Annotated in this window: 94 protein-coding genes and 1 riboswitch (2 of these 95 running past the window's edge); of the genes, 38 read left to right on the forward strand and 56 right to left on the reverse strand. The window is 58.5% G+C overall.

Annotated features, from left to right (window positions below):
* Positions 1–479, reverse strand: partial view of a pyrroline-5-carboxylate reductase gene (proC, locus tag HCU74_RS13745; RefSeq protein WP_168451010.1) — the 5' portion only. The gene continues 349 nt to the left of window position 1, outside the view; 479 of the gene's 828 nt are visible here — the first part of the coding sequence; it begins with the start codon at positions 477–479; its stop codon lies off the left edge, out of view.
* A gap of 95 nt (positions 480–574) precedes the next feature.
* On the reverse strand, positions 575–1,288 hold the full coding sequence (locus HCU74_RS13750) for a YggS family pyridoxal phosphate-dependent enzyme (RefSeq protein WP_168451011.1): 714 nt from the start codon (positions 1,286–1,288) through the stop codon (positions 575–577).
* 182 nt (positions 1,289–1,470) lie between these two features.
* Here HCU74_RS13750 and HCU74_RS13755 point away from each other — a divergent pair, with 182 nt between their 5' ends.
* The gene (locus tag HCU74_RS13755) at positions 1,471–2,505 is read left to right on the forward strand and encodes a type IV pilus twitching motility protein PilT (RefSeq protein ID WP_168451012.1); all 1,035 of its coding nucleotides are present in this window, start codon (positions 1,471–1,473) and stop codon (positions 2,503–2,505) included.
* A gap of 37 nt (positions 2,506–2,542) precedes the next feature.
* Positions 2,543–3,700, forward strand: a complete 1,158-nt coding sequence (locus tag HCU74_RS13760) for a PilT/PilU family type 4a pilus ATPase (RefSeq protein WP_168451013.1) — start codon at positions 2,543–2,545, stop codon at positions 3,698–3,700.
* Positions 3,701–3,708: 8 nt separating this feature from the next.
* Here the strand turns inward: HCU74_RS13760 and ruvX are convergent, their stop codons facing one another.
* The 4 genes from ruvX to gshB all read right to left on the reverse strand — a co-directional run bounded on the left by ruvX (position 3,709) and on the right by gshB (position 6,739).
* A complete protein-coding gene (gene ruvX / locus HCU74_RS13765; protein ID WP_168451014.1) occupies positions 3,709–4,128 on the reverse strand; it encodes a Holliday junction resolvase RuvX in 420 nt (139 codons plus the stop codon).
* Between the two features lie 53 nt (positions 4,129–4,181).
* Complete coding sequence (locus HCU74_RS13770; RefSeq protein WP_168451015.1) at positions 4,182–4,751, reverse strand: YqgE/AlgH family protein; 570 nt, start codon at positions 4,749–4,751, stop codon at positions 4,182–4,184.
* A 105-nt stretch (positions 4,752–4,856) separates the two neighbouring features.
* Positions 4,857–5,780: an energy transducer TonB gene (locus HCU74_RS13775; protein ID WP_168451016.1), complete on the reverse strand. Its 924-nt coding sequence runs from the start codon at positions 5,778–5,780 to the stop codon at positions 4,857–4,859.
* Positions 5,777–6,739 (reverse strand): glutathione synthase, encoded by a 963-nt coding sequence (gshB, locus tag HCU74_RS13780; RefSeq protein ID WP_168451017.1) that lies wholly within the window; start codon positions 6,737–6,739, stop codon positions 5,777–5,779. Before gshB ends, HCU74_RS13775 begins: the two co-directional genes overlap by 4 nt.
* 373 nt (positions 6,740–7,112) lie before the next feature.
* On the opposite strand from gshB, the gene pilG reads away from it, so the two are divergent.
* From pilG to HCU74_RS13810, 6 genes are all read left to right on the forward strand, one after another.
* The gene (pilG, locus tag HCU74_RS13785) at positions 7,113–7,508 is read left to right on the forward strand and encodes a twitching motility response regulator PilG (RefSeq protein ID WP_168451018.1); all 396 of its coding nucleotides are present in this window, start codon (positions 7,113–7,115) and stop codon (positions 7,506–7,508) included.
* 75 nt (positions 7,509–7,583) lie between these two features.
* Complete coding sequence (locus HCU74_RS13790) at positions 7,584–7,946, forward strand: response regulator (protein ID WP_168451019.1); 363 nt, start codon at positions 7,584–7,586, stop codon at positions 7,944–7,946.
* A 14-nt stretch (positions 7,947–7,960) separates the two neighbouring features.
* A complete protein-coding gene (locus tag HCU74_RS13795; protein WP_168451020.1) occupies positions 7,961–8,503 on the forward strand; it encodes a chemotaxis protein CheW in 543 nt (180 codons plus the stop codon).
* A gap of 125 nt (positions 8,504–8,628) precedes the next feature.
* Complete coding sequence (locus HCU74_RS13800) at positions 8,629–10,662, forward strand: methyl-accepting chemotaxis protein (protein ID WP_168451021.1); 2,034 nt, start codon at positions 8,629–8,631, stop codon at positions 10,660–10,662.
* Between the two features lie 37 nt (positions 10,663–10,699).
* Positions 10,700–16,165: a hybrid sensor histidine kinase/response regulator gene (locus tag HCU74_RS13805; RefSeq protein ID WP_168451022.1), complete on the forward strand. Its 5,466-nt coding sequence runs from the start codon at positions 10,700–10,702 to the stop codon at positions 16,163–16,165.
* Positions 16,162–16,689, forward strand: a complete 528-nt coding sequence (locus HCU74_RS13810; protein ID WP_168451023.1) for a hypothetical protein — start codon at positions 16,162–16,164, stop codon at positions 16,687–16,689. Before HCU74_RS13805 ends, HCU74_RS13810 begins: the two co-directional genes overlap by 4 nt.
* Positions 16,690–16,699: 10 nt before the next feature.
* Here HCU74_RS13810 and HCU74_RS13815 read toward each other — a convergent pair whose 3' ends face one another.
* Both HCU74_RS13815 and argA read right to left on the reverse strand, forming a co-directional pair.
* Positions 16,700–17,431, reverse strand: coding sequence for a 16S rRNA (uracil(1498)-N(3))-methyltransferase (locus HCU74_RS13815; RefSeq protein WP_168451024.1), 732 nt, complete (start codon positions 17,429–17,431; stop codon positions 16,700–16,702).
* 7 nt (positions 17,432–17,438) lie between these two features.
* Complete coding sequence (gene argA / locus HCU74_RS13820) at positions 17,439–18,746, reverse strand: amino-acid N-acetyltransferase (RefSeq protein ID WP_168451025.1); 1,308 nt, start codon at positions 18,744–18,746, stop codon at positions 17,439–17,441.
* 97 nt (positions 18,747–18,843) lie between these two features.
* Here argA and HCU74_RS13825 point away from each other — a divergent pair, with 97 nt between their 5' ends.
* Together HCU74_RS13825 and HCU74_RS13830 are read left to right on the forward strand one after the other, a co-directional pair.
* On the forward strand, positions 18,844–19,707 hold the full coding sequence (locus tag HCU74_RS13825) for a hypothetical protein (protein WP_168451026.1): 864 nt from the start codon (positions 18,844–18,846) through the stop codon (positions 19,705–19,707).
* Positions 19,708–19,722: 15 nt separating this feature from the next.
* A complete protein-coding gene (locus tag HCU74_RS13830; RefSeq protein ID WP_168451027.1) occupies positions 19,723–20,385 on the forward strand; it encodes a 2OG-Fe(II) oxygenase in 663 nt (220 codons plus the stop codon).
* A 6-nt stretch (positions 20,386–20,391) separates the two neighbouring features.
* Here the strand turns inward: HCU74_RS13830 and HCU74_RS13835 are convergent, their stop codons facing one another.
* Complete coding sequence (locus tag HCU74_RS13835) at positions 20,392–21,009, reverse strand: class I SAM-dependent methyltransferase (RefSeq protein ID WP_168451028.1); 618 nt, start codon at positions 21,007–21,009, stop codon at positions 20,392–20,394.
* A gap of 90 nt (positions 21,010–21,099) precedes the next feature.
* Positions 21,100–22,989, reverse strand: a complete 1,890-nt coding sequence (locus tag HCU74_RS13840) for an ATP-binding cassette domain-containing protein (RefSeq protein ID WP_168451029.1) — start codon at positions 22,987–22,989, stop codon at positions 21,100–21,102.
* Between the two features lie 47 nt (positions 22,990–23,036).
* Between HCU74_RS13840 and HCU74_RS13845 the strand changes: the two genes are divergently transcribed.
* Complete coding sequence (locus tag HCU74_RS13845) at positions 23,037–23,528, forward strand: TIGR02444 family protein (protein ID WP_168451030.1); 492 nt, start codon at positions 23,037–23,039, stop codon at positions 23,526–23,528.
* Positions 23,529–23,536: 8 nt separating this feature from the next.
* On the opposite strand, the gene HCU74_RS13850 is transcribed toward HCU74_RS13845, so the two are convergent.
* On the reverse strand, positions 23,537–24,214 hold the full coding sequence (locus tag HCU74_RS13850) for a hypothetical protein (protein WP_168451031.1): 678 nt from the start codon (positions 24,212–24,214) through the stop codon (positions 23,537–23,539).
* A 195-nt stretch (positions 24,215–24,409) separates the two neighbouring features.
* Between HCU74_RS13850 and bamJ the strand changes: the two genes are divergently transcribed.
* Positions 24,410–25,105: a BamJ family beta-barrel-assembly machinery protein gene (gene bamJ / locus HCU74_RS13855; RefSeq protein ID WP_168451032.1), complete on the forward strand. Its 696-nt coding sequence runs from the start codon at positions 24,410–24,412 to the stop codon at positions 25,103–25,105.
* A 369-nt stretch (positions 25,106–25,474) separates the two neighbouring features.
* Here the strand turns inward: bamJ and HCU74_RS13860 are convergent, their stop codons facing one another.
* Positions 25,475–25,708, reverse strand: coding sequence for a hypothetical protein (locus HCU74_RS13860; protein ID WP_168451033.1), 234 nt, complete (start codon positions 25,706–25,708; stop codon positions 25,475–25,477).
* Positions 25,709–26,204: 496 nt separating this feature from the next.
* Here HCU74_RS13860 and HCU74_RS13865 point away from each other — a divergent pair, with 496 nt between their 5' ends.
* Positions 26,205–29,552 (forward strand): transglutaminase family protein, encoded by a 3,348-nt coding sequence (locus tag HCU74_RS13865; RefSeq protein WP_168451034.1) that lies wholly within the window; start codon positions 26,205–26,207, stop codon positions 29,550–29,552.
* A gap of 114 nt (positions 29,553–29,666) precedes the next feature.
* Complete coding sequence (locus HCU74_RS13870) at positions 29,667–30,146, forward strand: hypothetical protein (RefSeq protein WP_168451035.1); 480 nt, start codon at positions 29,667–29,669, stop codon at positions 30,144–30,146.
* Here the strand turns inward: HCU74_RS13870 and HCU74_RS13875 are convergent.
* Together HCU74_RS13875 and HCU74_RS13880 are read right to left on the reverse strand one after the other, a co-directional pair.
* Complete coding sequence (locus HCU74_RS13875) at positions 30,119–31,375, reverse strand: methyltransferase (protein ID WP_168451036.1); 1,257 nt, start codon at positions 31,373–31,375, stop codon at positions 30,119–30,121. The genes HCU74_RS13870 and HCU74_RS13875 overlap by 28 nt on opposite strands.
* A 43-nt stretch (positions 31,376–31,418) precedes the next feature.
* Positions 31,419–35,132 (reverse strand): response regulator, encoded by a 3,714-nt coding sequence (locus HCU74_RS13880; protein WP_168451037.1) that lies wholly within the window; start codon positions 35,130–35,132, stop codon positions 31,419–31,421.
* Positions 35,133–35,306: 174 nt separating this feature from the next.
* Here HCU74_RS13880 and HCU74_RS13885 point away from each other — a divergent pair, with 174 nt between their 5' ends.
* The 5 genes from HCU74_RS13885 to ylqF all read left to right on the forward strand — a co-directional run bounded on the left by HCU74_RS13885 (position 35,307) and on the right by ylqF (position 42,324).
* Positions 35,307–35,756 carry a YaiI/YqxD family protein gene (locus HCU74_RS13885; RefSeq protein ID WP_168451038.1) on the forward strand — a complete coding sequence of 150 codons (450 nt, stop codon included), beginning with the start codon at positions 35,307–35,309 and terminating at the stop codon, positions 35,754–35,756.
* 35 nt (positions 35,757–35,791) lie between these two features.
* Positions 35,792–36,048, forward strand: a riboswitch (cobalamin riboswitch).
* 93 nt (positions 36,049–36,141) lie between these two features.
* Positions 36,142–40,503 carry a cobaltochelatase subunit CobN gene (locus tag HCU74_RS13890; RefSeq protein ID WP_168451039.1) on the forward strand — a complete coding sequence of 1,454 codons (4,362 nt, stop codon included), beginning with the start codon at positions 36,142–36,144 and terminating at the stop codon, positions 40,501–40,503.
* A 1-nt stretch (position 40,504) separates the two neighbouring features.
* Positions 40,505–40,948, forward strand: a complete 444-nt coding sequence (locus HCU74_RS13895; protein ID WP_168451040.1) for a MotA/TolQ/ExbB proton channel family protein — start codon at positions 40,505–40,507, stop codon at positions 40,946–40,948.
* Complete coding sequence (locus HCU74_RS13900) at positions 40,941–41,246, forward strand: DUF2149 domain-containing protein (protein ID WP_168451041.1); 306 nt, start codon at positions 40,941–40,943, stop codon at positions 41,244–41,246. The genes HCU74_RS13895 and HCU74_RS13900 overlap by 8 nt, the downstream gene beginning before the upstream one ends.
* 67 nt (positions 41,247–41,313) lie before the next feature.
* Positions 41,314–42,324 carry a ribosome biogenesis GTPase YlqF gene (ylqF, locus tag HCU74_RS13905; protein ID WP_168451042.1) on the forward strand — a complete coding sequence of 337 codons (1,011 nt, stop codon included), beginning with the start codon at positions 41,314–41,316 and terminating at the stop codon, positions 42,322–42,324.
* Between the two features lie 10 nt (positions 42,325–42,334).
* Here the strand turns inward: ylqF and HCU74_RS13910 are convergent, their stop codons facing one another.
* Positions 42,335–44,248 carry an alpha/beta hydrolase gene (locus HCU74_RS13910; RefSeq protein ID WP_168451043.1) on the reverse strand — a complete coding sequence of 638 codons (1,914 nt, stop codon included), beginning with the start codon at positions 44,246–44,248 and terminating at the stop codon, positions 42,335–42,337.
* Positions 44,249–44,972: 724 nt separating this feature from the next.
* Here HCU74_RS13910 and HCU74_RS13915 point away from each other — a divergent pair.
* The 3 genes from HCU74_RS13915 to HCU74_RS13925 all read left to right on the forward strand — a co-directional run bounded on the left by HCU74_RS13915 (position 44,973) and on the right by HCU74_RS13925 (position 47,645).
* The gene (locus HCU74_RS13915) at positions 44,973–45,704 is read left to right on the forward strand and encodes a hypothetical protein (RefSeq protein ID WP_168451044.1); all 732 of its coding nucleotides are present in this window, start codon (positions 44,973–44,975) and stop codon (positions 45,702–45,704) included.
* 119 nt (positions 45,705–45,823) lie between these two features.
* Positions 45,824–46,657: a DUF3800 domain-containing protein gene (locus HCU74_RS13920; protein WP_168451045.1), complete on the forward strand. Its 834-nt coding sequence runs from the start codon at positions 45,824–45,826 to the stop codon at positions 46,655–46,657.
* Between the two features lie 517 nt (positions 46,658–47,174).
* The gene (locus tag HCU74_RS13925; protein ID WP_168451046.1) at positions 47,175–47,645 is read left to right on the forward strand and encodes a pyrimidine dimer DNA glycosylase/endonuclease V; all 471 of its coding nucleotides are present in this window, start codon (positions 47,175–47,177) and stop codon (positions 47,643–47,645) included.
* 79 nt (positions 47,646–47,724) lie between these two features.
* Here HCU74_RS13925 and minE read toward each other — a convergent pair whose 3' ends face one another.
* The 12 genes from minE to HCU74_RS13985 form a co-directional block, all read right to left on the reverse strand.
* A complete protein-coding gene (gene minE, locus HCU74_RS13930) occupies positions 47,725–47,976 on the reverse strand; it encodes a cell division topological specificity factor MinE (protein ID WP_168451047.1) in 252 nt (83 codons plus the stop codon).
* Positions 47,973–48,788, reverse strand: coding sequence for a septum site-determining protein MinD (gene minD, locus HCU74_RS13935; protein WP_168451048.1), 816 nt, complete (start codon positions 48,786–48,788; stop codon positions 47,973–47,975). Before minD ends, minE begins: the two co-directional genes overlap by 4 nt.
* A 60-nt stretch (positions 48,789–48,848) precedes the next feature.
* Positions 48,849–49,619 (reverse strand): septum site-determining protein MinC, encoded by a 771-nt coding sequence (gene minC, locus HCU74_RS13940; RefSeq protein ID WP_168451049.1) that lies wholly within the window; start codon positions 49,617–49,619, stop codon positions 48,849–48,851.
* Between the two features lie 109 nt (positions 49,620–49,728).
* A complete protein-coding gene (locus tag HCU74_RS13945; RefSeq protein WP_168451050.1) occupies positions 49,729–50,166 on the reverse strand; it encodes an acyl-CoA thioesterase in 438 nt (145 codons plus the stop codon).
* A gap of 20 nt (positions 50,167–50,186) precedes the next feature.
* Positions 50,187–51,338 carry an iron-containing alcohol dehydrogenase gene (locus HCU74_RS13950; RefSeq protein ID WP_168451051.1) on the reverse strand — a complete coding sequence of 384 codons (1,152 nt, stop codon included), beginning with the start codon at positions 51,336–51,338 and terminating at the stop codon, positions 50,187–50,189.
* Positions 51,339–51,460: 122 nt separating this feature from the next.
* Positions 51,461–52,141, reverse strand: a complete 681-nt coding sequence (locus HCU74_RS13955; RefSeq protein ID WP_168451052.1) for a Fe2+-dependent dioxygenase — start codon at positions 52,139–52,141, stop codon at positions 51,461–51,463.
* Positions 52,125–53,324: an alpha-hydroxy acid oxidase gene (locus HCU74_RS13960; RefSeq protein ID WP_246864646.1), complete on the reverse strand. Its 1,200-nt coding sequence runs from the start codon at positions 53,322–53,324 to the stop codon at positions 52,125–52,127. The genes HCU74_RS13955 and HCU74_RS13960 overlap by 17 nt, the downstream gene beginning before the upstream one ends.
* A 380-nt stretch (positions 53,325–53,704) precedes the next feature.
* Entirely contained in the window at positions 53,705–56,002 is a 2,298-nt protein-coding gene (locus HCU74_RS13965; RefSeq protein ID WP_168451053.1) for a TonB-dependent receptor, read from the reverse strand.
* A 3-nt stretch (positions 56,003–56,005) separates the two neighbouring features.
* Positions 56,006–56,809, reverse strand: coding sequence for an energy transducer TonB (locus HCU74_RS13970; protein WP_168451054.1), 804 nt, complete (start codon positions 56,807–56,809; stop codon positions 56,006–56,008).
* Positions 56,806–57,258, reverse strand: coding sequence for an ExbD/TolR family protein (locus HCU74_RS13975; RefSeq protein ID WP_168451055.1), 453 nt, complete (start codon positions 57,256–57,258; stop codon positions 56,806–56,808). Before HCU74_RS13975 ends, HCU74_RS13970 begins: the two co-directional genes overlap by 4 nt.
* Positions 57,255–57,668: an ExbD/TolR family protein gene (locus tag HCU74_RS13980; RefSeq protein ID WP_168451056.1), complete on the reverse strand. Its 414-nt coding sequence runs from the start codon at positions 57,666–57,668 to the stop codon at positions 57,255–57,257. The genes HCU74_RS13975 and HCU74_RS13980 overlap by 4 nt, the downstream gene beginning before the upstream one ends.
* Positions 57,665–58,357: a MotA/TolQ/ExbB proton channel family protein gene (locus HCU74_RS13985; protein WP_168451057.1), complete on the reverse strand. Its 693-nt coding sequence runs from the start codon at positions 58,355–58,357 to the stop codon at positions 57,665–57,667. The genes HCU74_RS13980 and HCU74_RS13985 overlap by 4 nt, the downstream gene beginning before the upstream one ends.
* Positions 58,358–58,845: 488 nt before the next feature.
* On the opposite strand from HCU74_RS13985, the gene HCU74_RS13990 reads away from it, so the two are divergent.
* Complete coding sequence (locus HCU74_RS13990; protein ID WP_168451058.1) at positions 58,846–60,009, forward strand: hypothetical protein; 1,164 nt, start codon at positions 58,846–58,848, stop codon at positions 60,007–60,009.
* 416 nt (positions 60,010–60,425) lie between these two features.
* Entirely contained in the window at positions 60,426–61,649 is a 1,224-nt protein-coding gene (locus HCU74_RS13995; protein ID WP_168451059.1) for a hypothetical protein, read from the forward strand.
* Between the two features lie 118 nt (positions 61,650–61,767).
* Here the strand turns inward: HCU74_RS13995 and HCU74_RS14000 are convergent, their stop codons facing one another.
* The 5 genes from HCU74_RS14000 to arsH all read right to left on the reverse strand — a co-directional run bounded on the left by HCU74_RS14000 (position 61,768) and on the right by arsH (position 68,582).
* Positions 61,768–63,009 (reverse strand): cytochrome P450, encoded by a 1,242-nt coding sequence (locus tag HCU74_RS14000; protein ID WP_168451060.1) that lies wholly within the window; start codon positions 63,007–63,009, stop codon positions 61,768–61,770.
* Entirely contained in the window at positions 63,009–64,115 is a 1,107-nt protein-coding gene (locus HCU74_RS14005; RefSeq protein ID WP_168451061.1) for an amidohydrolase family protein, read from the reverse strand. The genes HCU74_RS14000 and HCU74_RS14005 overlap by 1 nt, the downstream gene beginning before the upstream one ends.
* Position 64,116: 1 nt before the next feature.
* The gene (locus HCU74_RS14010) at positions 64,117–67,020 is read right to left on the reverse strand and encodes an AMP-binding protein (protein ID WP_168451062.1); all 2,904 of its coding nucleotides are present in this window, start codon (positions 67,018–67,020) and stop codon (positions 64,117–64,119) included.
* 145 nt (positions 67,021–67,165) lie between these two features.
* Positions 67,166–67,873, reverse strand: coding sequence for a 4'-phosphopantetheinyl transferase family protein (locus tag HCU74_RS14015; RefSeq protein ID WP_168451063.1), 708 nt, complete (start codon positions 67,871–67,873; stop codon positions 67,166–67,168).
* A 4-nt stretch (positions 67,874–67,877) separates the two neighbouring features.
* A complete protein-coding gene (arsH, locus tag HCU74_RS14020; protein ID WP_168451064.1) occupies positions 67,878–68,582 on the reverse strand; it encodes an arsenical resistance protein ArsH in 705 nt (234 codons plus the stop codon).
* A 169-nt stretch (positions 68,583–68,751) separates the two neighbouring features.
* On the opposite strand from arsH, the gene HCU74_RS14025 reads away from it, so the two are divergent.
* On the forward strand, positions 68,752–69,051 hold the full coding sequence (locus tag HCU74_RS14025) for a hypothetical protein (RefSeq protein ID WP_168451065.1): 300 nt from the start codon (positions 68,752–68,754) through the stop codon (positions 69,049–69,051).
* Here HCU74_RS14025 and HCU74_RS14030 read toward each other — a convergent pair.
* The 5 genes from HCU74_RS14030 to HCU74_RS14050 form a co-directional block, all read right to left on the reverse strand.
* Positions 69,048–69,509, reverse strand: a complete 462-nt coding sequence (locus HCU74_RS14030; protein ID WP_168451066.1) for a very short patch repair endonuclease — start codon at positions 69,507–69,509, stop codon at positions 69,048–69,050. The two genes, HCU74_RS14025 and HCU74_RS14030, sit on opposite strands and share 4 nt — an antisense overlap.
* A 29-nt stretch (positions 69,510–69,538) precedes the next feature.
* Positions 69,539–70,717 carry a type II restriction endonuclease gene (locus HCU74_RS14035; RefSeq protein WP_168451067.1) on the reverse strand — a complete coding sequence of 393 codons (1,179 nt, stop codon included), beginning with the start codon at positions 70,715–70,717 and terminating at the stop codon, positions 69,539–69,541.
* Positions 70,718–70,829: 112 nt separating this feature from the next.
* Positions 70,830–72,041: a DNA (cytosine-5-)-methyltransferase gene (gene dcm / locus HCU74_RS14040; RefSeq protein WP_168451068.1), complete on the reverse strand. Its 1,212-nt coding sequence runs from the start codon at positions 72,039–72,041 to the stop codon at positions 70,830–70,832.
* A 194-nt stretch (positions 72,042–72,235) separates the two neighbouring features.
* On the reverse strand, positions 72,236–73,264 hold the full coding sequence (locus HCU74_RS14045; protein ID WP_168451069.1) for an NADP-dependent oxidoreductase: 1,029 nt from the start codon (positions 73,262–73,264) through the stop codon (positions 72,236–72,238).
* 80 nt (positions 73,265–73,344) lie between these two features.
* Positions 73,345–73,944 carry a TetR/AcrR family transcriptional regulator gene (locus tag HCU74_RS14050; protein WP_168451070.1) on the reverse strand — a complete coding sequence of 200 codons (600 nt, stop codon included), beginning with the start codon at positions 73,942–73,944 and terminating at the stop codon, positions 73,345–73,347.
* Positions 73,945–74,083: 139 nt separating this feature from the next.
* On the opposite strand from HCU74_RS14050, the gene HCU74_RS14055 reads away from it, so the two are divergent.
* From HCU74_RS14055 to HCU74_RS14080, 6 genes are all read left to right on the forward strand, one after another.
* Entirely contained in the window at positions 74,084–75,112 is a 1,029-nt protein-coding gene (locus HCU74_RS14055) for a DUF2804 domain-containing protein (RefSeq protein ID WP_210425287.1), read from the forward strand.
* 181 nt (positions 75,113–75,293) lie between these two features.
* On the forward strand, positions 75,294–77,150 hold the full coding sequence (locus HCU74_RS14060; RefSeq protein ID WP_210425288.1) for a S8 family serine peptidase: 1,857 nt from the start codon (positions 75,294–75,296) through the stop codon (positions 77,148–77,150).
* 395 nt (positions 77,151–77,545) lie between these two features.
* A complete protein-coding gene (locus HCU74_RS14065) occupies positions 77,546–78,262 on the forward strand; it encodes a c-type cytochrome (protein WP_246864647.1) in 717 nt (238 codons plus the stop codon).
* Between the two features lie 5 nt (positions 78,263–78,267).
* Positions 78,268–79,449, forward strand: a complete 1,182-nt coding sequence (locus tag HCU74_RS14070; protein ID WP_168451071.1) for a cytochrome-c peroxidase — start codon at positions 78,268–78,270, stop codon at positions 79,447–79,449.
* A gap of 46 nt (positions 79,450–79,495) precedes the next feature.
* On the forward strand, positions 79,496–80,893 hold the full coding sequence (locus HCU74_RS14075) for a parallel beta-helix domain-containing protein (protein ID WP_168451072.1): 1,398 nt from the start codon (positions 79,496–79,498) through the stop codon (positions 80,891–80,893).
* Positions 80,894–80,993: 100 nt separating this feature from the next.
* A complete protein-coding gene (locus HCU74_RS14080) occupies positions 80,994–83,252 on the forward strand; it encodes a TonB-dependent receptor (RefSeq protein ID WP_168451073.1) in 2,259 nt (752 codons plus the stop codon).
* On the opposite strand, the gene HCU74_RS14085 is transcribed toward HCU74_RS14080, so the two are convergent.
* Entirely contained in the window at positions 83,249–84,712 is a 1,464-nt protein-coding gene (locus tag HCU74_RS14085) for an HDOD domain-containing protein (RefSeq protein ID WP_168451074.1), read from the reverse strand. The two genes, HCU74_RS14080 and HCU74_RS14085, sit on opposite strands and share 4 nt — an antisense overlap.
* 307 nt (positions 84,713–85,019) lie before the next feature.
* Between HCU74_RS14085 and HCU74_RS14090 the strand changes: the two genes are divergently transcribed.
* Positions 85,020–86,648 (forward strand): long-chain fatty acid--CoA ligase, encoded by a 1,629-nt coding sequence (locus HCU74_RS14090; protein ID WP_246864648.1) that lies wholly within the window; start codon positions 85,020–85,022, stop codon positions 86,646–86,648.
* Between the two features lie 3 nt (positions 86,649–86,651).
* Here the strand turns inward: HCU74_RS14090 and HCU74_RS14095 are convergent, their stop codons facing one another.
* The 8 genes from HCU74_RS14095 to HCU74_RS14130 form a co-directional block, all read right to left on the reverse strand.
* Entirely contained in the window at positions 86,652–88,253 is a 1,602-nt protein-coding gene (locus HCU74_RS14095; protein ID WP_168451075.1) for a GMC family oxidoreductase, read from the reverse strand.
* A 228-nt stretch (positions 88,254–88,481) separates the two neighbouring features.
* Positions 88,482–89,240, reverse strand: a complete 759-nt coding sequence (locus tag HCU74_RS14100; protein ID WP_168451076.1) for a class I SAM-dependent DNA methyltransferase — start codon at positions 89,238–89,240, stop codon at positions 88,482–88,484.
* Between the two features lie 98 nt (positions 89,241–89,338).
* Positions 89,339–91,741 (reverse strand): TonB-dependent receptor, encoded by a 2,403-nt coding sequence (locus HCU74_RS14105; protein WP_168451077.1) that lies wholly within the window; start codon positions 91,739–91,741, stop codon positions 89,339–89,341.
* Positions 91,742–91,813: 72 nt separating this feature from the next.
* A complete protein-coding gene (locus tag HCU74_RS14110; RefSeq protein WP_168451078.1) occupies positions 91,814–92,545 on the reverse strand; it encodes a sulfite exporter TauE/SafE family protein in 732 nt (243 codons plus the stop codon).
* Positions 92,545–93,330: an SDR family NAD(P)-dependent oxidoreductase gene (locus HCU74_RS14115; protein WP_168451079.1), complete on the reverse strand. Its 786-nt coding sequence runs from the start codon at positions 93,328–93,330 to the stop codon at positions 92,545–92,547. Before HCU74_RS14115 ends, HCU74_RS14110 begins: the two co-directional genes overlap by 1 nt.
* The gene (locus tag HCU74_RS14120; protein WP_168451080.1) at positions 93,327–94,295 is read right to left on the reverse strand and encodes an SDR family oxidoreductase; all 969 of its coding nucleotides are present in this window, start codon (positions 94,293–94,295) and stop codon (positions 93,327–93,329) included. Before HCU74_RS14120 ends, HCU74_RS14115 begins: the two co-directional genes overlap by 4 nt.
* Positions 94,292–95,203, reverse strand: a complete 912-nt coding sequence (locus HCU74_RS14125; protein WP_168451081.1) for a bile acid:sodium symporter family protein — start codon at positions 95,201–95,203, stop codon at positions 94,292–94,294. The genes HCU74_RS14120 and HCU74_RS14125 overlap by 4 nt, the downstream gene beginning before the upstream one ends.
* Complete coding sequence (locus tag HCU74_RS14130; RefSeq protein ID WP_168451082.1) at positions 95,193–96,521, reverse strand: flavin-containing monooxygenase; 1,329 nt, start codon at positions 96,519–96,521, stop codon at positions 95,193–95,195. The genes HCU74_RS14125 and HCU74_RS14130 overlap by 11 nt, the downstream gene beginning before the upstream one ends.
* Positions 96,522–96,623: 102 nt before the next feature.
* Here HCU74_RS14130 and HCU74_RS14135 point away from each other — a divergent pair, with 102 nt between their 5' ends.
* Positions 96,624–97,595 (forward strand): AraC family transcriptional regulator, encoded by a 972-nt coding sequence (locus tag HCU74_RS14135; protein WP_168451083.1) that lies wholly within the window; start codon positions 96,624–96,626, stop codon positions 97,593–97,595.
* 43 nt (positions 97,596–97,638) lie between these two features.
* On the opposite strand, the gene HCU74_RS14140 is transcribed toward HCU74_RS14135, so the two are convergent.
* The 5 genes from HCU74_RS14140 to groES form a co-directional block, all read right to left on the reverse strand.
* Positions 97,639–98,841 carry an alpha/beta hydrolase family protein gene (locus HCU74_RS14140; protein ID WP_168451084.1) on the reverse strand — a complete coding sequence of 401 codons (1,203 nt, stop codon included), beginning with the start codon at positions 98,839–98,841 and terminating at the stop codon, positions 97,639–97,641.
* A 181-nt stretch (positions 98,842–99,022) separates the two neighbouring features.
* Positions 99,023–99,715, reverse strand: a complete 693-nt coding sequence (locus HCU74_RS14145; RefSeq protein WP_168451085.1) for a cyclic di-GMP-binding domain-containing protein, MshE-related — start codon at positions 99,713–99,715, stop codon at positions 99,023–99,025.
* Positions 99,716–99,857: 142 nt separating this feature from the next.
* Complete coding sequence (locus tag HCU74_RS14150; RefSeq protein WP_168451086.1) at positions 99,858–100,100, reverse strand: DUF5062 family protein; 243 nt, start codon at positions 100,098–100,100, stop codon at positions 99,858–99,860.
* 150 nt (positions 100,101–100,250) lie between these two features.
* Positions 100,251–101,882 carry a chaperonin GroEL gene (gene groL / locus HCU74_RS14155; RefSeq protein ID WP_168451087.1) on the reverse strand — a complete coding sequence of 544 codons (1,632 nt, stop codon included), beginning with the start codon at positions 101,880–101,882 and terminating at the stop codon, positions 100,251–100,253.
* Positions 101,879–102,193 carry a co-chaperone GroES gene (gene groES / locus HCU74_RS14160; RefSeq protein WP_168451088.1) on the reverse strand — a complete coding sequence of 105 codons (315 nt, stop codon included), beginning with the start codon at positions 102,191–102,193 and terminating at the stop codon, positions 101,879–101,881. The genes groL and groES overlap by 4 nt, the downstream gene beginning before the upstream one ends.
* Positions 102,194–102,430: 237 nt before the next feature.
* Between groES and HCU74_RS14165 the strand changes: the two genes are divergently transcribed.
* Positions 102,431–103,027 (forward strand): hypothetical protein, encoded by a 597-nt coding sequence (locus tag HCU74_RS14165; RefSeq protein WP_168451089.1) that lies wholly within the window; start codon positions 102,431–102,433, stop codon positions 103,025–103,027.
* Positions 103,028–103,063: 36 nt separating this feature from the next.
* On the opposite strand, the gene HCU74_RS14170 is transcribed toward HCU74_RS14165, so the two are convergent.
* Entirely contained in the window at positions 103,064–103,720 is a 657-nt protein-coding gene (locus HCU74_RS14170) for a 3-oxoacid CoA-transferase subunit B (RefSeq protein ID WP_168451090.1), read from the reverse strand.
* 28 nt (positions 103,721–103,748) lie between these two features.
* Positions 103,749–104,447 (reverse strand): CoA transferase subunit A, encoded by a 699-nt coding sequence (locus HCU74_RS14175; protein WP_168451091.1) that lies wholly within the window; start codon positions 104,445–104,447, stop codon positions 103,749–103,751.
* Positions 104,448–104,555: 108 nt separating this feature from the next.
* Between HCU74_RS14175 and HCU74_RS14180 the strand changes: the two genes are divergently transcribed.
* Positions 104,556–105,449 (forward strand): LysR family transcriptional regulator, encoded by an 894-nt coding sequence (locus tag HCU74_RS14180; RefSeq protein WP_168451092.1) that lies wholly within the window; start codon positions 104,556–104,558, stop codon positions 105,447–105,449.
* A gap of 248 nt (positions 105,450–105,697) precedes the next feature.
* Complete coding sequence (locus HCU74_RS14185) at positions 105,698–105,868, forward strand: hypothetical protein (protein ID WP_168451093.1); 171 nt, start codon at positions 105,698–105,700, stop codon at positions 105,866–105,868.
* A gap of 46 nt (positions 105,869–105,914) precedes the next feature.
* Here HCU74_RS14185 and katG read toward each other — a convergent pair whose 3' ends face one another.
* Positions 105,915–108,107 (reverse strand): catalase/peroxidase HPI, encoded by a 2,193-nt coding sequence (gene katG, locus HCU74_RS14190; protein ID WP_168451094.1) that lies wholly within the window; start codon positions 108,105–108,107, stop codon positions 105,915–105,917.
* Between the two features lie 293 nt (positions 108,108–108,400).
* Here katG and HCU74_RS14195 point away from each other — a divergent pair, with 293 nt between their 5' ends.
* A complete protein-coding gene (locus HCU74_RS14195) occupies positions 108,401–110,074 on the forward strand; it encodes an MFS transporter (protein WP_168451095.1) in 1,674 nt (557 codons plus the stop codon).
* 14 nt (positions 110,075–110,088) lie between these two features.
* On the opposite strand, the gene HCU74_RS14200 is transcribed toward HCU74_RS14195, so the two are convergent.
* Together HCU74_RS14200 and HCU74_RS14205 are read right to left on the reverse strand one after the other, a co-directional pair.
* On the reverse strand, positions 110,089–112,377 hold the full coding sequence (locus tag HCU74_RS14200) for an ATP-dependent DNA helicase (RefSeq protein WP_168451096.1): 2,289 nt from the start codon (positions 112,375–112,377) through the stop codon (positions 110,089–110,091).
* On the reverse strand, positions 112,374–114,056 hold the full coding sequence (locus HCU74_RS14205) for a VRR-NUC domain-containing protein (protein ID WP_210425289.1): 1,683 nt from the start codon (positions 114,054–114,056) through the stop codon (positions 112,374–112,376). The genes HCU74_RS14200 and HCU74_RS14205 overlap by 4 nt, the downstream gene beginning before the upstream one ends.
* Positions 114,057–114,302: 246 nt before the next feature.
* On the opposite strand from HCU74_RS14205, the gene HCU74_RS14210 reads away from it, so the two are divergent.
* Positions 114,303–115,343, forward strand: the 5' end (the start) of a protein-coding gene (locus HCU74_RS14210; RefSeq protein ID WP_168451097.1) for a hypothetical protein. The gene runs 1,389 nt beyond the window's last position; 1,041 of the gene's 2,430 nt are visible here — the first part of the coding sequence; the start codon lies at positions 114,303–114,305; its stop codon lies beyond the right edge, outside the window.

A 115,343-nucleotide genomic window follows, 5' to 3' on the forward strand; every position in this document is an offset into this window, starting at 1 on the left:
CACAGGGCCAGACCGGTGGCGCTGAGAATGTTCTCGGCGAGGGCTTTTTCGGCCTCGCTGACCGCGCTGTTGGCGAACAGACCGGTGGCGCCGCAACGTATCAGGGCGGGGGTATTGGGCATGCAGCGCACAATAGCGAGGCCGCTGCCCAGCCAGCGCTCTATGCTGGCGGCGGTAATGCCCGCGGCAATGCTGATAATAAGTGGCTTGCCGGTTTGTACGTCGGCGGCAATCTGCTCGCAGACGACTTTCATCAATTGGGGTTTGACCGCCAGTACCAGCACGTCGCAGCCGGGAATAATGTCGCCGTTATTTTCACTGGTGGTGATGTCGCCAAGCTCGCGCAGGCGTTGCAGGCTGTCACTGTTGGGGTCGCCGGCGCGAAGATTTGCCGCGCTGACGCCACTGGCGAGGAGCCCGCCAATAATGCTGGCGGCCATATTGCCGCCGCCGATAAATCCGATTGTCGCTGTACTCACCCTGACCTCCCGGTGATGCCCGGCTGCTGCCGTGCTGGCTGAAGTGCGGTGGAGTATATCAGGCTGGCCATGGCTGTCGAAGGGCGCAGGGGATATCAGCGCCGCCGTGGGCCAAATATCGCAGTGCCGATACGCAGACAGGTGCTGCCTTCGGCAATGGCTGCCGCCATATCGCCGGACATGCCCATCGACAGCGTGTCCAGCGTCAGTGCCGGACAGGTCTTCTGCAAGGTGTCGCGCAGGGCTCGCAACTTGGCAAAACTGCGGCGTTGCCGCGCCGGATCATCCTCGGCAGCGGGAATTGCCATCAGGCCGCGCAGGCGCAGTTGCGGCAGGGCGCTGATGTCGGCGGCGGCGTCGACCACCTCCTCGGGGCGAAAACCGCTTTTTCTGGTCTCGCCACTGATGTTGACCTGCAGGCAAATATTCAGTGGTGGTAGCTTGTCGGGGCGTTGCTCGCTCAGGCGCCGGGCGATTTTCATTCGGTCTACACTGTGCACCCAGGCGAAGTTCTCGGCAATGTCGCGGGTCTTGTTGGACTGGATCGGGCCGATAAAGTGCCAGTGAATTTCCGGGGTTTCGGTCCAGGTACGTAGCTCGGCCTGTTTGGCCAAGGCTTCCTGCAAATAGTTTTCGCCGATATGGTGGCAGCCCGCCGCGACAGCTTCGGCAACTTCCCCTGCGCTGCGGGTTTTACTGACCGCGAGCAGGCAAATGCTGTCGGCATCGCGTGAGTGTTGTCTGGCAATTATGGCGATTTGCCCTCGCAGCGATGCTATATTCAGTGCGATGGGGGAGGCGTTGGTCATCGTAAAACTGGCTCCGCACAGTGGTGTGAGTGGGGCTTTATGGCGCAGTTCACGACCTTCATGTCGTTAACTTGCGATAATGCAATTGCGCGCCCCTGCCCTGCAGCGCATCATAATCAGCTGAATACCCGCGCGCCACCGGGCAGCACAATAACTTGGTTGCCAGGCCTTTAAGGAGAGTCATGGATATCACAGAATTGCTGGCCTTCAGTGCCAAGCAGAAAGCCTCGGATTTACACCTTTCTGCCGGACTACCGCCAATGATAAGGGTTGATGGCGATGTTCGCCGTATCAACCTGCCACCGCTGGAGCACCGCGAGGTGCACGGTTTGATCTATGAAATTATGAACGACCGCCAGCGGCGTGACTACGAGGAGTTTCTGGAAACCGACTTTTCCTTTGAGGTTCCCGGCGTGGCCCGTTTCCGGGTCAATGCCTTTAACCACAACCGCGGCGCGGGGGCGGTATTTCGTACCATTCCGTCAAAGGTATTAAGCCTTGAAGAGCTGGGCATGGGCAAGGTGTTTATCGACATCTCCCTGCTCCCCCGGGGGCTGGTGCTGGTCACCGGGCCGACGGGGTCGGGTAAGTCGACCACGCTGGCGGCGATGATCGACTACATCAACGACAATAAATTCGACCACATTCTCACCGTGGAAGACCCCATTGAATTTGTCCATGAATCGAAAAAATACCTGGTTAACCAGCGCGAGGTACATCGGGATACCCACGGCTTCAACGAGGCCCTGCGCTCGGCACTGCGGGAAGACCCGGATATTATTCTGGTGGGCGAGCTGCGTGACCTTGAGACGATTCGGCTGGCATTGACCGCGGCGGAGACCGGGCACCTGGTGTTCGGCACCCTGCACACCACTTCGGCGGCGAAAACCATCGACCGGGTTGTTGACGTATTCCCGGGTGAGGAGAAGGCGATGGTGCGGTCGATGTTGTCGGAGTCGTTACAGGCGGTGATTTCCCAGACCCTGTTGAAACGCCCCGAGGGTGGTCGTGTCGCGGCCCATGAAATTATGATCGGTACTCCCGCGATCCGTAACCTGATCCGTGAAGACAAGGTTGCGCAGATGTACTCCGCCATTCAATCCGGCGCCAATGTCGGTATGCAGACAATGGACCAGTGCCTGAAAGAGCTGCTGCAGAAGCGTCTGATTACCCGCGATGCGGCCAAGCTGAAAGCGCGCTTCCCGGAAAATTTTTAAGCTCGCCGCAGGTTGTGGTGTGGTGCAGGAGAGTTAAGTGGAATTTGAAAAACTATTGCGGATTATGCATGACAAGGGCGCGTCTGACCTGTTCATTTCCGCCGGTGTACCGCCGTCGATCAAGCTCAACGGCCAGATGATTCCGCTGAGTAGCAATGCCCTCAGCCCCGAGCAGGCTCGGGAGGTGGTGCTGGGGGTGATGAACGAGCAGCAGCGCCGGGAGTTTGTTCGCGATAAGGAGTGTAATTTTGCCATCAGTTCCCGGGGAATCGGGCGCTTTCGGGTGAGTGCGTTTTATCAGCGCAACCTGGTAGGGATGGTGCTGCGGCGCATCGAGTCGAAAATACCGACCACCGACGACCTCGGGCTGCCGGAGATCGTCAAGGAACTGGCGATGACCAAGCGCGGCCTGATTATCTTTGTCGGCGCCACCGGCACGGGTAAATCCACCTCGCTGGCGTCGATGATCGGCCACCGCAACGAAAACTCGAAGGGGCATATTATTACCGTCGAGGACCCCATCGAATTCGTCCACCAGCACCGGGGGTGTATTGTCACTCAGCGGGAAGTGGGCATTGATACCGAGTCCTTTGAGGTGGCGTTGAAGAATATGCTGCGTCAGGCACCCGATGTCATTATGATCGGCGAGGTGCGCTCTCGGGAAACCATGGAGCACGCCATTACCTTTGCCGAAACCGGCCACCTTTGTTTGTGCACCCTGCACGCCAACAACGCCAACCAGGCGCTGGATCGCATCCTTCACTTTTTCCCGGCGGAGCGCCACGGGCAGCTGTGGATGGACCTGTCGCTGAATCTGCGGGCCATGGTCGCCCAGCAGCTGATTCCCACGCGGGATGGCGATGGTCGTCGTGCCTGTGTGGAAATTCTGCTGAACACGCCGCTGGCCTCTGACTTGATTCGCAAGGGCGATGTCGCCGGTTTGAAGGATTTGATGCGCCAGTCTACCGAGCAGGGCATGCAGACCTTTGATCAGGCGCTGTATGAGCTGTACACCGCGGGTGAGATCACCTATCAGGACGCCATTGCCCATGCGGATTCGGCAAATGATTTGCGCCTGCTGATAAAGTTGGGCAGCGACAACGACGTGGGTCGCATGACCTCGGCGGCGGGGCGGCTCAGTATTGAGGACAACGGCAAGGACTCCGGCAACAAGGGCGGAGTAGGGCGTTTCTGAGCAGCCCGTCAGGCCTGCTCGCGAAACCAGCTTTCCAGAATCAGCACCGCGCTCAGGCTATCGACACCGCGATCCTTGAATTCCCGGTTGCCGCCCTGCTCGAGCAGAGCGCCTTTGGCTTCGAAACTGCTCAGGCGCTCGTCGGCGAAATACACGGCGATGCCAAAACGGCCGTGGATGCGATTGCCGAACTTGCGTGCCCGCTGGGACATGTCCGACAAGCTGCCATCCATATTCAGGGGCAGGCCAACCACTACCGCATCGGGTTTCCATTCCCTGAGCAGGGCGTCGATATCCTCCCAGCGGGGAATGCCGTCCTTGGCCCGCAGTGCGGTCAAGGGCGAGGCCGTGCCGGTCAGGCTCTGGCCGACGGCGCAGCCGATCCAGCGCAGTCCGTAGTCGAAGGCGAGCAGGTGTTTTGCAGTCATTGCCGAGGTCTATGTCGTAGGGGCGCCCAGTGTAACGGAATATTGCTTGCGGATCAGGCGTGGCCGGTGTCCGAGCCGAGCTGGGCGAAGGAAATACCCAGTGTTGCCAGGGCGGCGTCGACCCGCTGCTCCGGTGGCACTGAAAAAATAACATTGTAGTCGGCGGGTACGGTCAGCCAGGTGTTTTCCTGCAGCTCTTCCTCCAGTTGGCCGGCGTCCCAGCCGGCGTAACCCAGTGCCACCAGAGCGTGTTCCGGGCCGCCCCGCCGGGCAATGGCGTCGAGAATATCCAGTGAGGTGGTCAAGGCAATGCTGTCGCTCACCGGGATGGAGGCGTCCCAGTCCTGGTGGCCGCGCAGGTGCAAAACGAAGCCGCGGTCGGTGTGCACCGGGCCACCGGCGTATACCGGTGCAGTATTGCGGTAGATGGGCTCATCGAAATCCAGCTGTTCGAGAATTTCATCAATCTGCATATCGAGTGGGCGATTGATAATAATGCCCATGGCACCGTGCTCATCGTGCTCGCAGAGAAAGGTAATGCTGTGCGCAAAGATCCCGTCGCTAAGGCTGGGCAGGGCGATAAGAAAGTGATTTTTCAGTGATTGAAAGCTGTTGTCGCCCATGTGTACAGCGCTCCGGTTGACAGCATCGGTGTGGTGGCAACCCCGGCGGGCGCCTTTAATGAGCATTCCTTAACAGTATGGGTCAAATCCCGACAAACTCAAGAATCAGCTTCCGCTGGCGCGCAGGGCGTCGCGCTCGAAGCGCCAGGTGCGGACGATGCCAAGGCGATTTTTGCCGTCAAGTACCTCGGCGGGAATGGCCTCGAAGGGGGCAGCGAGGCGAACAATGCGGTGGGCGGCCTGATCCAGCAGGGGATTGCCGGAGCTGCTCATAATGCGGACTTCGTCGATGCGCCCGTCGGGGAACAGCATCAACAGCAGGCGCAGTTCGCCCTCGATGCCGGTGCGGCGGGCTTCGTCGGGGTAGTAGCGGTTGCCGATTTCCTCGATGTGGGACTCCCAGCGGTCGAGGTACAGCGCATCCGGCGAGCCGCGGGTTGCCACCGAGGTAATAAATTTGGGTCTCGGCATGTTGGCATAGCTTTGATTCAAACGATCCAGTTGAGCCTCCAGCGCGGCAATATTGTCGCTGAGCTCACTGGTGTCGTCATCGCCCTGATGGCGCTCCACCTGGCGCTTGTCCCGGGCAGTGGAGACATTGAGTGCGCGGGAGGCGTCAGCATTGCTGTGTAGCAGGGTTTTGCTGTCGCGCAGCTCTTGTCGGCGGGCCTGTTTCAGCACCTCCTCGGTCGGCGCGGTATTGTGGTGATAGGCGCTTTCACGACGGCTGCTGAGCTCCGCTTTGTCGTCGAGGGTGCCACTGCCGGCTTGGTCGTACTGGGCAATATAGTCGGCCTTGTCCGGTGGGCTTTTGCTTTGGTATTGGGCGAGGGTGACTTCGAGGCTGGGCAGTCGTGGGCGGATGTCGTCCATGTCAAAGCTGACGCCGAGAATCATCGCCAGATGGAGGGCCGTCGCGAAGCAGATAATAAAGCCCAGCCGCTCAGGTGACGGTTGCAGCCCGCTGTGCAGCGCGGCGATGTCGCCGTTGGCATACTGCGGAACAACAGCCCCCTGCCTGCCGGTCATAGCGGCTTGCGATCCTTGAGTTTGCCAGCGATGCAGTCGAGCAGTCGTGCGGCGATGTCGGTGCCGTATTGGGCGTCTATTTCCCGCAGGCAGGTGGGGCTGGTCACATTGATTTCAGTGAGGGCGTCGCCGATAACGTCGAGACCAACAAGCAACAAGCCCTTCTCCCGAGCGACCGGGCCGACCTGTTCGGCAATCCAGCGGTCGCGATCGTTCAGCGGTTGTGCTCGACCGGTGCCGCCGGCCGCGAGATTGCCTCGGGTTTCACCCGCGGCGGGGATGCGCGCCAGGCAGTATTCCACTGGCTCGCCGTCGATGAGCAGAATGCGCTTGTCGCCGTCGGTAATGGCCGGCAAATAGACCTGGGCCATAATCATTTCCTGGCCGTGATTGGTCAGGGTTTCCAGTATCACCGACACGTTGGGGTCGCCCTCGCGCAGGCGGAAGATGGAACTGCCACCCATGCCGTCCAGCGGCTTCATAATCACGTCACCGTGCTGCCGGTAGAATTCCCGCAGGCGCCGGGGGTCGCGGCTGACCAGCTGGCGCGGCGCGCACTGGGGGAATTGCAGGGCAAACAGCTTTTCGTTGCAGTCGCGCAGGCTTTGCGGCCGATTGACCACCAGTGCGCCCTGTCGTTCGGCCAGCTCCAGAATATGGGTGGCGTAGAGAAATTCGTTGTCAAAGGGCGGGTCCTTGCGCATCAGGATCACGTCGAGGTCGCCGAGGTCGATATCCTGGCACTCGCCCAGCTCGTAGAACGCGTCGGGATTGCGAAAAGCGCGCAGACTCTGGCTGCGGGCGCGGGCACGGCCATTTTCAATGTACAGATCTGGCAGGCACATGTAGTGAATGTCCCAGCTGCGACCCATGGCTGCCCAGAGCATGGCGAGGGTGGAGTCTTTCTTGTAGTTGACCTGGGTTATGGGATCCATAACCACGCCTAGCCGGATTGTCATATATAAGCCTGTGGCAGATGTTGGATGGTGCGCGCCGGTGGTCGGTCCAAAAGGCGGACAGTAAACCGCGTTACCGGATAAATGTGATAACTGTTAAAGCCGTCGCGCTATGTTAACGAAAAAAGCGTATCCTCGGGACGGTTTGGTTGAGACTTCGCCGTTTCCACTGACATAAAATAACGTATACGAGACCTGGCGCGCAATTTGAACATCGCGCCTGCGATGGTGGTAAAGGGGCTGTGGGTCGGCGGCAGAGCTTGGTCACATTACCGCGCCTGTCCGCTTGTGTTTTGCCACATTTCACGGTTTTATAAGGCGCGTCCGCAAGTAGATCGTGAGCGCGGCTCGTCTTTATTTTGGGGTTTAGGTGTATATGGACGCTAATTTTTCCGACCTTAAGGTCATGATTATCGACGATAGCAAGACCATTCGTCGGACGACTGAGACCCTGCTGGCCAAGGCCGGGTGTACCGTCATAACTGCCATCGACGGATTTGACGCATTGGCGAAAATAGCCGATACCAAGCCGGACATTATTTTTGTCGATATTATGATGCCCCGTCTCGATGGTTATCAGACCTGTGCCTTGATCAAAAATAACAGTGAATTCAAGGACACGCCGGTCATCATGCTGTCCAGCAAGGACGGCTTGTTCGACAAGGCCAAAGGCCGTATCGTGGGCTCGGATCAATATCTGACCAAGCCCTTCAGTAAAAATGAGTTGCTGGACGCGATCCAGACCCACGTCGCTAACGAAGCGGTCGACTAACCGTAGCAGCTCGATAAGCAGAGTCCGACGGCCCGGAACTGTAAGCAGGCAGATTGTTTTAGCGAGAGGGATGCAATGCCACGCGTATTAATCGTAGATGATTCACCCACTGAGATTCTGAAAATCACCCAGATTCTCCATAAACGTGGCTACGAGGTCATTACCGCTGCCAGCGGTGAAGAGGGTGTAGAAATGGTCAAGACCGAGATGCCGGATGTGGTATTGATGGATATCGTGATGCCCGGTCTCAACGGTTTTCAAGCAACACGTCAGCTCAGTCGCGACCCGCAGACCAGCGGCGTGCCGGTTATCATAGTGACCACCAAGAGTCAGGACACCGACCGCCTCTGGGGACAGCGCCAGGGAGCAAAGGGGTATATCACCAAACCGGTCGATGGTCGGGTACTCATCAAAACTATCGAAGCCGTGTTGAACTGAGCGGGCCGACGTCGATGTCTGAGCCGCTTAATATCTTTCGATATCTCACCGAGCTTGCCCGCCGCAGTCGCGGCGGCAGCGGTAATCTCACCACGATTCAGGACGCCTCCGACTCGCTGTGGAGTGGCGTCGGTTTTTCCGTAGATGGTCATCGCTGTGTCGCCCCGATGGGGGAAATTGTCGAGGTGCTCACCGAGCCGGTGGCGACCCGTTTGCCCGGGGTGAAAAGCTGGATCAAGGGCGTGGCCAATGTGCGCGGGCGCCTGTTGCCACTGCTCGATTTAAATGCGTTCCTGGAGCGCGGCGCAGTGCAGCAGCGTTCCAGCCGGCGCGTACTGGTGGTGGAGCACGGCGATATCTATATCGGACTCATCGTTGATGAAGTGTTTGGTATGCAGCATTTCCAGCTTGACGCCTTTCAGCACGACAGCGAGAACTTTCCGCCAAGCTTGCAGCGCTATATCGATGGCCATTACAAACAGGGGGGCACCCAATGGGCGCTGTTTCGTCCCCCGTATTTAATTGAAGATGAAGATTTTTATAATGTCGCAGCCTGAATAATCGGCGGCGAATGCCGGCGCCAGTGGCGCCGTCTTTGTCTGTGTGGAAGACAGATCAATTCGCGCACAGGCGGTCAGCATAAAACTTGAATACAACAACTGCGATTCTGGAGTCGGGGCGAATGAAAGCGAATAATCAGGGGGGCAGATCGGCGCTGCGAACAAGCCGTACTGTCAGCGTGTTGGTCGGCCTTATCCTGGTAGGGTTTGTCGGCGCAGGGTTTAATACCTATGTGATTCTGCGTGATGCGGACTATGACCAGCGCTACCTGGAATTGACCGGAGAAATGCGGTTGTATGCCCAGCAGCTGGCCAACGCCTCCCGCGAAGCCGCACTGGGTGACACTGCCTCTTTCGATACTCTGGCGCGGTCGCAGCGGAATTTCAGAGCCGTGCGTCGGCAGCTGGTTGACGGCACCAGTGACTTGCCCTCACCGGCCAATATGCTCGGGTCAGATATCAACGAGCTCAATCAGCTGTGGGAGAAAGTTGATGCGGCGGCAGAGACCATCGTCAGCAACCGCGAGCGGATTATTTTCCTCTATGAAGTCGCGACAAACCTTAACCGACTGATTCCCCAATTGCAGTCAGCAAACAACGACGTGGTGGCACTGTTGCTTAACGGAGGCGCATCTGCCAGTCAGGTTGCCCTGGCCCAGCGCCAGTCCTGGTTGCTGGAGCGAATTGCCCGAAACGTCGATCGCATGCTTCAGGGCAGCGATGAGGCGACATCGGCGGCGGAGCAGTTCAGTCTGGATGCACGGGAGTTTGGCACGGTCGTCAGTGGTCTGCTGGAGGGGAACAAAAGCCTGGGCATAGACCGTGTGAACAGCAAGGAAATCCGTGCACTGCTGATGCGTATCGGGCAGGACTTCCAGATGATTAGCGGTTCGGTAGACGAAATATTCCAGGTGTCGCCGGAGCTGTCGAAGTCCACGGAAGCCGCTGAATCGATTGTGGTAAACGTCCCTGAAATCATGCAGGTGACCAGTGACCTTTCAGCAGCGATCAGTCGCCTGGATCAATCGCGGCCGTTGTCGGTACCCAGTGCACTGGGCTTTGCCGGTTTGATTTTCTTCGCACTGGCCTTTCTGAGTCTGAGTTCATTCCGCAGTACCCAGCGCCGTTTGAAGGCCACAGCGGAAACCAACGAGCGCAACCAGACGGCTATTTTGCGTCTGCTCGACGAACTGGCAGATCTCGCCGATGGTGACTTGACCACGTCGGCGACGGTGACCGAGGACTTTACCGGCGCTATTGCCGACTCGATCAACTACACCATCGACCAATTGCGGGTGCTGGTGTCGCAAATTAATGAAACCGCCCAACAGGTCTCCTCGGCCGCACAGAGCTCGCAGTCGACGGCGTTGACCCTCGCTGAGGCCTCCGAGAGTCAGGCGCGGGAAATCTCCGGTGCGTCGGCGGCCATTACCGATATGGCGGTCACCATCGACAAGGTATCCAGCAATGCGCGGGAATCCGCGGCGGTTGCCCAGCGCTCGGTTGCTATCGCAAATACCGGCGCCGAGGTGGTACAGAACACGATCAAGGGTATGGATAATATCCGCGAACAGATTCAGGAAACTTCGAAGCGTATCAAGCGTCTGGGGGAATCAACCCAGGAAATCGGCGATATCGTATCGTTGATCAACGACATCGCCGACCAGACCAATATCCTCGCCCTTAACGCGGCCATCCAGGCGTCGATGGCCGGTGACGCCGGCCGTGGTTTCGCGGTTGTTGCCGACGAAGTTCAGCGCCTCGCAGAGCGCTCCTCCGGGGCGACCAAGCAGATTGAAGCCCTGGTTAAGACCATTCAGTCAGACACCTCCGAGGCGGTTATCTCGATGGAGCAGACGACCTCGGAGGTGGTGCGGGGTGCCCGTCTGGCGCAGGACGCCGGTGCCGCACTGACAGAGATCGAGACTGTATCCCAGGAGCTGGCGGAGTTGATCGAGACGATCTCGAACGCCGCCGCCGACCAGGCCAAGTCAGCCGGGCAAATTTCGTCTACGATGAGAATTATCCAGGAGTTCACCTCGCAAACCTCTGCCGGTACCACCGAAACCGCAAAATCAATCGGTGAGCTGGCTGAGATGACCGATGACTTGCGCAGTTCGGTAGCGGGCTTCACGCTCCCCGGCCAAACAAGCTAGCCAGATACAGGCCCTACAGGAAACCGGGTTCAGGGATATGAGTGATCGTCGAGACTATATTGCACTTGATTGGCTGACCGCCGAACTGCGCGCAACGCTGCAGCAGTGCGTTGCGATGATCCGTGGCCTGGGCGGCGACGACGTCGATACCGTGGTGCTGGAGTCGGTGTCCGGGCTGCTGCATCAGGTGCACGGCAGCTTGCAAATGATCGAGTTCAGCGGTGCGGCGCTGCTCGTATCGGAAATGGAGCAGGCGGTGCGCGCGGTGATGGACGGTGCAATCGCCTCCGGCCAGCGCGCGGAATTGCTGACCACGGTTGCCAGCGTCGCCGACGATATTCCCGGTTACCTCGAAGCATTGCGCGCCCACCATTGTGAACTGCCGGTGTCGTTGATGCTGATGCTCAACGAGCTGCGCGTTGTTCGCCGCCAGCCTCTGCTGTCCAGCGGGCTGTTGTTTTCCCCGCAGCGAGTGCCACCCCAGGGTCAGCCGCCCAAACGCGAGGATGTCGACGAGCTGCTGGAAAAATTGCGGCAAATGTTCCAGTTGGCGCTGACCAGCTATTTTCGCGGCGGCGCCGATCGGGCAAAAGGCCTGCAGTATTTACAGAAGGTAAGCCACCGAATGGTGCGCCTTAGAGCGGGCAGCAAGCAGCAGACACTGTGGTTGGCGGCAAGTGCGCTGCTCGATGGTGTCGACGCAAATGGTTCACCTGGCAACAAGGCGCTCGACAATATGCTGCGCCGCTTGGACAGAGTGCTGCGCGATGTGGCGGGTGACGACGGCACTCGAGTGGAGACGCTGCAAAAAGACGTCATGTTCTATGCCTTGTGCGGCGACTATTCTTCCGCGGCATTGCAACAGTTGCGCAGCCAGCAGCAGCTTGAAACGGGCTTGCTCGAAATCAGCGGCCAGCAGCAGTTGTTTGCCCGCGCGCTGCAAAGTCTGGTGCAGTCGTTGCAGTCAGCCTCGGTGAATGCCCTCAATGGTCCCAGTGCACCGCTGCGAATACAGATTAATGATATTGCCGACGGCATGGCTGTGCTCGGCTTGCAGGACTCGTTGTTGGCTCTGCGTGCGGTGGCAAAATTACTTGACGATTCTACCTCGCTGCCTACGGCACAGGGTGTGAGCCGCGCGCTCCAGCGCCTGGTAGAACAGCTTGAAGCCCGCGGCGAAGACGTTGGCGAGGCCTCGCCTGCAGAGGCGCTGAATGACGCCCGGCGCAGCCTGATCACGAACGGTCGCAAGACCCTGTCGGTGTGCCAGGAGGCGATTGTTAACTATGTCGCCGAACAGTGGGACTACGAACATCTGCGCCCCCTGCCGGCACAGCTGTCGGAGCTGGCAGAGACCCTGCGCGAGGCCAATTTTGACGAGGCGGCGTCGATACTCGACAGTGCGGCCGGTTACATCGACAACACACTGATCGGCGCGGCCGAAGGGCCAACATGGTCGACGCTCGACGCTCTTGCCGATGCACTCACTTCGGTGGATTACTATCTCGAGCGCTGCGGGGTGGGTGCCGATGGTGATGACCAGAATCTGATGGCGGTGGCCGCAGACTGTATTGCGCGCTTGAGCGATTCCGGCATTGCGCCCACAGCGGATAATATCGTCTCCCTGAATCCGGCTGATACTCACACGCCGGCGGGCGTGGCAGAAACCGATCACGGCGCGTCGATGGTGGATGATGCGGTTGACGGGGCCGAAGCCGAAGGCAGCGCGGTTGAGCTGGATCCGGATATTGTCGACATCTTTATTGAGGAAGCCGGAGACGTACTGAGCGCGCTCAATGAAAAGCTGCCGCGCTGGAAAAGCGGTCTGGCGTCGACCTCAATTCTTGCCGATGTGCGCCGCGCATTTCATACCCTCAAGGGCAGCGGCCGTATGGTGGGGGCTGAGCAGTGTGGTGAGCTGGGTTGGGCGGTGGAAAACATGCTCAACAAGGTTGTAGATGGCCAGTTCACCATGGACTCGCTGCGCTTTGATACCGTCGAGGCTGCCAGCCAGTTACTACCGGAGCTGATCGAAGAACTGGCCCAGGGGCGAGCGTTGCCGCCAGCGCGCCTGCACAGTGTGTTGGTTGATGCGGCCGCGCTGAGCCGCGAACAGTCGCCCCAGCTGGTCACCCGCGCCGCGCAAAGCAGCAGTGAAGAAAGCGAGTTGACCGGTGTCTTTATTGGTGAGGCGGAAGTCCATCTCGGCGTTATCGAAAATTTCGTCAACAACGTTTATTCCTATCCCGCGCGATTGACCGACGAATTGCAGCGCTCCCTGCACACCCTTAAAGGGTCGTCAAAGATGGCCGAAGTGTGGGCCGTGGCCAGTATCATTACGCCTCTTGAGGGACTGGTGAAAGAGCTGCGGGCGATGCGAATTTACGCCGACGAGGCATTGGTGACGCTGATTGCCGATGTGTTGGCGGAAACCCGGAAATTGGTATCGCGCCTGCGCCATACCGATGCCTCGTCGCTGACTACGCCGGAGGTGTTGCGCACTCGAATCGAAGCGATGTCCCTGAAGTTGCTGGCTGAGGCCGAGGCCAATGGTGACTCGGCGTCACAGGCCGTGCCATCGGGTGCCCTGGATCGCTTTCTGCTGACCTTTGGCGATCAGATACAGTCGTTACAAGAGCGTCTGCAGCTCGCCGAGGGGAGCCCTCCGGGTAGTCTGTTTACCGAATATGCGTTGAGTATGGGGCACTTTGCCCAGCGCGCCGAGGAAATTGGCAGCGAGCCCACCGCGGAGCTTGCCCATGCGCTGGAGGTGCTGCTGAGTCATTGCAGCACACCGGTGTCCCCCGGGTTTGTCAGTCTGGTGGAGGAGAGCCTCGACCAGCTAATGGACGACCTCAATCAGCTCGCCGCGGAAAATTCGGCGGTAGAAAACCCTCGCTTGCTTGAGCGACTGCGCGACTATGACGTGCTGGCAGAGCAGGAACAGGCAAGCCAGCCAGAGTCAGCCGGTCCATCGGATTTAACATTCGAGCCAGAACAACCAGACCAACCAGAACCGCCGGAATCCGAAGCAGAGTCAGAAACAGGGTTGGATGCGTTGCCGGAGGCGGCAATGCCCCTTGGCGATGTTGCCGAGAGCGATGCCAACGGCCCTGCGCTATCACCAGAGCCGCTGGCAACCTCGCGCCTCGAGGAATTTGTCGCCGAAGTCGAAGCCCAGGCTGAGACCGAGATCCAGCTTGATGATGACGTCGACCCGGAAATCCTCGAAATCTTTCTGGAGGAGGCCCGCGACCTGTTGGAGGGGCTCGATGCCAGTCTGCAGGAATGGCGTGCAGATCTCAGCGACAAGCAACCTCTTGACGATATTCAGCGCTACTTGCATACCCTCAAGGGCGGGGCGCGTCTGTCGGGCATGAGCGCCCTTGGTGACCGCTGTCACGATCTTGAAACGCTGATTGCCGAAGCCTTGGTGAACCGCGGTACCGACATGTCGCAGCTGTTGATACAGGTGCAGCAGGCCCAGGACACTCTGGTGCGCAGTCTTGAGGGCGTACTTGCCGGGGCGGCGCTTGAACAGCCTGAGGGCGGTGCGGCGGAGGCTGCCGATTTGGTAGAGGGTGTGCCCAATGCGGCGTCGTTGACAGCGGCAGCGGAAGCGCCGGTAGCAGGGCGGCAGCAACCCCTGGCTGCGCTGAATCGCGGTCCCCAGGAAATGATCAAAGTGCCCTCCGAACTGTTGGAGCGTCTGATTAACCTGGCAGGTGAAACCTCTATTGCCCGTGGTCGGGTAGAGGAGCAGGTTAACGAAGTTCATTTCTCCCTCGAAGAAATGGAAATGACCGTTGAGCGCCTGCAGGAACAGGTGCGTCGGCTGGATATGGAAACTGAAGCACAGATTATCCACCGTCAGGAACAGATGGAAAGCGAGGGCGCAGAGGGATTTGATCCTCTGGAATTTGACCGTTATTCGCAGCTGCAACAGCTGTCGCGCTCACTGCTGGAGTCAGCGTCGGATCTGGTTGACCTGCGCAATACAGTGGTGGACAAGAGCCGCGATATGGAAACCCTGCTGTTGCAGCAGTCGCGGATCAACTCGGAGCTGCAGGAAGGCCTGATGCGTTCGCAGATGGTTCACTTCTCGCGCATGGTGCCGAGGTTGCGGCGGGGCATTCGCCAGCTGGCGGGGGAGCTGGGCAAACAGGTTGAATTCCAGGTTTTTAACGCCGAAGGTGAAATGGACAGGCGGGTGCTGGAACGTATTATTCCCGCGCTGGAGCATATGCTGCGCAATGCGGTCGATCACGGTGTCGAGAGCCTTGAGCAGCGCCGCGCCGCAGGCAAGCCGGATACCGCCATGGTGTCGATGCGGTTTGACCGGCAGGGCGGCGATGTACTTATTGAAATCAGCGACGACGGCGGCGGTATCGATTTTGAGGCGGTGCGTCGCAAGGCGGAGCGGCTGGGCCTGCTGAGTGCCGACGTCGAAATCGGCGAGCGGCAGTTGCTCGACTTTATCTTCCATGCGGGCTTCAGCACCTCGGACAATGTCACCCAGATATCCGGGCGTGGCGTCGGTATGGACGTTGTACGCAGCGAAATCAAACAGCTGGGCGGCTCCATCGATGTCCACAGCGAGCGGGGCAAGGGAAGCCGCTTCGAGATTCGTCTGCCCTTTACCGTATCGGTTAACCGTGCACTGATGGTCAGCGTGGGCGGTGAAGTCTACGCCGTGCCGCTGAACAATATAGAAGGTATCGTGCGGGTCAGCCCCTACGAGCTGGAGGTCTACTACGAGGAAGGTGGGCCGGACTTCGAGTATGCCGGGCAGAGTTACCAACTGCGCTATATGGGTCAGATGATAGGCGTTAATGCGCCTCACCTGGAGGGGCATGTTGACCCTCGGCCGGTGCTGCTGATACGCAACGCTGAGCCACCCACTGCCATACAGGTCGACTCCCTGATGGGTTCCCGCGAGGTGGTGGTGAAGGCTCTCGGGCCCCAGTTCGCCGCCGTGCCGGATCTGTCCGGTGCGACAGTACTGGGTGATGGCAGCGTGGTGGTGATACTGGATATGTTGGCCAGTATTCGCGCCGATGCCGCGCGCCGGCTGAAACGTGCCGATCAGCACATTGCGCTGGAGCAGCATCCCGCTGACGCCAAGCACGTAATGGTGGTGGACGATTCGGTGACGGTGCGCAAGGTTACCTCACGCCTGCTGGAACGTCAGCAGATCAAGGTGAGTCTCGCCCGGGACGGTCTGGAAGCGGTGAACCTGCTTCAGGAGATGGAGACCCTGCCTGATGTGTTGCTGCTGGATATTGAAATGCCGCGCATGGACGGCTTTGAGGTGGCGAGCCGCTTGCGCAGCAGTCCCCGCCTCGCGTCCATTGCCATCATTATGATCAGTTCCCGTACCGGGCAGAAACACCGTCAGCGGGCATCCAGTCTCGGCGTGGACCGCTTCCTGGGGAAACCCTATCAGGAAATTCAGCTGTTAAAAGCGATTGAAGAAGTGTTAGCCAAGGTGGAAAACCCATGAGCAATGCGGTGCAGGCCGGAGCATCCCTGGCCAATTTAATTATGCCGCTGAAGGGCGGTGGCCTGCTGGTGCCGAACAGCTGTGTTACCGAGGTGGCATCGGCGGGGCAATTGGTCAGTGCGCTGTCATCTGACTGCGTGGTCGGCTTGATGCGCTGGCGCAGCAAGAATATTCCATTGGTCAGTTTTGAAGCCCTGCGCGACGGTGTGATGCCAGACACGGCGTCCTTTCGTCAGGTGGCGGTGATGAGCGGTCTCACCGCCCATGAGCAGTTGCCGCACTACGCCATTATCCTAGCCTCGGTGCCCCATTTGCTGAGCTTGCGGGAAGTGGATATTCAGCTGGACGACAATACCGATCTGGCTGAGCGCGAAGCGGTCTATGCCCAGGTGCTGGTGCATGGCCAGCGGTTGATCGTACCGAATCTCGATGCCGTCGAGGCGAAAATTCTGCATACGATTGGCGAGGCCCCGACCGAGGCCGCCAGCGAGCATACCACCGAGAACAACGATTCTTTGAGTTAGCGCGTGGGTCTCAGCCCATGTCGCCCCAATGGAATTGCAGTATGCTCAGCGCTGCCAGGGGTGCGGTTTCCGTGCGTAGCACCCTGGGGCCGAGGCGCAATGAGGTAAACCCCGACGCCAGGCTGGAATCAATTTCTTCGGCGCTGAGCCCTCCCTCCGGTCCCACCAGCAGGGCGAGACTTTCCGGCTTCTGACGGGCGGAAAGTGGCGCGTCGTCGTGGGGCTGCAACACCAGTTTCAGAGCGGCGCTGCACTCCCCCAGCCAGTGCTCCAGACTTTGCAGGGGCGCCAGCTCCACCAGACGATTGCGGCCGCACTGCTCGCAGGCGCTGATCATCACCTGTTGCCAGTGGTGCCATTTCTTTTGCTCGCGAGCGTCATCCAGTTTCACGTCAACGCGGGCGGTGCGCAGCGGTACGATACGCGACACCCCAAGCTCGGTGGCCTTCTGAACCACCGTGTCCATACGGTCGCCCTTGGAAATACCGATGGCCAGCTCAATATCGAGGGCAGGCTCGGCGTGGACATCCCCTTCGACGGCGGTAACGGTACAGCTGATGTCTCGCCGGGTAGCGGCACTGACGACGGCGTGGTAGCTGCTGCCGTCGCCGTTAAACAACCGCAGCTCGCGGCCCACCTTCATTCGCAGCACCTGCAATAAATAGTGGGCGGCACGTTCTTCGAGAGCGATGGTGGCGCCGTTTGCCAGCGCTTGGCTGGTATAAATTCTGGGTACTCGCATCGCTTTGCTACAGTTGTTTGATAAAGGCTTTGGACTTGCGCTGAAAATTATACAGCTGCTGTTTCGCCGGTGGCAGGTCGGCGACCGCACAGTCGACATAGCCCTGTTCCTGAAACCAGTGAGAGGTTTGGGTGGTAAGCACAAACACACTTTCCAGTCCCTGGCGGCGGGCGGCGGCCTCCAGTGCCTCCAACAGGCGCTCGGCGCGATCTGCGCCGCGGTAGTCGGGGTGGGTGGCCACACAAGCGATTTCGCCGCTGCGCTGCTCCGGATAGGGGTACAGGGCGGCGCAGGCGATCACCATGCCGTCCCTGACCAATATGGTGAAGTGCTCGATCTCGTTTTCCAGCAGCTCCCGAGAGCGCTTTAGCAAGACACCGCGCTCTTCCAGGGGCTCGATGATGGCGAGGATGCCGCCGACATCGTCGATGCTGGCGGTGTGCAGTTGCTCGTAGTGTTCCTGGGTAATCAGCGTGCCCGCGCCATCCCGGGTAAACAGTTCCTGCAACAGGGCGCCGTCGCTCTTGAAGGACACCATATGGCAGCGGTCGATACCCAGGTCGCCGGCGTCAACCACCGCCTGTACGATACTGTCCCTGGCCAGCAGGGGCTGTTTTTGCAGCTCGGCATCGACATCGCGGTATTCGCACTGGCGAATCAGTTCGCCGTCAGCGTCGAGCAGGCCGGCTTCGGCGGTGAGCAGAATCAGCTTGTCCGCCTTCAGCGAGGCGGCGCAGTGCACCGCGACATCCTCTGAGGTCAGGTTGAAGATCTCCCCGGTGGGGCTGTAGCCCAGGGGGGAAAGCAGCACAATATTCTGGTGGTCGAGCTGGTGGCTGATTGCCTTCGCGTCGATTTTGCGCACGATGCCAGTGTGCTTGAAATCAACGCCGTCAATGACGCCGAGGGGGCGTGCCAATACATAGTTGCCGGAGCACACTCGAATTGCCGCGCCGTGCATGGGCGAGTTGGCGACCCCCATGGATAACAGTGCCTCGATGTGGGCGCGCATGGCGCCCGCCGCTTCGGTGACACAGCGCAGTTCCTGCTCGTTGGTCACCCGCAGGTCATTGTGGAATTGGCTCTCCAGACCACAGCTGTGCACCCGCTCCTCGATCTGTGGTCGCGCGCCGTGGGCCAGCACCAGACGCACGCCGAGGCTGTTCAGTAGGGCGATATCGTGCACAATATTGGCGAAGTTGCCGTCGGCAATGGCCTCGCCGCTAAGCATCAATACAAAGGTTTTACCGCGGTGGGCATTTATATAGGGCGCAGAGTTGCGGAACCATTTAACGTATTCAGTCTGTTCTGACATGGCGGCGGCCGTTAGCTGTGTAGTCGCAGCTATTTTGTGTGCATGCTCAGTCGCTTACAAGGGCTTTCTGCAATATGAGTCAACCTGAAGGGCATAGATGAGTCATCGGCATTTGGACGACGAAGCGCTCTGTGAGAACTGGCGTGAGCAGTGGCAGCTGGCGCTGGACCATCATTTTGAGGATGCCCACCAGCGGCTTGATCGGGTTTATCGACAACACTTTACCTCTCTGCCGGCGGTGTGTGATCGCCACCGCCGGCACTGGCGGGATATTCCCGGCGACCTGCTGGCCATGCCCCGCGCCCTGTGGCGGATGCTGCGCCGCCGTCCGGCAGACCGCGCCCGCCGTTTAACCGGCAAGGAGCAGGAAGTCGCGCTGCTACTGGCCAATGAGGTGTTGGACCTCAGCGGGCTGCGCCAGCGGCTGGAGGCGCAGATCCACACGTCGCCGATGTCAGCATCGCCACGTCGCGAGCCGTCGCTGCCCGACGATGAGCAAGCGACCCGGCGTTTGCATCAGGCGGTGGCGCGCTGGGGTGGCAGCCACGAGGGTGGCCGGGAGCTGTTGTTGTTTGTGTTGCTCGGGGTCGCCGGGCGCAGCCTCAGCGACAAGGTGGTGATCGGCAGCGCGTCACTGGTCGGCGTGTCCATGGCAAGCAGCCTGTATATCAGCCAGCAGGGCATTTTGGGCGCGTGGTGGGCCTCGTGGTTCGGCGTGCCGTCGTGGGTGAGCATCACTGGAGCTGTGGTGGGCGCCTGCACCATGCTGGTTTTGACGCCGCTGCTTGCCCCGCTGATCGAATGTCTGTTTAACCGCATGTGGCGTCGGCGGCGCCTGCATCGGCTGATCGACGAAGTACATCGGGAATTATTACCACCTCGGCGCGAACAGCTCTGGCAGTGGGGGGGCTATATGCAGTATCTTCCCGACCTTCTCGCCTTGCTGCGTACCATGCCCTAGTCCCCGGAAACCGCCGTGTCAGTTGAATTAGTCGAATACGCCGTCGACAGCGAAGCGCTGTACGACCAGATCGCCGATGGCCTTGTGGCCAGCGGCTTTGTGCACCTGCCGGTGGCCCTGCCTCCCGAGCTGAGCGAGGGCTTGTTACAGCATGTGTTGGCGATGGCCGATGAAGACTTTCGGGCCGCCGGGGTGGGGCGGGCGGATGACTTTACCCGCAACCCCTTTGTGCGCCGGGATCAAATCCGCTGGATGAGTGGCGATTCCGCCGTGGAACGGGATTACCTCGCGTGGATGGAGCAATTGCGGGTCGGGCTCAATCGCCGCTTGTTTCTTGGTTTATTCGACTACGAGTGCCACTTTGCCCGCTATCCTGCGGGCAGTTTCTACAAGAAGCATGTTGATGCCTTTCGCGGTCGCAGCAATCGGGTGTTGTCGACGGTGCTCTATCTCAATCCGGGGTGGACGCTGGCCGATGGTGGGCAGTTGCTGGTTTATCCCGACAGCGCATCGCTGGAGCCGGATCAGCAGGTTATTCCGTTAATGGGCACTCTGGTGGTGTTTCTCAGCGAGAAAATCCCCCATGAGGTGGCGCTTGCGACCCGACTGCGTCACAGCATTGCCGGTTGGTTCAGAGTGAATGCCAGCTCGGCGGAGGCGGTTGATCCGCCGCGCTAGCAGCGCTTATATTCGGCGCAGTACACCGAGGCTGTTAACCCGGCTGACCGCTTCGAACAGACCCGACGCCAGCGCCAGGCGATATACCGCAATCGGTGCCTGACCGCCCTCTTCCGGGTTGGGGAACAGATCGTGGATGGCGAGAATGCCACCGCGCTGAAGATGGGCGGCCCAGCAGCGGTAATCTTCCAATGCGGCTTCAAGGCTGTGGCCACCGTCGATAAATACCATGGCCAGCGGTGTCTGCCAGTGACGGGCACACACCGACGAGGGGGCCACCAGTGGCACCACATAGTCGGTCAGTCCGGCGGTACGCAGGTTGCGCCGAAATTCATTGAAAGTGTCGAAAATACCTTCCTGGGCGTTGTACAGCTCGGGGTCATGAAACATCTCCCCAAGCTGGTGTTCCTCCGAGCCAATATGGTGGTCTACGGCGTATACCACGCTGCCAGCCTCGCGGCAGGCGGCGGCCAGATACAGGGTAGACTTGCCACAGTAACTGCCGACCTCCAGCAGGGGGCCGTTGCCGGCCTGCTCCCGGGCGAAGTGCAGCAGGGCTTCGGCTTCATCTTCGGCGAGAAAACCTTTGATGGCGTCGATATCGATGGGTAAAGACAGGGGCATGATGAAGCTCTACTGGCCAGTTTTCAGGGAAGCGAAACCATAGCGAAAGACGCCAGGCGGGGCAATGCTCGATATGGGCGGTGGCTTGCGTTACAACTCGTCGGCCAGGGCTTCCATTTCTTCCTGCAGGGTCAGCCAGGCCTCTTCGACGCCGTTGTTTTCTTCCCGCAGGGTGCCTTGGCGGGTGAGTAATTCCTTGAGCTTCTGCTTGTTGCTGTCTTCGTACAGGGCGGGGTCGGCCAGCTGCTGCTCAATGTCGGCCAGCTCCCGTCCTATGGTAGCCATACGGCTTTCCAGCTTTTTCACTTCCTTGCTGAGCGGAGCCAGTTTGGCGCGGCGGGCGGCGGCCTCCTGACGGGCGCGTTTCCTGTCGACCACCGGTTCCTCGGGGCTCGCCCCGGTGTCGCCATTGTCAGAGGTCTTGTCCCGGCTGAGCAGCCATTGCCGATAGTCGTCGAGGCTGCCATCAAAGGGGGTGACGGCGCCGTCATCCACCAGCAGGAATTCATCAACGGTATTGCGCAGCAGGTGACGGTCGTGGGACACCACAATGACCGCCCCCTCGAAATCCTGCAGGGCGCTGGTCAGCGCGTGGCACATTTCCAGGTCCAGGTGGTTGGTAGGTTCGTCCAGCAACAGCATATTGGGTTTTTGCCAGACAATAATAGCCAGTGCCAGCCGCGCCTTTTCGCCGCCGGAAAAATGCAGGCAGTCGCCTTCGGCACGGGGGCCCTTGAAGTTAAAGCCGCCGAGGAAGTTGCGTACCTCCTGTTCCCGTGCATCGGGGCGCAAGCGCTGTAATTGCAGCAGGGGGCTGGCGTGGAGGTCCAGGGATTCCAGCTGGTGCTGGTGGAAGTAGCCCATGTAAATATGTTCACCCTGCTGGCGCTGTCCGGCCAGGGGCGACAACGTGCCGGCGAGGGTTTTCATCAGTGTCGATTTACCCGCGCCATTGGCGCCGAGAAGGCCAACCCGGCTGCCCGGATGAATACTCAAATTGACGTTGCGCAGAATCGGCTCGCTGTAGCCCAGCGACGCCTGGCTAATGCTCAGCAGGGGGTCAGAGAACTGACTTGGCGCATAAAAGCGGAACTTGAAGGGTGAATCGACGTGGGCCGGGGCGATTTCGCTCATCCGCTCCAGTGCCTTCAGGCGGCTCTGGGCCTGTTTGGCCTTGCTCGCCTTGGCGCGGAAGCGGCGCACAAAGTCTTCCATATGGGCGCGTTCGGCCTGTTGTTTTTCAAAGGCCTGTTGTTGTTGGGCGAGTCGCTCGCTGCGCTGGCGCTCAAAGGCGCTGTAGTTGCCGCGATAGCGGTACAACTGATGGTGTTCGAGATGCACCACAAAGTCACAGCAGGCGTCGATAAAATCCCGGTCGTGGGAAATCAGCAGCAGGGTGCCTTCGTAGCGGCGCAGCCATTGCTCCAGCCACATACTGGCGTCGAGGTCGAGGTGGTTGGTGGGTTCGTCGAGCAGCAGCAGATCAGAGGGACACATCAGCGCCTGGGCGAGGTTCAGGCGAATACGCCAGCCCCCCGAAAATCCGTTAACCGGGCGTTCGATCTCCTGTTGCTGAAAACCGAGGCCCTGCAGCAGTCGTTCGGCATCACTGCGAATCTGGTACGCGTTAATCAGCTCCATTTCGCCGAGCAGCTCGGCCAGTCGGTGGTCGTCGGTGCAAGCCGCTATCTCGCTCTCCAATCGGCGGAAGGCGGCGTGGCCGTCTATTACATAGTCGATGGCCGGGCGGTCGCTGGCATCGACCTCCTGGCGCATCTGCGCGATTTGCCAGTGCCCGGGCAGGTGCAGCTCGCCGCTGTCGTAGCCCAATTCCTTGCACAGCAGCTTGAACAGGCTGGACTTGCCGCTGCCGTTCGCGCCAACCAGCGCCATATGCTCGCCGGGGTTCACCCGCAGCGAGGCGTCTTCGAGCAGGGGTTTGCCCCCGCGTTGTAAGCTGAGATCGATGAGTTCTATCATGGGGCGCGATTATAGCCCGCCGCGATCCATTGACGAGAGGAATTTCGATGGCCGACACACAAAACCCCCTCTGGCAGTACGCCCTGCAGGTCTATGCCCGCGACCAGGTGAAGGAAGCCTGCTTGTGCCTGCAAGACGAGACCGGTGTGGATGTCATTCTGTTGCTGGCCGCTGCTTATCTGGGGCACTGTGGCAGGCGGCTCTCTGAGGTGGAGTTGCAGCAGCTGACGGTCGCGGGAGCTGTGCCACGTGAGTCCTGTGTGGCGGTGTTGCGACAGCTGCGTCGGAAGGTGGCCGAGGAGGCCGGCAGTGCCGGCCAGCAGCGCTGCTACAACGCGCTTAAAGAGGCCGAACTGGCGGCGGAGCACTGGCAGGTGGAGCTGATTATGGTGGAAATCGCTGGCTGGGGCGTCTCCCCTGCCGACACAGTAGCGGATCGCGCCACCATTATCTCAGCGAATATGGCCCTGTTTGTGCCGCGTTGCCACTCTTCGCGGGCGCGGGCGGCGCTGGGCCAATTCGAACGGGCGGTGGTGTAAGTCTGGCCCTAATAGTCGTCAAACAGAGAGGCCAGACGGTCGGCCTGATTCTTCGGGTGGCTGGGAATATCGCTCATATGCTTGGGTACATTGCTGCGGCGGCGCACGGCCCGTGGGCCGGTAGCGGCTTTTTTGGCGGGGGCGGGGGGAGAATTTGCCGCCGCTTTGCTGATGTCAGTGACTTTTCCCGGCTTTCTCGCGGCGACCTTTTTCGCCACTGGCGTGGCGGGGACGGTAGCCGCTGCCTTGGTGTCGTTCTTTTTTGTGGTGGCTGCGGGCTTTTTCGCTGCTGCCGGTGCTTTTAGTGCCTTTTCGGCGCCAGTAATGGCCTTAAGCACGGCTTTTTCCCGACGAATGCGCAATTTCTGCTCAATGGACTCGCTGCGCAAATGGGCCAATTCATTTTGCAGGGCTTGCAGGCTCTGGGTAGCGCTCTCCAGCTTATCTGTCATGCGTCGGTGCTGACGGCTTTTGCTGTCGAGGGTGGCCAGTTTTTGTCGGGTTTCTGCGATTAAATCACGTTGCTTCTGCGTCGCGATAGACTTGGTTTTTATAGATTTTTCAATGTCTTGGAGATTTTTCTCCATTACCTCAATGGATTTTTCGCGCAGGGCGTTCAGCTCTGACTGCAGCTGCTGCAGCTGATTGATCGATCCGAGAGTGGTGCTCTTCTTGCTGGTGGCCATAGTCAGAAACCCGAGGGCTGATTAAAAATCGGTCAATTTCCATTATACAAACTTGTGTGTGGGATGCTATTGCCTTTGAGTTAGTGAATTCATCGCTGAGTCACTGTGTAACCGTGAACGCTTGTGGCAGACTATGGTCTGACCCTGTGCTGCCATGGTGGCGGCAATCAATTCCTTTCCAGATAAGGTAGTTGCATGAAAAAGACAGTTTTAAGTGCGGTGGTGATCAGTGGGCTGCTCGTCGCCTGCGGCGGCGAGAAAAATGCGGAGCCGTCACTCGATTCTGAAATCGCGAAGGTCAGCTATGGTATTGGCGCCAATATCGGTTCGCGTTTTGGTGATGACTTGCCCCTGGATGTCGACGCATTCAGTGCCGGGGTGCGCGATGCACTGGCGGGCGGTGAGCTGAAAATGAGCGACGAAGAGATCATGACCACGCTGCAAAACTTCCAGCAGAAGCAAATGGCGGCGCGTCAGGAGCAGGCCCAGGCCGAGAGCGAAGTGAACAAGAAGGCCGCTGAGGAATTCCTGGCGAAAAACGCCAAAGAGGAAGGCGTGATTACGACCGAAAGCGGTCTGCAGTATAAAATTATTGAAAAAGGTGAGGGTGAGTCGCCCAGCGCCGAGGACAAGGTAGAAGTGCACTATGAGGGCACGCTGCTCGATGGCACCGTGTTTGACAGCTCCTACAAGCGCAACGAAACTGTTACCTTCCCGGTAAATGGTGTGATTCCCGGTTGGACCGAGGCATTGCAGCTGATGAAAGTCGGCGCCAAGTGGACCCTGTATATTCCGCCCGAGTTGGCCTACGGTGCCGGTGGTGCAGGACAGATGATTGGCCCGAATTCGGCGCTGGTATTTGATGTCGAGCTGGTGGATATCGTCGAATAAGCCCCTTTGCTGAAATCCGGGCAAAAAAAACCCCAGCGCTCGCTGGGGTAGTCTTTTCGGGGAGGAGACCATTCATTCCCGAATTTGCCTTTGCCGATACAGCATCCGTCCGTGGTGCCTGGGTCGGGCAAAACCTTTTCCCTGTTCTGCATGTACCAACCCTATCGACAGGCATGGAGGTGCTTAACATCCCTGTGCGCACCCAGTCATCCCTGACAATTCCAGTGTACCCCTGTCCCGAAAAAACGACAGGCGTCATCGCCCGTGCTCGGCGTGAGATATTGTCTATGTGTTAGAAGGATGGAATGTGCAGGGAGGATTGTGAGCTGCACCCCCTGTGTCAGCGGTGGTGCAGTGATGGGAAGTACCTTAACCGAGGCTGGGTATAAACAGGGTCAGTACTACCATGGCGCCGACAAGCATGGCGAGGTGGTTGTGCAGGGTCGTTTCAAACATGGTCTTCTCCTTAAGGTTCCACCAAAAATGATCGTGTCGTTGATCAGCGTGTTGACACGGGTCCTTCCGCGACAACTCCATTTTGCTATACCGCTTGGCTGTCCAGTAGTGGCAAACCGGGTAATAGTCCGTACTTGCCGCCTGCATTATTTACGCAAAAAAAGCGCGACGGATGTCACGTTGTGCTGAAATTTTTAGCGGGACTATTGCGCATTTCTGAAAATAATTATCCAGAACAAGGGCTTTTATCAATGACTTCAGAATCAGGCTCAGCAGATTGTGGTGGGGGCTTGGCAGGATCGGCGGGGGCGTGTGGTACTTTCGGTCATCGCCTCGGGCGGTTTTTTCAGGAAGCTTGCGGGGCTGTATCCTTGTTATCCATTTAAGCGCATGATTGGCCTTCATCTCGGTGCAGCTGTTTCAAAATGGTGCGTTTATATCCCTGAAATCGTCAAGGCGTCGTCTGTTTTGGATGGGACATCAGACTAGGGTTTGTGGCGCGCATAATGCATAGGGAATGCACTTGGAATTGAAAATTATATAAAACCTGTTGTTCGTTAAGCATGGAATGTCATGTTCTGGCGCTTCACTGAACCAGGTTCAACTACGCTCGTTGGAACGGATTTATCCTTAGGGGCAAGTAATGGCAATACGCGTTGCGATCAGGCACAACACTTACTACGAATTCGACCGCTTGGTTAAGCTGTCACCCCATGTTATTCGACTCCGCCCGGCACCCCATTGCCGCAGCAATATCCACAGCTACAGTCTCAAGGTTTCACCGGGGGAACATTTCCTGAACTGGCAGCAGGACGGTTTTGGCAATTACCTGGCGCGGGTGGTGTTTCCCGAAAAGGCCAAAAAGCTCTCTGTGGAAGTCGAAGTGATTGTCGATATGACGGTCATAAACCCCTTTGACTTTTTTCTGGAAGACTACGCCCAGAAATTTCCCTTCAGCTATCCGGAGCAGTTGAAGAAAGAGTTGGCGCCCTATTTGGAAGCGCAGCCACAGGGTGAAAAATTTGCCGCCCTGTTCGACCGCATCGACAAGACCAAAAGAAGCAGTAACGACTTTCTGGTGGAGTTGAATCAGATTGTTCAGGGAGCGGTGGAATACGGTATTCGCTATGAGCCCGGAGTGCAGAAGCCGGAGGAAACCCTTGAGCTGGGCAAGGGCTCCTGCCGGGATTCCGCGTGGTTACTGGTGCAGATGTTCCGCCATCTCGGTCTGGCGGCGCGATTCGCCTCGGGCTATCTGGTGCAACTCGCCCCCGATGAAAAATCCCTTGATGGCCCCTCAGGGGCGGAAAAAGACTTTACTGATTTGCACGCCTGGTGCGAGGTGTACATGCCGGGGGCTGGATGGGTCGGCCTCGACCCCACATCCGGGCTGTTTGCCAGCGAGGGGCATATTCCTCTGGCCTGCACCCCCGATCCGGTGTCGGCGGCGGCCATTGACGGCTTCACCGATGAGTGCGAGGTGGAGTTTTCCTATGTGAACGATGTGCGCCGGGTGCATGAAGATCCCCGGGTCACCAAGCCCTACAGCGACGAGCAGTGGGCCGAGGTACTGTTGCTTGGCAATGCGGTAGATGCGGGCCTGCTCAGCGACGATGTGCGCCTGACCATGGGCGGCGAGCCGACCTTCGTCTCTGTTGATGATATGGAGTCGGCCCAGTGGAATACCGAGGCGCTGGGTGCGGATAAACTCAGTCTGGCGAAAACCCTGTTGTTAAAGTTGCGCGACCACTTTGCCCCGCAGGGCTTGCTGCACTATGGCCAGGGTAAATGGTATCCCGGTGAGGAAGTGCCGCGCTGGGCGCTGGGATTGTTCTGGCGCACCGATGGCGAAGCCGTGTGGCAAAGTCCCGAGTTATTCGCCCGGGTCGACAAGGACTACGGGCACAACATCGCGCTGGCGCACAAGTTTGCCAAGCAGCTGGCCAAGCACCTGGGGGTAGAGCAGAGCTATGTTCAGCCCGCCTACGAAGATGCCCTGTACTACCTGCTGCAGGGCGAAAAAATCCCGAAGAATATCGACCTGCTGGCGGCAAAGGTGAAGGATGACCTCGGTCGTCGTCGCCTCGCACGACTGGTTGAAAAGGGCTTTTGCGAGCCCACGGGCTATGTGATACCGCTGGAATGGGACGATACCCAAAAGACCTGGTTGAGCAGTCTGTGGCCCAGTCGGCGCGAGCGCTTGATTTTGATCCCGGGTGATTCGCCTATGGGGCTTCGTCTGCCGCTGAATGAGCTTAACTTTCCGAAAGAGCCAGCGCCGGAGCGCGATCCCTTTGCGCCCCGTGAGGCCTTGCGCAGCCACGATGATTATGTGGCCAGCGGCGCGGTGCAGGCCCAGCCCCAGCGCAAGCAGCATACACGCAAGGCACCGAGCGCCGATGGGGAGCAAGCGCTGATCCGCACCGCCCTGTGTGTTGAAGTGCGTGAGGGGCGTTTGCATTTCTTCTTTCCGCCCTTTGAAGCACTGGAGCATTACCTTGCGCTGCTCGGCGCCATCGAAGCGCTGGCGGAAAAACTCGATACGCCAGTGATTATTGAAGGCTATGAACCGCCCAAGGACCCGCGCATTCAGAAGTTACTGGTCACTCCTGACCCGGGAGTGATCGAGGTCAACGTGCAGCCGGCCGCGAGCTGGCGAGAATTGGTGGACAACACCACGGAGCTCTATCGCCTGGCCCGGGAATCGCGGCTCGCCACTGAAAAATTCATGCTCGACGGGCGACACACCGGAACCGGCGGGGGCAACCATATTACCCTTGGTGGACGCACCCCGGCGGACAGCCCGATTCTGCGCCGGCCGGATCTGCTGCGTAGCTTTGTGACTTTCTGGCAGCACCATCCCAGTCTGTCCTACCTGTTTTCCAGTGCCTTTGTCGGCCCCACCAGCCAGGCACCGCGAGCCGACGAGGGCCGCGATGAAATGCTCTACGAGATGGAAATTGCCTTTCAGCAGATGCCCGAGGGGTTGTCTGAACAGCCCTGGTTAATCGACCGGCTGATGCGCAATCTGCTGATCGACATCACCGGCAATACCCACCGGGCGGAATTCTGCATCGACAAGCTCTACGCTCCGGGCAGTGCCAGTGGCCGCCTGGGTATTCTGGAATTCCGTGGGTTTGAAATGCCGCCCCACAGCCGCATGGGGCTGGTGCAGGCGCTGTTGATTCGCTGTCTGGTAGCGCGCTTCTGGAAGAACCCCTACCGTCAGCGGCTGGTGCGCTGGGGCACCCAGTTACACGACAAATTCATGCTGCCTCATTTTGTGTGGCAGGATGTGCTGGAAGTGTGTGATGACCTTAAGCGCAACGGTTTTGATTTCAAGCCCGAGTGGCTGCTGCCCTTTGAGGAATTCCGCTTTCCCCATTACGGGCGAACCAAGCTGGATGGCATGGAGCTGGAACTGCGCTGGGCAATAGAACCCTGGCATGTGCTGGGTGAAGAAGTGGGCAGTTTCGGCACCGCGCGCTATGTGGACTCCTCGGTGGAGCGATTGCAGGTGCGCCTGAGTGGCATGACCGAGGGACGCTATGTGCTGGCCTGTAATGGTCGCCGGGTGCCACTGGAAAACACAGGGCGCAAGGGAGAGTTTGTCGCCGGGGTGCGCTATCGCGCCTGGGCGCCGCCGTCGTCGCTGCATCCCACCATCGGCGTGCATACGCCGCTGGTGTTCGATCTCATTGATACCTGGAATGGCTGCTCGATCGGGGGCTGTAGCTACCATGTGTCCCATCCCGGTGGCCGCAGCTACGATACCTTCCCGGTGAATGCCTTTGAGGCAGAATCCCGGCGGGTGAATCGTTTCGATACCCTCAGTCACAGCCAGGGGCCCTACACCCCTCGCCCCGAGGTCAACGCGGTGAGGGAGTTTTTCGAGGAGCCGCCACGGCCGATGGCGCCGCCGCCGGAGGAATCCCCGGGGGAGTACCCCAATACTCTGGATCTGCGCCGCAAACCGGACCGAGTTTATTAAGCATCGGCCTGATTGAGCGATTGCCGCTGGCTCTGGTAGCTGGCGGCAACATCTGCTAGCGTACGCTGTTGACTGTCGTGCTGACAGCAGGGTGGAAAAGGCGAAGCGCAGTAGATGAAATTACCTGATTTTTTGCTCAAACGATTACAGCAACACGCGGCATCAGTGCAGGCGCGGCCGCCGGTCAAGGTGATCGGCGACAACTATCTGAGCCGCTGGCACATCCTGCCGAAGAACCGCCTGTTCAATATCTATCTGCACCATGTGTGCGGCGATGACCCTGATATGAACCTTCACGATCACCCCTGGCTGTTCAACCTGTCAATTGTGCTGCGTGGCGATATCGAAGAAACCCTTCCCACCCGGCAGCGGTTGTTGCAGGAGGGGTCGCTGACAGCGCGCATGAGTCGCGCCCCTCACCGTCTGGCACTGCGCTCGCCGGACAGCCTCACACTGTTTATTACCGGCCCGAAAATACGCGACTGGGGGTTTTATACCGACAACGGCTGGGTGCCGAGTTCACGCTATTTAAGTGCCGACGGCAATGGTCGCAGTGTGAACGCCTCCTACGGCAAGGCCGTCGATTCCCGTTGAGCTTTCCCGCCGCAAGAGTCGTCGCGGCGCGCATCAATCAGAATATTGCGCGGGCTTATAGCACTGTCGCAGAACTGCGTCAGTGCGACGACGTAGCCCTGCTCACACAAATACTGGGCGCTGTCGAGCACACAACGCATCTCCAGTAGTCGGCGAAAGACCATCGCTGCCAGTCCCAGCCGCTCGGCGTTGCGCAGGCGCAATTCCGCAGCATCCATATCCACATCGTTTACCGTCACCAGGTCTTCGGGGTATTGGTTGGCGGCCAGTTGGCGGCGGCAGAAGTCGTCAAAACCGCGTTTAACCGCGCTGTGTGGCAGGCTCTGAAAGCGGGAAAGCTCCCGCCCCTGTTGCTGGCGCTGTTCGAGCAGGGCAAGGTGCCAGACTTGCAGCTGGCGGCGAGCGTCCCGTTCGCCACGGCGTGCGGTTTTACTTTGCCGTACCGCCAGGCGCAGATCGTCGGCGCTGACGCGCAGGCTGGCGGCGCGCAAAAATTGCGAAAGGGGTTGATAGTCGGCGATAAACCGGTGGTAGCAACAGGGTGACAGACTGATGCGGTGACACTGTTGCTCTGCGCCGAGGCTGAGCATGCGCTGGTGTAGTCCGCCGCAGGCGTGCAGTCCGAGCAGGTGATGGTCGTGGTGCAACGACCCGGAGAGGTCGTCGCCAAGCACATCGGCGCAGATTAGTTGGCGCTTTGGCACCGCTCTGTGCCGGGCGGCCTCCAGCAAGGCCGCATCGATATCGACCCCCGAAAGCACCGGGTCTGCTTCCGCATTCGCGAAACAGCCTGTTACCAGCGCCTCACCAAGAAAACTCTTGCCGCAGCACCACTCGAAATACGGCGCCCGCAGGGGGCTTGCTGCGGCCACGAAGGCGTCAATCTGCCGCCATTTATTTCCGGGTATTCCCGCTGGCGGCTCGCTGCATTGTGGTTGTGAGGCGGCGGGCAGGGCAATCAGTTGGCGAATATCAGCGCACACCGGGAAATGATTTTCGAGGGCGTCCAGCAATGCCGTATCGCTGCCCTGAAGGCGATCGACGCTGTCGTCGTCTAGGCCCAGCAGCAGTTTGGCCAGCGCGGGGTGTTCGGCAATCCAGTCAGGTACCGACTGCTCGCTAAAGGGCCGAGCTTGCCAGAATGGGCGATGCCGAGTGAGCACGTCATCAATGCGGGACAGCGCGTCGCGGCAATCGTTGATGGGGGAATAGTCCAGGGCTGGGGTCATGGGCGCCAGTATAGCGGCTGCGAACCGCTGCGGGAATGTATACTCAGGCGAGGGCCTGGCGCTGGGCTGCGTGGTCCTCGAGGTAGTCGTTGAACAGGCGAGTAAGGGCTTCGCAGGTGGATTTCACCTGCTCGTGGTGCTTGTCGATATCGGCGGTATTGCCCTCGCGCGCGGTGGCCTCGAGAGCCACCGCCGCCTCCCGCAATGCAGTGGCCTGTAATTGCCCCGAGCTTCCCTTGAGGGTGTGGGCGAGGTCGCCAATAGCCTTCAGATCCCGCGCGCTGACCGCAGCATCCAGCTTGCTCAGCTGCTCCCGGCTGAGATCGACAAATAGGCCGAGCATCTTGTTCAGGGTTTTCTGCTGACCCATGACCGCTTCGAGTGCGGCGGCCTCATTCCAGATAGCGCTGCCGGCTTTCTGCGGGGAAGGTATAGCCGTAGCAGCGCGCGGTGCTCCGAGCGCGGGCAGGGCGTCGGCGGGGAGCCACTCCATGATTTTATCGCTGAGCCGCTGGGGGTCGATGGGCTTGCTGAGGTAGTCATTCATGCCCGCGTTCAGGCAGGCCGTGCGGTCGGACTCCAGCGCGTTGGCGGTGAGCGCGATAATCGGTATATTGCGCGCGGCGCGGCCAGCGCTGCCATCGCGAATGTGGCGAGTGCAGGCGTAACCGTCCATCTCCGGCATCTGGCAATCCATCAATATCGCCATATAGTGGCTCTGTTCATCGAAGTGGTTTTGCGCCAGATAGTCCAGGGCTACTTTGCCGTTCTCGGCGACGTGTACCGCAATGCCCAGCTCCTGTAGCAGGCAGCGCACAACCTCCTGATTAACCGGATTGTCCTCAACCAAAAGAACGCGCCGCCCCCGCAATACACTGTAGTCTTGCTTGTTTGTATCTTCCAACGAGTTACATATGTCATGCTGATGATCGGTGTCGGTGGTTCGCTCTAGTTGGAGGAAATCAGCCATCGCCGAGCGGGTAACGGGTTTGGGATACCAGGCGTCAAAGCCCAGTTCCCGAAAATGGTCATTGGTGCCGTGACTGTTGATATTACACATCAGCACCATTGGTACGTCGCTCAGTTGTGGCGCCTGGCGCAGGAACTGTACAAGTTCGGTGCCATCCAGGCCGGGCAGGTTACGGTCGATAATGCACAGGTCGCAGCGGGCGAGGCAGGCGTCGCGCTGTTCCACCAGGGCAAGTGCGGCTTCCGCCGAGGCGGCGGTGTGGACGGTGGCTCCCCAGTGGGTGTACTGCCGAGCAATGGCCTCGCGAGAGCTTTGATTGTCATCCACGACAAGAATGGTGCGCCCAGTGGCGATCCGGGAGTGCCGCTGATCGCTGGAGGCCGCCTTTAGCGGCAAGTAAAAGCTGAAGGTGCTGCCATCGCCGGCATTGCTGGAAAGTTTAATTTCGCCACCCATCAGCGTACACAGTTTATGGCAGATCGACAGTCCCAGCCCGGAGCCGCCGTATTTGCGTGTCGTGCTGGCATCCACCTGGGTAAAGGCGCAGAACAGCAGGCCCTGTTTGTTCAGCGGTATGCCGATGCCGGTGTCGCGTACTGCGCAGCTCAGGGCAAGACCGTTGCTGGTCTCGCGCACTGCTGCGCGGATCACCACCTCGCCGTATTCAGTGAATTTGATCGCGTTACCGGTAAGGTTGTTCAGAATCTGGCGTATTCTCGCCGGATCGCCAATCACGTACTCCGGCTCGACCTCGCTGAGATCCAGTACCAGTTCCAGACCTTTTTCCTGAGCCCGCAGCGACATGCTTTCGGCGACATCTTCAAACAGCTGGTGTAGTGGGAAGCGGATGGATTCAGTTTCGAGTTTGCCCGCGTCGATGCGGGAAAAATCGAGAATATCGTCGATCAGCGACAGCAGGGTCTGGGCACTGGTCTTGGCGATATGTACCCGCTTGCTCTGCTCGTAATTCAGCTCGGAATTACCCAGCAAACTCAACATACCCATGATGCCGTTCATCGGAGTGCGAATTTCGTGGCTCATGGTGGCGAGGAACTCGCTCTTGCTCACGGCGGCTTGCTCGGCGGCGTCCCTGGCGCGAATGAGTTCCAGCTCGGTCAGTTTCTGTGTGTTGATATTCTGGAAGGAGCCGTATACCCGCACGCAGCTGTCGTCTTTGAACTCCCCGCGACCGGTGATTTTCACCCACAGGGTTTCGCCATTGGCCCGGTTAATACGCAGCTCGCCGCTAAAATCCCGCTGTTCGGCGATGCAGCGCGCGACCATGCTGCGGGCGAGTTGACGGGATTCGTCGTCGGCATAAAACTCATCAGCCAGTTTAGGAGTGGGCTGGTAGTCGGGGCCGACGCCGTAAATCTCCCGGGTCATCTCCGACCAGGTCAGCTCGCCGTGGGTGATGTCTAGCTCCCAGGCGCCAATGCTGGCCTGCTCGCTCATCGAGGATAGAATTTCCTTCTGGCGGGAAATGGCCGTTTCCGCCTGTTTTCTGGCACTGATGTTCTCGAACAGCGACCAGATATAATCCTGGCCCCTGTGGTCTTTGATAATCACACTGCTTGTCAGTACCGGAACTTCCTGACCTTGGGCGTTGCGCAGGGTCGTTTCCAGCGGCCCGAGCTGGCCGTTGGTGTATTGCCCTTCGTCGAGAATGTCCAGTGCGGAAGTCGGAAGGAAATAGCTTAAATGGCGGTCTGTCAAATCGTCGGCGCTGCAGCCCAACTCGTCAAGCACCGCGCCGTTAAAGGTTGAAATTTCACCGCTGGCTTTATTCGTCAGAAGTATGCCCATAGGCGACAGCTCAAACATATTGTGCAGGAGCACATTGCTTTCCTGGCGCCGCTTCATTAGTCCCGCCATAACGATCATGGCGGAAAATAACAAAAGTGAGGCAGCGATCAGAGCGGTGCGGAACAAGCGGTTGTTTATCGCCACCGATTGCCAGCCGTGCCGGGGTAGTGCCGCCAGCTCCCAGCCACTGCTATACATCAGGCCGACGCTGCTTTTCAATGCTCCGGTACTAGGCAGGAATAGTGCCTCGTCGCCGTAGACCAGAATATGTTCACCAGTGAGCGGATCGGCTTTTCTGATGGCGATATTAAGCGGTGCATCGTGGTGAATGCCGCTTGCCAGCAGCAAACGGTCGATATCTATCACCGCAGACAGGGAGCCCCAGGCCTCGGGATTGTCGCCGGCCAGAACATCGCGGTTGCGCACCGGAATACGCGCGATCAGGCCGCGACCGCCCTGCACCAGGTTAATCGGCCCGACCAGCATCGGGGTCATGGTGTCGAGGGAGCGTTTTAAATCCGCGAGCTGATCCGGCTGTTGACGGAAATTTAAACCAATTGCCCCCTCGTTGCCCTTCAGGGGGTGGACATATAGCAGCACATAGTCGCGGATTACCCCAATACTGCGCAGCTGAACTTCGTCGTCGAACAGGGGCGCAGCGTAATCGGAAAATGCGCGTTGATCGAGGTCGGGAATATAGCTGATCGCAGCGATCAGGGCCTTGACGGTTTGTACATTGCCCTTAACGTTGCTTTCCAGGCGTGCGGTGACCTCGCTGAGGTGCTGGCGCACGATGTCCTGGGCTTGAATGCGGGTGTTGAGGCTGTCGATATACAGTGCAGCCATTGCCAGCAGTGCAAAGGCTGCAGTGAGCACCAGTTTGTAAGAGCGATGAAAACGCGTGCGCCGAAGCAAGGGCCCCGGTGGGTTGCCACCGTCGTAACGGTGGCGTTGTTTTGCGCTTTTCGCTGAAAACTTCAATTCTCATCCTCCCGGCCTAAGCGGGATGTCGTGGTGCCTGGGTTTAGCAGTATTGCCTCCACCGTGCACACGGAGCACACGGGAAGGTTAGCGTACCGGGTACGCAGGCATGGCAGAATCCGTAATTACACCTGTTACACTCACGGACTTATGTGTTGTTGTGAGGGCGCGCTGTTGAAAATCTGGGTAGATGCCGACGCTTGTCCGGTGGTGGTAAGGGATATTTTGTTCAAGGCGGCAGAGCGCACCGGGGTGGAGCTGATTCTGGTGGCCAACCAGTCACTGCGGGTGCCGCCATTGCCAATGATTCGCGCGGTGCAGGTGAGTGCCGGGTTTGACGTTGCTGATAATCACATTGTACAGAGCTGTGCGGCGGGGGATCTGGTGATTACCAGTGACATACCGCTGGCCGCCGAGGTGATCGACAAGGGCGCCCTGGCGCTCAATCCCAGAGGCGACCGCTACACTCGGGAAAATATTCGCGGGCGGCTAAATATGCGCGACTTTATGGAAACCCTGCGGTCGTCTGGTATACAGAGTGGTGGTCAGGGCAGTTTCGGCCAGCGGGAGAAGCAGGCCTTCGCTAACCAGCTCGATCAGATTCTGGCCCGCCGTCCCACTTAAGCCCCTCAGTTGACTGGCCGGGGTATAGCGGTATGATGCACCCGCAAGTTTCAGGTGCCCGGCTGGTGTCAACCAGCGGGGTTAAACGGGAAACAGGTGCGTTCGGCGGTCTTTTGGCTGCCTGACAAGTCCTGTGCTGCCCCCGCAACGGTAAGCAGAAAGACTCGTCTCAGGTCGTGCGCACTCGGCGCGCGACAGCCACTGTGCCCTCGGCGCGGGAAGGTGAGGGAGGGTGTTGGCGTCAGCTGACACAACTGCAAGCCCGGAGACCGGCCCGAAACGCAAGACGAGTCGCGGCGGGGTGCCTGTTATCGCAATATCTCATTTGCCTCCCCCTGCGTCGGTTTCCAGTTTATCGAGCCGCTGTGCTCCCACGGACGACCAGATGCCCAACTATTTCAATTTTCCCCGGCTTGTTTTCAGCCTGCTGCTGACCCTGGTAATGACACCTGCAATGGCTGCTGAGGTACTGGTACTGGTGTCTGATCGTTCGACGCCGGTGGTGGTTGCCGCCGCTCACCGGCATTTGGCGACCCACCCCGACCACAGCGTGGTCGTGCGCAGTGTCAGCCAGCTTAATGAGCTGGGCGAGGAGGCTCTTCATACCCTCGCGGCGCAAAGCAATGCCGTGCTGATGCTGGGGGTGTTCGGCGATGTGGTTGAGCGTCTGCACAGCCTGAACTGGCCGGCGTCACAGCATCGCTATGTCTTGCACAGCGACCGCCGTTTGCTCGCCCTGCATCGCGACCGCCACGGAGCGATTTTCAGTAAGGGTATTCCCGAGTCGGTGGTGGGCGACCGGGAGGCGGTTGGCGACCCGCAACACTTGCGAGACAAGCAGCAGAGCTTCGCATCGTTCCGCGACTGGCTACAGGCCAGGGCCTATTGGGTGAATCGCTCGGTGGCGAATACACAGGCGCTGCTGGCGCTGGCTGCATCGGCTGGGGCCGAGCAAGCGCCCGTGCAGGATGTTGCCCCGCTGCGTTTTGCGCTGCATCAACCGAGCGCCGAGCCGCGCTGGTTGACGGCGGAGCAACTTCCGGAGGTGTTGGCCCGCAAGGCAACCGCGTGGATCGTTGACCATGACTCCGGCGATCTGGCGGGAGAGTGGCAGTTACACCGGGAGCTGTGTCGTGAGCTGGCGGTGCAATGTGTGTCGGTGCTGGCCGCCTGGGGGCAGGCAAGTGTCGAGGCGATTGCCACAATTCAGCAGCTAGTGAGTGGTCACCTGCAGGGCGTGGCCACCGGGGTGCTGGCCCTACAGGACTTTGTAATCGGCGGCGGCGAAGGCCGTGCGCCGGTCACTGATCTGCTCGCCGCCATAAATGTGCCGGTGCTGAAGGGTGTGCGCCTGGGTGAGTGGAGCGGTGCTGACTACCGTCTGTCGCCGGAGGGTATTCCACGGCAGTCGGTGCACTACCGTGTGGCAATGCCTGAGTTACAGGGGGTGAGTCAACCCGTGGTGTTGGCCCTTGCGGACGATGCCCGTATCGACTCGGTGACCGGAGCCAGGGTCGCGAATAGCGTGCCTCAAACCGCCGAAGTTGCCCGTCAGGCCCGGCGGCTGCGGGGATGGCTGAACCTCAGTCAAAAGGCGAATGGGCAAAAACGCCTCGCCATCGTGTACTACAACCACCCGCCGGGCCGACACAACATCGGCGCCGACAACCTCAACGTGCCCGAGAGCCTGCTGGAAATTCTGCGTGGGCTGAAAGCCGCGGGCTACGACACCGGCACTCTGCCGAAAGACGCCGATGCGTTGCTGGATATTCTGCAAGCCCGTGGGGTGAATTTGCCCGAGGATGCCGCCGCCCTGGCGCGCATGTCCGGTGAGGTTGCCACAATGAGTGCCGAGGGTTACGGAAGTTGGTTTGCCACGCTGCCGGCGGCGGTGCAGGCCGAAATGCGCAACGGCCCTCTGGCGGCACTGGATGTGCGGCTGCGGGCCGCCGTAGCCGAGGCGCAGAAGCTGGATAGCAATACCCTGCGTCAGTCCCGCCTCGATATGTTGCAGGACAATCTGCACAACGCGGTGCGCGATTTACACCACGCCCTCGATGGCCTGCGCCACCCGGGGCGGGAGCGTGCCCTTGCCCTGCTTGAGCAGCTTGAGGTCAGTTACCAGCGGGCTATCGATCAAGCCCGGGCGGGGGCCGAGCCGGACTGGTCAGACAGCGAGCCCCGTTTGCGAGCCCTGCTTGCGATGGGTATTGAGGGAATTCGCGGCTGGGGGGAGGTGCCCGGCAAGGTGATGGTGTGGGAGAAGCAGCTGCTGATTCCCGGAGTCCAGTTCGGCAAAATATTTGTTGGCCCGCAACCGCCACGGGGCTGGGAGATCAACGAAGAATTGCTGCACGCCAACCTCAGCTTTCCACCACCCCACCAGTATCTGGCCTTCTACCACCATATTCAGCACACCGTAAAAGCGGATGCGGTAATCCACCTGGGGCGGCACTCAACCTATGAATTTCTGCCCCGGCGCAGCCTCGGCCTGAGCGCCGACGACTACCCGTCGATTGTCGCCGGCGATCTGCCGGGCCTTTATCCCTACATCGTCGACGGTGTAGGCGAGGGGATTCAGGCCAAACGCCGGGGGTTGGCGGTGATGATCGACCATTTGACACCGCCACTGGCAATTACCGAGCTGTATGACGAGCTACTGGAGCTGCGCCAACTGATCGAGAGCGCCGAAGCGGCCACCGATGACGCCACTCGCGATCGCGCCATTGTTCGTTTGCGCCGGGTCATCGACGAGGCCGGCCTGCGCGAGGAGTTGATTGCCAGCATGGACGAAGAATTGCAGGTGCGCGGGGTGGGCTTTGACGATATTGACGAGGACTTTCTGCTTCACGAGGTCGGCCATTACCTGACCAAACTGCAAGAGAGCTTCATGCCCCTCGGGCTGCATGTATTCGGTCGGGACTGGAGCGACACGGCGGTGGACACCATGCTTGCCTCCATGCGGGATGGCGATGCCGGGCAGAGCGACAGCGAGCGCTGGCGAGAGGACCTGCGCCGTTCCCCCGCAGCGGAAATGGCCGCGCTGCTCAATGGCCTCAACGGCGGTTTTGTCGCGCCGGGCAAGGGTAACGACCCCATTCGCACCCCGGAGGCGCTGCCCACCGGACGCAATTTTTACGCGCTGGATGGCAGTTTGCTGCCCACCCGCACCGGCTACGATATTGGCCAGCAGTTGGCCGCGAGGGTGCTGTCTGGCGAGGACACCAACATTGAGGGCCACCAGCCCGGTGAGCGCAACAAACAGGGGGTTATTCTGTGGGCCTCCGATGCGGTGCGTGACGAGGGGGCGATGATCGCCTTTGGTTTGAAACTGCTGGGAGTGCGCCCAGTGTGGAACAGCCGAGGCATTATCAAGGGACTGGAGCGACTGCCCCTGGGCAAGAGCCAGCCCCGGCGGCTGGATGTGCTGTTTACCACCTCCGGGCTATTCCGCGATCTTTACGGCGAACATCTGGTGTTACTTGAACGGGCCAGCTTGATGGCGCTTGCCGCCAGCCGCGACACCATTGTGGCGCAATACCCCGCACTGGCGCTGGCCTTGCGGGGGGCGTTGGCGCCATTGGGTGACGAGTACGACGCCGGGCAGGAGCCCCTCGAGCACAATCTGGTGGCGACCAACTGGGTGAATGAAGCCAGAGCGATGTTGCGGGCACAGCCCGAACAGGATGGCGCAGCGCTGGGTCGTCAGGCCAGCCTGCGGGTGTTCGGCATTGCGCCGGGGGCCTACGGTGCCGGAGTTAACCGTCTGGCGGAGCGCTCGTCGGCATGGCAGGAGCGCCGGGAGCTGGCCGACGTGTTTATCCAGCGCATGGGCCATGTCTACGGCAGCGATCTCGCCGGCGAGTCGGCCCAGAACCTGTTCCGGCAACAGCTGGCGGGGGTGTCGCAGACCTATCTGGGGCGGGCCAGCAATCTCTACGGACTGATCGACAACAACGACGCCTTCGACTATCTCGGCGGTTTGAATCTTGCGGTCGAGGCGGTTACCGGAAGCCAGCCGGGGAGTGCGGTGATAAACCACGCCGACAATCGAAAGCTGCGTATCGAATCCTTGAGCGAGGCCCTGCTTGGTGAATTGCGTGGGCGTTTTCTCAATCCCCAGTGGATCAAGCCGCTGATGGACGAGGGCTATGCCGGCGCACGCACCATGGGCAGCGAATTTGTGGAATACCTGTGGGGCTGGCAGGTGACCAGCCCCGAGATTGTTAACGACCGAGTGTGGGAGGAGGTCAAGGCGGTGTATATCGACGACCGACTCGACCTCGGCGTGGACACCTTTCTTGCCGAGGGGCATCGGCGGCATGTGCAGAGCAATATTCTGGCGATTATGCTGGTCGCCATCGACAAGGGTTTCTGGAATGCCGATGCCACCGCACGTCAGCAGCTGGCCGAACAGTTCGCGACCAATATCATCGAGCGGGGGCTGCCCGGCAGTGGCCATACCCACCCCGACCACCCCATGTACGACCTGGTGAAATCACTGGTGACACCGGAGCAGGCGGCGGCGCTTGAGCAGGTGCTGGCGCGCAGCCGCATTGCTGCCCCAAGCCCGGCCAGTAGCCCGAGCCGGATTCGCCAGCTGGAGATCAACGACGCCCCCGCCCAGGATGCCACCGACGGGGAGAGCACCGCCTCGGCGGGTGAGCCCTCCTGGTTGCCCCTGTTGTTCGGCCTGGCGCTTGTCATTGCCGCCGCCGGGGTTTGGCGCGGACGCAGAGGAGGATAGGATGAACACAAGTTTATCGCTGGGCATCATGCACAGCATTACCACCTGGTTATTGGAGCCGGTGGTGTGGGGGCTGTTATTGTTTGTCGTGCTCGCGGTCTATGAATCCGGGCTGGCCATTGGTGAACGTTTTGGCGGCATCAGGCGATTGTCCCGGCGGGGGCAGGGGGCACTGCTGGAGGCGGGGAAGCGGCGTATCGAACGGGCGGATTTTATCACTCGGCTGGCGCCTATGCTTGGGCTGATGGGCACCCTGATTCCGCTGGGGCCGGGGCTGGCGGCACTGGGTGAGGGGGAGCTGAGCATTCTGACCACCGCCATGACCGTTGCCTTTGATACCACGGTAATCGGTCTGCTGGTGGGTATGGTGGGCTTTGTGCTGGGTCGCTTGCGCCGCCGTTGGTACGATGCGGCGCTGGCTGCGGAGGCGGGCAGCGATGGATAAGTGGCGGCGCAGCAGTTTTCTCGACCACGACGAAGACCCGCTGGGGCCGTTGGCGAATCTGGTGGATATTATTCTGGTGTTCGCCTGTGGTTTGATCGCCGCGCTGGTCGCATTCAGCCCAGACTTGCAGCGGCACTTTGATGCGCGCCCGGACACGAGGGCGATTACCCTTGGCGAGGAACTGGTCGAAGTGCCCGAGAGCGTTGAGCGCGAGCGGCAGAGTGGCGCGGGCTACGAGTCCTTGGGCGAGGTCTATCGCGACCCGGCAACCGGCAAGCTTATTCTGATCGGCGATTGAGCTGAGTTTCCCGCCGCGCCGTCGGGTCGCGTACAATAAGGCCACTCTCAGGTTAAGGCGTTAGGTCATGGCGATTCAGTGGTACCCCGGGCATATGCACAAGGCCCAGAAGGACATCAAAAAAATCCTGCCGACAGTGGATTTGCTGATTGAGGTGCTCGACGCTCGCATCCCCTTCTCCAGCGAGAACCCGGCCATCGCCTCCCTGCGCGGCGACAAACCCTGTATCAAGGTGCTGAACAAGGCCGACCTGGCCGATCCCGAGGCAACCGCCGCCTGGCAGACCTATCTGGAACAGGAGCGGGGGGTGCGCGCCATTGCCACCACCAACAACAACCCCGGCGAGATCAAACAGATCCTCGACCTGTGCAAGAAAATGCTGCCGGAAAAGGCCGCTGGCCCGCGGGACATCGACACCATGATTGTCGGCATACCCAATGTCGGCAAATCCACGCTGATCAATATTCTGGCGGGCAGGATTATCGCCAAAACCGGCAACGAGCCGGCTGTGACCAAAAGCCAGCAGCGCATCAAAATTGGCGACGGTATTGCCCTGCTGGATACCCCCGGCATTCTCTGGCCGAAGATTGAAAATCCCAACAGCGCCTACCGCCTGGCGGTCACCGGGGCGATCAAAAATACGGCAATGGAATTCGATGATGTCGGTTTCTATGCCGCCGAATACTTGATCAAAGCCTACCCGGAATTACTCAAAGTCCGCTACAAGCTGGAAGATATTCCCAACACCGACCTGGCATTTCTTGAAGCCGCTGCCCTCAGTCGCGGCGCGCTGGGTGCCAAGGGACGGGTGAACCTGCACAAAATCTGCGAGCTGCTGATTAACGAACTGCGGTCGGGAATGATCGGACGAATCACTCTAGAATCACCGGAGATGGTCGAGGCGGAACTGCTGGAAGTCGAAGCGGAAAAGGCCCGTAAAGAAGCGGAAAAGGCCGAGCGCAAACGGCGCTTTAAGGCGGGTTCGCGCAACCCCGATCCCGACGGTAAATCGACAGCGGCGGGCCAGAATCCGTCAGGCCCCGCCGGGAAGGGTGGAGCGCGCCGCAAGCGACGCTGAACCGTGCAGCTTACAAGGCGCCTTCTTTGTAGGGCACTTTCTGAAACAGCACATCGGTTATCTGCACCGTGCCGCTAGTGCGCTGGTCGAAGTGAACTTCAATATCGGTCAGCGCGGTAAGGTCCAGCCCGCCATCCACAATCGCCGTGGCATCGAGGGGAAACGGCAGCATATTGATCACCGTTTTGGCGCCGGTGTCCCGTGCTGAAACCGTCAGGCCGGGGGGAAAGTACAGCGCCTTACTGAACTCACTGGCCAGCAGTGTGACCTCCTTGCCGGCGGCATCCCGAAGCAGTAATGTAAAGTCCTGACCCTCCGCATTTTCCGGTGTCACGCTGACCCCCATCCGCAGGGTGAAGTAATCGCTGTCGCTGACATCCAGCCCTGAGTCGGGCAGTTCATAGTGAATCATTGAGCCGCTGCCCAGGTAGCTGGCAAACACCTGAGGTGCCTTGGAAATGGTCGAGGGCGAGGGGCAGCGGTCCTCGTTCATTCCCAGGGTGTCGTCAAGACTGCCGCCGTTGGGCTCACACCAGCCGGTTAGTACAAAGCCGTTATAGGCATTACTGGCAAAACGGTTCTGCGACAGAGAGGCATCGGTGAGGGTGTCGTCCACCACAATCAGGTGCTCGGCAGACTGGTGGAAGGACAGGTGCAGCAATTCCTGACACTCATCGACACCCTCAGGGCAGGCATTGACGGGAGCCGGTTCCGCACCGCTCCAGTATCCGGCGAACTGAGTCTCACCGCCGGCGAACAGCCGCAGAAAACTGCTGATAAGGAAGGCGCCGTGGCGTTTCTGGTCGCTGCGGCTGAAGCGTCCCGAGGTCGGTGAGCTTTCGGTACAGTAAGGGTCAAAGCCATTCAGGGTGGCATCGTCGTTAAACCAGAAGTCGTTGTAGTAATTGTGGTTGGCGCCCATCGCGGTAATCATAAATTGCGGCTGAGCGGTGTCGTTTTCGTTGTAGCGCACATTGTCGTACATATACACGCCGTGCAGGGTTGAAACATCGCCGTCGCAATAGGGCGACAGGGTGACCCACGCCGTGTCCAGCGGCAGCTCGGAGTCGAAATCTGTGGGCGCCAGGGAAAACACCGCCTTGATCTCGTGGGCCTGGTCAAAATCGCTCTGGCGTCTGAAGCGGGTGTCCTTGTTGTAGGTAATGGTTTTGGCCACACCATTGCCGCCCCGCGAGTGTCCCATCAGGCCAACCCGACTCATATCAATTGCACCGGCCAGCGGGCTGAAGTCATTGCCGTGGGAATCGGTGATGTAAGCGGAAGTGGGGTTTTCGCTGATATCCCGAAAAATATCCAAATGATGCAGAATGACTTCGGCGCGGGCGGTAATGCCCTGGTCGTTCGAGCCGGAATCCTGGGCGTTGATGTCATTCACATCAATGGAAATAACCACATAGCCCTGGGCCGCCATGGTTTCGGCAATATAGTCATAGCCCTTGTCAGAACGTATCGGCACCAGCCCATTGGCTTCGCAATCGGTGCCCGAGGATTCATCACCGTTGGCATCGCCGGTGGTCGAGCAGGTTGAGTGCCGACCGTGCTGAAACAGTATCAGCGGAAAACCCTCAGCAGGGGGCGCGTGCTCCGCGTCGATAAGGGGATAGTGGATCACACCAAGAATATCGACCGGGTCGCTGAATTCACTGGTGGAAAGCCCGGTATCGTCGTCGATATTTTGCGTGGCAACCACTGGCTCGTAGCGATAGTCGATAGCACCGCTGGCGGGGTAGGAACGGGGCAGGTCAGGGGTGCTGTTGTCGGGGGTGGTGTCGCCGGAATTTGCGATGGGCGCCGAGGGCGACGAACCACCGCCGCCGCAGGACACCGCGCCCAAGGCGAACAGTGTAAAAATCAGTGTGTGGCGAAAGAGTGACCGACGTTGCGGCGTGAATGGGCTTTCCATCAAATGCTCCTACTGGGAATCGAGGTACGTCATGCATTGAGTGACAGGCGACAAGCGGGGCCCCGGTTATTCGGCTGTGACATCTGTTTGAGTGCAGTGCTATTTGCAGCATTGCTATAGAGGCATTGCAGTTTTGGTGCCAGCGTGCCCCGACCTGCACCAAAGCGAGAACAGTGCCGCAAATTTCGCCGAATTAGCCGAAAAATCCCTGTCGATGTGCGTGGTAACAGTGCGGGTAAATGTGGTTGTGCACCGAAATGTGTTCGGTGAATATATTTCGAGGTCTTTTGGAATCTTTCGCTATCGTGCTGCTGTGATAGATGCGGCGTTTGCACGCCAGGCCTGGATTGACCCTTTTAAAGCACCAACAAAAGCGGGCAGTCAAACGCATGGCCACGGCCATGAGCTGAGGCAGTTGACTACCTGCGTGAACATTTCCAATGTCGAAATATGCGTGCGTTCAGTCAGTGGTGGCTCGTTAACGCGGCAGGGCGTCGTATAAGTTGTTGATTTTTTAGAGTGCGTGTTTATGATCATAAGAAAGGAATGAAGAAAAAGTACAGGGAGCAAGTCTTGCTAACGTCGACAGTCCATTCCATGAAATACATTCCAGCCCTTTATATTGCTGGGGTTTTTGATCGCTCTTCAAATTTTGTCCCCGAGATAGGGAGCCGAAGTAATATAAGGTTCTGCTCTTCGTTAAAAACTGTTAGCTGATAAAAGCATGAGTAGCGAAGTAGACCTGGCCGCGCTGGCGGAAGAAATCGAACAACTGGAGGGTAAGTTCGTCCATTCCAGCAGTTCTGGCTATTTCCTCAAAACTGATGATCAGGCCGAGTTTAAACGCATCGTCGTTGAGGCCAAGTCAATCTTGGACGCTGAACTTGGGCGCGCAAACGATTTTTCGATGAACCTGATTAGTTCAATAAATTCAGGGAGCGATGGGTTTTTCGGTGGCCCGTCCATGGCTAAGGTGAAGGAAACACGTAAAGTTTTGGTCGGAAGTCTCAATCATCTACGACGAAGGCATAACTTTGGGGTGCTGCAAAGAAAGCCAACTTCACCGGCATATATTGATACAACCCGCCTTGCAGAGTTACGGGGCATAGTAGGTCAAAATTGGGATATGGCTCGCTTGGTTCGGCTTTGCGAGGAATTGAACATCGCACACGAGAATGGTTGCCTCATGAGCATTGCGATGCTCGTTCGCGCAATCTTGGATCACATTCCACCGATCTTCGGGTGCAAGAATTTTGCTGAGGTGGTAAATAACTATCCGGGTAGTAAGTCCTTCCGAGGCTCGATGCAGCATTTGGATAAAGCGTTAAGGCACGTTGCAGACTCACTTCTGCACCAACAAATCCGGAAGCGTGAATCGTTGCCGAGTCCTACTCAGGTAGATTTCAGGGCAGGTGTTGATGTCTTGCTTGGAGAAATAGTCCGTGTGCTTGGGTGAGTTGTCAGTAAGCGAATGACTGCAGGTGACTGTTGGCCCGCCACCTAATGTCGCTTCCCCAAAAGTAGGCGTTGCCTCAAGCGCACCTAATCTAAGGCGTTGTGGATAAGAGGTGAACGATGGAGTTGTTCTTTGCTGATGATTCTACGCACAACGGTGTTCGTGATGGAATGGGAAAAATCATCTCGTTCGGTGGTGTTTTTGTATCGCCGTTGGCGCTAATGCCACTAGAACAAAAAATTACAGATATTTGTCAAAAAAATTATGGGGTTCCTGACGGCGAAGAAATAAAGTGGTCTCCGAAGAAAAAGTCATGGATTTATGAAAATTTACATGGCGAGAAAAGGACGGAGTGTTATCGCGAAATCTTACAGTCAGCCCTAGATCACGGTGTCAAAGCAATTGTAATTTGTTGGGACGAAGGAAGAACGACATTAAAAGGCGAGCGCGCTTTCAATAAAGCCCTAGACTTTGCCTTTGAACGTATTTCACTTCATCTAGAGAAGCAAGATACCATAGGCCTTATGATCGCAGATCGTCCAGGCGGTAGTCACAAGCAAGATGAGGCATTTCTGGCAGAGTTTCTTGAGCGCGTTAACGGCGGTACGGTTCATGTAGGTCCAGACCGAATAGCACTCAATATACTTACCACCCCTTCTCACCTTGTTAAGCATCTACAGCTAGCTGACTTGGTCACGTCTATTACTGCAGCTATGGTTGCAGGACAAGATAGGTACGCTGGCGAGTTATTCCCCTTAGTTAAATATATGCTTATTAGCAATCATTTCGGATACATCGGTGGCTCAGGGTTAAAGCTATTTCCGGATGAGCTGTGGAATCTCTACCACTGGGTTCTAGGTGAGGACGCATATGTAAAAGTCAGCAGCGCGGCGGGTATTATTCTTCCAAAAACAGGGCTGCCTTATGCCGAAAATTCACGCAAAGCAAAATAGGTGGAAAGGCGACGTGGCTGCTTGCGGCGTTTTGAGTAAAGGCGATCATGGCAAATAACTGGAATATCCCAGCATGGCTGGAGGCAGAGGTTCGCGAGCGGGATAAAGTCTGCGTGTACTGCAAACAAGCGTTTCTTTCGACAAAAGACTCAGCCAAGCATTCTGCGAGTTGGGAGCACATCATCAATGATGCAAAAATTATTAGCAGAGAAAATATTGCGCTATGCTGTAGGGGGTGTAATGCGAGCAAGGGTCAAAAGCAATTGTCGGTTTGGCTCCAGTCAAAGTATTGCAAAGAACGCGGTATATCGCCGGAAACAGTAGCACCCATTATTAAGCAGGCAATCGGAAATGGGCAGTGAGTATACGCGTAGCAAGGCCAATCATCACCGCAGCGTATTTTCGTTCCCGATCTCTACAATTGGTGAGGGCAGGTATTTGGGGGCGTCATTACATCCTGTGCCAGAGAAATTGCAAATAGCCGTAATAATAAACACTGACCACCTGCGGTAACTGAATGAATATTTTTATTCTTGACGAAGACGTCGAGCGCTGTGCGGCGTATCACTGCGACCAGCATGTGGTGAAGATGATTTTGGAGAGCGTGCAGCTGTTGTGTACGGCCCTTAATAAAAAGCAGTTTGAAACCCCCTATAAATCCACCCACAGCCAGCACCCCTGTGTGCTCTGGGTAGAGGAGTCCTGGGATAATTTTCAGTGGTTGGTTGCGCTGACCCACGCGCTGAACCGGGAATACCGCTACCGCTACAACAAGGATGTTGATCACAAGTCGATGGCGGTGCTGGCGCAGATCGAGGGGCTACGCTATGAATCGAAGGGGTTGATGCCCTTTGCCCAGGCGATGCCGGAACATTATAAAGTGCCCGGCGATGCGGTGCGGGCCTACCGGCAGTTTTATCGTGGTGATAAACAGCATTTTGCGCGCTGGAGCAAACGCGAGGCGCCGGACTGGCTGTTCGAGGAATAGGGGTGTGTCATGTTGCTTGCGGGCAAGCTCCTGAAGCCTGAAAGCGTTTCAGGAGCTTGCCCGCGAGGGGAGGGGCGGCTTAGCGGTCCGGCAATGTGATGTTCAGTTCCAGAACCGAGCAGTTGCCGTTGTTGTCCAGGGCGACCTCAACTTGATCCTGATCGACATCAACATACTTGCGGATTACCTCCAGTAATTCCTGCTGGAGCTTGGGCAGGTAGTCCGGCTGATTACGCTGATTGCGTTCGTGGGCAACAATAATTTGCAGTCGCTCTTTGGCGACCGAAGCGCTGTCTTTCTTGTTGTTGCGGAAGTAGTCAAAAATACTCATGCACTCCTCCGAAACAGACGCTTGAACAAACCTTTGTGCTCCATGTTGATAAAGCGGTGCTCTACATCGTCGCCCAGCAATCTTGCTACCGCGTCGGTGTAGGCTTGGCCGGCGGTGCTGGTGGCGTCGTGGATTACCGGCACACCCTGGTTCGAGGCCTTCAATACGGTTTCTGACTCGGGAATGACCCCCAGCAGTTTGGTGGCGAGTATTTCCTCGACGTCGGCCACGGCGAGCATTTCACCCTTGGCGACCCGCTCGGGGTTGTAGCGGGTCAGCAGCAGGCATTCTTCAACACGTTCGCCGTTTTCCGCGCGGCGGGACTTGCTCTGCAAAATGCCGAGGATGCGGTCGGAGTCGCGTACCGAGCTTACCTCTGGGTTGGCAACCACAATGGCGGTGTCGGCAAAATACAGGGCCATAAAGGCGCCGTGCTCGATACCTGCGGGGGAATCGCAAATAATATATTCAAAGCCGTCGGCGGCGAGGTCGGTGAGGACTTTTTCAACCCCTTCTACCGTCAGTGCATCCTTGTCGCGGGTTTGGGAGGCGGGCAGGATGTACAGATTCTCGACGCGCTTGTCTTTAATCAATGCCTGGCGCAGGTTGGCATCGCCGTTGATAACATTGACGAAGTCGTACACCACTCGGCGTTCGCAGTTCATCACAATGTCGAGGTTGCGCAGGCCGATGTCGAAGTCGATGACAGCGGTTTTATGGCCGCGCAGGGCCAGGCCACTGCTGATTGCGGCGCTGGTGGTGGTTTTGCCCACGCCGCCTTTACCTGAGGTCACTACAATTATTCTTGCCAAAATAAGACTCCCTTAAGACGTTGGGCGTTGGACTGCGAACGCCGGCTAAGTGGTGTTGGTTCAGCTCAGCGGCTGAATCACTAAAGTTTGTTCATCCAGATGGATTTGCCGTGGGGCCTTCCAGTGCTCTGCGCGCATATCCTCGTCGAGTTTGAAGTTGCCGGCAATAGAGACCAGTTCGGCTTCCAGACTCTGACAGAAAATTCGCGCCGAGGTGTCGCCACGGACCCCCGCCAATGCACGACCGCGCAGTGCGCCATACACGTGGATATTGCCATCGGCCAGCACCTCGGCGCCCGCCGACACAGAAGACAGCACAATCAAGTCACCCCCGGCGGCATATACCTGCTGGCCAGATCGAATCGGGGTGTTCACCACTTTGGTGGGGCCGGCGGAGGGCAGCGGTTCGGGGCTGGGGGCTTCCTCTTTGGCCGGGGCCGGGTCCGGTGCGGGGGGCGCCGTGCTGGCCACCTCGCTTACCTTGGTTTTTCCGGCGGGCATGATGGCCAGTGCCAGGTCTGTTGCCTGGGTGAGAATGGCGTCGTCGCCGCTGCGCAGCGCCGCAGGCATCAGCCCGTGCTCACGGCACAGGCCGCAAATCTCGCCAAGGGGCGGTGTCAGGGTGCCCTCGAAGGTGTCAAAATTGAGTACCACCGGGGTGTGCTGAAAAAAAGCCGGGGCCTCGGCGGCCTTCTGGGCGAGTTGTTCGGTGAAAGCGTCACGTTCGTAGTGGCTGATATCCAGTTGGGTCAGCGGAAAGAGACCGGCTTTCAGGCGAAATTGCGCCGTGCTGGCAAAGGGAAGTTCGGCATTTTGCGATTTTGAATCCATACGGCGGAGTTTACCGGAATCTGTAACGAAAGAGGCGATTTCTTATAGCCCTTTGACGGTAGATTGGCAAGATAGTGCGGCGCAGGGGCGAGTTTTCCTGCGCCGGCCCCTAGCTGCTCATCAAACTGGCCAGTGTGTCGCGCAGGCTGCCGGAGATGGGCACGGGCTTTTCGGTTTCGCGGTTGACAAAAACATGGGTGAAACGGCCGTGGGCGGCGGCGGTGTCTTCCCCCTGACGGAAAATTGCCAGGCCGTATTCCACTGAGCTGTTGCCCAGTCGATTCACCCGCAACGCCCCGTCGAGGGTGTCGGGAAAGGCCACCGCGCTGCGGTAAAAACACTCGCTGTGCACGATGTAGCCAATTTCCTTGCCGTGGTGAATATCCAGACCACCTTGCTCAATTAAAAAGGTATTGGCGGTGGTGTCGAACCAGGAGTAGTAGTTGACGTTGTTGGCGTGGCCGTAAACATCGTTGTCCATCCAGCGCAGGGTAATGGGCGTAAACCAGTGGTAGTGGTCACGCCGCAGCAGGGTATCGTCTGACATAGGGCTTACCGTGTGAGAATTTAATAGGCCGCGCGGTACAGGGCGAGGGCGTCAGCCTCGCTGACCGTGCGGGGATTGTTAACCAGCAGCCGCTGTTGTTGCAGGGCGTCGCTGGCCAGAAGGGGCAAATCTGCCTCAGCAATGGCGCAATCGCGCAGACGCTGGCTGAGGCCGAGTGCGGCGGTCAGCTCATCGAAATACGCCGCGAGCACCAGCCCGCCGTCGGCTTTGCAGTGTGTGCCCGTAATGAGACTGGCCAGCTCACTGTACCAGTGGTTGGCCTGAGCATTGGCGTTATTGAAGCGCAGCACATGGGGCAGCATCAGTGAGTTGCTTAACCCGTGGGGCAAATGGTAATTGCCACCCAGAGGATAGGCCAGCGCGTGCACGGCGGCGACGGGGGCATTGGCGAAGGCCTGTCCGGCCAGGCAGGCGCCAAACAGCATGGCCTGGCGGGCATCGAGATCGTCACCCTGTTGGCAGGCTCGGCGAAGATGCCCGGCCATCAACCCCAGTGTTTCCCGGGCGAGCATATCGGAATAGGGGTTTTTGCGGTGGATGCTGGTGTAGGCCTCAATGGCGTGCACCATCGCGTCGATGCCGGTCATGGCGGTAATTGCACTGGGTAAACCCACGGTTAGCTCGGCGTCGAGCAGGGCGACATCGGGGAATAACTGGGGAGCGACGACCCCCATCTTGCTGGTGCTGCCGGTGGTGACAATGGCCACGGCGGTCACCTCTGAACCGGTGCCCGCGGTGGTCGGAATCAGAATCAGTGGCAGGCGTTGTCCCTGGGCCTGATTGACGCCGTAGATCTCTGTTAGCGACTGCCCCGATCGCGCCAGCAGGGCGACCAGCTTGGCGGTGTCCATCGAGCTGCCGCCACCAAAGCCAATAATGCCGTCGGCGGCAAAGTCTTTGGCCTGGGACAGGCCGGCGTAGATAATTGCCTCGGGTGGGTCGGCGACGACCTCGGCAAAGCTGCTAAAGGGCATGTTGGCTTGGCTGAGCAGGGTTTCCAGCCGCTGCAGCAGCCCCAGCTGTTGAATACCGGGGTCGGTGACGATCAGTGGCCGGGTGATGCCCTGCTGTCGGCAGAGGTCGGCGATATGTTGAATGCCGCCCAGCTCGTTGACCAGTGAGCGGCAGGTGGTAAAGCTGAAATTGTTCATACACGCGGGCCAATACAGGTTGTGAACAGGCCCAGCTTAGCAGACCCGCCGCAATCGAGTCTTCGCTGGGCTGAATACCCTCTATTCAACAGGAGAATATTCCTGCAGGAAAGCCTCGCGTCCTACACTGTGGCCCAGTCGCGCAGCAGGTTGTGGTAAAGGGCGCTCAGGTTAAGCACCTCGGCATCGTCGGCGCCCCGTTCGCTACTGAGCACCTGTATGCTTTGGTCGAGGCTGAACAGTTTCTCACGGTGGTCGTCGCTGGCGACCATGCTCTGTACCCAGAAGAAGGCGGCCAAACGCTGTCCGCTGGTGACGGGCCGTACTTCGTGCAGGCTGGAGGCGGGATACAGTAGCAGGTCGCCGGCGGCGAGCTTGACCGACTGCGCGCCAAAGCGGGTTTCAATCATCAGTTCGCCCCCTTCATAGCTGTCGGGTTCGGATAAAAACAAGGTGCCGGATATATCTCCGCGCAGGGCCTCGCCGTTATCCAGTCGCAGAATCGCGCTGTCGGTGTGCAGGCCGTAGTGGCCGCCCTGCTGGTAACAGTTGAAGCGGGGTGGAAAGATTTTGTGGGGCAGCGCCGCAGAGACAAACTCTGGCCAGGTGTGAAGTTTTTTGACTAACGCGGAAGACAGGGCGCGGGCGATATCACAGTGGGGGTCAACCTGCAGATTGGTTTTTACCCGCGCGGCACTGGCGCCTGCGGTCAGCGCCCCCGCCTGCCAGGTGGCCGAGGCCAGTTGTTGGCGGCAGTGCTCCACTTCCTGGAGGCTCAATACCTTATTAATGGTCAGTAGCATGATTGGTCTCGCAGCCTGGAATATCAGGGGAAAAATCTCGGGGAATGATTACCGCGTCGCGGGAAATATCCGCCGGTGTCTGGCAGCCGCTTAGCGCGAGGGTGAGTTCGAATTCCTCCTTCAATGTTCGCAGCAAATGGGCGACCCCCAGTGCGCCGGCTACCGACAGTGCGTAAAAGCAGGGTCGCCCCAGCAGCACCGCATCGGCTCCCAGAGCCAGTGCCTTGAACACGTCGCTGCCCCGGCGAATGCCGCTGTCCAGCAGCACTGTTGCAGCGGTGCGGTGCGGATGGCTGGCGGCGAAGGCATCAACGGTGCGGCGAATTAATGGCAGCATACGCAGACTGGCGGGGCAGCCGTCGAGACTGCGCCCACCGTGATTGGAAACCACCAGACCGTCCGCGCCAAGGAGCAGGGCCTGGCGGGCATCCTCGGGGTGAATAATGCCTTTTACAATCAGCGGCAGAGCGGTTTGGCTGCGCAGCCACGCCAGTTCGTCCCAGTCCGGGGCGTCGGCCATAATGCCGTTGAGAATAATGCTTTCATCTTGTTTCAGCGGGCGTGGAGGTGGCGGGGCAAGCTCCCGCAGGTTTGCCGCCTGAACATTGTCGGGCAGGGCGAATCCGGCGCGCTGGCTGCGGTTGCGAATGCCGGTAACGCTGCTGTCAACGGTGACCACAATGGCGCGGTAGCCCGCTTGCTCGGCGCGCCTCACCAAGGCCAGGGTATTCGCCCTTGACGCCTGAAAATACAGCTGAAACCACTTGGGGGAGCGGCCCGCCGATGCCACTCGCTCAAGGCTGCAGGAGGCCAGAGTGCTGCATACAAAACCGCAATCCAGTGCGTCAGCGGCGGCGGCCGTGGCCAGTTCGCCCTCGGGGTGGGCGAGTTGCTGATAGGCCAATGGTGCGACAACCATCGGGCTGGCGTAGCGGTCGCCAAACAGACTCAGCTGCGCCGAAGCTCGATCAAAACGGCGCAGCATACGCGGCAGTATCTGCACTTGCTGAAAGGCATCGCGATTACCGCGCAGGGTGATTTCATCGCCGCTGCCAGAGGCGATATGTTCGTAGGTGGAGTGGGGCAGCGCTTCACGGGCGTGGCGCTCGTAATCGTCGGCGCAGACGATGTCCGGGGGAATTTCGCTTAAAGGGTAGTGGGTGGTCATGGTTGCATTGCCCATTGGTGTTTTTGCTTGCCGGGTACTGCGTTGCTTACGAGTTTTATTGAAAGCATTTGTTTCGCCCAGTTGGGCGAGTTACGTTTTTAGCCAACGGTACTTTCAACCTGCGTGGAGTCCCTTCAGCGCCGCCGAGCACTGGAGCACGTCACGGATGAAGCGTAAAGCTGTCTGAGGCCGCAGGCCGAGTTCTTTACGCGCCGTGACGTGTGAAGCGCGCAGGGGATCGATGGCGTTTTTTTTGCCATCGACGGTGATGCAGGGACGGGTTTTCTTGGTGACTTCTTTTCCGAAAAGAAGTCACTCGCCCAGCAGGACGAAACCCAGGCAATCAACCCCCCGCGCTAATCAGCAGTGCTTATGCCGGTGTTTAACCTCGCCGATCAGAACTCATACTGCACACTCAACTGAGCATTCCTCCGATCCCCAATATACGCAAACGAGCCACTGCGATATGCCGTCAGGTAGTAGTCCTCGTCGCTTACGTTACCAATATTCAAACGAGTGCTCAGCTGCTCGTTAAAGCGGTAGCTGGCAAACAGGTCGAACACGGTATAGCTGGGCACGCTGCGCTCCTCGTTGGCGGCGCTGTCGGGCTGGCCGACAAAGGCTTCGCTGGAGTAGGTGGCGGTTGCCCCGACCGAGAAGGCGTCAACCGGCTGGTAGCGCAGTTGCAGGAACAGGCTCTTGTCAGCGAAGTTCGCCAGGGTTTTGCCCTCGTTTGCAGGGTCAACGCTGTTGAGTATTTTGGCGTTCATCAGCGCGGCGCCAAACTGTGTGCTCAGGCGTGGAGTGATATTGCCGACCAGCGACACTTCCACGCCGTCTACGCGGTTTTTACCGGTGTTGAGTGTGCCGGTGGTGTCGTAGTCGGCACCTTCCATCACATCGTCTTTAGTGATCTGGAAGACGGCGGCGCTGGCCAATAGTTTGTTGTCGAGAATATTCCACTTGGTGCCCAGCTCCAGATTTTCCGTTTGCTCCGGCTTGCTCTGGTCAACCACGTCGCTACTGCCACACAGGCCGCCATAGCCGCAGTTGCCGCCAACGTCGGATTCGCCGCCGTTGATATTGGCGGAGCTGCTGTAGGTAAGGTAGACATTGGCGTCTTCGTTGATGTTGTAGACCAGACCGATATGGCCGTTCCACAATTCATCGGAATAGGTGTAGTCAGAGACTACGCCACGGCTGTTAACGGTGTTGCTGTAGTCGAAGCTGTCCAGGCGCAGACCCAGAAATACACTCCAGTACTCACTCAGGTCGATGGTGTCCATTACCGCCAGCGATACGGTATCGATGCTGTAGTCGACATCGGCATCGCCACGGCTGATTTGACGGCCCATCAAGGTATTGATATTGGAGACTTCGTTGCCGCTGGGGTCGATGATGCAATAGCTGTCCCTGGGGCCGCCGCGACCGCTGACCACACAGTTGGTGGCGCCGTTATTGGTGACGTTGTAATTGCCGTTTATTACATCGTGCTGGCTGTATTCTGCACTGAACAGCCATTGGTGCTGCTGCCCGGCGAGTTCGGTGTTCCAGTACAGGTTCAGTTGGTTGACGAAATAGTCCACCTCCTGCCAGCCCTGGTGGGTGCTGAGGCTGATGGTGGCCGCACCGGGGGCGTCGGGGTCGCTGGCGTCGCGATTGGTGCCGCGGGCGCCGGTGACGACGTAGCCGTTTTCGGTGGTGCCATAGCGGGTGGCGTTTTCCAGGCGCAGGGCGTCGTTAAAGGTGTAGCCGACACGCAGGGTCAGCGTTTGTACATCGGACTCCAGAAAGTCTTCGTTCTGACTGTACACAGGGATGGCGTCGTTGGCTTTGCCAGTGCTGCCATCTATGTAGGAACCGAGGTCGGGCTGGTCGTCTGCGCTCAGGTAGTAAGCGTCGGCGGTGATGTCGAGACGTTCGCTGGCCTGGGTGGTGGCGGAAATTGCCGTGCCATTGCGTTCGCGGTCGGCGGGGGCGCGGTCGGGGACATCTTCATAGGCGTGCAGCACATTGACCCGCACCGCAGTGGTGTCGGATACCGGCTGGTTGCTGTCCAGAGTCACGCGGCGGTAATTGTCGGTACCCAGGCCCGCTTCAATCTTGTTAAAGCTGTAGTCGGTGCTCGCCTGCTTGGTAATGCTGTTGACCGCGCCGCCGGTGGAACCGCGTCCGGCAAAGGTCGAGCTGGGGCCCTTGGTGATTTCGATCTGTTCCACCGCAAAGCTCTCGCGGGTGGTCATGCCGGGGTCGCGCAGGCCATCGACGAACACATCGCTGCGGGCCTCGTGACCGCGAATCACATAGCGGTCGCCAAAGGCATTGCCGTTCTCACCGGTGCCCAGGGTAATACCGGGTTGGGCGGCGAGTATGTCCTTGAGGTCGGCACGGCCAGACTCCTGAATTTGTACCTGGGTTAATACCTGAATGGTTTGCGGAGTGTCGGCCAATGCTTTGACATGGCGGCGATCACCGGAAATGCGTGCCTTGTAGGGCGCGCCGGGCTCTGCGTAGGGGTTGGTGTCGAGGGTGCGTTCTTCCACCTGCAGAGTGTCCAGCTCAAAGGGTTCGTCGGCGGCCTGTTGCGCCAGGGCACTGCCGGTGATCAGTATGCTGCCCATGGTGAAGGCGCTGTGGGCGGCGCGAAAACGTCGTTTGCGCAAACTCAGCGCGGTGGCGGTGTTGTCAGTCATGTCCTACTCCTTGAAAGAGGTGTTGGTAATTAAGGAAAACTCTATTGGTATAACGATGCTTATCTGCTCGCGTCCGAGCTTGTCGGGTAGCGCGGGCACCGGACTGGCGGCGGCCAGCATGTCGAGTGCTGCCCGGTCCAGTAACGGATGGCCCGAGCTGGCGCGCAGCTGGGCATCGCTGATTTCTCCGTTGCGATGGATGGTGAACTGCAATTTCACAGTTCCCTCCTGCTTTTCTTTTTTTGCTGTTATGGGATAGGTTTTGTGCCGATTCAGCCAGGCGCTGAGTTCGGCAAAATAGCCCCGCGCGCCGCCTGCCTTGCCCCCGGCCTGGCGTTGCTCGCCGCTGCCGGTGGCGCGCTGCTGGTTTACCGTGGCGTCGGCGTCGGAGGTGTGCGGATTTGGCGACTCGGTTGCCCGGTTAGATTCCTTCCTTGGCGCGTCTTCTTCCACCGGTGTGGTGGCGCTATCGCGCTCGTTTGTCGTCGGCGCTTTCGGCTCGGCGGCGACCGCTGGCTGAGTGGCGGCCTGTGCAATAGGGGGTGCTTGTACCGATTGGAGTGTCGGCGCTGGCACGGGGGCAGGCCGGGGCGCGGGTGGGCTTTCCGGTTTGGCGGGGGGAGTTGAGCGCGCCTGTAATTCGGCATAGGAGCCGGCCAGACCAATGCCGACATCCAGACCGTGGTCGCCATCGGCCTTTGCGCCCTCCGTGTTGTGCTCAGTGTGAGACAAAAGGGTGTTGGCCACGGCCAGATGAATCAGTGCGGCGATACCGATGCTGAATGCCCAGGGTGCAGAGGTATTCATTGCGCGGCCGTGTCCGATGAGCTGGAGTCTGCTTCTGTGAGCAGATGCAGGGTCAGGTTCTGCGCGGGCAGGCTGCTCAACACCGTCGATAACGCGGCGGCGGTAACTGCGCGGTCGGCGTAGAGCTTTACCTGCTGACCAGCTTCCAATGACGCGAGAGCCGCGCGCAGTTGCTTGTCGGCCACGGGGCTGCCATCAACCCAGATTTGTCCCTGAGCATTAAGGTGGATTGCCACCCTTGTTTGGTGAGACGCTGCGGGGGCTGCGTTGGTCGCGACACGGGCCAACTCCACCCCGGTGGGCGCGGCGGGGCGGAGTTGCCCGGCCACCATAAAAAAGACCAGCAATAGAAAGACAATATTAATCAGTGGAATCAGGTTGTCGTCGCCCTGGTTTCGCCGCCGGGGTTGAACGATGGTCCCGCTTTCAGAAGACATCTCGCTGGTCATAACCCGTCCTCTCCAGCAAGGGGGTGAGAGCGTCCGAGCAGCACCTTTACGCCCGCCGTTTGTAGGGCTGTCAGTGTTGTCACCATCTGTTGCAGGGAAACCTCGGGCGCGGGGAGCAGGGTGATGCTTTGCCGGGTGTCGATGCGGGCTAACAGGGTTTCCAGTGGAGCGTCCTGCCGTTGTTGGCCGCGTTGGTAGCTCATGGTGCTGTCGCTGTGAAGCAGCAGGAACTGCGGCGTAGTGCCGTTATCGACACCTCCCTCTCCAGCGAGTGCCAGAGGCAGGGCCTGCCAGCGGCTGAAGCTGCTCGTTAACATAAAAAACATCAGCAGAATGAACACCACGTCTATCAATGCTGTAAGGCTAATTGGTTTGGCTTTTCGTGCGGGGAGAAGTGTGGTCGTGCTCATGGTACGGCTACGGCATTGTGTGTTGTTTCCGGGGTTGGCGCGGTGGCCAGGGAGTTGCGCAGTTGCGGCTGGGCAGCATAGAGGCCGAGAAATCGTTCAAGGTCGTTTTGTAACGCCATGGTCTCGCGTTCGACTCGGCGCTCCAGCCAGCTGTGGGCGAGAGACACCGGAATAGCAACAAGCAAGCCGGCGGCGGTGGTCAACAGGGCCTGCCAGATGCCACCGGATAGAATGGCCGGATTTACCTGGCTCCCTGCGGCTTCCATTGCACGAAAAGCGTCGATCATACCGAGTACGGTGCCGAGCAGACCCAATAGTGGTGCAAGATTGGCGATCACTTCGAGAATGCGCAGGTGACTGGCCATGTGCTGTGCGCTGAGGCGGGCCTGGCGCAGCAGTTCGTTGCGCAGCTCCGGTTGCGGGAGCGCGCCGCTCGCAGCGAGTGAAATCCCCGCTGACAGCAGTTGTGCGCGCGGGCCTTTGGGCGTGTTAAGCCGCATTTTGGCTTCGCGGTGTTTACCCTGGCCTAGCAGTGCGAACGCGGGGTCGGTATTGTCGCGGTGAACCCTGAATGCAATAAACAAGTGCCATAGTTTGTACAACACGGTACTCAGGGCGCACAGGGAGAACAGGCCAAGCACGACAATAACCGGGTCGGCTGCGACAAGGGTGGTGAGGGGGTTGGGCATGTTAATCTCTTGTGCGAATGATAATAGTTCTCAATATTATTCGTAATTGCGCGTTGGGGTCAAGGGCTCTGTAGAGCAGTCTTTTGCGAAAGACTGTGTTCATTGTGCGCTGGCCCTCATTGGTGTTGTCAGGGCGGGGAGAGTGATCGACAGTAAATGCGCGGGTGAACTAAAATGTGTCTTAGAGGTCACTGCTTATGTAAGGCGCGTCACACGACCTTTGTGACATCAGTTCGCAGCCCGCTACAAGTAGCGCGGGATTAAGTTACTTGGAGTGTGTTTGCCTGCGATCTGTAGCGTCGACAGTTGAACTTGCAGAACGGTATGTTCTGACGGCCCTGACAACATCAATATTCAGAGCCGCGGCGATGTAACAGTCTCCTTATGCGAGACGTTGCCGACACTTCTATATATAGCGCCGTGGATGAAGGGCTATACCAACAAAATATTCGGGAAACTCGAATATGGATTTTGAGGAGTTACGAAATATGTCATTTCGCATAGCGAAAAACAGTTTGGCACTGGGTGTTTCACTGGTGATTTCCGGGATGAGTCACGCGCAGCTGGAGGCCTTGCCGGTTCCGACCGATGCGCTCGGGGGCGTACCTGGTATCGACGGTGCGGGCCTCGATGCCCTGCCAAGTCTTGATGCCCTGCCCACCGACGCACTGCCGGTGGATATTCTGGGTATGATCCCCTCTGGCGGTGGTGGCGGAGCGCCGTCGCCAGATGACCTGCCGGGTCTTGACGCTCTGCCAGGCGCCGATGCGCTACCGGGGCCAGAGGCCCTTCCAGCTGATGTGCTCAGCATGATTCCCGCTGGCAATGAAGAAGGCGAAGATGGTGAAGGTGAACAGGGTGGCGATGCGCCGTCACTGGATGCGCTGCCTGGTCCTGATGCCTTACCTGGAGCCGACGCACTGCCGGTGGATGTTCTGGGCATGATTCCCTCTGGCGGTGATGGCGGTGCGCCGTCGCCTGATGCGTTGCCCGGCCCGGACGCTTTGCCGGGCCTTGATGCCTTGCCCGGAGCTGATGCACTGCCGGTGGATGTTCTGGGTATGATTCCCTCCGGCGGTGGCGGCGGAGCGCCGTCGCCCGATGCACTGCCTGGTGCTGATGCCCTGCCTGGCCCCGACGATCTTCCCGCGCCGAGTGGGGGTGGTGGCGATGCGCCTGCGCTGCCTGGTCAGGAGATCGTTGAACAATATATTCAGGAATACCAGGCCTATCTCGACCCGGCCAAGGTCGATATGGTCGCGGGTGCCGTGCAGAACTTTGTCAATGTAGTGGCTGCCGACCCGACCGTGCTGGCCAATTCCGGGTCGTCACTCACACCTGAATTGATTTTGCAGATGTTCCCGGTGCTGGGAGTGATGCAGGATGATCCGGCAGCCTTGCCCGCTTATTTCGCTGAAGGGGGAACCCTGGTGAACCCGACGATTGCCATTGTGCCTCCGGCGCCTCTGGTAAATCGTTCAGCGCCAATGCCAGAAGGTGGCGGTGGCCTTCCCCTGGGCTCGCCTTCGATGGACAGTGGCGACGATGAAGAAGCTCTGCCCGCTCCCAGCGCAGACGCTCTGCCTGTAGATGTTGCGGGCATGCTTCCCGAGGGCGAACTGCCTGGTCCTGAAGCGCTTCCTGCACCCTAACTAATAGACTAAACCGCAATTGCGGTGTCTGTTGCAATGCTACGGCCCGGACTCTCCGGGCCGTTTTTTATCAAGCCTTTTCCCTTTTCGCCGCGTTTGTTTTTCTCGTGGACTCTGCGTTTACCTCCTCTCTCTATCGCAACAAGTGATGTGCGTCACTTTTTGTCGTGCAAATTTTGTGGGCCAGCGCTCATAACGTCGCCCGATAGGTAGAAGTGCGTATGGGAATACGCTTCTTTCCTTAGTAGTTTCAGCAATGTCACATTCACTGCTATGTGAACCGCTACATAAAAATTTGCTCTGCCGCGATTGGCTACATGCGCACGACTCCGTTGAAAAGAGAGTTGGCGTGACGAATCGTTAACGGGCTGGAGAGTATTCGGAAATTTCGAATACAACTACGAGGAGCTACAACCATGTTAATTCGCAAAGCAAAAACCAGCTTGGCGTTCGGTATTACCCTGGCAATTTCCGGTTTGAGTCACGCCCAGCTTGGCGGCTTACCTATTCCTACCGACGCTTTGGGTGCTGTTCCCGGCGTTGGCGCACTGCCTGGTCTGGGCGCGCTGCCCAGTCTCGACAGCTTACCCCTCGATGCGCTGGGCGGAGCGGGTCTGCCCAGCCTGGATGGCCTGCCGGTTCCCGGACTGGATGCGCTGCCTATTCCCAGTGGCGGTGGTCTGCCCGGGCTTGATGCCTTGCCGGTAGATCCAACATCGCTGCTCAGTGGTGGTTTGCCGAGTCTGCCAGGAGTGGGAGCCTTGCCGGTAGACCCAACGTCGCTGTTGAGCGGGGGCTTGCCAAGCCTTCCCGGAACTGGAGCCTTGCCTGTTGATCCTGCGTCGCTAGCCTTGCCTGTTGATCCTACGTCGATAGCGTTGCTGGGTGATGTGCCGGGCCTGGACATTATCATGGTCTATGTGAATGAATATCAGGCCTATCTCGACCCCGCCAAGGCAACTCAAATTGCCGGAGCGGTGCAAACCTTTGTTGAAACGATTGCCGCCGATCCTACAGTATTGGCCAACTCCGGGTCGTCGATTACCCCGGAATTGATACTGTCGATGCTGCCGGTGCTTGAGCAATTGGCGAATGACCCCGCCGGGCTGGCCAATTATTTTGCCAACGGCGGCACTCTGGTGAACCCCACCATTTCGCTGGTGCCACCACTGCCGCTGGTGAGTCGCTCATTGCCGAACGTGTCGGGCGGTGGTTTGCCCAGCCTGCCAGGTGCAGGTTCGTTGCCGGTTGATCCAACGTCCTTGCTGGGTGGCGGCGTACCGAGCCTGCCTGGTGTAGGTTCGTTGCCCGTTGATCCGACGTCCTTGCTGGGCGGTGGCCTGCCCAGCTTACCTGGCCTTGGCGCATTGCCGGTAGACCCGACATCATTGCTGGGTGGCGGCGTACCAAGCTTGCCCCTGGGTGCCTTGCCAGTTGACCCGCTGTCTTTGCTTGGCGGTGGCCTGCCCAGCCTGCCTGGCCTTGGTGCGCTGCCAGTAGACCCGACGTCGCTGTTGGGCGGCGGTGTACCCAGCCTGCCGGGTTTGGGTGCCTTGCCGGTTGATCCCACTTCGCTGCTGGCAGGTGGTTTACCCTCCCTCCCAGGAACAGGCGCTCTGCCTGTCGGTCTCCCGCTGTAAATCAGGCTGATGCCTTGATTCTTGTTTGCCCGGCTTGCCGGGCTTTTTTATGCCCTTTGCAAGGGGACGGTGCACATTCGCCTTGAGATGAATAATGGCGCTCGCCATTCCTGACAGCTCAGGTGTGGACCGGTAAGGCCTCCAGCCAGCGGTGTCCGGCACGCTGGGTCCATCGGCTGTTGGGTTGACTCAAACGGAGCGTGTGCGGCTGCGCCGCTAGGGCGCGCAGACTGGCGGCAAGCAGCTGCCTCACCAGTTGACGTCCGACGCAGCTGTGTTCTCCCCGGCCAAAGCTTATCGGGGCTGGACCACTGCGCAGGGGGTTGATCTCGTCGGCTTGATCGAAAACCCGAGGGTCGCGATTGCCCGCTGCAAGCATGAGAAATACCCCTCGGTTTTTCTCGATAACGGTATCGCCAATGCTTACTGCCTCAGAAGTGCGTCGAGCGATAAACAGGGTGGGCGAGTCGAAACGCAGCAGTTCGTCGGCGAGGTCCAGTGCGCGATAGCGCTGTTCACGCAGCCCGGTGAGCAGCTCCGGTTGCAGAATACAGTGGCGCAGCGCATTGCCAATCCCGTGGTCGCTATTAAGGCCATCGGCGATCAGCAGCAGGGTATTGTCGCGAATAAAACCGGTGGGTGAGGTGAACTCGCCGAGGTCGGCACCTTCCAGCACAGACATTAAAGGCGACGTAGATGTCGTGTGCAGCGTCTCGGCAAAATGGCGAAAGTCCGTCAATTCGCGGTTGAGGGTGTCGCGAACCTCCTCAGAGGGAATAATGGAGAACAGATAGAAAAAGGTTTCCGACCAACGCTTCAGTTGCTTTGCGAGCGCGGGGTCGGCGTTGAATCCGAGAAGTTTACCCATGATCTCAGCGCAGAGGGGGGTGGCGAAGTCGTGTAGCACATCGAACTCGCGTCGCGCCATCAGTGCCTGTAGCCGTGTCTGGGCCAATGCTTCAATATCAATGGCGCAATCGCGCAATAGCTGATGAAAGCCGCGGGTTAATGCTGCTCGGGGCAGGGTGTGCTGCGGCGCATCGAGGAAGGGCAGAATATTATTGGCAACATCGGCGCACACCTGGCTGTGTCGGTGGCGCTGGTGCACCACCGCGTAGTCCGAGGGGCTATTGCACAGGTGTGGGTGAGCCAGCGCCTCCTGAATATCGTTATAGCGGCTGATTACCCAGCTGCCATTATCCAGGGGAAATGCGGCGCTGTGTTCACGCAGGGCGCTCAGATAGGGAAATGGGTCGTTGATAAAGGTTGGATCGAAGGGCGAAAACCCTGTCAGATCAATAGATTCAGCTGGCCCGCGCGGTGCGCGTCGCGACCAGCGATGACGTAAGCGTTTTAGCATCAAGCTGTGACCACTTTGCGGATTTCGCCGTTGTTGCGCTCAAGGTGATCGGCGATATGCTCGCGCTCTGCACTGTTGAGCGCGGTACCCGTGGCCAGTTTGGCGAGGATTTCGGGATGGTAGAAACGAATTGCGGCGGAAAGAACAAAGACCTCGTCGATCAGATCGGCGGTGGTGCTCGGCGAGCAAATGTCGGCAATATTGTCTGAGGCGAGGCGTACCGGCACGCCGGCAACCAGCAACTCCAGCACCCGGGGAATACTGTTGTAGGTGGGCGTGTTGATGGGTCGCAGCTGACGCATGCCCAGTGCTGCCGACGGGCAGCAGATAACACCCACTCCAAACTCCTTCATGCCTTCTGTCAACGCAGTAAAACGCCCGTCGTCGTAGGTCGAGGGCGAAATCATATGCACCGCCCACACCAGCGTGTCGTCTCCTTGTGGGCCACCGTAGCGAGCCAGGGCTTCGATCAACTGCTCTGTGCCGGTTTCCGATGGCTCGTTGCGCTGGTCGGTGTGAACATGAATCATGCACTGTTTGTGGCGGGCCAGTTCAAGGGTGCGGCGCAGGTGTTCATCAAAGCCGATATGCCTGGGATACTCGCGGCGATCATCGGCTTCGGGCAGGGCCGCAATAAAGTCGGCGGACTCGGCACCTTCGGCGAAGACTTCCCACATTTCCGGGTGGCTATCGTCGAAGCCAAAGGGCGAGTAGGCGGCGATATTCAGGTCTATTTCGTCGGCGCGCTGACGCTTGATGTCCTGCATCATTGCCAGTGCGCGCAAGCCAATAGCATCGGCGGTAACATCGACAAGGGTGTCTGCGCGGCGGGTGTTGACCTCTACCATGTGATCGAGATACAGGTTCACCCGTCGATGGAAGTCGGCTTCACTATAGGCGGGGCTGGCGTGCAGGTTGTTGATCAGGCTGTGTTTTTCGTGCAGAGACACATGCGAGCTTGCCAGTACGTGGCTGTTGTCCACGGTGAGGTAGTGTTCGTCGGTGGTGCCTGCACGATCCAGATGAAGGTGGGCGTTGTGCATCCCCCCTGTCTTGGCAATATGGTGTTCCAGTTCAATATAAAAAGGCGAGCGGCGATGAGACATATTAATGCTCCTGAGTGGCGGTCGCTGGCGGGCGCAGTTGTGGGGAAAAATGCCGGCCGCCGTACACGACCAGGCAGGGAAGTTGGCACAGGGTCGAGCCGGATTCAGCGAAGAAAATCAGACCCTCACAGGCGACATCCAGTTCGAGGTACCAGCGCCCTATTCGGGTTGGCGCGGTGACTGTCATGGCAATGATGGCGTCGCTGCCGGGGCTGATTGGGTGTGTGAGTTCGGCGACTCCTGCCTTCCAGTCCCTTACCCGTCCACTGCCCTGCCGCCGCCAGCGCGCGTAAAGCCGCAAGCCGCTGCGGTGTCCGGGGAGCCAGCACTGGTCGCTGCGATTGGCCACGGCAACCTGCAGGCAAACGCTTTGCCCTGGAGAAAGTGTCGCAGGTAAAGTGGCCTGAATATCAGCCTGGCGGGCGGACTCCGGCGGATACTCGGGCAAAGTGCTGTCTGTCAGGGGCAGGCCATTGGCGGAGGGGAGGCCACGGCGGGCGGCGGCGATTTCTGCACGGAGTATTTCTCCCAGCGACTCCACGCAGGGTGACGCCATAAATGACCGGTGCTTCCATTTTCTGCGATAGCAGCTTACCTCGCCGGAATACAGGGTAGGCCAAAGGGTTTGCGGTTGGTCAAAACGACGAAACGGGCTGTGGCTGCTGTGTTCGCTGAAGACATAACAGAGGCGGCCATCGTAGGGCTCGGCGATAAAACGCTCGACGGCCATCAGCAGGCAGACTTCTTCGCCCCGTTCACGCAGTGCCTCGGCGATATAAAAAGCGAAGCAGGCCCCTTCGCAGAAGCCGCCCAGCACGTAGGGGCCGCAAGCTTGTAGTTGTTGTACTTCATCGCAGTAATAGCGCGCCAGCGCACGGTTGCTGCGGGTGTCTTTGTTGTTCACCCTGAACAGCGAGCGAAACCCGTAGATTGGCTGGTCACTGGAAAACTGCGCGCAAAAACCGGAAAACTCCTCATAGGATTGGCAGCCCCAGAAAACAGGGGGTTGCGAGCCCCGGGTGTTCACCCCCACCAGCAGGCTTTGCGACCCTTGTCGCTTGCCTTGCCAGCCGGCGAGATAGCCGGACAGCTCCCGCAACATGGTTTGGGGAAAGTCGGCGGATAGTGCAGGGTGACAGGCAAGGCTGTCGTCGGGCAGGGCCGTGAGCAGGGCTTGTTCAAGAGCCACCAGCGTCGGATTGTCGAACAGCAGGGCAGGGGGGATGGCGACGCCGAGCATGTCAGACAGTGTGGCCATCAAGGTTGCCGCTTTGAGTGAGTCGCCGCCAAGGTCAAAAAAGTTCGCATCGATATCGGCGTTGCTGAGCGTTACGCCCAGAGACTGTTGCCACAGGGGGCGCAGCTGCTCACCCAGTGGGCCAAGTTGGTTTGTCGGGGAGGTACTTCTGACGGTGGGTATGAACTGTTCACGCAGTCGATGGCGTTGGACCTTACCGCTGGCGTTTTTGGGCAGGCTATCAACCTGGAAAATGTGTCGCGGAATTTTATAGGCTGCCAGTTGCTCCCCTAAAACCTGGTGGATCAGCTCGGTGTCCACGGGCTTTTCGGCAACCACTGCGAGGGCGGGTTCCTCTCCCAGGCTGGGGTGAGGCAAGGCGAAACAGGCTGCATCGCTAACACTTGCGATGGTTTGAAGTGGAATTTCAACTTCCAGTGGCGAGAATTTCTCCCCGCCGCGGTTGATAAGTTCCTTGATGCGTCCGGTGAGAAATAGTCGCCCGGCGTCGTCGACATAGCCCTGGTCGCCGCTGCGAAACCAGCCATCGATAAACACGCCATCCTGCTGCGTGGTTGACTCGCCACCGAGGTAGCCGGCAAACACGTGTTCGCCGCGAATCAGCACCTCGCCGCGGGTGCCTGTTGGCAGGGGCTTGCCGAGAGTATCGGCAATGCGTACCGCAGTGGCCACCGGTGTGCCCACCGACGCCGGCACCTGCGTTCCTTCCTCAACGGGGTTGCTGCAAATCAAACCGCAGGTTTCGGTCATGCCGTAAATTTCAACAATCGGCACGCCAAAGCCCCGGCGGAGTTGGGCGAGCTGGGCGGGCAACAATGGCGCCGACACCGAGCGCACAAATCGCAGCTTGCGAAAGGGCGTGAGGGTGTCCGGGGCGTCTGTACGACTGTACTCCAGCAACATGGTGGGCACGCCCTGCAGCCAGGTAACAGGTGACGTGGCCAGCAGTTTGCGCACCGCCAAGCGCTCCGTGTGACTGCTGAGGACGACACTGCCGCCCACGCTCAAGGGGGCGAGCAGGACATCCATGAGTCCACCAATATGAAATAGCGGCAGCAGATTCAGCGCGCAATCCTTGTCGCTGAGACGCAGCGACATCACCGTACGGCGAATCGCAGAAAGCAGCATGGTGTGGCTGAGGGCTACCGCTTTTGCGCGCCCGGTGGAGCCGGAGGTATGCAGAACCAGAGCAGTGTCAACGCGGAGAACGGTGGAAACAGGTGGAGAGCGAAAAGCAGGCGTTGGAGGCAATAAGTGAAAGCTGCCACTCGGCCCGGCTCGAGCCTCGAGCAGTGCATGGGGAATCGCACTGAGCAGTGAGCTTTTGTCTAATTTCGCGCGCAGAATGGTGTCGGTGATAATCAGTGTTGGCCGCAAGGGGTCGAGCTGTTGCTCCAGCTCCGGGTTTGTCGCAACCGGGTTGAGGGGAATGCATTGGTATCGCCGCATTAAGGCCAGGCATAACAGGGCGTTTTGTGGCGACTGCGGTAACAGCACCGCAACCGCACTGGGGGCAGGAATATTCCAGCCCGCAAGTGTCTCATCCACATAGCGGCACAACTGCGCCAGCTGCGTGAAACTGAGCGGTGGGCTATCGCCGGTGAGTACGGCGGGGAGATGGCCAAATTCTCGGCAAGCATCTTCCATGAGATTGCAGATAGAATTGCGGTGCATGACAAAAGGTATTAACGCGGTCCTGCGCATCGTTGTTTAGGGTAGATTTTGACACCCGCTCAGCATCCTGCAAGCCCTGCCTGCCGCATTGCGGGAAATTTACCCAAACATCGCTGGCTTAGCGCCTGAGCATAACCGCCGTGAGTACCCCGTCGTCGAGGAGGCAGTAATCCACCTTCACGGTGTGCGGGCAAGCAGGATGTCGCTGTAGCTGATGGGAAAGCGTGAAATGCAGCTGGCGAGTGGTGCAATCCAATGCGGTTAATTCCGCTTCACGGTAACCAAAAAATCGCTGAACATGAGGGTGAAAGGCTTTATAAATGCTTTCCTTGGCGGAAAACACCAAACTCAGACCCTCGGCGAGCGGCACATCGGATTCGGTTAGCAGGGTTTTCTCGCCGGGTGATAAAATTCGGCGGCTCAGCCTCGGCGCGCTTTCTTCGCTGATCCACGCCTGGGCGTCAATGCCCAGCGCCAGGTAGTGTTCGGCGCGGGCGAGTGCGCAACAGGCAAAGTCGTCGGTGTGGCTGATGCTGCCGACAAAGCCCTTTGGCCAAACCGGGCCGCGCTTGTTGTTGCTGCGCAGCGTCACATTGTCCAGGCCAAAGCGGGCAAAGGCCCGTGCGGCGAGATAGCGCCCGGCAAAATATTCTGCCTGACGCTTTTCTACTGCCTGGGAGATATTGTCGGGTTGATAAATGCCGTAGTCGGCGAAGAGTTTTTTATCAAAACGGCTGAGCGCAAAGCGCGCGCCGAGAATAGCTAACGGCGCGGGTGGCGATAACTCGTCGAGCCCAACAGTCTGTAAAAACCTTCCAATCTCCATCGGCTCAGCGCTGCGCAACGCGCTTGCTTTGTTCCTCGGCGGTTTCGACCCGCTCGGAATAGCGGTCTACGAAATACTCTTTGCGATCGCGCAACAGCAACGTGAACTTCATCAGCTCTTCCATCACATCCACCACACGGTTGTAATACGACGAGGGTTTCATGCGGTCGTTGTCGTCAAACTCCAACCAGGCCTTGGCCACCGACGATTGGTTGGGGATGGTCACCATACGCATCCAGCGGCCGAGCACCCGCAACTGATTCACCGCGTTAAACGACTGTGAACCGCCGGAAACCTGCATTACTGCCAGCGTTTTGCCCTGGGTGGGTCGCACTGCGCCAATTGCCAGCGGAATCCAGTCGATCTGCGCCTTCATAATGCCGGTCATCGCGCCGTGCCGCTCGGGAGAGCACCACACCATGCCCTCTGCCCACTCCGCCAACTGCCGCAACTCTTGAACCTTGGGGTGAGAGGCATCCTCGGCATCCGGCAACGGCAGGCCCCGAGGGTCGAAAATACGGGTTTCCGCGCCAAAATGCTCCAGCAGGCGCGCCGCTTCCTGAGTGAGCAAACGGCTAAACGACCGCTCCCGCAGTGAACCGTAAAGCAGCAAAATACGTGGAGGGTGAGTGGATGAAGGCGCGGCAAACAGGGCCTCGCGGTCAATGTCGTGCAGAGAATCCGCCTGAATATTGGGTAGATCAGTCATGGTTCATGTTCGGCTAATTTCAGAATAGGGCTATTGTAGGGGGTGGGGGAGGTGTTGTCTTGCACGCTGGGTGTATGAGGATATCTCAAGGGTGAAATTTAATACTGATTATACATACAGCTTTTGTTAATATTGAGAGCAGGCAGCAACGAAACAAGGAGGGGTTCATATGCTGAATGCAAGTCAGGTTCCAGACTGGACAGTCGGTGACAGCATAGAAGAATGGTGGTCTGAGATGGCCGGGCAGGGAGTGGCTTTTCATCCAGATGATATGCCAGACACGATAGTGTTCCAGGATAGTGGCAGGTCGTGTTTTGGCACAGACGCGTGCACGAAGCTGGAGCGAATACTGTCGAGTATGCTGAATATTCATGGCGACGAGGTTTATGACGTCGGGCAGGCTGCCATCATGGGTATGCTGGGCTGGGCGGAGTCGCCGGATAAGTCTGAATGGGTCAGGTCTGGCTAATCCGGAGTTCTCCCGGTGATTTCGGCGTCCATCGTGTCGAACTGTATCCAGCGGGTGGTGGTTTCAATTACCTGCTCCAGGCCCAGTCGAGTTTTCCCTTTTAAAGAGCACTCCCAGATTGTCAGTGTTTTCCAACCCAGACGCCGGTATTGCGCGATGTTTCGTTGGTCGCGAAGTTTGTTTTCGGTGATTTTTTTGTGCCAAAACTCCTTGCGCGTAGACGGCCATTTGAACAGGTGACAGTCGTGGCAGTGCCAAAAGCAACCATTTAATAAAACTATTGCGGAGTACTTAGGGAGCACAAGATCGGGTTTGCCTGGCAGTCGTTTGTAATGCAAACAGTAGCGAAATCCTCGTTTATGCAAAGCCAAGCGAATCTGCAATTCAGGCTTGGTGTCTTTTCCGCGAATGCCGGACATCATGCGTAAACGGGTTTGAGAATTGACAGTGTCAGTCATATTTTCATTGGTGGGTCGCTCGGGGATGGCTAAATTGCTTTCGTTTCTTCGATAAATCGAGTCAGTGTATAGAGGTGTTCCCTGATGGAGCTTGGAAAAGACTTATGTATAGGAGAAGGAACAACGAGTTTGACTTTTTCACTTGTCATTTCTCGAAATTGGTTTTCAGATACACCTTGTTGTAGTGTGAATAGATACGATGTTTCTATTTTTCGGGCTTCATTGAGGATTTGACGCCAACGGTCTTTTACCGTGGTTTTGACGGCCAGTACCCGTAGCTTTTCAGTGGGGAAGTTGGGGTCATGGTACTCGTCACAGCCCGGAAATAAGAAGTCTGGCTTTTTATTTTCTTCCGTACGACATTGGACGCCAAAAAGGGTCAGCCCTTCTTCTTTAAATATGTTTTCCAAATGTAGCTCAAGAGACTTTCCTGATCTCGATTTACGTCGATTTGATATCGAGTTAGCGAGCTTGATGAAACTTTCTACGTCATCAAAACCCTGTTTTATTAGCGGGATCGTGTGGTGATGTTCAATGAGTTTAAATAAATCAAATTCATGGCTTCTTCTCTTCAATATCCGCTCATCGGCAGTTAGGTCTGCATGGAGGCCCTGTTCGAATAAGTGGTTAATGATCGCAGCCCCTGAGGGAAATTCTTCATTCCACTCTCTAGGATATTTGTCCGATTTTATCGGACTTTCAAGTATCGCTCCTTCGAATATTATATCTCCTCGCTCAAAGTAAGTGGATTGTGGATCTATTTCACCAATGCGTTCTTCTAGATAGTTTTCCTCATTTATGTCGCGACAAACCCAGGCCTTCATGTATTCGGAGTCGCCACTTCCGCAGTTGTTGAAGGCGAAAATTGCGATCGAACCGGTCTTTTCAGGGTCTTGTAGCGGTGTGTACTTGGTGCCTTGGTTCCAGCGAGTTATACGCTTCTCATTTCTGCTTTTTTGATTATAGTATATTGCACGAAGTACTTGTTCCGGTACGGAGTCGGATTCTATGGAAGCCTTGAAGAACGCCTCGGGGTTACTTACGTCTTTTCTGCCGATACTTGGGAAGATCGAGCTGAGGACTGATTTCGGAAAATAAATACCGGCTTGGTGGCTCTTTGTGGCGCCTGTGTCGTTAGCAGACAGGCGCTTTATGTAGACCATCCAGTCTTCACTCGCGATTTGGGTAATCCAGTTTTTAAAGTCCATTTTGTGCACCGATTCACTATAGTGGGAAGTTATCTTGATGTCGTATTCTCGGCTTCGTCTTTTGCTTTAATGCCCGTGTGAATTAAAAATCTGGTGTTTACAGGTTTATTGTCTAGTTTTGTGAGATATACGGCTTCATGACTCTGGCTACTTCCTTAAATGCGGGCATTACAACTGAATTGCCAAATTGCTTATATGCTCGAGTGTCCGAAACAGGAATCCTGTAAGTGTCGGGAAGACCCATAAGGCGAGCGCATTCTCTTGGAGTAAGGCGTCGCGGATTCTTTGGTCCTCGTTTGATGAGTATTTCCGAGCCATCTTTGTAATATCTCGCGGAAAGGGTCCTCGACACATCGTCCGGGCCAATCAGTCCAAATCCAAATCCATTTCCTTTAGCGGTGTGTTTTTCCTTGTAGGCTTTCAGGTACGACCAGAGTTTCGTACTGAGGATATATTTTTCATTTACGCACCCTTTCTCATGGTCAAAAAAACGGCTGCCATCCCATTCGAGGTAAGGTTCGCTACCGTCCTCCTTGTGAAGTACTTCACCCATTCGAAAACTGCCCTTCTCAGGAAGTTCAAGTGCATCCCAGGAAAAAGGAGTGGGTTCGCGAAAGCCAACTATAGCGATTCGCTCTCTGTGCTGAGGAACAAAGTGCTGGCCGTCAATTATCCGAGTGTGGATCTGGTATCCCAGCTCTTCCTGTAAAGTGTGTTTGATTACGGAGAAGGTTCTGCCTTTGTCATGAGATTGTAAATTTTTGACATTTTCCAGCAAGAATGCGCGTGGACGCTTTTCCTTTATGATGCGCGCTACATCGAAAAATAGTGTGCCTTGTGCATCGCATGCAAATCCGTGTGCCCGATTCAGGGAGTTCTTTTTTGATACCCCAGCGATAGAAAACGGCTGGCATGGGAAGCCTGCCAGAAGTACATCATGGTCCGGGATGTCTGAGACATCAACTTGGGTTATGTCGCCATGCAAAGCATGGGTGTCGCCGAAATTGGCCAGGTACGTTCGCTGCGCGTAACTATCCCATTCGCTGGTAAAAACACACTCGCCACCTATTGACTCAAACGCAATCCTTAGTCCCCCGATTCCGGCAAATAAGTCGATAAACTTGAACTCACCGGGTTCTCGCCGGGCGTGGAAGGGGAGTAGTATCTGTTTTAGTCGATCTACGACGTAGGGTCGAGGCTCATTTTCCTTTACTAGCCAGCGCCCTAGAGTGCTGGTGTCTATCTCGAGCGCGCAGGCCAAATCCTTCCGGCTATACACTTTCAAAGCATCATTCAAATACAAATGTACGCTGTCGCTGCTCATGACTATCTCCACCCGGCGGGAATTATTATTGCATTTTGCAATATTTTGTGGACTGTATGCTAATACAGTAGTTTTGTGGGGTACAAGATTTTTTTGGAGTTATTGTTGCGCGAGGTTTGCTTGATGCGGCTCAAGTGGTCGTGCAAGCGAGGCGGAGTGACAGTGATCCTCGCTTGCTGGTGGTTTGCTTCGGGTCAGTCTTCCCCAACCTTCACCACAACCTTCCCAAAATTTCTCCCCTCCAGTAGATCAAAAAACGCCTGGGGCGCATTTTCCAGGCCGGTTACGGGGTGTTCCTTGTACTGGATTTTGCCTTCGGCAAGCCATTGCTGCATGTCTTTGGCGAATTCCGGGTAGCGGGGGCCGTAGTCGTCAAAGATGATAAAGCCCCTCATGGTCATGCGCTTCACCAGGATGGTCTGCATTAGCAGGGCCATGCGGTCGGGGCCATCGGGCAGGCTGGTGGCGTTGTACATGGCGATCAGGCCGCACACGGGGATGCGCGCGCCGGTGTTGAACAGTGGCAGCACGCCGTCGAACACTTTACCGCCCACGTTTTCGAAGTAGATGTCGATGCCGTCGGGGCAGGCTTGTTTGAGTTGTTTGGCGAAGTCGTCGGCATGGTGGTCGATGCAGGCATCGAAGCCGAGGGTGTCAACGGCGTAGCGGCATTTTTCTGCGCCGCCGGCTACACCGACCACGCGACAGCCTTTGATTTTGCCGATTTGGCCGACGGTAGCGCCTACGGGGCCGGTTGCCGAAGCGACCACCAGGGTTTCGCCGGGCTGGGGCTTGCCGATGTCGAGCAGGCCCATGTAGGCGGTGAAGCCGGGCATACCCATAATGCCCAGAGCGTAGGAGGGGGCTGGGGGATTGTCGCCGAGTGGCATGAGTTCGCTGCCGTCGGAAATGGCGTATTCCTGCCAGCCGTTCATCGACAGTACCCAGTCGCCTTCCTTGAAATTCGGGTTGTTGCTTTGCACGACGCGGCTGACGGTGCCGGCCGTCATTACCGCACCGATGGCGACGGGATCGGCGTAGGATTTGGCGTCGCTCATGCGGCCACGCATGTAGGGGTCGAGTGACAGGTATATGGTGCGCAGCAGCACCTCATTGTCGCCGGGCTGGGGGATGGGTTGCTCTTCCAGGCGGAAATTGTCGTTGTTGGGCGCGCCTACGGGGCGCGATGCCAGAACGATGCGGCGGTTTATTTGGGCTGTCATACTTACTCCTTTGGTCTTCTATTAGACCAGTCGTCTAGTAATTTTTCCGTAGCTGTCTAGTGGCGTACTGCGGCCAGTGACTACGGGGTGTTCAGAATGATTTCGGTACTGTGGTACGCGCGCTGAAGGGGCTGGGCGCTTTGCTGGAGCTTGGTCAGCAGGCTGGCGCCCAGCCACATTTGATAGAGCTGCGCGGCGCACTGGGTGGGGTCGGTAATGGTCAGCGAGCCATCGCGGTTCCCGCGCTCGATCAGGTCGGCGAGTTGCTGCACGGTTTTTTCGCTGGCGGCTTTCAGGCGCAGGCGAATGGGTTCAGACAGTTCGGCCACCTCGGCGCCGAGTTTAACCACCAGGCACTTGCCGCAGTCGCCCTCGGCGGATTCCCGGCGCAGCCATTCCTGCCAGTAGCGCAGTAGCTTGTCTTTGGCGTTGAGGCCTGGAGCGCTAAACAGTTGCTTCACTCGCTGTTGATAGTCGTCAAAATAATGATCGACCAGGGCCTCGCCAAACTGTTCTTTGGATTTGAAGTAATAGTAGAAGGAGCCCTTGGGTACTCCGGCATGCACCAGCAGCTCGGCCAGGCCCACGGCGGAAAAGCCCTTTCGGCTAATCAGCGTGTAGCCCGCAGAGAGAATGCGTTGGTAGTTTTCGTTGTTGGCTTTTGCTGCAGGTGTGGTCATGGAGGGATGATGACAGAGTGTAGACCGATCGTCTAGTAGTGATGTTGCGGTGTGCGGGTGTAGGTGTTGCGGTGTTTTGGTATGGGTGTATTAGTCATGCCGCTGGGATAGTATCCGCCACTTGTGTTGGCGATACGGAATGACAGGTTTGGTGCAGATGGACGAAAAATTGGTGGATGCACAGGGACGGGTAGCGCTGGGTCGCTTCGATGCCCCCTGTAAAGAGGTGAACTATCTCGACTACGCATTGCGCACGGCGATGGACCGGCCCCGCAGCAAGCTGGCGCGCCGCTTCGCCGTCAATCAGTTTCAGTTTGTGGCGATAAGCAGCCCCCAGTTGCTTGTCGGGTTGGCTATTGTCGATCTCAAGTGGGTCAGCAATGCCTTTGTATATTGCTATTCACCGGAAACCGGCGACTTTGAGGAGGCGAGCTTCATTGTTCCTCTCGGCCGTCACACCCGCTTTGATAATCGTCCCAATGATGGCGTCAGTGCGTTCCGCTCGGGTCGCAATCGCTTCACCATTACAGCCCGGCCCGGCGAGCGAGAGGTGTCGGTGGTGCTGAAGTCGGGCTTGCAGGTTGATGCCCACATTGATGAAGCCAGCCACTATCAGCCCGTTGCAGTTGCGACGCGGGCCGGTTACCAGGGCTGGGCCTATACCCAAAAGGCGGCCGCGCGACCTGTTACTGGCCGGGTGAGCTGGCGGCATCGACAGTATGATCTGGGAGAATTAGAGGCGCTGGGGTCAGTGGATTGGACCACGGGCTTTATGCGCCGGGAGACCTTTTGGAATTGGGCGAGTTTGTCGGCAAGGCTGCCTGATGGTCGCACACTCGGACTGAATTTTGCGGCGGGGGTAAATGATACCGGAGTAACGGAAAATGCGCTGTGGCTGGATGGTCGGCGTGTTGATTTGGCGACGGTAAATTTTGAGTTTGATCGTCAAAACCCCGATGGTGAATGGCAAATCAACGACTTTAACGATGATGTTCAGCTGCGTTTTGTGCCTATTGGTGCGCGGCGTGAAAAGGTGAATGCGGGGCTGTTGGCGTCCAACTTCACTCAGCATTTCGGGCGTTTGTACGGGAAATTACGTATTGACAATAAAGCCATAGAAATCAATGGCTTGCTTGGTCTTGTGGAAGATCATTACGCAAAGTGGTGAACAGTTCACAACCTGTGCTCACGCGGGGTGTTTGGGGGTGAATCCGACGCTTTGTTATGCGCTGGTTAACAGTTTGTCACCAACAAGCTTGTATAGTGACGCTCGTGCACCGCTGTGTAATAAGACCTTTTACGATGCGGCAAAGGTGCGAGTAATGAAATCAAGCTGCGTGGAGCGCCCTATGATTGTAAAAAAACCTCTAATAATAACGGCCATGTCGCTGGCTGTGTCCCTTACAGCTTGCGGGGGTGGCAGTGGCGGCTCAGCGTTGCCGGATACTCTGGCAGCCGCCGATGACGGGCGCGGGCTGGAATCGTCGATTTCCGACGGTATTGCGGCCGGTGAAGCGATTGATGGGCAGTATATTGTGCTGCTGCAAAAAGTAACTGAAGGGCCGCTGGCCGGACTGCCCCTGCATGCATTAATTGATACGCTGCTTGGGCAGGTGGGTGGCCAGTTACTCGGGGTGTACGAGCATGCTGTGACCGGTTTTGTCGCCCAGTTAAGTCCCGAGGCCGCCGCTGCGCTGGCCAACCTTCCCGTGGTGAAACTGGTTGAGCAAGACCAGACCGTGGCCATAGCCGCGGTGCAAAACAATGCCACCTGGGGACTGGATCGCATTGACCAGCCCGACCTGCCGCTGGATGGTAGCTATCAATACAGTGTCGATGGCAGCGGCGTTCATATCTATGTGGTCGATACCGGTATTCGCACCAGCCACAACGAATTTGCCGGGCGGGTCGGAGTGGGGCGTAATTTTGTCTCTTCCGGTTTGCTGTTCGGTAGCACTGATCCCGAAGACACCGACGATTGTAACGGCCACGGCACCCACGTTGCCGGCACCTCGGCAGGCACGACCTGGGGTGTTGCCAAGGGCGCTATTGTGCATCCGGTGCGAGTGCTGGGTTGTAACGGTTCGGGCAGTAATTCCGGGGTGATCGCCGGTGTAGACTGGGTGGCGGCGAATCGGCAGATGCCCGCCGTGGCCAATATGAGTCTGGGCGGTGGCAACAGTGATGCGCTGGATGCAGCGGTGCGCGGGGCGATTAATGCCGGGGTCAGCTTTGTGGTTGCCGCGGGCAATGACAACGCCGATGCCTGCAGTGGCTCGCCTAACCGGGTAGCCGAGGCGATTACCGTGGGTTCAACGACCTCCGCCGACGCCCGCTCTTCATTCTCTAACAAAGGGAGTTGTGTCGATATCTTTGCGCCGGGTTCTTCGATCACCTCGGCCTGGTATCAGAGTGACAGCGACAGCAATACGATCAGCGGCACGTCGATGGCGGCGCCCCACGTTGCCGGCGCAGCGGCGCTGGTACTGGCGCAAAACGCTTCCGCATCGCCCGCACAGGTGTTCGCGACGGTGCTCCAGCAGGGCGAGGCCAACACCCTCACCGGTCTGGGCAGCGGCTCGCCCAACCTGATGCTGCAAACGGTGCCCGGTGATGTGACACCGGTAGATCAGCCGCCAGTGGCCTTGTTCAGTCAGAGCTGCGACGGACTGAGCTGCAGCTTTGATGCTTCAGCCTCCAGTGATGACAGCGCTATTGGCAGTTATGCCTGGAGCTTTGGTGATGGCACAAGTGCCGGCGGTGTGGGTGTAAGCCATGTGTACCAGAGCTATGGCGACTACACCGTAACGCTCACAGTAACCGATGACGCTGGCCAGGCGACAGCGGCAACGCAAACTGTCAGTGTGGTTGACCCCAATGCCGGGCCGTGCCCGGGCTGCGATCAGCGCAATGGCAATTTGAGCGGCTCCAATGCGAGTGACTATGCGCCCAACACCGCTGGCTTCAGCAGTGACGGTGGCCAGTTCTACGGTTTACTTGAGGGCCCGGCCAACGCTGACTTTGATCTGTATTTGGAGAAGTACACAACCAGCTTGTTCTTCAGCGGCTGGTCGTCGGTTGCCAGCAGCGAGAGTACGTCTTCCAATGAAGAGATCAACTACAATGGCAGTGCCGGTACTTACCGCTGGAGAGTGAAGTCTTACAGCGGTAGCGGCGACTACCAGCTCTATACCGACGCGCCCTGAGCGGCGGTCGTTCCCTTCGGGGCTGGCATTCGCTGCCAGCCCCGGTCTTCCTCGTCCTTCATCACTTGTTTCTTTGGCTTGCTTTTCTGTGAGGTCTGCCCTCGTCCAAATGCAGTAGGCGTGGCGTCCGGTCTTGAAGGATATTTGTTCTCGCGTTTTATCTGTCTGAAATATAAGAATATTTTTCGCTTATGGCCGGTGCTTGTTGGCGCCGTCAGGAATCTGGTGTTGCAGGCTCTTAACAGATTCGGGAATACGCGCTAAGGTTGATGTAATACATGCTAACTTTTGCCAGTGCGCTGCCGACACCAATCACAATAACAAGCGTGTCAGGGTGGGCTGAGAAAGTTTTCTTAATGTGTTTTCAATTAACGGATTGAAGCCCGGAGCCAGTGATGCGTAGAGGTTTGCCCCTGAACAACAGCCGTGCCCTTTCAAAAATGATGCTGCCCTTTGCCCTGCTCACACTGGTGGCGTGTAGCGGCGATGTTGGCCCCAGTGCCGACAGCGAGCAGGCGGCCAGTCAGGCGCAACAGCTGCTGGCAACCGGCGCGGCGGGTGACGGCAAGCAGCTTTATGCCGCCTGCGCCGCCTGCCACGGTGCCAAGGCCGAGGGCAACAAGGCGCTGGCTGCGCCGTCGCTGCGCAATCAGCAGGACTGGTATTTGCGCCGTCAGCTTCAGGCCTATCGCTCCGGGGTGCGGGGCTCCCATGAAAAAGACGCCTACGGTATGCAAATGCAGGCGATTGCCAAGACTCTGCCCGACGACGCGGCGGTCGATGCGGTGGTCGCTTATATCAGCGGTCTGGGTAAAAAGGCCGCTGAGGCGACGTTGACTGGCAATGCCAAGCGTGGGGCGGACTACTACAGCAATCTGTGCGGTGCCTGTCACGGGCCCGCTGCCGAAGGCAATGATATTTTGCAGGCACCGGCACTGGCGGGTGTCGATGATTGGTATTTGCAGCGCCAGTATGAGCACTTCCAGCAAGGAATACGCGGAGCGAGTGAAGACGACAAATACGGCTATCAGATGGCGATGATGGCCAATACCCTGCCGAGCACGGAAGTGCTAAAGGATGTGCTGGTGTACACCCAGTCGCTGGCGCGTTAATCAGCATGGAGAAAAGGTATTCCGCGCGCGCATTGCGGCGTTTAGCCGTAGCTCTGTGTCTGCTTTGGTTGCCATTGCCCGCCACGGTTCACGCGGCAGGGGCCGAGTTTAGCCTGAAGGATTATTGTCCCGCAGGCTTTCAACTGAATGGCGAAGGCTGCTATTTGCAAAGCCTGTACGCCAGCTACGACTCCTTGCAGGACAGTGGCGTGGGCGGATTGAAAACCGGCTTGCCGGAGTTGCGCCAGGGGTTTAGCCCACGGCAAATCGATCTGGGGCGGCTGCTGTTTTTTGACCCGGTATTGTCCGGCGACCACAGCATGAGCTGCGCGTCCTGTCACGACCCCAACAAGGGCTTCAGCGATGGCCGGGCACTGAGTGTGGGCAGCAAGGGGCAGCTGGCCAAGCGCTCGGCACCCAGTTTGTGGAATGTCGGCTTTCTCAAGCGGCTGTTCTGGGACGCACGGGCCAGTTCTCTGGAAGAGCAAATGCTGGGCCCCTTGTACGACAGCCACGAAATGGCCAATACCCCGGAACAACTGCTGACTGACCTGCGGGCGTCCTCCGCTTACCGGGAGTTATTTGCGCAAGCCTTTAACGGTGACAGCAGTATTCAGTTGGATCAGGTATATACCGCCATTGCGGCCTTTGAATCATCGCTGATTTCGCTGAACAGCCGCTACGACCTCTATGCTCACGGTTACCACGAGGCGCTGAACGAGGCGGAAATCGAGGGCATGAATATCTTTCGTTCCTTTGTCGCGCGCTGCGCGGAATGCCATACGCCGCCCCTGTTCAGTCATCAGCAGATTGCGGTGATAGGCACCCCTGAGCCGAATAACCGCCCACTCGATCCCGGTGTGGCGGCGGTGACCGGCGACGCCTCACAGCGGGGCGGGTTCAAGGTGCCGTCGCTGCGCAATATCGCGCTTACGGCGCCATATATGCATTCGGGGCGGTTCGCCACCCTGCGCGAGGCCGCAGAATTCTATACCGGGGGGCGCGGTCACGCGGTGCCTCCGGGAGAAAAACTCAGTTTGCACTGGCATATCTGGGAACCGAAGTTAACCGGCGAAGAACTCGACCGTCTGGTGGACTTTATGGGGGCTCTGACAGATGAGTCCTTTATGCCGCAAATCCCCGCGTCGGTGCCCTCGGGGTTGGCACCGGTTGTTGGGGTTCAATAACACAAGGTGGGGCGGGCAGGTAGCCGCGTTAGTTAGGAGCAGGACGATGGTGAGAGCAATGCATTGGCTGGTGATAGCACTCAGTCTGGTCGCGGGTATGCACAGCGCATGGGCCGCCGATATTCCGGTCAAGGAAGGCGAGTCCATTCAGGCAGCGGTAAACCGGGCGGCCCCCGGCGACGTGGTGCTGATTCACCCGGGTGAGTACCGCGAGAGTGTCTATGTCGACAAGGACAATATTACCCTGCGCGGGGTGGTGGTCGATGGCGAGTGGCCAGTGCTGGAGGGTGAGGGCAAGCGCAACGACGCCATTTTGTACTCGGGAAATAACTTCACCGTTGAGTGGTTGACCATCAAGCACTTTAAAGGCAACGCGATAATGGGGCAGGCGGGGAATAACTATACCATCCGCTACAACCGCGTCATCGATACCGGGGTGTACGGGATTTTCCCCCAGTTTGGTAAAAACGGCCTGATCGAATACAACGTTCTCAGCGGCATTGAAGACGCAGCAATTTATGTTGGCATGTGCGACAACGTGGTGGTGCGTCACAACGAAGTGTTCGACAACGTGGCCGGCATCGAGATAGAAAACACGCGCCATGCCATCGTCGAAAACAATTATGCCCACAACAATACAGCGGGCTTGCTGGTGTTTATTACGCCGGGCCTGCCGATTAAAACCACCTACGATGTGATTCTGCGCAACAACTTTGTGGTGAATAACAACACCGAAAACTTCGGTGCTCCCGGCTCTATTGTCGCCAAGGTGCCCAAGGGCATCGGCGTGGTGATTATGGCGGCCGACGAGGTGGTGGTAGAGGGCAATATTATTTCCGGCAACCAGACCGCGGGTATTGTGATTACCGACCTCGCCTTTGTGACCGATATCGCCAGCGACCCGGACTCGGAGCCAAACCCGGATCGTATCGAAATTCTCGACAACCTGATGTTTGATAATGGCGCCGACCCGGTGGCCGATGTGAAGGCGGCAATGATGACCCAGTTCAAGCGCCGTGGGCCGGATATTCTCGCCAACTTTGGTTCCGCTCAGGAGCCGGATAACTGCATTTTGAACAAAGAGCAGTATGTGACCTTCGGGCTGAAAAAATGGAGCAAGTGCGAGCGCACTTCAACCGCCGATATCGAAACCTACCTGTTGGCAGACGGTGCGCCTCCCCGTGAAATTGAAAATGATGAAGACCGCACACTGCGCCTTTATCAAGGGATCTGCGCCGGCTGTCACGCCTACAATATGCGAATGATCGGGCCTCCTACCGTGGCCATTCAGGCGCTGTATCACAACAATGCCAAGGGGATTGCCGACTATATTGCCGAGCCTCACAAAGTGCGCCCGGACTACCCGCCCATGCCGGGTCAGGGCCATCTTTCCGAGGAAATTCGGCAGAAGGTGGCAGAGTTTATGCTTAACGTTAAAAAGTAGCGCCCCGGGGCGACGCGCCCCTGTTTGCTTGCGCGGGCAGGGTGGCGCTTCCAGTGGCAATGCAGTGGCAATGCAGTGGCAAACGCAGCGAGGGCAGTAGATGAAGGCAGTGCAGTGCGGAATCGGGGTAAGTTGTCTGTTGCCGTCGCTCGCCCTTGCGGCGAATAATCTGGCGCTGGAGGAGGTTCTGGTGACCGCGCAAAAGCGCGAGCAAAGCGCCATGACCGTTCCGGTGACGGTAGACACCTTTACCACCCAGGATCTGGAGAATACCGGGGCCTTGACCATGAGTGATATTCAGGCCTATATCCCCGGTCTCAAAGTGGGCAACTCGGTGCAGGATGACAGCAATGTCACCCAGTCGTCCTTTGTGATTCGCGGCATCAAAAGCTCCAATATCAGTACCGGCGGCGACCCTTCAGTGGCAACCTTTCTCGACGGTGTTTATCTGCCACGGGCGGCGATTACCGTTCCCTTTTCGGATATCGAACGGGTCGAAGTACTCAAGGGTCCACAGGGAACCCTATTCGGGCGCAATGCGGCGGCGGGGGTGGTGAATTTTATTTCCAATGCGCCAAGCCTTGAGGAGGCCTACGGCTTTGGTTTTGTGAAGGGGGGCAACTACGAGCTGCTGCGCGGCGAGCTGATGGGCAACCTGCCGCTGAATTCCGCTATGGCGCTGCGGGTGAATATGCTGCACAACCAGCGAGCGGCCGTCACCGAAAACGAAGGCCCGGCGAAGCCCGACCCCGGTGAGCAGGACAACCAGTTTGCCCGCGTCGCCTTTTTATGGGAGGTGAACGATCGCCTGCGTACCCTGTGGACGGCAGATATTGACCGGGTCGATAACGGGCCGGAGGTGCGCATTGGTATCAGCGAAGAGCACTCCAACTATCCCGACCCCAGCGACCGCAAATTGAATACCGATGCCATCAATGCCGGTGAGAGCCGCGACATGGAGGGGCTGACGGGAAAGCTGTGGTACGACTTCGGTGACAGTGGCATGTTGAGCCTGATTGCCAGCTACCGCCAGTTTGACACCTACAACCTGCAGGATGAAGACGGCACAGCGGTTGAAGATGTTTACGTGGATACCAACAACGAAGAAGACTCCAATATCAGCTATTTCGAGCTGCAGTACAATGTGGCCAGCGAGTGGGCCGATATTGTTGTCGGCGTTAACTACAGCACCGAAGATACCTTTCAGCGCACTTCCCTCACCTTCAGTTACGGCGCGGTCGCGGAACTGGCATCGAGTATGGCCAGTCTGCCGCCGGGGGTGATTAACGCCTTGCTGGGCTCCCAGTTGGCGGGCAACTATGTCACCGAAACCATGACCAACACCGGTGATTTCCAAAGCTACGGCGTGTATACCGACATGGACTTCAGCCTGACCGAAAAGCTGAATGTGATCGTCGGGCTGCGCTACAGCCGCGACGACAAAGCCTTTACCTGGTTCGCACCACTGACTGACTTCCCCCTGTCACAGGCCCAGGGGGAGAATTTTTTCTTTAACAGCGATGGTTTGGAATCGGCCAGTGAAAGCTGGGGCAAGGTCACTGGTCGGGGTGTGCTGAACTATCAGTTAGGCGAGCGGGCAATGGTCTTTGCCAGCTATTCAACCGGTTATAAATCCGGGGGCTATGATTCGTTGAACCCTGGATCGGGGGAGGCACCGCTGGAGCCTGAAGTGGTGCAGAACTACGAGCTTGGGGTAAAGGGAGACTTTCTGGAATCCCGCATTCGCACACAGGCTGCGCTGTTCCACATGACCATTGATGACCGTCAGGAGGCCATTGAATCGCGGCAACCCGGCAGCAGTGCGGCGGTGCCGACAGTCATCAATACCGATGAGGAGCTGCAGGGGATTGAGCTGACCTTTGACTGGCTGATAACCGAGTCGGTTCGTGCGGGCATTGTGTACACCTATCGCGAACAGGACTCCAGCCGTGAGGCCCACTTCGATGCCCAGGGCGAGTTTGTCGAGGCAGACAACCGCTCGGAATCCACACCGCAGGAATACACCCTGAGCCTCGACTGGTCGCCGGAGACCCGGTTCGGCCTGTTGCTGTTCCACGTCGATTACATTTTTGAGGAAAACACCGATCCTGAAAACGAGGATCATATTGACGAGTTCAACCGTGTGAACGGCTATGGCACAGATACAGAACTGTTGAATGCCCGCATTGCCCTCACTTTGCCCTCGGGTGACTACGAGTTTGCGCTGTGGGGTAAAAACCTCCTCGACAACGGCCGTACCTCCCAGCCCGGCGGGCTAACCGGCGATGTACTCGGCACCTACCATGTGGGCATTACCCCTCCGCCGACCTATGGGCTGGACCTCAAGGTGTTTTTCTAGCCGTCCTGTTGTACTGAGGGGCGTAGCTCCGCGAGAAGGGCGTCGGTACCGGCATCGAGTAGGCCACTGGCACTGCCAAAGTCGCTGTCGACGTAGTGGGTGACATGGGTGGCGGCAAAGCGGGGTTGCAGAGCACCTTCCTCGCCGGGGGGAATGGCCAGCTCGCACTGGTCGCGCAGCCGGCGGGTGATGGCGTCGCAGGACTGAGCCGGGGCCTTGGGCATGGCCACCGCAAACACCCCGTCGGCAATCCGCCCGGGAATGTCATCCCGTCTCACCCAGGCTTCAAGCACCTCGCCGATCTTTCGCAGCAGGGCATCGGTGTACTCCGCGCCGCGCTCCTGCTTGAGTCGCGGGTAGTTAACAAGACTCAGAAAAACAATGCTCAAGGGCTCGTCATCATAGGTGCACTTGTCCATGGCGGTTTGCAGCACCTGCGGAAACGACACTCGATTGTACAGGCCGGTGGCGGCATCCAGTGCGTCGGCAATGCCGTCCGGGTCGGCTTGAGGGGGTGGCTCGGGTGGTGGCTGGGAACCGGAAAACAGACGCGGCTGCAAGACCTCGCGCGCGCGTTGACAAAATTGCTTGTAGCCAGCAGGCGAGATTTTCAGTTCGGTGACCAGTGGTTCAATTCCTTCGCTCATGCTGCGCAGCAGGTTCAGAAATATCGGCAGCTGATCCGGTGTCCAGCCCAGGTCGCGCTCACAGCGCACCCGGAGCTCCTGGGCGAGGACTTTGGGTTTGTCGGTATAGAACAGGTCGCCGCACAGGGAAGACACCCCCGCGATATAGCCAAGTCGGTCGACCTTGTTTTTGCTGGACAGAATGTCGCTGTAGTGACTGAGGCCGCAGGCATCGGTGATGTAATCGGCGACGCCCCAATGGCGTAACAGGGCGCGGCTGACGGCGGCATGGTCCAGGCCGAAGTCGTCAATTTCCCGGGCGACGTAGTCGGTGTGGTTCCGGCACTCGGGTGCGATGCTGCCATAGTACTGGGGTACGAGGGCGTCGATCACAATCATGCCGAAGTCTTGCAGTAATGCTGCCAGAATGCACTCGTCGATGGCCAGCCCCCGCTCCTTCTCCGACAGCAGGCGGGCCACCGAGGCGGAGGCCAGCGCGCGAAGAAAGAATTGATCGCGGTCGAGGCTGTTAAAGCGAATATGGTTGAAAGTGTCGATTACCGAAAAGGCGATGGTCACACTCAGTACATTGCGCGGGCCGAGCATGACGGCGGCGCGGCGGAAATCGGCGACCGGGCGTCTCGGATGGAATACCGGGGAGTTAAGCAGGTGCAAGGTGCCCTTGGCCAGCTGCGACTCCTGGGAAATGGTGTGAATCACGTCCTCCACATCGACATCGCCCATGCGCAGCAGATCTGCCAGCCCTCGGGTGACCGGTGGCACGGGGGGCAATCGCTTGTCGTTGAGGTCCAGGATGTCGACGTTTATGGTCATAAATATGAACTCGTTACCTTTGTCTCTGCCGGCAGCTTATTGCAGGGAGTGTGGCTGTCGGCATCAGGTTTTTTACTGCAGCAGCTACTTTCGCAGCCGTAGCCGCACGGGGCTGGTGTCGTACTTTACTACGATACTGCACATTACTTTGAGTGAGTATAGATCATCAGTGCCCCGATGAGCATTTGTGCGTGACATGCCATTCTGGCACGACTATTGTGTTCTATGAAAACATTGCGCATGAATTTTACTACACTGCAGAGCACTATTTTGCACTGCGATGATATTGCGAGGGAGACTAACAATAATGACACCGATGATGACCAGCCAGCTCACCATTAACATGTTGATGCGCCACGCGGAAAAAGTACACGGCAATACCGAGATTGTTTCGGTCACGGCCGACAATCCCCGGCATCGGCAGACGTATCGCGAGGCCTTTCGCCGGGTTCGCCGCCTGGCGAATGTGTTGAAAGCCCTGGGTCTGGAACAGCAGGACACGGTGGCCACCCTGGCGTGGAATGATTACCGTCACTTTGAAATTTACTACGCCGTGTCGTGCAGCGGCATGATATGCCACACCATTAATCCGCGGCTGTTTCCCGAGCAGATCGAATACATCGTCAACCACGCCCGCGACCAGTGGGTGTTTGTCGATGCCACCATGGTGAAGCTGCTGGAGCCACTGCAGGACAAGCTACCGGAGGTCAAGGGCTTTGTGGTGCTGAGCGACGAGGCGCATATGCCCGAGACCAGTCTGCGCAATGTGCACTGCTACGAGGCCCTGCTGGCCGAAGCCAGTGAAGAGTTCGAATTCCCGGAGTTTGACGAAAATACGCCCTCGGCCCTGTGTTATACCTCGGGTACCACCGGCAATCCCAAAGGGGTGCTATACACCCATCGCTCGACCATTCTGCACTGCTACGCCTCGGTGGCGCCGGATGTATTCGGGCTGTCGGTCAGAGATACCACAATGCCGATAGTGCCAATGTTCCATGTAAATGGCTGGGCGGTGGTGTACTCGGCACCGATGGTGGGGGCGAAACTGGTGATGCCTGGCCCGAAAATGGGTGACGGTGAAACCCTGTGCCAGCTTATCAACGAGGAGAAGGTGACCGCCTCGGCGGGGGTGCCAACCGTGTGGCTGGCGCTGCTGGACTACCTGAAAGCCTCTGGCAAAAAGGTCGACAGCCTTGAGCGTCTGACGGTAGGGGGGGCGGCCTGCCCATTCTCTATTATTCAAACCTTCCGCGACCGTTATCAGGTGAGGGTACAACAAGGCTGGGGAATGACCGAACTGAATCCGCTGGGCACCTACAACGGCAACTTCAGTCCCGAGGTTGAGGCACTACCCCAGGCCGAACAGGACCAGCTGCTGGTCAGTCAGGGACGCCCGGTCTTCGGCATCGAGCTGAAAATTGTTGATGAAGACAATAACGAACTGCCCTGGGATGGCAAAAGCTCCGGTGCGGTGAAGGCGCGGGGGCCGTGGGTGGTGGGCGATTACTATCGCTACGACGGCCAAACGCTGGACGACGACGGCTGGTTTGAAACCGGCGACGTGGCCTGTTTCGATGAGCGCGGTTATATGCACATTACCGATCGACTCAAGGATGTCATCAAGTCCGGCGGCGAGTGGATCAGCTCCATCGAGCTGGAAAACTGCGCGGTAGACCACCCCGATGTTGCCGAGGCAGCGGTCGTTGGCATTCCCCACCCCAAGTGGACCGAGCGGCCACTGCTGTTGGTGGTGCTGAACGACGGGGCAAGCCTGACGGAGGCAGAAATGCTTGCCTGGTTCGACGGCAAAGTGGCGAAATGGTGGGTGCCAGGAGCCTGTGTGTTTGTCGACAGCCTGCCCCACACCGCCACGGGTAAGCTCAGCAAGAAAGATATTCGCGCTGAATACAAGGACTTCGCCTGGCCTCAGGAGTGAGTGTTAACAGGCTCTGAGTTGCTCTGCCAGCGTCTCGGCGATCATGACCGTGGGGGCGTGGGTATTGCCGCTGACAATGCTGGGCATCACCGAGGCGTCGGCAATATAAAGGTTATCGACGCCTCTCACCTTCAAGCGGCTGTCGGTTACTGCTGTGGGGTCGTTGTCTGGCCCCATTTTGCAGGTGCAGCTCGGGTGGAATATGGTGGTGGCGATGTCGCCGGCGGCCTTGGCGAGCTCGGCACTGCTGGTCAACTGCGGGCCGGGCTTGATCTCCTCGGGTTGAAAACGCTGCGCCGAAGGTTGCCGGGCGATTTCTCGGGTAATTTCGATGGCGCGGGCGGCGAGGTGGCGGTCGTGCTCGGTGCTGAGATAGCGGGGATCAATGCGCGGTGCCGCCAATGGGTCAGCAGAGCGCACGGTGACGCTTCCGGTAGAGGTCGGGCGCAGATTGCAGATGCTGGCAGTCATGCCCGGAAAGGGATGGAGTTGGGTGCCGAGTTTGTCGGCGCTCATCGGCTGCACATGGTATTCCAGATCGGCCCGTTCGATCTCGGGCGAAGACTTGAAAAAAGCACCGAGTTGGCTCGGCGCCATCGACAGCGGACCGGAGCGATTAATCAGGTACTGTGCGCCCATGCGGGCCTTGCCCCACAGACTGCCGTTCAGGCAGTTCAGCGTGGTGGTATTGGTCACTCGAAACTGTACACGAATTTGCAGGTGGTCCTGCAGGTTTGCGCCGACACCGGGCAGGAGCTGGTGGCAGGGAATGCCGGCCTCACGCAACGTCGCTTCGTCGCCAACGCCACTACGCTGGAGTATGCAGGGTGTGGCGATCGCTCCTGCTGACAGAATCACTCGGCCAGTGGTTGCAATGTGCCGGGACTTGCCCGCAATAATGGCGTCGATACCGCTGACTCGCCCCCCTTCCCAGGTCAACTTATCCACCAGCGCCGACGTGACTATCGTCAGATTTTTTCGTTTTCTTACGGGGTTGATAAATGCTCGCTTGGCCGAGCAGCGCACCCCTTTGATCTGGTTGACGTGGAAGCGCCCGACGCCTTCGTTGTCGCCGGTGTTGAAGTCGTCGCTGGCGGGAATGCCATATTCCTCACAGGCCTGCTGCCAGGCCTCCAGTACCGGCCAGCGCAGGCGTTGCTGTTCTACTCGGAGTTCGCCACTGGCGCCGTGGAAGGCACTTTCTCCAGCGTAGTAATTCTCCGATCGCTTGAATCGAGGCAACACATCCCGCCAGTGCCAACCGGGCAGATTCCAGCTGTCGTAGTCAGCCGCCTGGCCTCGCATATAAATCATGCCGTTAATCGCGCTGCAACCGCCCAATACCTTGCCTCGGGGGTAGGGTAGCGTGCGACCGTTGAGACCGGCCTGGGGCTCCAACTCGTAGCACCAGTCGGCGCGGGGATTACCCATGGCGTAGAGGTAGCCCACGGGGATATGAAACCAGTGCCAGTTGTCATTGCCGCCGGCTTCAAGCAGTAATACCCGATGCTCGGGGTCGCTGGACAGGCGGTTGGCCAATACACAGCCCGCACTTCCACCTCCGATAATCACCGTGTCATATCCGCTAAAGCCGGGGTCTGCCATATCGCCTGTCTCGTCTCGAAATGTTTGTTTAAATTATTGTTGTCGCCGTCGCGATGGAGTGGTGTTGAGTCGGTGCTCGCTCCGGCCCATTGTAATCATTTCCGGGCAGGTCACGATAGCTTGAGGGCAGGCCGAGGTCGCGTGCCGGGCATGAAGCGGCGCCGAGCGGAATGGGATTTGTCGCCGATTTGCTGAGGGCTTCTTGATAGCCGTTTTGCTGAGGGCTCTTTAATGAAGCCCGGCGCCGGGTTTTTTCACGCAGACGACAACCGCATTCCCCGATGTGGTGTTCCAGGGCAGTATTTTCTGATCGTCGTGCTCGAACAAATACACCTCAAACAGGGCCGCTAGATAGCCCTGCAATTCCGCGAAGCTGAAGGCGACCATGGCATGTTCGTCTCGCCAGGATTCGGTTACACCCGCGGTGGTTTTATCAATGCGCAGTCGCAGTGTCTGCTGGTCGCCGCCGTGGCCGTAAAACCAGCCCGATTGAAAGGCAAAGGTACTCCCTTCGTTTTCCACACTGTGCCGCTGTGACAAGGCGTTATTGATTTTGTCCTTGTCGACGACATTGAAACAGAATACGCCGCCGTCGTTGAGCGCAGCGTAGACGCTGGCAAAGCATTGCTGCAGTTGCGCGGTATTGCCACTGTAATGAATGGAGTACAGAAAACAGGTAATCAGGTCAAAGGGCTGCTCAACGGTAAAGTTGCACATATCTTTCATGGCAAACGAGGCCGAGGGGCAGCGGCGCTGGGCAAGGTCGAGCATGGGCTGGTTGATGTCCAGTCCGCTGCTGTCGTATCCGAAGTGAATGAAATGTTCGATATGGGGTGCGGTGCCGCAGGCGAGATCGAGGTGTCGCGAACCGCTGCCAAACAGCTGGTGAAGGCGTCGGGCCATGGTGCTCTGTGCCTGATAGTCGATGTCGGCACACATCAAGTCGTAGTAAGCCGACAGGTCGGTATAGAGGGCGTTGCTGGACATGGCGGGCTCATCGGGGCGGGGCGCTGGGCCGGCGATAATATAGCAAATGCCGAGTCAGGCGAAGCGTTTGTTAACGCCCCACCTGGTGGAGGGTTGTGCTACCAGCCGAAGGACAAACTGGCGAATACACTGCGCCCGGGATTTTGGCTGGGATTGTAGGTGCCGGGGAACATTGCGGTGTCGATAACCTGGTTCAGGGTGCGCTCATCGGTCAGGTTTTTGCCTCCCACACTGAGGTTCCAGCCCTGGGTTTCACTGCGCAGGGACAGAAAACCGGAAAAGGTTGTTGTGGCGGGAATCCGGGTGTTTTCATCCAGGTCTGTGTCGGTGTAGTGCTCGCCCTGGTGTTTCACACTGAGACTGGCCTTGAACAGCAGGTTGCCCCAAACATATTCCAGGCTGGGTGTCAGCGTGGCAGTCACATTCGGTGCGAAGGCCAGGGTCTCTCCGGCCAGGTCCTGCTGGGCGCCAATACCGTCGCTGATCGGTGCCGGACCCCCGGGGTAATCCTTGTATTCGGCGTCGAGGTAGCCCACCGAGGCGTCGATGGCGAGGGGGGTATAAGGCGTGAGCCACTGCAACTCGGTTTCCAGTCCCTGGGAAAAGGCCGCGGCGGCATTGGTCACGTCAAATAACAGGCCGTTAAAGGCGAGCACCTGCAAGTCATCGAAGTCCATGCGGTAAAGGGTGGCGTTGAACTTCAGGGTGTTATCCAGCCACTGGCTGCGCAGGCCCAGTTCAACCGAGCGGGCTTCCTCGGGTTCAAACTCCAGTTCTTCTCCGGTAAAGGATATGGCGTTGACACCGCCACTTTTGAAGCCCTGGGAGATCGAGCCATAGAAGGACACAGCATCGTCGAGGAAGTAGCTGAGTGACAGCTTGGGCGACAGATTGGTTTCGCTGCGCTCGATTTCACCGGGGGCGTAATCGTTAGCGCCGATCAGCGCCGAGGTCACACAGGGAGGCACGGGCTTGTTGGTACACACCGAGGTGCCGGTGGGGGTGGAGCGCTTGGTTTCGTGGTTCAAGCGCAGCCCGGGGGTGAGCACCCACTTGTCGGTGATGTCCCAGCTCATCTGGGTAAACAGGGCAGTGGCGACGGTGTTTTGCAGGTAGTCGAAACGGTAGTAGTCGGTTTCATGCACACTGTCGGTGAGCTGGGGCAGGCTGCCGCCGATGGGGCCGCTCAGCGGGTTGCCCGGGGCATTGCTGTTGCCGGTCAAAAGCTGTTGGGCGTCCCGGGTCTGGGCGTAGGAGGCAATGTCGTCACCGACGATTACATCGGCGATGATGTGGAAGTCCGACTCGAAATAGAACAGCCCGGCAATGAACTCAACACTGCCACCCAGACCGAACAGGGAGTCGCTGAGGCCGCTGAAACGCCATTCAACACTGTGCTGACTGTAGTCATCCACTTCGTCGAGGGTGAGCAGGTCGGCGGGTGAAACATCGAGATCCTGATACTGTTCTACATCCAGCCAGGAAGCGCCGATTACAACTGTTGTGGTGAGGTGGTTCAGGCCCAGAGCTTCGCCAAAGTCGTGGTTGATACGCAGCACGGCGCTATCGGAGCCCTGAAACAAGCTGCCCTCCTCGTTAAAGCTGGTTTGAAAGTTGTAAGGGTCGTCTTCAATGTCGGGGTCGAAATTCACCAGATAATCGTAGGTATCCTGATCCAGGTTCATCAGCTGGCGTGGCCAGAAATTCACGTTGGTGTCGGAGGTTTGCGCGATCAGTTCCACGTCGCTGTTTTCGCTGGGTGACCACAGCAGCTTCAATCTCAGTGCCTGCTGGTCGCGATCATCTTCCTCGCGGTTCAATTTGGTGTTGGTCAGCCGGCCGTCGCGCTGCCAGTTCATCGCTGAAAAGCGCAGGCCGAATTCCGGTGACAGGCGGATGCCGATACCGGCCTCGATGCGTTCTTCGCCATATTTTTCCTGGCGGTAGGACAGCTTGCCCTCACTGCCCTCGCTATTGGGTACCGGGTGGCTGCTCACGTTAAACACCCCGGCGATGGTGTTCTTGCCAAACAGGGTGCCCTGGGGGCCACGCAATACTTCGACCCGTTCGAGGTCGTACATGGATTCGCTGAAATAGCTGGGTCGCCCGTAGAAAATCTCGTCCTGCACCAGACCGACGGCAGGCTCGAAGCTGGGGTTGAAGCTGTTGGTGCCGAAACCGCGAATAAACACCTGGGGCGATGAGGGGCTGGTGAACTCCACCCGCACATTGGGTACGTAGGTCGAGACATCAACCAAATCGCCAATGGCGTTTTCCTGCATAAAGTCACCACCCAGGGCGCTGATGGAAATGGGCACATCCTGAGCACTTTGCTGGGTTTTCTGGGCGGTCACCACGACCTCCTCGAGCACCCGCTTTTGCGACTTGTTTTCCACGTTAGGAGTCGAGGCAGATTGCCCGTGGGCGGACTGCAAAAAGCCGCTGCCAAGCAATGCCAGAAGCAGCGCGCTCCGTAAGTGAGGGGTAGTCAACCGAGCCATGGCAGATCCTCTTTGTTATCGTTATCGACAGTAGTGCAGTTTTATTCTTTATATCAACGCCTGTACTCAAGGCTATAGCGCCGTTGTCACCAGTAGGCCTCCGGTCAGCAACAGCAAGCCGTAAACCACTACGCGGAATTTTTCCTCGTTGACCCGGTGGTGGAGCAACTCGCCAATGAGCACCCCGGCAATCAGCGCCGGAAGCATGGCGCCGACTCTGGGCAGGGCCGGTAGCAAGCTGCCGTCGAAGGCAAAGACCAGAGTCAGCAGGCTGTTCAAGCTGAACCACACGGTAATCAATGTGGCACGAAACGCCGCTTTATCCAGTTGTACTCCGGATAAAGCATAGACCAGTAACGGCCCTCCCGAGGCGAACAGGCCGTGGGTGATGCCTGCGCTGAGCATCCAGCTCGCAGTCCATAAACGATGGTGGCGAGCCGCGCGAATGCCACGGTATACCTTCCATAATTCCCGCGCCGCGAACCACAGCACCAATGCGCCAAAAAGACCCTGCAATACCTCGTCGCCCAGCCAGGGGCGCATAAAATAGCCGGCGAGGGTGCCACCGGCCATTAGCGGAAGAATCAGCCGCAGCAGGGTTGGCCAGTGAATATGCCGATAGTGGCGCAGGAGTAAAAAACCGGTCATAACGATGTTCAGCGGCACCAGTACCGGCAGCATACTGTTGATCGGCAGTAGCAGCGCGCCCAGTGACAGGGCGATTACAATACTGCCGAAGCCGGTGATGGCTTCGATGCCAAAGGCGAGGAAAATAAACAGGCCCAGCCAGATCCACGGGTCCATCAATGTTGCTCCAGTTCAACGGCAAAGCGGCGGCGCATCAGGGTGTGGAACAGTCCAGGTGCGATGCGCCACAGCAGGCTTGCTGCCCAGATGCCCCGGTGGGGAAACAGGTGGGGGCGGCGTTTTTGCCAGGCTTTGAGTATTGCACTGGCGAGTGGGGCCGCTTCTCCCACGCCGCCCAGGGTGGAGCGGGCATGACGGGCCTGCCCACCATCGCCGCCCAGGGCATTGCGTTCGATATTGGTATTCAGAAAAGCCGGGTAGACCATCAACACATGAATACCGTGCCGGTGCTCCTCGGCACGCAGCACCTCAAAAAATTGCCCCAGGGCAGACTTGGCGCTGCAATAGGCGGCGCGGCCGAGTACCGGCATCCAGCCGGCCATCGAACCGATATTGATGATACTCCCTCGGCTTGCGCGCAGCTGTGGCAGCAGGGCGGAGGCCAGTTCAACCGGGGCCAGCCAGTCGATGGTCATCACCTTGTCGAATACGCCGGGGTCGGTCACGCCGACCAGCGAGCGGTGGGTGATGCCGGCGTTGTTGACCAGTACATCGATGACACTGAGCTGAGTCAGGGCAGCAGCCAGCGTGGCGCGCTGTTTGCGGTCGGCCAAGTCGGCGACAAACAGCCGGGATGGCTCCAGGCCCAGGACTTCGCTGCAGCGACGCAGGCCCTCTTCATCGCGGTCGACCAGGTGCAGCTGATGGCCTTGCTGGTGAAAAGCCTGTGCCAGGGCCCAACCGAGCCCACTGGCGGCTCCTGTTATTACGATGTGCTTCACTGTGCCTCCTGCTCTTGCAGGCCCTGCTGAAACAGCTCAAAGGTTTCAGCTGATGTGCGCTGAAGGGGGTAGCCAAACTCCTTTTTCAGGCGGGCATTGCTGAGGACTGGCCGGTAGCGCAAAAAATTGATTTGCTCGGGCCGATAGCGGCTGACCCCCAGTGCGTGACCAAGGGTCAGCGCCCACTTCAACAGCGATGCGGGCAGGTTCAATACCGGCTTGCCAAGGCGCTGGGCAATTTCCTGAATGCTCAGCGCGCCATCGCCGGCGAGGTTGTAAATGCCGGTTTTCGACTCACGGATGCCGTGTTCGATAATCCCCAGCACATCTTCATCCCAGATAAAAACAAAGGGCGAGCGCGAGCCGCGAATGGCCAGCAAGCGTTTTTTCTCGAACAGGGCGGTGATCTGGTTGCGGGTGTGGCGGCCGAGTACGGTGCCGGGGCGGAGGATCAGTTGCTGCAGGGTTGGGTGGTCCCGTCGCACCTGTTGCAAATATTCTTCGACCAGGCGCTTGTGTCGGGAGTAGGGGAACTCGTCATTGCCGCGCAGCGGCGCGGATTCATCTATCCATTCCGGGTTGTCGGCGTGGTAGCCGTAGGCGGCCCCGGAACTGGTGACACACAGGTGTTGCACGCCGTGGCGCAGGCAGGCCTCAACGACATTGCGGGTGCCATTTACGTCGATGTCGTAGTCGCGTTCTTCGTCACCGCTGCTTTCCAGCACCGATGCAAGGTGGATAACGTGGGTGACCTGATGGCGGGCGATAATGTCGGCCAGCGCGTCGTCGCGAATGTCGCAGCGGTAAAAGTGGAAGGCGGGATTGCCGGTGAGCGAACTCTGCCGGGGTTTGCGAATATCGGCCCCGACCACAGTGTATTCACCGGCAAGGCGCAGGCATAGTTGTCCGCCGATATAGCCCGAGGCGCCGGTGATGAGTACGGTTTTGGCAGCGCTTGCCGTCATGGTGTGTCCTCTGCGGTTTTCGACCAGTACAGTGCCAGCAGTAGCCCGGAAAACAGATGCCAGAAACTCCAGAAACCGGCGATCAGCATCATTCCGCCGGCCTGGGGGAAGAAGGTAAAGATAATCGACAGCGCCAGTGCTGAATTCTGAATGCCGATTTCCATGGTCACCGCGCGCCGTTCATTGCGGGGCAGGCGACAGGCCCGCCCCGCCAGGTTGCCCAGCAACAGGGCGATCAGGTTCTGCGCCACAACGAGCAGCAATATGCGGTCGGCATATTCCATAAACAGCGCCTGATTGCGCTGGAAAGCGATGACCACAAAGCTGAGGAATACCGCGAGGGTCACCCAGCGCATGGGCTTTTCGGCGCGCAGTGCCAGCTCGGGCTTGCGTTGGCCCAGGGCCATGCCCACCAGCATGGGCAGTAGCAGCACCAGAGCCACAAGCAGCAGCAGGTTGCCGGTGTCGATGGAGATTTCCCGCATCAATGCGCGGGTAGAGGGGTTGATCTGGGCGTAAAGGGCGAAGTTCAGTGGAGTCATCACCATGGCGGCAAGGCTCGATACCGCTGTCATGCTGATCGACACCGGCAAACTGGCCTTGGCCAGCCAGGTCATGATATTGGAAAAACTACCACCGGGGCAGGCGGCGATCAGGATCATACCCAACGCCAATTCTGCAGGAATATTGAATATGATGGTAATGGCGCAGCTGGCGGCGGGCAGCAGAACAAACTGGGCAATCAATCCGGCGACCGGGGCGCGGGGCTGGCGCAGAATGCGCAGAAAGTCCTCTTTGCGCAGACCGATGGACACACCAAAGATCATCAGTGCGAGTATGCCGTTGAGTAACAGCAAACTCGTCGGACTGAAAGCGACGTTGATGTCGCTGTAGGCGCTAGTCGGCATGGGCCAGGCTCGGGGCGCTGAGCTGTTGCTTCAGGGTTTTGATATAACCGTTGATAGTTTTGCGGTAGCTGTCCTTGTGCACATAGTAGGCCATGCGCTCCAGTTCAAGGTAGTTGTAACCGCCGTCCATGCGCTGGCCATTGAAGCGGGCAATGTCCTGCTCCAGTCCCTCGGCGCCGCGGCTGCTGTCCAGCTGGTGGCGAATATACAGCGCGACCAGTTCCGCCTGTTCATTGCGGCCTTCCCAGCCCAGCCCTGCGGCTTCAATCATACCCATCACGAACAGGTTGCGGCGCTGGGGGTGGAAGATGTTGAGGTATAGTGAGGGTGCTCCACCGGACTCCCAGTTGAGCAGCTGGCGGTCGATAAAAGGGTAATCAAGGTGGTAGCCGGTGCCCTGAAGTATCAGGTCGTAATCGGCACTGTCGCCGTCTTTGAAAGTGACGGTGCGGCCCTGCATATCCACGATGTCGGCCCGTGGTTTGATGTCGCCGTGGCCGAGGTGGTGCAGCATCAGCGAATTTATCACCGGGTGGGATTCATACATTCGATAGTCCGGGTCGGGCAGGCCATAGTGGGAGGGCTTGCCGACCACCATGCGAATCATGGCGGCGTCTAGGCGTTGTTTGATGGCTCGGGGCAGAGGGACGAGCCCGCCCAGGGTGTCGGTGGGGCGTCCGGCAATAAACTTGGGCAGAAAGTAGTAGCCACGGCGCACCGAAATATCCACCGAGCGGGCTCGGTGTACCGCATCGACGGCAATATCACAGGCCGAATTGCCGCAGCCGACGATTAATACCCGCTTGTCTTCGAAAATTTCCGGGTCGCGATATGTCGATGAGTGCAGTAGCTCGCCGCTGAATTGACCTGGCAGGTCGGGGATGTTGGGGTGGTGCAGGGTGCCGTTGGCGATCAGCAGTCCGCTGAAAAAATCGCTGCTCTGCTCGCCGGTTTCCGTGTTTTCGCTGGTGATTTTCCAGCCGCCGTCGGCGGTGGGTTCTGTTGCGATCACCCGAGTGTTGAAACGGTAGCAGGGGTACAGCTGAAAATGTCGCGCATAGTCGCGAAAATATTGGCGCAGTTCCGAGTGGTGGGGGTAGGGTGCGCCCTCCTTTGCCATGGGGAACTCGCGGAACTCGGTCATATGCCGCGATGAAATCAGGTGTGCAGACTCGTACATGGTACTGTGGGGGTTGTCGATGTCCCACAGGCCGCCCACATCGCTGTGCAGCTCAAAACCGGTAAAGGGAATGTCGTACTTTTGCAGGTTGCGTGCTGCTGCCAGACCCATTGGCCCCGCGCCAATCAGTGCGTACATAAGGTCTCTCCGCCGAGTTTGTTATCATTGTGGGTCGAGCATAGCGGATTCATCGCCTACAGTGATGGTCTTTTCGGGACGGGAAAAAGGTAATTCAGGACGATGACAGCAGATCAGCGCTCCGTCACATTTCGCTTTACCCAGGGCATTTTGCAAGCAGCGGCTCGGAGGGGGATCGCTATTCCGACCCAGCTGAGTGAGCCGGCCCAGGTCGATAGCAGAATGCCTCTCAGCGCTCAGGATGCCCTATGGCGGTATTACTGCGATCACGCCAACGACCCACTGTGCGGCCTGGAGCTGGGGCTGAGCTTGCAGGTTGGCCACCTCGACCTCGTGGGAATGCTGCTGATGAGTTGTGAAACCCTTGGCGAGGCCCTCGACCAGCTACTGGAGTACCACCCTATTGTCGGCGAGGGGGGGGATTTTGCCCTGCGCCACGAGGGTGACCACTGCCATCTGGTGTACGACGCTCACTACCATGTCTGTCGCCGCGAACGGGTCGAGGCGGTAATGGCCTGCGTGTTGAATCTGGCTCGCTGGCTGAGCGGCGGGGTGTTTACCGTGGAGATGGTGAGCTTCGCGGCGAGTGCGGCGGCGCCGCGGGAACATTATAAAGCGCAACTTGATGCGCCCGTTATATTTGACGCGGGAGAGAATGCCCTGGTGTTCGCTCCGGGTTTTCTCGCCACACCGCTGATTCAAGCCAACACCGAAATGCGCGATCATTTGCGGCAATTGGCCGAGGAGGTGATGACCAGCATCGCCCACGGTGAGCTGAGTCGGCAGGTGCAGGCGCTGCTGCGTCAGCATCCCCATTGGGGCAAGGAGCGGGTGGCGGAATGCTTGGGCATGAGTGGTCGTCATCTGGTGCGCCGACTGCAGGAGGAAACGGTAACCTTCAAATTGCTGCGCAGCACCTTGTTAAAAACGCTGGCGGAGGAGTCTCTGGCCGAGGGTGTTGCCGTGGCTGATATTGCTGAGCGGCTGGGTTTCTCCGATGAAAGTGCCTTCGCCAAAGCTTACAAGCGCTGGGCGGGAAAAACGCCCTCGCAGTTTCGCAACAGCCTGATGTAACCGGCACCTCTCGTGTTGGCAGGCGCCGATTACTGGTTTCTGTTCAAGGCTGTAACTGGTCTACCTGGCAGGTGTCTTGCGGAATATTCGCATCGATTATGCACTCGTGGTAAGGCACGGTTTCATTGTAGGTGCCGTCCAGCATCTTGCGAAGATTCTCAAAAGCGATACGCATCACCGGGTGCTCCGCATCGGCCTCGCTGGCGTGTCCCGCCAGATTCAGCGTGCTATCGGCCTCTCCGGCGCCGAGGGTGCCTGTTCCCGTGCTACCTGGATCCTGGCCCTCGGGAATGCCAACTATGGTGAAAAATTGGGTTGGAATTCCTGCGGTGGTCAGGGCACTGGCCATCTGACGACCCTGATTGTGGGGGACAAGGCCATCGTTAACGGCGTGTATCACCGTAGCGGCACGAATGCCGGCCAACTGCATCTCTGCTGCGTGAAACACGGGCGAGCGGCGCTGGTAAGCCAGGGGGCATTCCGCCGGTGTGCCGCCGGTATCCCGTTCAATTCCAGCCACCGCCGCCATTGCCGTGGCATTGCCTGTGGCATTGGCTGCGGCCTGCGCCTCAGTGTAGGTTTCGTGAAGCAGACTGACACCTTCAACGTCTAACCAGTAGTCGTAAAGTGAACTGCCGTCTTCCGTTACCGCTGTGGATTCCACAATCGCCGTGCCCGACACAGCGCCGCCCATCGACACGCCAAACAGATACACCGTGTCAATGGTGGGGAATTTTTCCATGGCATATTGGGTGGCGGCGATAGTGTCGTGGGCGCCGCGCAGTGCCGGAAAGCCGAAGTTGTCGCGATAGTCAGTGCTTACAAAGGCCACGCTGCCGGGGTTGTTCTCCAGCTCCTGGGCCAGGGCAAGTTCTCGCCGCATATGGGGCAGCCAGCTGGCCCGCACGCTGTGACCAATACCGTGGGCGAATACCACCAGCCGAGTGGGTTCTTCACCGGGTTTGGACACCAGGTATCCCCGTGGTGGAATCAAGCCGGAGGCCTCGTCGGGCACGCAGTCCGGGTTAATGTCCTCGGGGGCCGTTTCCATACTGCTACGGGTGGTAAAGGCCTCGACATTGGTGTCTGCGGTGGAGGCGGTAGGTGAATTCACGCTGGACGAATTGGACGAGCTGGTGGAGCTGGAACTGCTGCCGCCACAGGAAAGCAGAGCACTGCTCAGCACCAGCAGCGCAATGCGGCTGAACACAACGGGCACAGAAGTCGGCTGTAGAGGTTTTTTCATGGTGTACTGCCTTCGCGAGCTTCTCGCCCAGAGGGCATTCAGCTGGCGTGTAAATTATTAGAATGGGCTGTCTTTGACGAGTTATGTTTTCAGAGAAAACATAACTCGTCAACAAAAACGACAGTGAGTCAGCAGCTCGTTGCCAAATTTGTGATGGGGTCTGTCCCCGGGGACAGACCCCCTAAAATCGTTTGGTGAGATTTAAGCCCTGACGACTCAATTTCAGGGTGAGGCTGCCATCTCGACTGCGGCTGATCTCACTAAAGTCACGGTGCTTGATGCTGAGTCGGGCCAGACTGGCGGGTTTATGCTGAACCCAGGCAGGAGTGATGCCTGGCAGGCCCGCTTGTACAAATTTGGTGGCGGATACGCGTTGGCCGGATGATTCGTCTGCGGCGGCGGTGACACTGCCTGACATCAGCCCGATGGCCATCGCGGCGGCGCTGAGCAGTTTTTTCTGTAGCATCAGCCAGCGGCAAAGCCGACTGGGCGTGAGGATATGCTGGTCTACCAGCACTTCGCCGAGGCGACGGCGCTGGCGACGGTGCTCCGCCAGGGCCTTATCGACCTGTTCACGGGTGGCCTCGCCATTGGCCACCAGCAGCTCTCCCAGCGTCAAGTGCAGAGCGGGGGGCGTAACCTTGCCGGGTGCGTCGGCGAATTGTCCGAGCTGGCGCTGCAAGTGCAGCACAGATCGTGTGTCTATGTGACTAAGTTTGTGATTTTTCTGCAAAATGGCACCGAGGGGACGCGGGTTCCACCGCTGGCGATGCAAGGCTTGCTTGAGCGTACGGTCAGAAATAAACCCGCCGGAAACCAGGAGTTGCCCCAGCGCGACTGAATTCACTGTGCTGCCTTTTGTTATAGACGTCATTGGTATGCAGCTCCTACTCCGCCGAATGGGCGAAATGGGTGGGTGTAGATCCCCATAGTTGCAAATTCAATAGCGAACCTTCAATACGTAAATAGCGCAGGCATGGGGACAGACCCCGGGGTCTGTCCCTGGGGTCTGTCCCCTAATTGGGGGTGAGGGATTTTGCCCAGAGGGCCAGGCGGTGGCGGATGGTTTGTTGGGAAACCTGCAACTCGGGCATGGGTTGGATCAGTTTATCGCGCACCAGCAGGCGGTAGATAAATTCGAGGCGTTCGTTGGCGGAGTCGCCGTCTTCAAATTGTGCCGCGCCGCGCTTTTCGGCGTAGGCGCCGCCCACCGCCAAGGCCTTTTTCACCAGCTCTTTTTCGTTGTCGAGTTTTTTCATGGTATCGATCCCCTGATGGTGAATGTCTCAAGGGTACGCGATCGTCGGGGGAAGTGTTAGTGGGGGCGAGGATGGGGTGGCGGAGGTTGGCCGCCCCAATTGTGGCAGAGGGAGCACAGCAGGCGCCAGGCGCCTGCTGTGGAGGGGGCCTTAGCCGAAGTCAGGCATCGCCGGTGCGGCGCTGTCTTTCTTGTCGGCGGGCTTGTCGGCTACCATCGCTTCGGTGGTGAGAATCAGTCCGGCGATGGAGCCCGCGTGCTGCAGTGCAGAGCGGGTGACCTTGGTCGGGTCGATAATGCCGAATTCCAGCATATCGCCGTAGTCGCCGTTCTGGGCGTTGTAACCGTGGGACAGATTGTCGTTGGCACGGATTTTATCCAGCACCACGCTGCCTTCCACGCCGGCATTGGCGACGATCTGACGGAAGGGTTCTTCCATCGCGCGCAGGGCGATATTGATGCCGACTTTCTGGTCGTCATTGGCGGCACTAACGCCTTCCTTGCGCAGAATGTCGGCCACGCGCACCAGGGTGATGCCACCGCCGGGAACGATGCCTTCTTCCACTGCCGCGCGGGTGGCATGAAGGGCGTCGTCGACGAGGTCTTTCTTCTCCTTCATTTCCACTTCGGTGGCGGCGCCCACTTTGATCACCGCAACACCGCCGGCCAGCTTGGCAACACGCTCCTGAAGTTTTTCGCGATCGTAGTCAGAGCTGGAGTTGTCGATCTCGGCGCGGATTTGGGCAACACGGGCGTCGATATCGGCTTTTTGGCCCACGCCGTCAACGATGGTGGTGTTGTCCTTGTCGATGACTACACGCTTGGCGCTGCCGAGCTGCTCCAGGGTGACTTTTTCCAGATCGAGACCAACTTCCTCGGAAATCACCGTACCGCCGGTGAGGATGGCGATATCCTGCAGCATGGCCTTGCGACGATCGCCGAAGCCCGGGGCTTTTACCGCTGCCGCTTTGAGGATGCCGCGCAGGTTATTCACCACCAGTGTTGCCAGGGCTTCGCCTTCGATATCTTCGGCAATCAACAGCAGCGGACGGCTGGCCTTGGCCACGGCTTCCAGTGTGGGCAGCAGGTCGCGGATATTGCTGATCTTCTTGTCGAACAGCAGGATGTAGGGGTTTTCCAGCTCGACCTGCATCTTCTCCTGATTGGTGATGAAGTAGGGTGACAGGTAGCCGCGATCGAACTGCATCCCTTCGACCACTTCCAGTTCGTTCTGCAGGGATTTGCCTTCTTCAACGGTGATAACCCCATCGCGACCGACTTTTTCCATCGCCTCCGCCAGAATTTCACCGATGTCGGTGTTCCAGTTCGCGGAGACCGTGGCGACCTGCCCGATGGACTTGTTGTCGTCGCAGGGCTTGGAAATTTTACCCAGTTGTTCGGTGGCGGCGGCAACGGCGGCGTCGATACCCCGCTTGAGATCCATCGGGTTCATGCCCGCCGCGATAGCCTTGTGGCCTTCCCGTACCAGCGCCTGAGCCAACACGGTAGCGGTGGTGGTGCCGTCGCCGGCTACGTCGGCGGTCTTGGAGGCAACCTCTTTCACCATTTGTGCGCCCATGTTCTCGAACTTGTCTTGCAGTTCGATTTCCTTGGCCACGGAAACGCCGTCTTTGGTCACTCGTGGCGCACCGAAGCTTTTATCAAGAACGACATTGCGCCCCTTGGGGCCGAGGGTCACCTTCACTGCATCGGCGAGAATGTTCACGCCATTCAACATGCGCTCGCGGGCGTCATCAGAAAATTTTACGATTTTCGCACTCATGCTGCTTTCTCCTGTACTGCGCTTTGTTCAACTACCGCAAAAATTTCAGATTCTTTTACGATCAAATAGGTTTCACCGTCGATTTTGACCTCTGTGCCAGCGTATTGGCCGAACAGGATGCGGTCGCCAACCTTGACCGACAGGGCGCGAACACTGCCGTTGTCGAGGAGCGCGCCGTCGCCAACAGCGATGACTTCGCCCTGTGTTGATTTTTCCGCAGCTTTTTCGGGAATCACGATTCCACCTTTGGTTGTTGTTTCCGCGGCAAGCCGTTTAACAACCACCCGATCATAGAGCGGCTTGATACTCATGTTTCTTCCTCCAATAGTAGGGCTTATAGCACTGCCCAGTCTGTTGATACAAACCGTGGAGGGGGTGATGGAAGGCCGTCCTTCAATCCCCTCTCAAGGGCAAAATAGGATCGAAAAACGGCTTTTCAAGAAGCGTCTTATATATTTTTTACTTATAAAATCGAGGGCTCTTATAAATGGAAAAATAAGAAAATACCCCTTATATTTTTGTCAGGTCACCTGAAAAGGAGAGAGTCTATGACGTCGTCTGTCTTGTCCCGTGTTGAACAGCCCCTGGCCGACTATTTTCGTGAGCGCTTGCACGAAGAGGGCGATAAACAACGCCGCCCGCCACAGGAGGACACGCTCTGGTATATGGGCGATATGCTTGCCCGCTTCGGTGATAGTGAGCAGGTGTTCAGCTACGACGACGGCCGACTGGATCTGCGCCCACTGGCGCTGTTGTACAGCGATGCCTGTGAAAGCCGCGACCCCCGTGCACGCTGTTTGTTGATGCGCCAATTGGGCGACCTGGCGTTGTTTATAGGTGCCTTGTTTCCTGAAAACTATCGCCGTCGCGGTTTGTATAAAGATTATTTTGTCGGCATGGGCGGGGGTGCATACAGCTATCTGTCGGAACATGCCCGGCACAATCGCCATGTTTATTCCGAGTTGGCGTCTACCTTTGCGGCTATGCTTGAATTGGTTGCCCGGGCCTGCTCGCGGCACACTCGCTTCGACGCCGCAGATGTGCTGCGGCTGTATCAGCGCTGGCAGCAAAGTCGCGATCCCCAGGCTGGCAGACAACTACAGGCAATGGGGGTCGCGTTGTCGGCGTCGGATATAGTGCATTGACCCACGCCGCTGCCCGGCGGCGAGCCGGGCATGGATTCAGAGGCTCATTTCCTTAACGTCTTCCGGTACGACGACATCGCCGGCGGTCAGGCTGACAATGTCGTCTACGCTGACACCGGGGGCGCGCTCGCGCAGGATAAATTTTCCGTCTTCGATATCCATCAGGGCGAGGTCGGTCAGCACCCGTTTGATACAGCCCTTGCCGGTCAGGGGCAGGGTGCATTCTTTAAGTAGCTTGGACTCCCCGTGCTTGGAGGCGTGGGTCATTACCACCAGAATATTGTCTGCGCCGGCGACCAGATCCATGGCGCCGCCCATACCCTTGATCAATTTTCCGGGAATCATATAACTGGCGATGTTCCCCTGACAGTCGACTTCGAAGGCGCCGAGTATGGTCAGGTCGACGTGGCCGCCGCGAATCATGGCAAAGGATTCGGCTGAGTTGAACAGGGCGGCGCCCTTGGCCATCGTGACCGTTTGTTTGCCCGCGTTAATCAGGTCGGGGTCGACTTCATCTTCGGTGGGGAAGGGGCCCATGCCGAGCAAGCCGTTTTCAGATTGCAGCATTACCTCCATACCGTCGGGAATATAGTTGGCGGCGAGGGTGGGAATGCCGATGCCCAGGTTGACGTAGTAGCCGTCGCGGAATTCCTGCGCTGCGCGCTGCGCCAGTTGTTCACGTGATAGTGCCATGGTGTGTTCTCCTTGCGGTGGGCGGTTATTAACCGCGCACGGTGCGCTGTTCGATGGTTTTTTCGAAGGTGCCCTGAATCAACCGGTTCACATAAATACCGGGCAGGTGGATTTCGTCGGGGTCGAGTTCGCCGACGGCGACGATTTCCTCTACTTCGACCACCGCAATTTTGCCGGCGGTGACCGCCATGGGGTTAAAGTTGCGCGCGGTTTTACGAAACACAAGGTTGCCATAGCGATCGGCCTTCCATGCCTTGGCGATGGAGAAGTCACCTTGAATGGCCTCCTCCAGAATATAGTGGCGACCGTTGAACACCCGCACTTCCTTGCCCTCGCCGACCGGGGTGCCGTAGCCGGTAGCGGTATAGAACGCGGGAATGCCCGCGCCGCCGGCGCGCATTTTTTCCGCCAGCGTGCCCTGGGGCGTCAATACGACTTCAAGTTCGCCTTTCATCATTTGCTCTTCGAAGCGTTTGTTCTCGCCCACATAGGAGGCGATGATTTTGGCGATTTGCCGGTCTTCCAGCAGCAGGCCAAGGCCGTGCTGATCGGTGCCGCAGTTATTCGACGCGATCGTCAGGCCACGGGTGCCCTTGCGCTTGATTTCCTTGATAAGGTTTTCCGGAATACCGCACAGGCCGAAGCCGCCGGCGACGACGGTCATATTGTCTTCGAGGCCGTCCAGGGCTTCCTCGTAGCTGCTTACTACTTTATCCAGGCCGGGCATAGTGTTTCTCCAGTCTTGTTATGCGTTGCACGAAGTGATTGGCTCAGAATGCGTTAGTGAGTAATATTTGTCCAATTTAAAAAAATCACTAATTAATAAGTTTTATTTATGAATATCACCATTCGCCAATTGCAGGCTTTTGTTGCGGTGGCGCGCAGCCGCAGCTTTGCTGAAGCCTGTACCCATATGCATCTGTCACAGCCGGCACTGAGTATTGCGATCAAGAATCTGGAGGAGGCTGTCGGCGGAAAGTTATTGGTGCGCACCACCCGCTCGGTCGTCCTGACCCCCGAGGGCGAGGAGTTCTATCCCCGTGCCAAACAATTGTTACAGGACTGGGAGCGGTCGCTGGAGGATGTCAGCGACCTTTTCGCCCTGCGCCGGGGAAAACTGAATATTGCCGCCATGCCGACCTTTGCCGGCACTCTGCTGCCGTCGATATTGGGGCGTTTTCAGCGTCGTCACCCGAATATCAATGTCACCGTGCACGATGTGGTGGCGGAGCAAGTGCTGGAGATGGTGCGCGGTGGTCGGGTCGAAGTGGGCATTACCTTTGATCCCGGCGAACAGGAGGACCTGGATTTTTTGCCGCTGTTCAGTGACCGCTTCGTGGCGGCCTTTCCAGCAGACCACCCGCTGTTGAGCAAGAAAAAACTGCATTGGCGAGATCTGCACCACTGTGCGTTTATCGCCCTGCAGAGGCCGTCGAGTATTCGCGAGCAGGTGAGTGAGATGATGAGCCGTTACGATGTCACCTTTGCGCCGAGCTTTGAGGCCCACCAGTTGGTGGTCGTGGGGCGCATGGTCGCCGAGGGTCTTGGGGTCAGCGTGGTGCCAGCGATCAGCGCCGGTCAGCTGGAGGAGATGGGCGCGGTATGCCGAACCCTGTCGCCACAGATCAGCCGCAATATCGGCATTGTGAGCCATCGCCGCCGCGCCCGTTCGACGGTGAGTGAAGCCCTGTACCAAGTGATCGTTGAGTGGGCGAAACCGGGCGAATGACGGGGGATTCGCACCAATGTGATTCCCCTGGAGGGTGATGAGGCGTCGGTACAGGAAAGGGAGGGGTTGCGAGAGGATGTTGTCTGACTATGAAGTGACTCTAACTGTTTGATTTTACGTTCAAAGCAAGGATATTTTTCAAATATTCCAGTGTTGGCAGACACCTTGCTACATCTGTTTTGCCGTAACACTAAATGGCCATAGACCCGAACACCAAAATAACAATAGTCGCTCTGGGAGATTGCCTGATGCTTGTAGTTGAAATTGTTTTGAATGGCTTTATGAATGCCAAACGCTGCCCCACTTTTCGTGATGCCAGGGGCACCTTTGATAGGGACGCGATACGCGATTATTTTGCTCACCTGGGATATCAGGTGGGCGAGGTGAGGGCTATTGCAGAGATAAGCCAGCTGGAATAGCCCTTGGGGAAAACACCGGGGACAGTCCCCGGTGTTGCCGTGGGGTTTACTTCAGATCGAAGCGATCCAGGTTCATCACCTTGTCCCATGCTCGAATAAAGTCGGCCACCATGCGCGCTTCGCCATCGGCGCAGGCGTAGACCTCCGCCAGTGCGCGCAGCTGCGAGTTGGAGCCGAACACCAGGTCTACCCGAGTGGCAGTCCAGCGGGGTTTGCCGGTGCTGCGGTCACAGCCGGCGAACACGCTGTGGCTGTCGTCGGTGGGTGACCACACGGTGCCCATGTCCAGCAGATTGACGAAGAAGTCATTGCTGAGGATGCCGGGACGTTTGGTCAACACGCCGTGTTTATTGCCCACGGTGGTGCCGAGGACCCGCAGACCGCCGATCAGTACCGTCATTTCCGGTGCGCTCAGGGTGAGCAGTTGCGCTCGGTCAATCAACAGCTCCTCTGCCGTAGCACGATGGCTGCCGCGTTGGTAGTTGCGAAAGCCGTCGGCGACCGGTTCCAGTGGCGCAAAGGAGTCGGCATCGGTCTGTTCGGCCGTGGCATCGACCCGACCCGGGGTGAAGGGCACCGTGACGGAATGGCCGCCATCCTGTGCTGATTTTTCCAGTGCGGCACAACCGCCCAGAACAATCAGGTCGGCCAGTGACACCGCCACACCATCGCTACGGCTGCTGTTGAAGTCCTGCTGTATGTTGCCCAGTGCGGTGAGCACTTTCTGCAGAGTGGCCGGTTGGTTCACCTCCCAGTCTTTTTGCGGGGCGAGTCTTACCCGCGCGCCATTGGCGCCACCGCGCATATCGGAGCCGCGGAAGGTGGACGCCGACGCCCAGGCGGTGGAAATCAGCTCGGACACCGTCAAGCCAGAATCCAGAATGCGTTGCTTCAGGGAGGCAATGTCCTGCTCGCCGATCAACTTGTGGTCACGCGGGGGCAGCGGGTCTTGCCAGATCAATGTTTCACTGGGCACCTCTGGCCCCAGGTAGCGAGCCACCGGGCCCATGTCGCGGTGGGTCAACTTGAACCATGCGCGGGCGAAGGCGTCGGCAAACTCCTCGGGGTTCTGGTGAAAGCGCCGGGAGATCTTGCCGTACTCGGGGTCTTCCCGCAGCGCCAGATCGGTGGTCAGCATAAACGGTGCATGGGTTTTTTTGGGGTCGTGGGCGTCGGGTACACGGCCTGCGCCGGCACCGTTTTTGGGGGTCCACTGATGCGCGCCGGCGGGGCTCTTGGTCAATTCCCAGTCGTAGCCAAACAGGGTGTCGAAAAAGCCGTTGTCCCACTTGGCGGGTTGCTCGGTCCACGCGCCCTCAAGGCCACTGGTAATGGTATCGCCGCCCTTGCCACTGCCGTGACTGTTGCGCCAGCCAAAGCCCATTTCTTCAATCGGTGCCGCTTCCGGCTCGGGGCCGCAGTGGTCTGCCGGAGCCGCGCCGTGGCACTTGCCAAAGGTGTGACCGCCAGCAATCAGGGCAACGGTTTCCTCGTCGTTCATTGCCATGCGCGAGAAGGTTTCGCGAATATCACGGGCGGCCGCGATCGGGTCAGGGTTGCCGTTTGGCCCCTCGGGGTTGACGTAGATCAGACCCATTTGCACCGCGCCGAGGGGATCGTCCAGCTCGCGATCGCCACTGTAGCGCTCGTCTTCCAGCCAGCCCTTTTCCTGTCCCCAGTTAATGTCGTCTTCGGGTTCCCAGATATCCTCCCGGCCACCGGCAAAGCCAAAGGTCTTGAAGCCCATGGACTCCAGCGCCACGTTGCCGGTAAGAATCATCAAATCGGCCCACGACAGCTTGCGACCGTATTTCTGTTTGATGGGCCACAGCAGACGCCGCGCCTTGTCCAGATTGCCATTGTCGGGCCAGCTGTTCAGTGGGGCGAAACGCTGCGAACCGGTGCCGCCGCCACCGCGGCCGTCGCTGATACGGTAGGTGCCAGCGCTGTGCCAGGCCATACGAATAAAAAGTGGGCCGTAGTGGCCGTAGTCGGCGGGCCACCAGTCCTGGGAATCGGTCATCAGTGCGAGGAGATCTTTTTTGACCTCGGCAAGGTCGAGGCTGCTGAATTCCTCAGCGTAGTCGAAGTCCTCGCCCATGGGGTCGGACAGCGCCGAATGCTGATGCAGAATGTTGATGTTCAGCAGGTTTGGCCACCAGTCGCGGTTGCGGGTTCCTGCCCCTGCACTCAGAGCCTGGCCGTGGCCAATTACCGGGCATTTGCTTGCGTCGCTCATCGGGTATCTCCTTTATCGTTGAAGCGCGTCGGTTTGAGTATAGATTTAAGCGCCTATTCATCTATTGGTCTAATCTCTATTTCCTTTTGTATTAATAGGTTTTGCGAATCGATTGTTCTGAGATTGTCGTAGTGGGAGTCGTGCCCCGCCGACATTTCACACTACGGTGGTGAAGTGAGCTTAGACCACACCCGCGGATAAGTGATGGCAGATGGTGTTTAGAATTGGCGGGAAGTCTCCTATAGTGATTCTGTGCCGGCATTTGCGAAGGCTGATAGGGAAACAATAAACCGATGGGGAATACGCCAAAGGATAGCGGAGAAAAAGCGGGGATATTTTCGCCACTTGGGCACAGTACCTTCCGCAGTATGTGGGTGAGTAACACCGTGTCCAACGCGGGTAGCCTGATTCAGAGCGTGGCCGCCGCGTGGATTATGACAAGTATTTCTACCGCCGATCACGTGGCGCTGGTGCAGACGGCAACCTTTCTGCCAATGGCCTTGCTGGCCCTTCCGGCCGGGGCGGTGGCGGATATTTTTGATCGACGCAAAGTGCAGATGGTGTGTTTTTTGTTGTCGATGGTCGCCGCCGCGCTGATGACCCTGATTTCCTGGCTGGACATGATTACTCCGTGGAATCTGCTGGGGCTTTGCGCGCTGGTGGGCACCGGCGCGGCCCTGGCGGCCCCGGCGCGGGGAGCGTCGGTGGCAGAGCAGGTGCCCAAGGTGCTGATTCCGCAGGCGGTGGCATTGAACAATATCAGCTATAACGTGGCCCGCAGTGTCGGCCCCGCGCTGGGTGGTATGTTGGTGTCGGCATTTGGGGCGACGGTGGCCTTTGCGTTAAATACCCTGTCGTTTTTGCCGATGCTGGAGTCCCTGCGGCGTTGGCAGCGACAGGCGGAGTCCTCCCGTTTGCCGCCGGAGGGAATGTTGCGTTCGATTAATTCCGGTGTGCGCTATGTGCTGAATATGCAGCCCCTTCGCCGTGCGATGGGTCGTGCGTTTGTGGTGTGTTTTTTTGGTGCGGCGCTGCCATCGCTGATGCCGCTCATTGCCAGTGAGTTGTTGCAGGGCAGTGCCAACACCTTTGGGCTGATGCTGGGATGTTTTGGTGTGGGGGCGGTCTGCGGCATTTTTGTTCTCGACCCCCTGCGCACCCGTTTGGGGAACGAGGGCACGCTGCGCCTGTGCAGCGCGCTGGTGGCCGGTGGCATTCTTGCGCTGGCGTACAGCCGCAATGTCTACCTGGATTATGCGATCTTGCTGGCGGCGGGGATGGCGTGGATGGTGATTACCACCACTATCAGCGTCATGGTGCAATTATTCGTGCCGCGCTGGGTGATGGGGCGGGCCATTGCCACTTCGTCAGCGGCGATTACCCTGGGGGTGGCGACGGGAGCCTGGCTATGGGGAGTGATCGCCAGGGACTACGGCCTGATCATCGCCTTTGACGTGGCCGCGGCGGGACTGTTGGCCACCATCGTACTCGGTGTGTTGCTGCCGGTGGCAGACCGTACCTCGGCGACGGAGTTGGACGAGGTGGCGCTGAGTGACCCGGATGTGAATCTTGCCATTACCGGCCGCAGCGGCCCGATTACCATTGATCTGCAATACCGCATTGCCCTCGATGAGGCTCGGGACTTCTACAAATTGATGCGCGAACAGGGCAAGGCACGCCGGCGCAACGGGGCCTATGACTGGTCGTTGTCGCGCAATATTGGCGACCCGGAAGTGTGGAGCGAACGCTTTAGCTGTCCGACCTGGAACGACTACCTGCGTCTGCGCGGGCGACGCACCCTTGAAGAAAGCGCCATGCACAACAAGGCGATGGCCATGCATATCGGCGCTGAGCCGGTAAAAGTATCGCGCTGGCTGGGGCGGCCGTCGGGCTCGGTGCGCTGGAGTGATGACGTGCCGGATCGTGGTGATGACGCGATCCATCTACAGGGGCCGGGGGTGCAGTAGGCGCCCCCGGCAGCTTATTCCCACCACCACCTGGGCAGCATGGCTTGCACTTCCCTGCGGCGGAAGCGGTCGTCGATCAGTTCGATAACGCCGCGGTCCTCCGGGGTGCGTATCAATCGTCCCGCCGCCTGAATGACCTTCTGCATGCCGGGGTAAAGATAGGTGTAGCCATAGCCGTCGCCGTAGCGCTGTTCCAACCGCTCGCGCAGCACCTCGTGGAGTTCGTCGTGGGGCGGCAGACCAAGGGTGGCGACAAACACTCCAATCAGCTGGTCGCCGGGCAAGTCGATGCCTTCGGAAAACACGCCACCCAACACCGCCAGACCAATGCTGGGCCGGGGGTCGCTGACTTCGGCAATAAATTGCTCGCGCTCGCCCGGTGTCATGCCGGAGCGCTGCTGGATTAATCGCAGCTGTGGATACTCGCTGGCCAGGTGGTCGTGCAGTGCACCGAGGTAGCTGAAACTGCTCAGATACACCAGATAGTTGCCGGGTTGGCGATGATATTGGTCGGCCAGGCGGCGGCCAATCGGGGCCAGCGATCGGTGGCGATGATCCCGCCGGGTGCTGATGTCGGTAACCAGCCGCAGGTCGATCTGCCTGCGATGAAAGGGACTCTCGATATCGACAAAGTGGGTGTTAAACGGCATGCCGAGCAGGTCCCGGTGATAGTTTTCCGGTGCGAGGGTGGCGGAGAATAACACCGTACTGCTGGCGTCGATAAAGCGGTCCTTGAGGTGGTCAGCGGGTATCAGATTGTCGATTTTCAGCCGCGCGCTGCCGCGCAGGCGGCCGCCATCGACCGGCGTCATCTCGAATTCCAGGGTGCACAGGGAATGGTCGCCAAAACTGTCTGCCAGGCGCAAAAAGCCCAGTGCGGTAAACAGCACGTGCTGAATATCCGCGGCGGTGGGGTGGTCGCTGAGGTAGTCGGTAATCGCGGCGATCAGGCTGTAGAGGGCGGTATTCAGACCCTCGGGCACCGTGTCGAGAAAAAAGGCCCGGCGCAGGGTGTCGTCGCAGTGTTCGTCGAGATAGGGTTTGACCAGCGCCTGCCACGCCGCTTCAAGGTCATTGAGGGGCTGGCGCAGCGGCGCGGGGGCCTTGGCAATGGTGTACAGGGTTTCGGCTTCGCTGAGCACAATACTGTACATACTACGGGCACGGTCGATGAGATTGTGGGCCTCGTCTACCAGTGGCACCACCTGCCAGTTGTGTTGTTGGCTGAGGCTGTAGAGCAGGGCGAATTGGTCGAAGTAGTGGTTCACGTCACCGATGACAATATCGCACCAGCGGGCCATTTCCAGGGCGAGGAAATAGCGGCAGATGCCGTGGTTGCCGGCGATGTCGCGCAGGGCTTGCTGGCTCAGAATCGGCTGCTGCACCGCCTCGGCCCGGGCGGCGTCGAGGCGGTCAAAAAAGCCCTCGGCCAAGGGGCAGGACTCACCGTGACAGGCGCGGTCGGGGTGGTCGCAGGCCGCCTCGCGGGAGGAGAGTTCCAATACTCGAATGGGCGGCGCGCTGTGCTGGGCTGCGAGGATGGTGCCGACACCCTCCAGCCCCAGTTTGCGTCCGGTGTTACGACAGGTAAGAAAAAACAGGCGGTCGAGGTGTTGTGAGGGCATGGCCATCATCGCCGGGAATAGCACGCCAACGGTTTTGCCAATACCCGTTGGCGCCTGCAGCAGCAGGGATGTCTCGGTGCTGATGGCTTTGTACACGGTTTCCGACAGGGCGCGTTGTCCGGTACGAAAATCGCTGTGGGGGAAGGTCAGCTGGCCAAGGGCGGTGTCCCTGGCGTGGCGATGGCACGCTTCGCTGTCGGCCCACAGAGCGTAGCGTCGGCACAGTTGGCGGAGGTAGTCGAACAGTTCCTCGGCACTGAACAGAATGTCGTCGTGGACTTCTTCTTCGCGACGCACCTCAAAATACGTTAACCGCAGCATCACCTCATCGCGTTTGTCGCGCAGACAGAACAGCGCGCCGTAGACCTTGAGCTGGGCCCAGTGCATGGCCCGGCGGCCGGGGCCAATACGCTCGATATTGCCGCGGTGGGTTTTGATCTCCTCGAGAAAACATTCCTGCTGATTGGCGTAGTAGCCGTCAACCCGTCCGGCGATCTCAATACCTTCGCACTCACCTTTAAGCGGGTATTCCGCGATATAAGGATCTGGCCGCCGGTTCTGCACGGTGATATGTCCGGTAATCCCTTCCTCGGCGGTAGGGGCGGGGGTGTAGCGGAATTCCAGACTGCCGGTGCGGGCGGCAAATTCGCACAGGTTTTTCACCGATACCTGAGTCATGGGGAGGGGCTCCAGGTGACCGTGGCGACCTCCACCGGAATACCGTGGCGGTGCATGGTCTCCAGCCACAGGGTCTGATGGTCTTGCAGGCGATCGCCGGGTCCCTTTACCTCGACCAGCTGATAGCGGCGCTGGTCAGCGTCGAACAGGGTCAGGTCGGGCATACCGCGACGGTGGTGGCGCAGGTCAGCGAGCAGATGGCGGAAGATCACCTGTAAATGCTCAGCCGGGATAATGGCCAGGGCTTGTTCCACCAAGGCTTCAGGCAGGGCGGGCCAGTGTACCAGGGCGCAGCTAATACCGAATTTGTCGTGCCAGCACTGGCGGATCAGATCGCGATAATCACCGCGATGCAGGCTGGACAGGCGTTCGTCGATTTTTTGCTGGCGGCGGCTGACGAAATCCGGTCGATAGAGGTCGGCGGGGCCAGACTGAAAGGGGTGGAAAAACGCTCCCGGCAGGGGGGCGAAGATCACCGGCCAAAGCAGCAGGCCCAGCAGTCCGGTAAACAGCCAGTTTTCGGTGTAGTAGCCGTTCAGGCAGCTGTCGTGGGTCAGGGCGTCCAGGGTGGCGAACTCAACCCGTTGTTCCTGCTTGGGCAGCAGCATTTGCCGAGTGGGCAGCGGGCTCCTGGCGGCTCTTGCCACCTTCTGGCCGAGTTTTTTCTGCAGCCGGTGTTGCACTCGGGTCAGCAGCAAGCGGGTCTCGGGCCGCAACTGTCCGGACAACTCCTTGTTGAGCAGGGGCAGCAGTTTCTCGGGAGGTGCGTGTTTTTCCTGCATGCGATACAGGCGCACTCGAGCCTCCTCGTGGGGGTTTTGCTGGTAAAGCGTCTGGGCGAGGTCGTGCTGGCCCAGACGCTCGGCGCTGTGGGCTGCGGCAAACAACAGTTTGCGGCGGCGGTTCTCCAGCCAGGGGTTGTCGTCTGGGGGGGGGAGCTGCTCGGTCAGCAGCGGCAATCTCTCGGGGGCTTCCACGAGAGCGGTCAGGGTTTCGTGGCAGTGATGGATGGCGAGATAGGTGTCTACTTCGGCGCGGCTGCGAAAAGCACGTGAATCGCCATTGAAGGGAACGGATTCGTAGCGCTGGTGCCCCAATTCGGTGAGCACAAATTCCGACCAGTCCTGATGCAGATTGCCAAAGAACAACAACCTGACCCGGTCCAGCAGGGGCATGCAGCTGAGGGCAACGATGCTGAAGGGGGCGTCGGGCCACCAGTCTGATAGCGGCTGACTTTCGGTGCTGAGTGCGTGCAGGGTCGGAAGCAAGTCGCTTTTTCTGGCCGATTTGGGAACCGCTACTCCCTGGGCTAAAAGCAGTGTGACGATGTCTTCGCGGCGGCACAGGGCGTGAAGGGCCTCGGCGGGCAGTGCTGGTGCAGAATCGATAAAGCCACCTGCGACGAGGTCATTGAGTGCGCCGTGGATGTCGGGGATTTCCCGGTAGTTCAGGGTGTCGCTGCGAAACAATGCGCCCTTGCGCATGGTCATTCGTGCCAGTAGCGCCTGGCTGGGTTCGGCGAGTGCCAGTAGCGCGACCAGTTGTGCACATTCGGCATCGGTGAGCAGGTCGCGGTGATGATCTGACACCCAGCGAACAACTGTGCGCAAATTGTGCAGGTAATACAGTGGCTCATCGAGGGCGGCGGGGGTCAGACTGTCGGCGGTCACGAGGGGCATTGGCGGTGGATGGGCCAGATAGAAACAAGTATGCAGTGTAGCAGCATGGCGATGGCGGCGACCAATGGCTGGCTATTGGTACAGGGCTTCTATTACACTAAAACGACAACATCGCGTTTATCGCTATAACAACATCGTGTTCGCGAGCGCCGGCTATGGTTTGGTGGCGCCGCATTCTACATCGCAGGGCAGCACCATCTTCATTATCACAGGCCCTGCAACGCCGATCTGATAGGGAGAATATTAATGAACAAGAACGTATTACTCGCGCTCGCAGTATCCTCGGTACTGGCTGCCTGCGGAAGCAGTAGCAGTGGTGGAGGTGGCGGCAGCCGTGCGCCCGCCGAGGGGGTTCAGGGCGGGGCGTCCAAGGGTGTTATCGCCGGGGGCGTGGTAAACGCCTATGCCATCAGCGAAAGCGGTGAAGTCGATCGCACCGTGAAATTGGCCACCCAGACGACCACTGGCGAGGATGGCAGTTATTCGCTGGTATTGAACTCCAACTACACTGGCGGCGTGGTGTACGTTGAAGTGACCTCTGCGGCTACCGGCACGACAATGCGTTGTGACCTTCTGGTTTGCCAGCGCGACAGCAATGGCGACGCCATTGTCAGTTTTGGCGAATCCTATGAGCTGGCCTCGGACTTTACGATGGCGGCGGTGATCCCCAATGCCAGTGGCCAAATTTCCGCGAGCGTGACGCCACTGACTCATATCGCGGCGCAGTTTACCCTCGACAAGGTCGCCAAGGGCGGTCGCGTGTTCGACGCGGCTTCGGCGGCCAATGCCCAGGTGGCCAACAAGTTCAAACTGACCGGCAATCTTATCGACCAGCCCATTGTAGACATTACCAGCTCTACGTCGCTGAATACCGCGACCAAGGACGCGCTGGAATACAACGTCAAGGCGGCGGCAGTGGTGGCTGCGGCACTGGGTAGCAGCAACGACATCACCCTTGAGCAGGCGCTTGAGGGTTTTGTCAGCCAGTATGTCGACAGCGGTGTTGCCGAGCACGAAGACACCCCCGCCGATACCCTGAGTCTGGAAGAGATTTTCGATGCCGCCCAGGGCCTGCTTGGGGAGGTGGATGATGTTGCCGGTGTTACCAATACGGCAGTCACCCAGGTGAGTAATGAGGTCAACGCTGAAAAATCCAGCCTGGCCGGTGGCTCAACGGTGGCTGACCGCGGCGACGCGCCCGACGACGTCGGTTCCGAGGGGCTGCAGGCGACCAAGGCCTTTGTTAAGCAGTTGCGCAACTTTGGTTCGGCGGCAAACCTGAGCAGC

It is taken from the genome of Spongiibacter thalassae, from assembly GCF_012272835.1.
GTDB classification, from domain to species: domain Bacteria; phylum Pseudomonadota; class Gammaproteobacteria; order Pseudomonadales; family Spongiibacteraceae; genus Spongiibacter; species Spongiibacter thalassae.

Excerpts from the sequence above, each read along its gene's own strand:
- pilG (WP_168451018.1), top strand. The coding sequence starts at position 7,113 with ATGGACGCTAATTTTTCCGACCTTAAGGTCATGATTATCGACGATAGC.
- bamJ (WP_168451032.1), top strand. The coding sequence starts at position 24,410 with ATGAAAAAGACAGTTTTAAGTGCGGTGGTGATCAGTGGGCTGCTCGTC.
- ruvX (WP_168451014.1), bottom strand. The coding sequence starts at position 4,128 with ATGACTGCAAAACACCTGCTCGCCTTCGACTACGGACTGCGCTGGATC.
- HCU74_RS13995 (WP_168451059.1), top strand. The coding sequence starts at position 60,426 with ATGTTAATTCGCAAAGCAAAAACCAGCTTGGCGTTCGGTATTACCCTG.
- HCU74_RS14000 (WP_168451060.1), bottom strand. The coding sequence starts at position 63,009 with ATGCTAAAACGCTTACGTCATCGCTGGTCGCGACGCGCACCGCGCGGG.
- HCU74_RS14055 (WP_210425287.1), top strand. The coding sequence starts at position 74,084 with ATGACAGGTTTGGTGCAGATGGACGAAAAATTGGTGGATGCACAGGGA.
- HCU74_RS14120 (WP_168451080.1), bottom strand. The coding sequence starts at position 94,295 with ATGACGGCAAGCGCTGCCAAAACCGTACTCATCACCGGCGCCTCGGGC.
- HCU74_RS14075 (WP_168451072.1), top strand. The coding sequence starts at position 79,496 with ATGGTGAGAGCAATGCATTGGCTGGTGATAGCACTCAGTCTGGTCGCG.
- HCU74_RS13915 (WP_168451044.1), top strand. The coding sequence starts at position 44,973 with ATGAGTAGCGAAGTAGACCTGGCCGCGCTGGCGGAAGAAATCGAACAA.
- HCU74_RS13805 (WP_168451022.1), top strand. The coding sequence starts at position 10,700 with ATGAGTGATCGTCGAGACTATATTGCACTTGATTGGCTGACCGCCGAA.
- HCU74_RS13955 (WP_168451052.1), bottom strand. The coding sequence starts at position 52,141 with ATGCTACTGACCATTAATAAGGTATTGAGCCTCCAGGAAGTGGAGCAC.
- minC (WP_168451049.1), bottom strand. The coding sequence starts at position 49,619 with ATGGATTCAAAATCGCAAAATGCCGAACTTCCCTTTGCCAGCACGGCG.
- HCU74_RS14110 (WP_168451078.1), bottom strand. The coding sequence starts at position 92,545 with ATGGACCCGTGGATCTGGCTGGGCCTGTTTATTTTCCTCGCCTTTGGC.
- HCU74_RS13795 (WP_168451020.1), top strand. The coding sequence starts at position 7,961 with ATGTCTGAGCCGCTTAATATCTTTCGATATCTCACCGAGCTTGCCCGC.
- HCU74_RS14130 (WP_168451082.1), bottom strand. The coding sequence starts at position 96,521 with ATGTACGCACTGATTGGCGCGGGGCCAATGGGTCTGGCAGCAGCACGC.
- dcm (WP_168451068.1), bottom strand. The coding sequence starts at position 72,041 with ATGAGCAGCGACAGCGTACATTTGTATTTGAATGATGCTTTGAAAGTG.
- HCU74_RS13790 (WP_168451019.1), top strand. The coding sequence starts at position 7,584 with ATGCCACGCGTATTAATCGTAGATGATTCACCCACTGAGATTCTGAAA.
- HCU74_RS13800 (WP_168451021.1), top strand. The coding sequence starts at position 8,629 with ATGAAAGCGAATAATCAGGGGGGCAGATCGGCGCTGCGAACAAGCCGT.
- HCU74_RS13755 (WP_168451012.1), top strand. The coding sequence starts at position 1,471 with ATGGATATCACAGAATTGCTGGCCTTCAGTGCCAAGCAGAAAGCCTCG.
- HCU74_RS14145 (WP_168451085.1), bottom strand. The coding sequence starts at position 99,715 with ATGACGTCTATAACAAAAGGCAGCACAGTGAATTCAGTCGCGCTGGGG.
- HCU74_RS13920 (WP_168451045.1), top strand. The coding sequence starts at position 45,824 with ATGGAGTTGTTCTTTGCTGATGATTCTACGCACAACGGTGTTCGTGAT.
- HCU74_RS14165 (WP_168451089.1), top strand. The coding sequence starts at position 102,431 with ATGACGTCGTCTGTCTTGTCCCGTGTTGAACAGCCCCTGGCCGACTAT.
- HCU74_RS14170 (WP_168451090.1), bottom strand. The coding sequence starts at position 103,720 with ATGGCACTATCACGTGAACAACTGGCGCAGCGCGCAGCGCAGGAATTC.
- HCU74_RS13845 (WP_168451030.1), top strand. The coding sequence starts at position 23,037 with ATGGCCGACACACAAAACCCCCTCTGGCAGTACGCCCTGCAGGTCTAT.
- gshB (WP_168451017.1), bottom strand. The coding sequence starts at position 6,739 with ATGACAATCCGGCTAGGCGTGGTTATGGATCCCATAACCCAGGTCAAC.
- HCU74_RS14150 (WP_168451086.1), bottom strand. The coding sequence starts at position 100,100 with ATGAAAAAACTCGACAACGAAAAAGAGCTGGTGAAAAAGGCCTTGGCG.
- HCU74_RS13970 (WP_168451054.1), bottom strand. The coding sequence starts at position 56,809 with ATGAATACCTCTGCACCCTGGGCATTCAGCATCGGTATCGCCGCACTG.
- katG (WP_168451094.1), bottom strand. The coding sequence starts at position 108,107 with ATGAGCGACGCAAGCAAATGCCCGGTAATTGGCCACGGCCAGGCTCTG.
- HCU74_RS13870 (WP_168451035.1), top strand. The coding sequence starts at position 29,667 with ATGAAATTACCTGATTTTTTGCTCAAACGATTACAGCAACACGCGGCA.
- HCU74_RS13810 (WP_168451023.1), top strand. The coding sequence starts at position 16,162 with ATGAGCAATGCGGTGCAGGCCGGAGCATCCCTGGCCAATTTAATTATG.
- HCU74_RS14125 (WP_168451081.1), bottom strand. The coding sequence starts at position 95,203 with ATGCCGACTAGCGCCTACAGCGACATCAACGTCGCTTTCAGTCCGACG.
- HCU74_RS14045 (WP_168451069.1), bottom strand. The coding sequence starts at position 73,264 with ATGACAGCCCAAATAAACCGCCGCATCGTTCTGGCATCGCGCCCCGTA.
- HCU74_RS13860 (WP_168451033.1), bottom strand. The coding sequence starts at position 25,708 with ATGCAGGCGGCAAGTACGGACTATTACCCGGTTTGCCACTACTGGACA.
- HCU74_RS14195 (WP_168451095.1), top strand. The coding sequence starts at position 108,401 with ATGGGGAATACGCCAAAGGATAGCGGAGAAAAAGCGGGGATATTTTCG.
- HCU74_RS14100 (WP_168451076.1), bottom strand. The coding sequence starts at position 89,240 with ATGTCCAGCAACGCCCTCTATACCGACCTGTCGGCTTACTACGACTTG.
- HCU74_RS13910 (WP_168451043.1), bottom strand. The coding sequence starts at position 44,248 with ATGGAAAGCCCATTCACGCCGCAACGTCGGTCACTCTTTCGCCACACA.
- HCU74_RS13815 (WP_168451024.1), bottom strand. The coding sequence starts at position 17,431 with ATGCGAGTACCCAGAATTTATACCAGCCAAGCGCTGGCAAACGGCGCC.
- HCU74_RS14085 (WP_168451074.1), bottom strand. The coding sequence starts at position 84,712 with ATGACCATAAACGTCGACATCCTGGACCTCAACGACAAGCGATTGCCC.
- groL (WP_168451087.1), bottom strand. The coding sequence starts at position 101,882 with ATGAGTGCGAAAATCGTAAAATTTTCTGATGACGCCCGCGAGCGCATG.
- HCU74_RS13925 (WP_168451046.1), top strand. The coding sequence starts at position 47,175 with ATGAATATTTTTATTCTTGACGAAGACGTCGAGCGCTGTGCGGCGTAT.
- HCU74_RS14005 (WP_168451061.1), bottom strand. The coding sequence starts at position 64,115 with ATGTCTCATCGCCGCTCGCCTTTTTATATTGAACTGGAACACCATATT.
- argA (WP_168451025.1), bottom strand. The coding sequence starts at position 18,746 with ATGTCAGAACAGACTGAATACGTTAAATGGTTCCGCAACTCTGCGCCC.
- HCU74_RS13965 (WP_168451053.1), bottom strand. The coding sequence starts at position 56,002 with ATGACTGACAACACCGCCACCGCGCTGAGTTTGCGCAAACGACGTTTT.
- HCU74_RS13945 (WP_168451050.1), bottom strand. The coding sequence starts at position 50,166 with ATGTCAGACGATACCCTGCTGCGGCGTGACCACTACCACTGGTTTACG.
- HCU74_RS14180 (WP_168451092.1), top strand. The coding sequence starts at position 104,556 with ATGAATATCACCATTCGCCAATTGCAGGCTTTTGTTGCGGTGGCGCGC.
- HCU74_RS14175 (WP_168451091.1), bottom strand. The coding sequence starts at position 104,447 with ATGCCCGGCCTGGATAAAGTAGTAAGCAGCTACGAGGAAGCCCTGGAC.
- HCU74_RS13950 (WP_168451051.1), bottom strand. The coding sequence starts at position 51,338 with ATGAACAATTTCAGCTTTACCACCTGCCGCTCACTGGTCAACGAGCTG.
- HCU74_RS13875 (WP_168451036.1), bottom strand. The coding sequence starts at position 31,375 with ATGACCCCAGCCCTGGACTATTCCCCCATCAACGATTGCCGCGACGCG.
- HCU74_RS13990 (WP_168451058.1), top strand. The coding sequence starts at position 58,846 with ATGTCATTTCGCATAGCGAAAAACAGTTTGGCACTGGGTGTTTCACTG.
- HCU74_RS14080 (WP_168451073.1), top strand. The coding sequence starts at position 80,994 with ATGAAGGCAGTGCAGTGCGGAATCGGGGTAAGTTGTCTGTTGCCGTCG.
- HCU74_RS13750 (WP_168451011.1), bottom strand. The coding sequence starts at position 1,288 with ATGACCAACGCCTCCCCCATCGCACTGAATATAGCATCGCTGCGAGGG.
- HCU74_RS14065 (WP_246864647.1), top strand. The coding sequence starts at position 77,546 with ATGCGTAGAGGTTTGCCCCTGAACAACAGCCGTGCCCTTTCAAAAATG.
- HCU74_RS13895 (WP_168451040.1), top strand. The coding sequence starts at position 40,505 with ATGAACACAAGTTTATCGCTGGGCATCATGCACAGCATTACCACCTGG.
- HCU74_RS14205 (WP_210425289.1), bottom strand. The coding sequence starts at position 114,056 with ATGCCCCTCGTGACCGCCGACAGTCTGACCCCCGCCGCCCTCGATGAG.
- ylqF (WP_168451042.1), top strand. The coding sequence starts at position 41,314 with ATGGCGATTCAGTGGTACCCCGGGCATATGCACAAGGCCCAGAAGGAC.
- HCU74_RS13865 (WP_168451034.1), top strand. The coding sequence starts at position 26,205 with ATGGCAATACGCGTTGCGATCAGGCACAACACTTACTACGAATTCGAC.
- HCU74_RS13850 (WP_168451031.1), bottom strand. The coding sequence starts at position 24,214 with ATGGCCACCAGCAAGAAGAGCACCACTCTCGGATCGATCAATCAGCTG.
- HCU74_RS13775 (WP_168451016.1), bottom strand. The coding sequence starts at position 5,780 with ATGACCGGCAGGCAGGGGGCTGTTGTTCCGCAGTATGCCAACGGCGAC.
- HCU74_RS13840 (WP_168451029.1), bottom strand. The coding sequence starts at position 22,989 with ATGATAGAACTCATCGATCTCAGCTTACAACGCGGGGGCAAACCCCTG.
- HCU74_RS14185 (WP_168451093.1), top strand. The coding sequence starts at position 105,698 with ATGCTTGTAGTTGAAATTGTTTTGAATGGCTTTATGAATGCCAAACGC.
- HCU74_RS14015 (WP_168451063.1), bottom strand. The coding sequence starts at position 67,873 with ATGGAGATTGGAAGGTTTTTACAGACTGTTGGGCTCGACGAGTTATCG.
- HCU74_RS14050 (WP_168451070.1), bottom strand. The coding sequence starts at position 73,944 with ATGACCACACCTGCAGCAAAAGCCAACAACGAAAACTACCAACGCATT.
- HCU74_RS14035 (WP_168451067.1), bottom strand. The coding sequence starts at position 70,717 with ATGGACTTTAAAAACTGGATTACCCAAATCGCGAGTGAAGACTGGATG.
- HCU74_RS13835 (WP_168451028.1), bottom strand. The coding sequence starts at position 21,009 with ATGCCCCTGTCTTTACCCATCGATATCGACGCCATCAAAGGTTTTCTC.
- HCU74_RS13985 (WP_168451057.1), bottom strand. The coding sequence starts at position 58,357 with ATGCCCAACCCCCTCACCACCCTTGTCGCAGCCGACCCGGTTATTGTC.
- HCU74_RS14095 (WP_168451075.1), bottom strand. The coding sequence starts at position 88,253 with ATGGCAGACCCCGGCTTTAGCGGATATGACACGGTGATTATCGGAGGT.
- HCU74_RS13900 (WP_168451041.1), top strand. The coding sequence starts at position 40,941 with ATGGATAAGTGGCGGCGCAGCAGTTTTCTCGACCACGACGAAGACCCG.
- HCU74_RS14010 (WP_168451062.1), bottom strand. The coding sequence starts at position 67,020 with ATGGAAGATGCTTGCCGAGAATTTGGCCATCTCCCCGCCGTACTCACC.
- HCU74_RS14140 (WP_168451084.1), bottom strand. The coding sequence starts at position 98,841 with ATGAAAAAACCTCTACAGCCGACTTCTGTGCCCGTTGTGTTCAGCCGC.
- groES (WP_168451088.1), bottom strand. The coding sequence starts at position 102,193 with ATGAGTATCAAGCCGCTCTATGATCGGGTGGTTGTTAAACGGCTTGCC.
- HCU74_RS13975 (WP_168451055.1), bottom strand. The coding sequence starts at position 57,258 with ATGACCAGCGAGATGTCTTCTGAAAGCGGGACCATCGTTCAACCCCGG.
- HCU74_RS14135 (WP_168451083.1), top strand. The coding sequence starts at position 96,624 with ATGACAGCAGATCAGCGCTCCGTCACATTTCGCTTTACCCAGGGCATT.
- minE (WP_168451047.1), bottom strand. The coding sequence starts at position 47,976 with ATGAGTATTTTTGACTACTTCCGCAACAACAAGAAAGACAGCGCTTCG.
- HCU74_RS14025 (WP_168451065.1), top strand. The coding sequence starts at position 68,752 with ATGCTGAATGCAAGTCAGGTTCCAGACTGGACAGTCGGTGACAGCATA.
- HCU74_RS14105 (WP_168451077.1), bottom strand. The coding sequence starts at position 91,741 with ATGGCTCGGTTGACTACCCCTCACTTACGGAGCGCGCTGCTTCTGGCA.
- HCU74_RS14060 (WP_210425288.1), top strand. The coding sequence starts at position 75,294 with ATGATTGTAAAAAAACCTCTAATAATAACGGCCATGTCGCTGGCTGTG.
- arsH (WP_168451064.1), bottom strand. The coding sequence starts at position 68,582 with ATGACTGATCTACCCAATATTCAGGCGGATTCTCTGCACGACATTGAC.
- HCU74_RS14070 (WP_168451071.1), top strand. The coding sequence starts at position 78,268 with ATGGAGAAAAGGTATTCCGCGCGCGCATTGCGGCGTTTAGCCGTAGCT.
- HCU74_RS13770 (WP_168451015.1), bottom strand. The coding sequence starts at position 4,751 with ATGGGCGACAACAGCTTTCAATCACTGAAAAATCACTTTCTTATCGCC.
- HCU74_RS13980 (WP_168451056.1), bottom strand. The coding sequence starts at position 57,668 with ATGAGCACGACCACACTTCTCCCCGCACGAAAAGCCAAACCAATTAGC.
- HCU74_RS14200 (WP_168451096.1), bottom strand. The coding sequence starts at position 112,377 with ATGACTCAGGTATCGGTGAAAAACCTGTGCGAATTTGCCGCCCGCACC.
- HCU74_RS13890 (WP_168451039.1), top strand. The coding sequence starts at position 36,142 with ATGCCCAACTATTTCAATTTTCCCCGGCTTGTTTTCAGCCTGCTGCTG.
- HCU74_RS13825 (WP_168451026.1), top strand. The coding sequence starts at position 18,844 with ATGAGTCATCGGCATTTGGACGACGAAGCGCTCTGTGAGAACTGGCGT.
- HCU74_RS13960 (WP_246864646.1), bottom strand. The coding sequence starts at position 53,324 with ATGGGCAATGCAACCATGACCACCCACTACCCTTTAAGCGAAATTCCC.
- HCU74_RS14090 (WP_246864648.1), top strand. The coding sequence starts at position 85,020 with ATGACACCGATGATGACCAGCCAGCTCACCATTAACATGTTGATGCGC.
- HCU74_RS14030 (WP_168451066.1), bottom strand. The coding sequence starts at position 69,509 with ATGACTGACACTGTCAATTCTCAAACCCGTTTACGCATGATGTCCGGC.